Origin of the sequence: Anaerobium acetethylicum (genome assembly GCF_900096945.1) — a bacterium.
In the GTDB taxonomy this organism is placed as follows: Bacteria; Bacillota; Clostridia; order Lachnospirales; family Lachnospiraceae; genus Anaerobium; species Anaerobium acetethylicum.
Genome location: NZ_FMKA01000002.1, coordinates 1 through 115,343, shown reverse-complemented (window position 1 = coordinate 115,343; position 115,343 = coordinate 1). Strand labels below are relative to the sequence as shown.

Here is a 115,343-nt window from a genome sequence, read left to right as displayed (position 1 = left end):
CCGTATCCGGTGTTTCCCTGGCTGATACCATCAACATTCTGATCATTACCATATTCTCGGCTCTCGCTACTGGCGGCGCCGTTATTTCCGCGCAGTACATTGGACGCGGCGACAAAAAAAATGCCTGTATTTCTGCAAACCAGCTCCTCCTTTCCGGATTGATAATCTCGACTGCCATTACGGCATTGTGTGTCGCCGGGCATTCCTGGATTCTCAGTACGCTGTTCGGAAATATTGATGCAGAGGTTATGAGCGGGGCAAAAACCTACTTCCTGATAACGGCCTTTTCCTTCCCGTTCCTTTCCATGTACAATTCCTGTGCCGCCCTCTTCCGTTCCATGGGTAATTCCAAGGTGTCGATGAAGGCCTCTTTGTGCATGAATGCCATAAACATCATCGGAAACAGCATCCTGATCTACGGGTTTCATATGGGGACCGCCGGTGTTGCCATCCCCGCACTGGTATCGCGAATTGCCGCTGCTGTCATCATGTTGGTCATGATCAGGAATCCAAAGCTGGCTATACATATAGGAAAAGAGTTCGGCTGGCGCCCTGACTACCTCATGATTAAAAGGATTCTAAGCATCGGAATTCCTAACGGCCTGGAGAACGGCATGTTCCAGATAGGCAAGATCCTTGTGTTGAGGATCATCTCGTTGTTTGGCACCACTGCAATCACTGCAAATGCCGTCTCCAACACCATAGCCAGCTTTGCAGTCCTTCCCGGTTCTGCAATTGGCCTTGCCCTGATCACCATAGTGGGGCAGTGCGCAGGGGCAAAAGAATTTGAACAGGCAAAACGCTACACGCTACAGATGATGAAAATCACCTATACCGCAATGGCAGTAGTGAATATCGCCATCATTTTTTCCTGTCCATGGCTTGTCAGGCTTTTCAACCTCTCCGATGCAACTGCTGCCGTTACCATAAAAATACTTGTTTACCACAGTATCTGTGCCATTCTGATCTGGCCGCTGTCCTTTACGCTTCCGAATGCACTGCGTGCTGCCAGCGACGTGAAATTTACCATGATTATTTCCATCGTATCCATGTGGACCTGGCGTATTGCCTTCTGCTATGTTCTCGGCAAGGTATTCGGCCTCGGAGTATTCGGCGCCTGGGTCGCAATGACCATAGACTGGGCGTTCAGAGCGTTATGCTTCATATACCGTTTTTTCAGCGGGAAATGGCAGCGGATCCGCTTATAAACTTGCATTCTGTCCTTGAATTAGGCAACTTGTCTATTTATCGGGCTTCTGATGTTATAAGTTTGGCGCCTGTAAAAAGATTTTCAATCATTTCTCCCTTGTCAATGCAACTTTCATAACATATAATAATAAATTAGATGTTACCAATAATCAAACGAAAAATCAGGAGGAAGATTTGTGGAAAGAGAATTAGTCATTGTACTCGACTTTGGTGGACAGTATAACCAGCTCATCGCAAGAAGAGTCAGGGAATGCAACGTATACTGCGAAGTAATGTCATATGATACAAGTTTAGAAAAAATAAAAGAATTAGATCCTAAAGGCATCATTTTCACCGGCGGCCCTGCAAGTGTTTATGAAGATGGTTCTCCTAAATGTGATAAGGAAATCTTCGAACTCGGAATCCCTGTGCTCGGAATCTGCTACGGTTCACAGCTGATGTCTCATCTTCTTGGCGGTGAAGTAAGCAAGGCACCGGTAAGGGAATATGGAAAAACCGAAGTAACTTTCGATACAACCTCAAAATTATTTCAGGATCTCTCCGAAACTTCAATCTGCTGGATGAGCCATACGGACTTCATTTCAGAAATTCCAGAAGGCTTCAGAATTACAGGACGAACAGACTCATGTCCAGTTGCCGCTTTGGAAAAAGCTGACCAGAAGCTGTATGCTGTTCAGTTCCATCCTGAAGTTGTCCATACACAGGAAGGTACCCAGATGATTTCCAACTTCCTTTACAACATCTGCGAGTGTACCGGCGACTGGAAAATGGACTCCTTCGTAGAAGATTCCATCAAGGCAATCAAAGAAAAAGTAGGCGACAAAAAGGTTCTTTGCGCATTATCAGGCGGCGTTGATTCTTCTGTTGCAGCCGTAATGATTGCAAAAGCCATCGGAAAACAGCTCACCTGTATCTTCGTTGACCACGGTCTTCTCCGTAAAAACGAAGGTGACGAAGTAGAAGCAATATTCTCTAACCAGTTCGACCTGAACTTCATCCGCGTTAATGTACAGGAAAGATTCTACGCGAAGCTGGCAGGCGTTTCAGATCCTGAAACAAAGAGAAAAATCGTAGGCGAAGAATTCATCCGTGTATTCGAGGAAGAAGCTAAAAAAATCGGAGTCGTAGACTATCTCGTACAGGGAACAATCTACCCTGACGTTATCGAAAGCGGTCTTGGAAAATCAGCCGTAATCAAGAGCCACCACAACGTAGGCGGACTTCCTGACTACGTAGATTTCAAAGAGATCATCGAACCGCTCCGTGATCTCTTCAAAGACGAAGTTAGAAAAGCCGGCTTAGAGCTCGGAATTCCTGAAAACCTCGTATTCAGACAGCCTTTCCCGGGCCCTGGACTTGCAATCAGGATCATCGGCGACATCACTCCTGAAAAAGTACAGATCATCCAGGATGCAGACGCCATCTACCGCGAAGAAATCGCAAAAGCCGGTCTCGACAAAACAATCGGCCAGTACTTCGCAGCCCTCACCAACATGCGTTCAGTAGGCGTAATGGGCGACGAAAGAACCTACGACTATGCCGTAGCCCTCAGAGCCGTTAACACCTCCGACTTCATGACCGCCGAATCCGCCGATCTTCCATGGGAAGTCCTCGGAATAGTAACAAGCAGAATCGTAAACGAAGTAAAAGGCGTCAACCGCGTATTCTACGACTGCACCGGAAAACCACCAGCTACTATAGAATTTGAATAACCTGAAAGCCGTGCAAAAATAAAAGCGGAAGCCCATGGAAGAGAACTTGTTCTCGGACATGGGCTTCTGCTTTTATTTTTATAGGGCGCCAGCCCGTCAGCGAGGAAATGCGCATGCATTTTCGAGCTGTTGCACGGCTGTCGTAGAGGGATGCGAAGAGAACTTGTTCTCGGACATGGGCTTTTGCTTTTATTTTTATAGGGCGCCAGCCCGTCAGCGAGGAAATGCGCATGCATTTTCGAGCTGTTGCACGGCTGTTGTGGTGGGAAGCTATCCCCATCGATATAGGGCGCCAGCCCATCATCGACCTCTTCCTCCCTTATCACCTGATTCCTGCAACGCTTCGCTAGACTGTTGCCTTTTCCCTACCCCACAAGATAAGGCTGCCCCCGCTTCTTCCGAAGCGGGGACAGCCTTATCTTTAACCTCTATTTCATCCTCTTATATCCCCTGTCCTTAACCAGATCCTCCATCGATTTATACGACCCTGTCGTCTCGAAATGATTCATCAGCTTCATAAGTGAATTCATCGTTGTAATTCCTACCTTAGGTACCGCCTTGCAGTCGCTGTAGTAAGTATAGAATCCAAATTCCTTATCTTCTTTCAAACTTTCCTGTACTTTCGTTGTCTTAGCCAGCTCTGCCAAAAAATCCTCAACTTCAAGTCCGCAATTCTGCTCCGTGAAAGCCATATAATCATCATTCAGTGAAACCCTGGTATAGAGATCATCAGCCTGGTACCATCCGTTTTTGAAAGCCTTGCTCTTATTCTTCGCAACAAAGGATATCTGAGATGCCTCAAAGCTGATCTTTTTGCAGCCGGCGCCAATATTGTCCAGATATTCCTTTCTGCTCAACTTCATTTTCATGTCGTTGCCATTTATCTTGCACATAATGATATATTGGTTATCTTCCTCTCTCTCCCCTGCAATCTCTTGTATATTTGCAGGTACGTGAAGGTAAGACTCCGTTTTTATCATATAATATACATCTTCTGTTTTATATAAATTTCCAGCACTCATATTAAGCCTCCTGTTATCAATTCTAAGTCAAGTGGAGATTCTGGCTGTTTCAGCCAGAATCATGCTCCTATACAGCGTATCTTTTATATCTGAGCAGATCTTTATATATTTCTTCCAGATACTTATATCTTGAAACATTTTCTCCGTTTATGAAAACATCTTCAACCTCATTATCCAGCATCGGAACATCCCAGGCTTTTGTCTCGTCATATGTATTGATCAACTCATACATATCCCTGCCTGTCCCCCACCGGTATTCATTCTTACTGCCGGCGCAGTTGATTACAGTTACTTTTATTTCCTTATTCCACAAAAAATCTTCCCTTAGTGTTATGTCCTCTTTTTCAGGCTCCTTCTGTATCGGAGTTTCCTGTACATTCTCTTCCATGAATTCTTCTTCATCCAGGAACTCTTCTTCATCCAAAAACTCTTCTTCATCCAAAAACTCTTCTTCATCCAGGAACTCTTCTTCATCCAAAAATTCTTCTTCATCCGGGAACTCTTCTGTAATCTCTTCTGTAATCTCTTCTGTAATCTCTTCTGTAATCTCTTCCGTCTTCTCTTCGATTATCAAATCTGTCCCTTCTGCAATCACTTCCTGCAAGGGCTCTTCCTCTATGCTGGCTTCAACCTTTTTTTCCAAAAAGTCTTCTTCCAGTGAAGCATTCTCATTCAGCATTCTATTGAGCATCTTCTCATCTATGACTTCCAATACGACTTCTTCATCATATTGCGGTTCTCTTTCAGATATCTTCTGTATGGCTTCTGGTTCCTGCACGGATACTTCCGGTGCTGGCATAGTTGCTGCTTCCGTATACTGTGCTATTTCTTCTTTTACTGCTGCTTCTTTTACTTCCACCTCTTTTACTTCTGCTTCTTTTACTTCTACTTCCTTAACCTCTTCTTCCACCGGTGCATCCGTGCTTCCTTTATCCTCATTCATCATGATTTTGAATTCTTCCGCGAACTGCGGCTGGATATCACCTACTAAGATATTCAGGAAGGCTGCCAGCATGGACTTTGGTCCATCATATTCTGGCGACAGTTTATTGTAAAAATCCTTCAGCGTTGCTTTTTCAAGGAAATCACAGAAAGTCTCGCCTTCATAAGCCGGTTTCCATCTGTATGTAAGATATCCGTTCTCAGTTCCCCCAACCTCCGAACTTACCCTTACCTTCATCTCTTCTAATCCAAAATCAAGCTCCAATACACATTTGCTGAATCGCGAATACTCGCTGTCATCAACTGCCGGTTTCATAACATAAGCGATCTTGATCGATTTTGTTTTGTTAATCTCCATATACTTCTCCTTCTCCTGAGTTTTTGTTTTCCTGGTATAGTTTTTGCTTCCCCTATATCTGCGTTGTCCTTTTGGGGTAACTATTCAGAACCCCTGTCTCGCGAGGTGTTTTTATGCTGATTTTGCATAAAACACCGAGACATTCAGATATTATACTCCATTCAACAAAGTGGATTCTCCACTTCAGCTCGCGTGCCCCTCGTTCTTAAGAGCAAAGACGCACTGCAGTGCGGAAGGCTGATTTAAAGTGGTCGACAAGCACCACAAGCCCGATTGCACATCCCACGCAAAGCATTTTTTTATGTTTTAGGTACGTTCGTCCTATGATATAAAAAAAGTTTTATATACATATATTACCATGTTTAGATTTAAAATCAACCATAATAGCATCAACATTTACAAAAATTATATCTTTTTTATGATCGCTGCCGAGACACGACTAGCCTCCTGCTGATGCGCGGTTTGTCCAGAGGGATTTTCTCACCAAAGCACTATATATGTGGCCGAAATACAGAAAGGCACAGGCAGCCTGTATCCGGCTGCTTATGCCTTTCTGCTTCTGAATCAGATTACAATTCGAAGCTTCTTATAATAAGTTGGAACTCAGGTGAATTTGCAAATCCGAGAAGTACCTCTTCTCTGCTTGTACCATTCGCCATTCTGTTCATATGGTACTCCAGTCCTGACTGGTCAAATTCTCTTCCCATGAAGGTTGTGTAGAGGACCTTCACATACGCTTCATCCGAAAGATTTTTATCCTTAAATTCAGGTGCGAATATAAAGTTCTGTGCTGCCTGTACCGGAGTTAGCCTTCCAGCGAGAATCTCTCCTGTATGATAATTCAGTCCGCCAGATTCTGCTTCTCTCCCCAATGCCTTGCTATACAGACGATTGACATACATTGTGAGGAGTGGTTTTTGATCTATCGGGTCTTTAAGCGCAGTCTGTCCTCTTTCAATTCCGCTTGCTGCGCAGATATCTGTATATTCTTTCGATTCTACAAATCCCCTGAATACGTAAAGCCTTGAGACGCCATTATCCAGATAGTTTGTCCAGTATGATTTGCCTTCTGCATCTGAAGCACGTCCCATAAAGGTCTCATACAATACTTCAACATAGTCTGCGTTGCTTAATTCTCTGGCCTTAAATTCCGGGCTGAAAATGAATCCGTATCCTACGTCTGCACCCGTCTTTTCTTTTGCCTTCAGTGATGTGGTGTAATAGCTGATTTCACTATCATCTGCCGTTCTTCCAAGCACTTTTTCATAGAGCCTTACAATGAAGCTGTTTACTTTGTCAACCGGTGTATTTACTTCATAGACTTTCCTTGCACTATGGTCTTCTGATTCCGTAATGATGCGTACTACACCGTTCCGGTCTTTTGGAAGGACCGTTACTGCTGCATTTCCTACCCCCTGGGCTGTTACGGAAGATGCCGCAGGAACATCGTATTTCAATACATCTGCTGCGAATCCGCTTATGTCTGTACCATCAACATTGATTTCCGATAAATCTGCAGATGTATTGGCATTATAAATGTATTCGCTTCCGATTACTTCCATTTCTGTAAGGCCCATTGCCTTCCCGGATGCCGGTGTCAGGATCACACGGACAGCAATCGGATTAATTGGATTCGCAAGCACGTAGCTTGTATGTCCCTGCAAATAGCTGACCGGAGAAACGGACGCATAGGCAATATCAAGCCAGTTGACGTTGTCAATGCTGTACTGTATCTTCACGTTTGAAGGAACCGCACAGCTGTTATCTGTAAAGAAACATAAATTGATCGTATCTACCATATGAGCAGTTGCCCAGGTCATTGTTATAGCAGCATCTATATATTGGGTTCTTTCATTCCAGTTTGTCCAACGCTCTGCTGTCGAATCGCCTGGTTTCTTATTTCCATTTGTAATGGATATCAGGGTATCTGAAGGCGCTGTGCAGCTTTCTGTCAAGTCCAGATATTTCGGCGCTATATTAGAAGATGCACCCTTTACTCCTTCAGCTACGCGGACCGAAGCTGTCACCGGGAATTGTTCATCCAGTACTGTGGCCATTCCTGAAACTAAAACCACATCTCCAGCATCTGCAAACAGCTCAGCTGTCACAGCATCCCAGGTAACGCTGAATTCATCATACACTGTTCCGTCTTCCAGTACAGAAGGAAGCACATTTGGAAGATCAGGTACCGTACCAGGCTTTGTGATTGTGGCGTAATTCAGCATATCCACAATATGCCCCAGAACGTGAACGGAAACCTTCACAGCTACATCCCCGCACTTGGTCCTAAGCGTACCTGTTGCCTCATAAATCCCCATATCAGCAAGCTGTGATTTATCAAACTCATCCCAGCTGATTGTAATATTTTCTTTTGTTCCATCACTATAAGTTACTTCAGAAACTGCCGGAAGTGTAACATCTGCGGTTCCCAGTTTTACATAGCAATGCCTTGACAGATCATAAGATGACACGCTCAGCTGGCTTTCATCTCCAACAGGAGCTGTCTTAACCGTAATCGAATCTGATGCAAGTCCGTCAGCTGAAGCCGTAAGAGTGAAGCTTCCTGATTTATCCGTCGATTTTACGATAACCAGTGCTTTTCCACTGAAGGCGTCACGGCTTGCACTAGTCGTGCTGGTTGGAACAAAGCTGTCGTTGTCAGCGGCATTTCCATTATCGACACCGACGATTTCTCCGTTTCCGGTCAGGCTGAATGTAATTGCTGTATCTGCATCCTGTACCAGTTCTCCGCTGGCGTCCTCTACATCCACTGTAATGTAGGATAAGCTGTAATCATCCGCAGCAAGACTTGTATAGGCTGCATCCTCTGCGTAAACATCTAAGGCTGCCTCGCCTGAAGTTGTTGAAACTGTATTTCTTCCAACGGTATCTGTGATTTCATTTCCTGCTGCATCATATGCCTTTGCAGTCAGGGTGCCTGCTGCGTAAGGTACATTGAAAGTCGCATAGAGATTCGTATTGCTGGTTCCGCCATTGAACATACGATACTGATAGCCCGCAGCAGTTGTCTTGATCTCTGAAGTCTGTGTACCGATAAGCACATCATTCAGATACAATTCCACTTTGGCGGCATCGCTGTAGACAGCTACTTCAACATTTCCACTCGCATCCTTCACAATGATGTCCTCATCCCAGCAAGGAAGGACATGCAGGGTGTTCACGTTATCGTTCCACAGACTCTGGTACAGATAATAGTCATCTTTTGCAAATCCGGCAGTATCAATAATACCGAAATAGGAAGACTTCGGTATTGCGCCCTTTCCTGAAACCGATCCGGATCCAGTTCCGTTCCATGGAGTCGGTTCTCCGATATAATCAAAGCCAGTCCATACAAATTCACCTGACATAAAATCGTTCTTGATGACAGAAAGCCAGGAAGAGCTGGCCGTGACCCCCCAGCCTACTGCGGTCTTGTCATAAGCACTGATCTGCAGGCCGGCTGAATCCTGCCCTTTGGTATAATATACTCCACGGCTTCCGATAGCAGACGCCGTTTCTGAAGCGACAATCTTCCAATTCGGATGATTATTATAGTAATTGCTGTAACTGCCGCTCTGATAGTTTATTCCTACGATACCGCCATTGGCAGTGATGACCTCGGCAACCTTCGCCGAATTTCCAGCGGTGTTCGCCAGTGGTCCGTTATCGCCGAATGTGATATATCTGGCTGTTCCTACTCCCGGATCCACTTCCTCGATCCAGTCGATCATATTTTGTGCATAAGTCGGGTATGCAGCAGAATTCCCGCTGATGCCTTCCAGTATCTCATTTCCAAGTGACCACATAATGACGCTTGGGTTGTTCTTTCCACGGTCTGCCATGGCTTTTACATCGAATTCCGCCCATGTCATGTCGCTGCTTCCACCGATGATCTGGTTGTCCGCTTCAATCATTTCGTTAAAATGAGACGAATAATCGTTGCTGTTTCCATTCTTCGGATTGCTCCATGTATCGAAGGCTTCCTCCACAACCAGGATACCGTATCGATTGCAGGCTTCCAGCAGTTCATCCGCAGCAGGATTGTGGGTTACACGTATTGCATTGCATCCCATTTCCTTAAGAATCCTTACCTGGCGTTCAATCGCATCTGCACGTGCCTCAGAGCCTAAAGCACCCTGGTCATGATGAAGGCAGACGCCCTTCAGTTTCACTTTTTCTCCGTTCAGATAGAAGCCGGTGGTTCTGTCGAAGCTGATATAACGGAAACCAAATGTAGTTTCATAAGTATCAACGACCTGACCGTTCATGAGCACTTCCGTCTTAACCTTATACAATGCCGGATTTTCAGGCGACCATAAAGACGGCTTATTTACCTTTGCCGTTTCTGCGATATCTTTCGTTTCTCCCGCAGCTAAGGTACCTGCGTCTGATACAGTTGCTAAAACTGCTATATTTTCCGCATCATATATCGTATTCTGCACCGTTACTGAAGCCGACGCATCCGAATCATTCTGTACAGTTGTCGTCACATTGACATCCACATCGCCGCCCTTCTGTGTTGACAGATTCGGTGTGGTTACTGCGGTTCCATAACGCGCTACATGTACGGCATCGGTAATGGTAAGGTTTACATTTCTGTATATCCCGCTTCCTGAATACCACCGGCTGCTTGGATACTTATGATCGACCTTCACGGAAATGACATTCTCTGTCGCGCCGTCGCATTCTACATAGTCTGAAATATCAACAGAAAACGGTGTATACCCATAAGGATGGTACGCCAGTTCCTGTCCGTTCACATAAATTGTGGAATTCATATAAACGCCGCCAAAATCTATAGTGACAGATTTCCCTTCACAGCTTTCCGGCAGCGTAAATGCTTTTCTGTACCATCCAGTTCCACCTGGAAGAAAACCGCTTTCAGCCTCATACTTTGTGCTGAATTCCTGTTCGATACTGTAGTCATGAGGCAGATCCACCGTCCTCCATGCCGAATCATCGAAGGCTGTCTGGAAGGCGGCACTCGCATTCCCATAATAGAACTTCCAGTTCTCATTAAAAAGAACCGATCGTTCCTCGCCCAGGCTGCTTACATAGACTGTCTGCTCATCGGAATAGAACGTATCCTCATTTGCAGCAATGACTGTCATCTGCCCGGGAAAAGCCGGCAGCGTGATGATCATTGCACCAGTCAGCATAAGCGCTGTCATTCTCTTGAATTTTTTTCTCAACATCGTTTTTTAACCTCCCATTTTTTTGTCCCATTACATTTAAAACGAAAAAGCCCGACTGCACATTCTACGCGGAGCGTTTTTGATTTATAGGAAATTCGAGTAATTTCCTATAAATCAAAAAATGATCTCGTTAACTATAATCTTATAATAGAAAACGTCCAATGACTTTGTAGTATTATCCTTTCTTTTTATATTATTTGTACTATCTGCATTTTTTTACTGCATTTATATAATTCCGTGTAAAAAAACAATAAGAAGAACAATTCTGATTGATATTCCTATCCAAAAATATTATAATCTACAGAAAGCTTTCAAATCATGAAGGGAACTATAAAAAAATTAAGGAGTACACAACGATGAAATCAACCGATTCAGAATTACAGACAGAAAAAAGCGGGCATACTGAAAAGGAGAAACACTGGCACGATATTCTCGCGCCTATTTCACATATAGTCATTGCAGTGCTGGCCTTCGCCATCTGCCTGATATGCGGCTATCTCTTCCATGGATTCACAGTGCTCAAATCGGATGTACAGAAAGTCTATGAAGAACAGGCACCGGATATCTCCGGACTGAATGTGATTGCTGCCAATTACATGGGTGAGCTGTCGCTTATAGCCGATGAGCATACCCGCGTAGTATACTATCTCAATCCAAAGACAGGCGATATTACGGAATTCTATTCCAAATCCGGAAATTCATGCATCTACGACGAGGATGACTCAGTACTCATTGATGCTGTTACTAAAAAAGAGTTTTTAGAACTGGAGCAATAAAAATAAAGCGGGAAGTGTTTTTCAACATACACTTCCCGCTTTTATTTCTCGATTTTTACGATAATTACTTGCCGGAACAGCTCCTGTAGCAGATGCTTCTATCTGTCAATCCTTTTTCTGATTACCGGCAGGCAAACAGCTGCGATTACCAGACCGCATGCTGCCAGGGCAGCAGTGGATATTTTTTTCAAGAATGGTATTTTTTCTGCCACATAATACCCTTCTTCCGCTATCACCACCGAACCGCCATGCAGATCCGCCTCGCCTCCATGCTCACTGCATGCCCTATAGAATATTCCGGTTACATGAACCATGTCTCCTTTGAATTTATAGGTTCCATAGCAGGTTATCTTTTCCGCTTCACTTTTTTCTATCCAGAGACCGATTGCATTTGTCCCGTCATTTATATTGACCCAGGAATAATCCCCTCTGTCCATTCGTTCACCGATAGCTTCGCCCTGTACCGTAACCTCTTTTCCATCAAGCTCTTTCGCATTTTCTATCAGAGCGTTTATGTCTGTCCTGATTGCTTCTTTTGCTTCTTTTGCTTCTTCTGCTTCTTCTGCTTTTTCTGTTTTTTCCGCATCATCATTTTCAGACTCTGAATTTTCGACATCCGTATTTCCACTCGCTGCCTGTTCCGCATTTACGCTTAGCGAAATGGTAAATGCCGCCAGCAGGATGATCATCAGCGTTCCCGGTAATTTGCGCATACTTTTTTCACACCTCCAAATAGATAGCCAATCAGTGCAAATACCGAAAGAAACTCTAATCTGCCCAGATACATTGCAATTATATAATAAACCTTCATAGCGGCAGGCATCCCAGGTGCCGTGACTCCTATGCTCAGACCAACATTTCCTGTTATGGATGCCGATTCAAAAGCGGAATCCGCAAGTGGATAGCCGTAATAAGTTCCCAGAAGAGTCCCTACTCCAAATGTGGCGATATAGCAGATGATGATAATTGCCGCCGATTTGATTGCTCCCTCACTTAAAATCTGGTCTTTAATATGATGGAATTTATACACCTTCATCCTTCTTTCAGATGAAAGCAGTTTCTTAATGTCCATGATAAGCCCTTTGCATACGATTCCGACCCGCAGGCCTTTGATACCGCCTGCCGTAGAGCATGCGGAACCGCCGATCAGCATGGCTATAACCATTATCATTATCCCGAAATCCCCCCACTCCAAAGCGAACTGCCTTGCATAAATGGAGCCGAAACCAGTTGTCGTATGAGCTGAGAGCACATTGAAAACGACTCTCCTGAAGCCCGCAACAGCATCCGGATAGACGTTCAGCCTGGCCAGTCCTGCAAGAGCAAGAATGACAGTCAGAAAGGACGTTATGAAGAAGCTCTGGGTCTCAATATTTTTTATGATCTCTTTGCGCTTTCCATGCCATATCGCATAGTGCAGTCCAAAGTTGAACGAGCCCAGTATAAATATTACCATAGCGGCTGTCTCATATATCAGACTATGGTAATACATGATATTCTGGGTATTTGGCGCGAACCCTCCCGTGCTCCATGAGGATTCGAATATGTAGATGGCATGGAGGATAGCCGAGACAGGCTTCAGACCTATAGCAATTCCAATCACCCAGAGGACGGCTGTTCCTACCAGAAGATAAATCATGCTTATCTTCCATATCTGCCTTGTCGTCCCCTTCACGTTAGGCACCAGTTCAATATCCTTGCCCTCGCCGACGTACATTTTATAAGCTCCGCCTGTTTCCTTCACCAGAAATGTCAGCGCAAGGACAACCATGCCCTGGCCCCCTATGAAAGTCAGAATATGTCTCCACATATTAAGGCCATTGGAAATATGGTCAAGATCCTGCAGTAATACTACTCCCGTCGTGGTGAATCCGCTCATAACATCAAAACATGCATCCAGATATGATTTCATATGTCCGCTCAGCCAGTACGGCATCGCGCACAGAACTGTCAGAATGAGCCATGAAAGGGCGGCAACGGCAAAGCCATGTTTCCACTGCACGTCCGGCTTTTCCTTCTTCATCCTCATTCCGAACATAACCAGCGCAAGCCCGGCAGCCAGCGATACTGTCATGCTTATTATAAAATCAAGCAGTGGGTTCCACTCTTTGAACATAAGGGATGTCAATGCCGGTATTGCCATCAGCGAAGAGGATATCAGAACTATATATCCGGTGTAGTAGCTGATTATTTCAAGGCTATACGATTTTTTCTCTGTCTGGTTCATGACGTCACCCCATTATGGCGACCGTCGCCATAAAGCCTGCTCCGACATAACATATGACAGCGATCACTTCAGCCACTATGCCTGTAATTTCATTTTTCTTGATTTCCATTTCCTTTTTCCTCCGTCATAAAGCTCATCTACTAATTCCGCTAAAACCGAATAATTGGTTACAATAAGCAACTTGTCGTTGTTCTGAAGTCCTGTATCCCCTTTGGGATATATAACCTCTTCACCCCGCATTACGGATACGAATACGCACTCCTCCGGGAGCAGAAGCTCTTTGATCATTTTGTTGCACCAGGTGACTGTTTCCCTGATCGTCAGCTCTGCCAGCACCATGGAACCCCGTCCGAAGGTATTCACGATTCTATAATCCTCTTCGTTAAGGGCATATTCAATCAGGTTTGTGATGACTTCCGTGCTGCAGACCGTATTGTCTATTCCCAGGTTTTTGAACATTGTTGTATTCTTGGGATTATTCACGCGGGCTATTGTCTTCATCGAGCTGAAGCTCAGTTTTGCTATCTGGCATATTACAAGGTTTTCCTCATCCGTGCCCGTCACTGCCGCTACAATCTCCGCTTCCTCAATTCCAGCCTCCTTAAGCACTTCCAAATCCGTACCGTCACCACATATGATATCGCCATCAATGTCTTCCGCTATTTTCCCGCATGTTTCCTTGTCTCTCTCTATAATGGTAACCTGGCGGCCTCTTTCCCTTAATGTCTTAAAAAGATAATAGCCGATTTTTCCTCCGCCGATTATTATAGTTTTCATATTAAAATCTCCTTACCGAATGAATTTATTAGTCTTCCCTTATCCTTTTTCTGAACAGTACAAACAATTCTGTCCCCGTGCCTTACGATTTCATTTTTCTGCGGGAGCCCCATTCTGCCTTCCTTCACAATAGCTGAAATAATACACTTGTATCTCTCTTCAATTTCCATGACCGACAGATGCTTCTCTTTATAGACAAGAAGCTCAATAATTTCATAATTATTGTCCAGCGAGGATAAAACCTCCATGTTTTCAATCAGAAGCTTGTTTTTCAGAATTTCAAGTTCGTACTGGATTGGGTCAATCGTATTGATTCCCAGCTGGTTATATATCGTTTTTTTTCCGGGATCATTTACCCTTGAAATGACATTATTAACTTTAAATATCTTATCCACAATAAGCGATATCGTAATGTTTATATTGTCATCCGGCGTGACTGCCAGTACTGCATCCGCATCCTGTACCCCGGCTTCCATCAGAATATCCCTGTCAAATTCTATTCCCTTTATCCGCTGACCGTTAAAGCCGCTGCCCAACGCATTCAGCTTGTCGGCGTCACGGTCAATAATGCAGATATCGTTTCCATCGTCAGCCAGTCCCTTTGCCAGATTACTGCCTAACCTTCCGCAGCCAATGATGATTATGTACATAAATTTTCCTCCGTTTTTTACAAAGCGGACAACCTATAAGTTCAACCGCTTGCGTTTCTTATCTTTTTTTCGTGACTTCATGATCGCCAAAGTCCGCAGGGTCTCTCTTATCCTCAAAAAAGATGCACAGCCTTTCAAGGTTTTTACTGGCTGGTCTATATGAGGGATCCAGGGCATATGCGGCTCTGTAGTGCCGCCTCGCCATGTCGTCATTCCCGTTGATTTCATTCCAGATTCCTAACAGGTTCTGCGGCTCTGGCGCATTTGGATTTGCATGTAAGGCCTCCATGATAATTTTATAGGCTTCATTGATTTCGTTGCAATGAAGCTTATTGATTGCCATGCAGATGTATGGGTTGTTTATTGCTGAATGATCGATTTTTTGCATACTCGTTACCTCCTTTAACTGCTATCAGAATAAACCTTTCCGTGTAAGTTTTGTGTAAGCATTCTGCCGGTTCCCGTAATTTTTCTGCAAATATTCTTCTTGCGCGTCATGGGCCGCGTATTCTGCGGCCCTACGTACCACTACGTCTTCATCTAAGCGAGAGCGCGCTGCGAATGAACATGTTTTGCATCACGTCCTAATTGTTTAAACTTGTGCAAATTGACGAACACTATTTTGTAAATGGGCTTTTGACATTCCACTCCTATAAATTCAAAAAACGGCAGGCAATGTGAATATATTCACATTGCCTGCCGTTTTTTTATTCATCAATCAGCCTGTATCCCACACCTATTTCGGTAATGATATACTCAGGCTGGGATGGGTCCTCACCAAGCTTTCTTCTCAGGTTTCCCATACATACCCGCAGTGACCTTGTATCATCTGATATTGTTCCTCCCCATATATGTTCCGTTATATATTTATGGGTTAGAACTTTACCATGACTTTCAGCCAGTAATACCAGCACCTTATACTCATTCGGTGTCAGATGGATCTCTTCCTCGCCCAGCCATACTCTGCGTTTATCCATATCAATAACGAGATCCTTTACCTGAAAGACAGCGCTTTCGATTTCTTTCGGAAACTTTTCAAATGCTTTATGCCGGAGAATAACACGTATTCGTGCCAATAATTCCGGTACACTGAAAGGCTTTGTCAGATAATCATCTGCCCCTGCATCCAGAGCCTTTATCTTTTCCCTTTCATGACCTCTGGCAGAAATTATGATAATCGGAATCTGTGATATTTCACGCAGCTTCTTTATTACATCAACTCCATCCATATCCGGCAGCCCAAGGTCTAAAACCAATATATCCGGATTATGGGAAACAGCCAGCATAAGAGCACTTGCACCATTATCCGTATCAATACATTTATATCCCTGGGTTTCTATTGACACTTTCAGAAAGCTCCGGATTGATTTTTCATCATCTACAACCAAAATAAGCGGTTCCATCATATACTCTCCTTGTCTGACAACAAATAAAAACTGACAATAGTGCCGTGGGGAACATTATTTCGAACGGTAATCTCCCCATTGTGGGCTTCTACAATGGACTTGCAAAGGGAAAGACCGAGTCCCATCCCCTTGCTCTTAACTGCTCCACTGGTGCCGCTGCGATAGTAACGTTCAAAGACATGGGACAGTTCCGCATTGGCAATGCCAGGACCATTATCCTTAACTTCAAATACAGCCCTGTCACCTTCACGGTGCAGGAATACTATGATCTCGCTCCCTTCCGGCGAATAGCTGACTGCATTATTCAGCAGATTTACGATTACCTGCCTGATCAATACCCCGTCCGCCCTGATCAGAATTATCTCATCCGGTATTTTCACCAGAATCTTATGCTTATTCGCATGTTTCTTTACATGGGTAACCGCTTCAGTTATAATCTCCTCTGCTGCCTCTTCTGCAATATTGAGGTTGACCCTTCCTTCCTCAAAACGGGTAGTCTGAAGAATATTTTCCACCATCTCATTCAGCCAGTTTGCATCCTCATATATGCTTTGCAGAAATTTTTTTCTGACTTCGTCACTCATTTTATCATAATTATCCAGGGCCGTACTTGACAGACCCATTACTCCTGCCAGAGGTGTTCGAAAATCATGGGAGACAGATCTCAGCATATCTGCACGCAGGCGTTCCTTCTGAATCTCCATCTGGGCTTTCTGCTGTTTTTCATAATTTTTTTCACGCTGAAGCACTACTGCAATCTGCGGAATAATCACATCCATGAAGCTATACTGTGCCTGCAAAAGTTCATTTCCTTTGGACACTGAAATCCCAATGACGCCCTGCACACCGTATTGGTTGAAGATCGGTCTGTAATATGCTCTGGCCGTTGAAAAAAGGGGCGTTCCCCGCCCACAGGGATTCCCTGACTCATAGGCTTCCATGCATGCCGAATGATCAGCTGCGCTGCCAAATACATCCGCTCCTTCTATATGGCTGTGAATCTGTTCACCCTCTGATCCGAAGAAACGTACAACCACATTCTCACCGAAATACCTGGCAATCTCCCCTGCAGACACACTGGCGAGTTCCTCCCTGCTTTTCACATTGAGAAGTTTTTTTTCGATGTCATATAATGCGGAAATATACTCCTCCCTGTCCTCCACAAGCTGCCTCTCCAGATTAACCCTTATGGTAAGCATGCTGGTAATAAATCCGACAATAAACATTACAAAAAATGTAAGCAGGTAGTTCGGATCATTCACTTTAAACGTATAGAAAGGTTCCGTGAAAAAGAAATTATAAAGAAGGACCGCAACAACCGAGGCATAAAGACTATAAAGATAGCTTTCCGCCAGATATGAGATCATAAGGATTCCAAGCAAATATATCATTACGATATTGGATTCAAACATTACGATATAGTATGAAAGCATCGAGACCATTGTGCATACAAACATGATCAGTACCATGATCAGTATCTTCTTATAGAAACCGCCCTTTTGCACACCCATCTTACTTTTTGATAATTTGAAAAATTTTATATCATTATCCTCTTCTGACATGTCAGATCAACTCCCTGTTCTTCCTGCATTTCTTTCAAATTCGATTTTAATCTCAATTTGCCGAAAAAGCAACATAATAAATCATTATCGTTCCGTCATAAATACAACTGTCATGATTTTTCATAACCGCTATTGCAAATCAATGTATACACCAAATAGTCTTGATATATGCCTGCGTTTGGTATATTATTAAACAAAAGAGTTGTTTTGTTGTAATTAGTCGACAATATGGCCGGGGTTTGTAAACCGACTTTGAGCAACTGAAAAACAGCGCTGGCGTGCATGGATGTATCATTGTTAATCCTAAATATGATTTTCTGTAAAGGAGGAATATATATGTCTGATAAAGAAAAGAAAGCCGCTATTGACGAACAGTGGGACGGGAATCCCGAAGAAGTTCCTAATACCGTTGAACACACAAACCGGTCACTTGGAAAAGATTTTAAATCTGAAAAGAAATACAAAGTGGGAACAAACTACAGAAATGATAACCAGGCACACAAAGACATTGGATGAAATCACAAACGCTAAAAGTGAAAAAAGCGTGCAGCATAATAGCATATAAGCTATTTGCTGCACGCCCTTTTTAGAGTTCTCCGCTCATTTCCTGTCTTGCATCCTTCACCATCAGCACCATGATCACCGCTGCCGCTGCAATAAACGCCGCGCCTCCGGCTATTCCTGTCGGGACCGGCCCTATAAAAGGATTCCCTCCCGCTTCAGTGAAATAAATCCCGATAGCCGCGAATCCATTTATGCTGGCATGGGCCATAACGGCTGGTATGCAGCTTCCGGCCTTAAGCGTGATATAGGAAAAAAGAGTGCCCATTACAATGCAGAAGCAGCACATGGCCAAAATCCCTGTAATGGGATATCCCCAGTACTCGGTACCGTAATTATGTCCCATAACCGTAAGGGGAGCATGCCAAAGCCCCCAGATCACTCCATTTACCAGAAGCATCGGAATGACCGGCAGCTTCTCCTTCATTTTGGGAAGGAGGTAACCCCGCCATCCCCATTCTTCTCCAAAGCAGGTAGCCGCGTTGATTATCGGCCCCGCAAAAATCAGGATCAAAACCTGAACAGCAATGGTAATCCGTCTCTGGTCCACAGACATCTCTATACCGGCCGCTTTGTACGTTTCGGCAAAAAAGGTCATGTTGCCGTCAAACTTATCCGGAAATATCAGAAAGTAGAATAAGGAGCCTATGATTGTCAAAACCACAGGCCCGAACCAGCCCGCCAGATAGTATCTCATATTCCCCTTAAACTGTGCCGGCCTGATCCATACATTTTTAAATCCTTCTTTGGTAATAAACCTTGTCAGCAGAACACCTATTGACGGAATGAACATCATTGCCGCTATCGAAGCCTGTCCTATCCCGTTCATTGTCACATTGCCGCTGTATACAAGAGGCCTTATTACCCCTATTTCAAACAGATAGGTTATGCCAAACGTCAGTACAAGAAATATGATGATTCTCCTTGTCTCAAGTTCCGCAAATTCCTCTATGTCTATTTCCTTCACGCCCTGCAGGTCCGGATCGTTTTCTGGATTTCTGTTTTCATCCATGATCACGCCTCCTCTTTCCTATGTTTCTTCAAAAAGGCTTCTGCCTTTTTAGCAACAGAATTCCGCGGATTATCTTTCTGCTGTTCTACGAATTCCAGGATTTCCTTCTGACAGGATGATTTTTTGAAATATCTGTCAAAACATTCGATGATATCCCCATAAAGAATATTTTTACACTCCGGCGACGGTTCCCCCTTGTTATAATAGGTATTTTCCGACACGCCCAGCAGCCTCTTCGTTACATCAGGCTCAAGATCAGGATACTTTTTAGCAATCTTCCAGGCATTGCCCGCCGCGTTGGCAGCGGTTATCATTGTCTCCGAATCCAGCATCGAAAAATATTTGTCATAAACTTTCAGAAATTTCTTTTCGCTATCCGATAGCACAAGATTCGACAATGTTATGATTCCGCCCCATTTTATGAAATTGTTGTCGCTGTCTATCAAACCTGCAATATCTTCAAAATACGGATACAGGATATCAGGATAGTCCTCGCTGATCTTTCGGAGAACCTTCTCACAAAGAAACTTGATGCTGCTTTTCTCACTTCTGATGATATCGAAAAAAACAGGTATCAGCTTCGGCCTGTCCATGATTTTATCAACCAGATCAAGAACATCTGGCTTCGCTTTCAGCGTTTGTATCATTTCGTCCCTCTTAATTACAGCATTCATGCAAAGCACTCCCTCTCACTTAAATATTGTAAAAAAATCGACTCCCATACTATTCTTTCGGCAGATTGGCATCATATCATGATACCAGGATCATGAAAATCATACGTTTCATGCCTGCATGAAAAAACATGATTTAATCGTAACTGTTCAGAACCCCTGTCATCATATTTGACTATGAAGGACGTAGTCCTGAATAGTTACGTTTATTCTATGCTTAGTATATCACAGATTATTTTTAAAGCAAAACCAAAAAAATCCTGACGCGGATTATTGAATAATCTGCGTCAGGATTTTTTCTGCTGCTTCTTCTTTACTCATCATTGGGAGAGAGATCATACTTTCTTTCGTGATCAGCGTAATGATATTGGTGTCAGTTCCGAAACCGGCACCAGATTCTTTCAGGTTGTTTGCTGCTATCATGTCCAGGTTCTTTTTCACTAGCTTGGCCCTGGAGTTTTCTATCATGTTCTCAGTCTCCATTGAAAATCCGCATATGAACTGGCCTTCCTTTTTGTGTTCGCCGATATAGGCCAGGATATCTTTTGTACGCACCAGACTGATTGATGCGTCGCCTTCCTTTTTCTTGACCTTTTCGGTGGCTGCCTCTGCTGGTCTGTAATCAGCTACTGCAGCCGCCTTTATGATGATGTCCTGCTCTTCAAACACTGACGTAACTGCATCGTACATCTCTTCTGCACTTACCACGTTCACTACTTTTACGAAAGGAGGAGGGCTGATGGATACAGGTCCTGTCACCAGGGTCACCTGGGCTCCCCTGAGCATTGCTATCTTCGCAAGGGCATAACCCATCTTTCCGGTAGAATGATTGGATATGAACCTTACAGGATCTATAGCCTCCCTTGTAGGCCCTGCAGTGACAAGTACTTTTTTGCCTTCCATATCCTTTTCAAAGGCTATCTCACGCATAATATAATCCATTAGCACGGTCTCATCAGGCATTTTCCCTGCACCGCTGTCCCCGCAGGCAAGTCTTCCTACTGCCGGCTCGATTATTCTGACCCCATACTTTTTAAGGGTCTTGATATTGTCCTGGACAATGGGATTTTCGAACATCTGGGTGTTCATGGCAGGCGCCACGATAATCGGTTTCTTGCAGGCAAGAGCCACTGTGCTCAACATATCGTCTGCTATTCCATGGGCCATTTTGCCAATGATATTTGCTGAGGCCGGAGCCACCATCATTACGTCAGCCCTTTTTGCAAGGGAGATATGGGCTACATTGAACTGGAAGTTTCTGTCGAATGTCTCGACCATGCATTTATTCCCCGTAAGTGTTTCGAATGTCACTGGATTAATGAAATTCACCGCATTTCCGGTCATTATGACATGGACGTCGCACCCCTGTTTGACCAGCATGCTGGCAAGGTTCGCAATCTTATAGGCAGCTATGCTTCCTGTCACGCCCAGTACCACTGTTTTTCCTTTTAACATGTCATCCCCTCTTCCATCAATTACCTGTCAATATCCCTGAGCAGGCCGTGTTTTTCATAGTCCGTGATTCTGACTATCTTATTGTTGTCATCAACGAATACTGCATGAGGCTTGTGTTCCTTCGCCTCTTCAGGAGTCATGTCCGCATATGCCATGATGATGACCTTATCATGCACATGCACCATCCTTGCTGCCGCCCCGTTAAGGCAGATGAGGCCTGATCCCCGTTCTCCGGCTATGGTATAGGTAGTAAAACGGTTTCCGTTATCTACATCGACAATATGTACCATTTCGTATTCCAGGATTCCTGCTGCATCGAGAAGATCCTCGTCCACTGTAATGCTTCCGACATAGTCCAGCTCTGCCTGTACTACCGTTGCTCTGTGAATTTTTCCTTTTAACATGCTAATCTGCATAACAAATACCTCTATCTTCTTTCCCTACGCCGGCGGTTCGGCCGGACTGACTGAATTCGTTCCTTATTTGCAACTATTCAGGACTACGTCCTTCATAGTCACAGATGATGCACACAAATTGCAAAATCAGCAATTTGGCGCAGGCATGTCTCGGGTTTTTATGCAAATTCAGCATAAAAACACCTCGCGAGACGGGGAGTCTGAACAGTTACCCTTATTTTTCAAAAATGAAGTTATCTATGAGCCTTGTCTTTCCGATGTATACGGCCATTGCAACCAGAACCTGCTCTTTTACGGTCTCAACCGGCTTTATCGAAGATGCATCCACGATCTTCACATAATCGATTTTTGCAAGGGGCTCTGTCTTGATCTTGTCCTCGATTGCCTTTACTATGGCTGCCACGTCAGTCTCCCCGGCTTCAAGCATATCCCTTCCGAGCTGCAGGCTCCTGCTCAGAATAAGCGCAGCCTCCCTCTCCTCTTTGTTCAGATATTTGTTCCTTGAACTTTTTGCAAGACCGTCTTCTTCTCTGATGATAGGGGCTGCAACCACTTCCAGATCCATATCCAGGTCCCTTACCATTCTTTTGATAACAGCAAACTGCTGGGCATCCTTCTGTCCGAAATAAGCCTTGTCAGGTTTCACGATATTGAAAAGCTTGTTTACGACAGTGCATACTCCCTTGAAGTGTCCCGGCCTGCTCGATCCACAAAGTTCTTCCGTCGGGCCTGTCATATCCACAAAGGAAGAGAAGTCCTGTGGATACATTTCCTCCGGTTCCGGATTGAAAATCAGGTCAACGCCCTGCTCCTCACATACGCTGCTGTCACGTTCCAGATCCCTTGGATAGCTTGCGAGATCTTCATTCGGTCCAAACTGCATCGGGTTTACAAAAATGCTGACAACCACCCTGTCATTTTCTCCTGCAAGCTTCATAAGGCTGGCATGGCCTTCATGAAGATATCCCATTGTAGGAACGAACCCTACTGTAAGACCCTCGGCTTTCCACTCCTTTACGGCCGCCCTTACTTCTTCTTTTGTCTTTACAATTTTCATCTCTGCACCTCTTATATTCCCTGATTAATAGAGCTTGTTCAGCACTTCATCGGATATTTTAAAGCAGTGTTCTTCCGCAGGGAAGACACCTGACTTGGTTTCCTCAATATATTTTGCGAATCCCTCTTTCATGACGGTTCCGGCATCTGCAAATTTCTTTACGAATTTCGGCGTCATATCGGAAAAAAGTCCCAGCATGTCCTGATAAACAAGAACCTGGCCATCGCAGCCAGCACCGGCCCCAATTCCAATTGTGGGGATATCAAGCTGTTTTGTTATAATCGCTGCCAGGGCCGCCGGGATGCACTCCAGCACTACCGCAAAAGCCCCTGCTTCCTGAACAGCCTTCGCATCCGCTATTAGCTGGCGTGCTGCATCTTCATTTCTTGCCTGCACCTTGAAGCCGCCGAAGGCATTTACCGACTGGGGCGTAAGTCCCAGATGGGCGACTACAGGAATCGAGGCATCCACGATTGCTCTGATCTGTGCGGCAATTTTAGCTCCGCCCTCAAGTTTTACTGCATTTGCGCCGCCTTCCTTCACAAGGCGTCCTGCATTGAGCACGGCATCATATACCGATGTCTGATAAGACATGAATGGCATGTCAGCCACTACCATTGCATTCTCACAGCCTCTTGCGACTGCTTTCGTATGATGGATCATATCCTCCATCGTTACTGACAGGGTATCCTTATACCCCAGCATTACCATCCCTAAGGAATCTCCAACCAAAATTGAATTGATTCCTGCCTCATCCATGAGTTTCGCAGTCGAATAATCATAAGCAGTCAGCATGGTGATTTTATCCCCTCTGGCCTTCTGGTCTTGAAAAGTGGTAACCGTATTTCTCATTTTAGCTCCTCTTCTGGCTAATAGATATAGCCGTAATTATTCAGTTTTACATTATCTGAGAAAATCCTTTTTCGAATCCGGCATGAACCGGAAAAGGATGGATGATTGAATATAGCCAGTTAGAATGCTAGCCTGTCCTAGGAAAATTATTAGTCCGCCGGATCGCATGTATCCGCCATGATTGTTTATGTAAGGCACATAATCTGCGCCGTGAAATTTTCTTATAAAGGTACAGTTTCTTACTCAGAATACCATCCATAATTTAATATATCACTAATTTTTATTTCTGTAAATTTTTTTTATTGATACAATTATGTCAACTGCTCCAACTCATGGATGTGGTGTTTTTATCTCATAGGCCGCTCTTTCCTACTAAATGATACCAGGGCCAAAAGGTCATGTATTTCATGCTTGCATGAAAAGCAGGACTTTGGGACCCGCAAAACATGAATTGACGAGCAGCTTTATGAAGACGTTGGTACTTAGACCGCGTACTTTGCGGCCTTACGTACCACTACGTCTTCATCTAAGCGAGAGCGCGCTGCGAATCAACATGTTTTGCATCACGTCCTAATTCCCGAAACCCGTGCAAATTGACGACTACTATTATATAAACGGGCTTTTGACCCATCACTCCTATGGGACCAAAAATTAATTCTTGTAAATTACTTTCCGTGTGGGTATGATAGTAGTAGCTATTCAGAGGCATTGCTTTGTATGCATTCTCACATTTCATGCTGCAATTGCCTGCGACTGCATATAACATTTTTGAAAAGGAGGGGCTTTATGTCCGATATATCTTCAAGAATTGACCGCCTGCCCACCACTCCAATGCTGAAAAAAGTCCTCTTCCTGACTGGCATAGGCTGGATGTTTGATGCCATGGATCAGGGGATGGTTTCAGGCGTTATGGCCGCTATTGGAAAGGACTGGGCACTGACAACAAGCCAGCTCGGTCTGCTGGGAAGCATTGGAATGCTTGGCATGGCACTTGGTGCAGGCCTTTCGGGAATGGTTGCTGACAGATGGGGCCGCAGGACCGTGGTCATGATCACGCTTATCATCTATGGCATATCGAGCATGATTTCAGGATTTGCGCCAAACTATCCCGTGCTCCTGGTATTGAGATTCTTTACAGGCTTTGGCCTTGGAGGCGAGCTTCCGGCAGCAGCGACCCTTGTCAGCGAATTTTCCCCCGCAAAGACCAGAGGACGGAATGTCATCCTGCTGGAGAGCTTCTGGGCCTGGGGATGGATTGCCGCCTCACTGGTGGCTTATCTCCTTATACCGGCTTACGGATGGCAGATTGCCTTCATAGTAGGCGGCCTTCCTGCACTCTTCGCTGCTGTTTTGAGAAAAGCCGTACCGGAATCTCCGCGTTACCTGGAAATGGCCGGTAAAGCAAAAGAGGCCGATGCACTCGTCAGAATTATGGAGACCCAGGCAGGACTCGCAAAGGTGACTGACTTCCCAGGACCAAAAAGGGAAAACGGCGAAACCCCAAGAGCCGCACGGGTTACGTTTGCAGACCTTTGGTCAGGAACATACATCCGAAGCACTTTCGTACTCTGGGTGATATGGTTTGGCATCAATTTTGGCTATTACGGCTTTGTGCTGTGGACCCCTACCCTGCTTGTGGCCAGGGGATTCGATCTTGTAAAAAGCTTTGAATTCACCCTGATTATGTGCTTTGCACAGCTTCCGGGCTATTTCAGCGCAGCGTATCTGATTGAAAAGGTAGGCCGAAAAAAAGTCCTTTCTCTTTATTTTGCGGGAACCGCTGTTGCCGCCTGGCTTTTTGGCCATGCCGGAAGTACCGCCCAGGTTCTTGCGTATGGATGCCTTCTTTATTTCTTCAGCCTCGGTGCCTGGGGATGCGTTTATGCATATACACCTGAAGTCTACCCGACGGCTGCAAGGGCCAGCGGCATGGGGTGGGCATCTGCCTTCGGACGCCTCGGTGCATTTACGGCTCCTTTCATCGTTCCCGTCATCTACAGCTTCTGGGGAACCGATCAAGGGTATACGAATGTATTCATTATGCTTACCGCAGTATTTGCACTCGTGTCCCTGGTTACCGGAATTTTCGGCAGGGAGACTATGGGGAAATCTCTTGAATAAATAAAAACCGGGAGCCTGGACTGATTGATTGTTTTCAGTCCAGGCTCCCCTGATTCGCTTCTTTTCGGATTTATGTACTGCGACATCCAGAGTCACAGAAAATAATAGGACTCCAGCAGATAGCTGCGCTGATACTTTACCGCCAGCTTCCACAATCCGGCCTTGATTCTCCTGCCGCTTATCTCTCCTGCTTCATATTTAGCAAGTTCTTCGGTAAATCTGCTCTTTTCTCTTTCCGAAGCCACATCCTTGAAATATCCCCAGACGTGCTGGGCTGCATTGATGAAGTTTCCAACATCTTCTTCCCGGAGAGCCGCCCGTTCTACGATTTCATAGAACGGAACTGCTATTGGGCTTTTACTGTCCCTGAACAGCCGGCGTATTGCAAGATAATCTTCCTGGGCTTTTTCAAGAACCAGGTATTTATATCTGCTCCACTCGGCTTCCAGACGTCCCCTGTCTGTCTTCTCCATGGTGCAGTTTATGCATTTGACAGCAGAGAGGTTTTTATCTTTCACCTCCAGCATGATATCAATAGTTTTGTCTTCAAGGCGGTTATAGAAATCCATAAATTCAGCGATTCCAATGGTATCTGAATGTGCTCCCGGATTTTTTCCCCGATTCTGCTGTGAATAATGGATCTTCTGCTTTCCGTCCCTTACCTTCCAGGTCTTGCGACATTCCCGGATCCAGTATTCCTCGCTCTTAGGATCTTCACAGGCATTAATCTGATTATGCAGGTTATCGAAGATGACCGGGATTTCCAGGATATTTCCTATTTCCAGCACATCTCCAATCCGAAAGCTTCTGTCATCATTCTCTATGACAAGCCGGCTTTTTACGTTTTCCGGCAGGAGTCTGTAATTCCTGACAAACCGCCTGGAAGCCTCCTCCTTGTCTCCATAAACGCCGCCGATATGAAGGATAATCTTATGCTCCGGTCCAAGCTCCAGCGCATCCAGAACAGCTGCATGATAGGCAAGATCTTCGACAGCCCGCAAAACGACTCCTTCATCAGGCGAATTCAGTACTGTGTACTGGCCGGGATGCATGGATACCCGCATTCCGCTTTGCCGTATTTTCATGCCGATTCCCGCAAACTCCTCTGCATATTCCTCCCGCCACCGTGTCCTGTTTACGGGGTTTGAACCGAAGGGAATCAGGTCTGAACTGATTCTGAAAAGCCTGATTCCATTTTTGATGTTGTACTCTGTCAGTGTATTCAGTGATTTCAGGTTTTGTCCTGTAAGTTCCATCAGCCGGCGGTTATCTGCATTCTTCATGATGCATCCCTTCATCCCGGTATTTGGGACGCCAACCGCCAGGCAGGCATAGCCTATACTCATACTTTTACCTCCCGTCCTTCACCTGATCCCAGCTGCAGACCCTGTTTCTTCCTGATCCCTTTGCTGCATACAATGCCTGGTCAGCCCTTTCCATAAGCTTTTCATAGTCGCTTTCTTCTTTCGGATCAGACGTCACAGACCCGATGGAAACCGTCACTACCTCTGCCACTTTTGAATCTTTATGGGGAATTGCAAGATCCATCACCGCCTGCCGTATCATTTCTCCAATGACCGCGGCCCCTTTCCTGTCGGTATCGGGGAGCAGGCAGACGAATTCTTCGCCCCCCCATCTTGCCGCCAGATCGGCCGGTCTTCTAAGAGAGTCTCTGATAATGCCGGCCACCAGGCAGAGGCAATCATCGCCAGCCAGATGCCCATAAGCATCATTGTAGTTCTTGAAATGATCGATGTCCGCAATCAGTACGGAAAAGCATGTTCCCATTCTCCTTGCACGCCTTAATTCCACCTCGAAGGTTTCATCGAACCTCCTTCTGTTGGCTATTCCCGTCAGCGGATCCGTCCGTGAATTTTCCTTCAGCTGATTTTCATACTTCTTGATCGCAAGCTGATTCTTCACCTTCAGTTTCACAATTGGTATACTGAACGGTTTGGTGATATAATCCACCGCTCCCAGCTTAAGGCCGTATTCCTCATCTTCAACTTCTCTCATGGCTGTGAGGAAAATGACAGGGATGTCCTTTGTTTCAGAATCTTCTGACAGGCGCTGGCAAACTTCATATCCGTTCATTTCCGGCATCATGACATCCAGCAATATGAGATCCGGCTTGTTTTCAGAATGCGCGATTCGAATCGCTTCTTTTCCATTCGCCGCAGGAATGATATCATAGTCCTTTTCCAGGGCAGCTATCAGCAGCTGGATATTTACCAGAACATCATCGACCACCAGAATCCGCTGTTTTCTCTGGCTGCGGTCTCCACCCTCCTGGATTCCTGGCTTTTCTGAATATATTGACTTTTCAGACTCTTTTCTGCTTGTTTCCTCCCTGGACTCCCCTGTCTCTGTTTCTGCCTTTCTGTTTATGGACTTCTCTATTTCTTCCGCCATCACAGAAAGGAGCTCCCGCTTTCTGAAGGGTTTCGGCAGTGTGGTTCTGGCTGCTGTCCCTGCTCCGTCTGCATTTGACATCTTCGACGCTACTATAATCTGGGGAATGTCCTTTGTCATGGAAATGGATTTCAGGGCTACAGAAAGGTCTTCTGTATCCATATCCTGAATCCTGTCTGACATAACCACTGCATGGACTCTGCCTTTCCAGCTCTGCATCAGTTCTGCTATGGCCTCAGATCCCTCTGATAGTTCGATCACCCCCATGCCTATCTCTCTCAGATAGGAAGCAAGGATGCCACGGCTGCGGATATTTCCGCCGACAAGCATCACCTTCTTGTCCTTCAGTACCTTATATTCATCCATATCCTGCAGACTGACTGGCAGATTTCCAACCCTCCTGCCAAGCCTGACCGTGAAACTGAAGATACTTCCCTTATTCGGAACGCTATCGACACTTATCGTTCCGCCCATGGCTTCAACAAGGGTCTTCGAAATCGAAAGCCCCAGTCCGGTTCCGCCGAACCGCCTGATCGTCGAACTGTCAGCCTGATTGAATGGCTTGAATAGTTTCGGAATCACTTCACTTGGAATCCCTATCCCTGTATCCTCCACCTTAAAGAGAATCTCATAGCGTTCTTCTGTTTCAGCCCCTTTGGATATGGTCACCGAAACGCTTCCCGAATCAGTGAACTTGACTGCATTGTTCATGAGATTTGCAACCACCTGCTTCAGCCTCGTCGGATCGCCGGTAACATGTTCCGGAGTGCCCGGTTCAATATAGAGATTAATATCGATCTCTTTATTGAATGCTGCGGCAGCAAAGGGAATTACTGCATCCTCCGCCACATCATGCAGATTAAAAGGGATATTCTCCAGTTCGACGCCTCTGGCTTCCATTTTCGAAAAATCCAGGATGTCATCGATTACGCTGTGCAGCAGATTTGAGGAAGTTTTCATGTTATCTACATATCCCCTCTGTTCCCGGGTCAGCTCCGTTTTCTCCAGCAGCTGCAGAAATCCCAATATCCCGTTCATTGGGGTCCGTATTTCATGGGACATCGTCGCAAGGAAACGATCCTTCGCCTTATTTGCCTGTTCTGCATTCTGTTTGGCTTCAATCAGCGCTTCATCTAATTTTTTCCTTTCCGTTATATCCTCATAGATTATCGCGAACTGGTCCTTGCGAGGGCTGTAGACGAACTCGCTTATAATCTTGTCCTCTCCGGATACACTTCGTTCCAGAGTCATCGGCTTTCCTGAAATGGCGACCCTGCAGTAATCCAGGATACGCTTCTCGTCAATTCCTTCCATCACTTCAGAATATGTTTTTCCAACAATGCTGCTCCCAGCTCTCCCCGTCGCCTTTTCGTATGCTCTGTTCACAAGCAGATACCTGCAGTCGCATGGCTTCCCTTCCTGATCATAAACCACTTCATTCAGGGAAAATCCATTTGTCATATTTTCAAAAAGCTGCCTGAACCGCTCTTCGCTTTCCCGCAGTTCTTCCTTCATTGCCTTATGCGTGGTTATATCCCTGGCAACACCGAGAATTCCACCGATCTGTCCATCATTGTTATAAAAGGGCACCTTTTTGGTTTCGATAATTCTCGCCTCGCCGTTTACCTTTGTTACCATATCCTCTACAGACATCTGCTTTCCCTGCTCCAGAACTGCCTTGTCAGTTTTGACAAAGTATTCGGCATCTTCCGGATCCCACATGAGCTCCCTGTCGGTTTTTCCCATGATTTCTTCTCTTGTCTGATTGGGAAACTGGTCTTCAAAGGCCTTGTTGAAACCGATGTACCGTCCCTTTACATCCTTATAGAAAAGGATATCCGGAATCGCATTCAGCATCTGATCGGTGAAACGTTTTTCCATTTCCAGGTTTATTTCCATTTCTTTTCGATCAGTGACATCCTGTATGATTCCGGTAAGTCCGATTACTTTCCGTACTCTTCCAAAGATCGGGCTCTTATGGGTTTCAAACCATTTGACATTGCCATCCTTGCAACACTTAAAAACCCTGGTCTGTTTTTCCCTGGACTCCATGACTTTCTGATCTTCTTCCGAGCAGTGTCTTGCCAGCTCTTCCTCCCATACATCAAAATCCGTATGGCCGATAATTTCATGCAGCTCTCTTCCGCTATATCTCACAAACTCCTTGTTTACATCTATAAAACGTCCTTCTTCATCCTTCATCCATGCCATTGCGGGAAGGTTGTCCAGTATGACCTGCATATTTTCCCGTGCCGCATGCAGCTTCATTTCCATGTCCTTCTGCTCGGTAATATCCGTGAATACTGACAGGTAGCTGACTTCTCCCTGGTTATCGATTCTTGTACAGGAAAATACGCCGTGAAGGATTTCCCCGTCACGGTTTTTCATATCCAGCTCGACTGATTCGATCATACCGGTTTCAGCAAGTTCTCGTACCAGATCATCTGTATTTCCCGCTGGTACGAATATACCGATCTCGCTTCCTTTTTTCCCAATGACCTCTTCCTTTTCAAATCCCAGTTTCTCAAGGAAAGCCTTATTCACATCGCTTATGGTGTAATCGCTGATTCTGGTAACTGCCATGAGCGATGGATTGTTATTGAAGAATTTCTGGAATTTATCAAGGGCTGCCTGCTGTTTTGAAAGATCCTTTGATATGCCATATATACAGTTCTTCCCATTCCAGGTGCCGAACGTAATCCTTGTCTCCACCGGCAGGAATTCCCCATTTTTCTTCTGGATCGGAAGCGGGCAGTAATTTCTGATGCCTCCAAGCATATCACGGATTATAGCTGATGCTTCCTCGCGGTAGACTTCAGGATGAATATCGATAATCTTCATTCCAATCAGGGCGTCCCTTGCATAGCCCAGCTTTTCCACCGCTGTCTGGTTGACATATAAAATCTCTCCGCTTTTATCGGCAACAAATACCATATCATCTATGGTTTCAAAAAATGTATGGAAGTTCTTTTCGCTTTCCTCCATTGCCTTCTGCATTTTTACAATGTCAGATACATCCTTTGCTACCATGTAATAGCACTCATCTTTAAAATAGCCCCAGATTTCTATGGATCTGTACGTTCCGTCTTTGTGCCTGAATCGTCTTGTTATGCCGGCAAATGCCTGCTGCTCCTTAATGGATTTCAGCTCCTCATAAAAAGACTCCGTTTCCTGTGGATGGACAAGCCCGAAAAGGTTCTTCCTCTGCAGTTCCTCCTCTGAGTAACCCAGCGTCTTCTCCCAGGCACAGTTGGTTTTTAAAAAACGTGTATGCTGATCGACGATGATGGTTAGATTCTGGTTTGCAGAAAGAAAACGTTCCATAATATCCCGTTCGCCGCTGCTCTCATTCATATTATTCATGACTTCATCCCCTCATTCTGGTCATAGTAAGCCTTATCCGTATAACCTGTGTCTTCCCTCATCAGCCAAATCCCTATTCCGCCAGATACAGAATCTTACTTCTTATTTTAATTAATTATACAGTTTCTCTCTGCAAAAAACAATCAAAAAAGTAACACGCTTCAAAATTATAGAAGTGACTTATTTCCTTTTTTTCCCACGTATTGTATTTTTATATCACAGGACAAACTTCACTGTGATTGAAAAACACCACAGCCAGAAGCCATGGTGCTTACCTGTTTTTTTGTTTTATTCTGATTTCCTGTTCTTTAACCGCGCCCTCGATTTCCAGGAGACGCCTTTTCATATCAATGCCTCCATAATATCCCTTCATGCTTCCGTCAGAACCAATCACCCTGTGACAGGGAATGAATATGGGGATGGGATTCCTGTTATTTGCCATTCCAACCGCCCTTGCCGCTTTTGCATTTCCAACAGCTTCCGCAATCTCCTTATAGCTGGAAGTCTTTCCGTATGGGATTCTTAACAGCATATCCCATACCTTCCTCTGATATGCCGTTCCCGCCGGATTAAGCGGGAGCTGGAACGTCCGCCGCTCTCCCTCCAGATATTCATTGAGCTGCCTGAAAGCCTCCTTGATCAGGCACGTTTCCCGGATTTCAGCCATAGTTTCTCCTGCCGTTCCCTGACACCCGGAAATCCGCTCTTCAACTTCCCGGCATTCCTGTGTTCCAAGATACAGATTCGTGACTTCCAGCTCCGTCGCCCCGATTCCGATGCGTCCTAAACATGTTTCATAAAAAAATATATAATTCAACTTCCCACGTCCTTTTGAATTTTCTTCACTCATAAAAACAGGTATACTTTTCTGATAAATTGTTCAAAAGTTTTCCTTGCCGGATTTCAACCGAATGAGCTCAGGCATTCTTCTTAAAAAACCTTACATAGAAGTTCATTCAGTCTGTGTAAATGATCGAATCTTTTTTATCCTGTCATCGTAGATCTGGTGCCGATCGATAGTTCTCACTTGTCCAAGAGTTGCTATCTTTGCGAAAGAATGGCCTTTGCGGTCGATTGCACATGGAATACAAACCTGTTCCTTTGAAATACCCCTGTGTTTTTCGTGTTCTCCTCTGCGCTTTGCTTTTCTTGGCATCGTAAAGCTTTGGTTTTTCTTGTGGTTCCCTTTGAATGAGAGCCGAAAGAATGTTTTGTATGACGTCCTCATTCTAGAGCCCTGCCAGGAAAACGACCACAATCGCCCCAAGGGCTACTACAACCAGGCTCTTTTCCCTGTATGCCAGAAAAAGGGCTGCTGCCGTTCCGCATACTGCTGTTTTAAAATTGCCAGTGGAATATATGATATCCGGAAATGTAAGAGCCCCCAGGACTGAATACGGGATATACTTCAGGAATGTCTTTATATATTTTGATTTGATTTCTCTCCTGAATACTGCAAGGGGCAGCACCCTTGGCACATAGGTTACTGCTGCCATCAGAAGCACAGCAATAAAAGCTTTTAACACAAATTTATCTGTCATTATAAAAAATATCCTTTCGAACCCTTAATCCGTTCCTGCTTCCTCAATGGGCCAGAGTGCCGCACCGATTCCTGCTCCCAGGATTGTTGCAACAATCACCCTGAATCCATCTGAGATGAATGAAAATAGAGGAATGTATTTCAAAATAAGATTGATTGCAATGGAGATGATCACGATCATAAACACAGGTATTGATTTCTTTGAAGGAGGCACTATGATTGCAATAAACATCGCATAAAGCGCAATTCCCATGGCGCTGCTGAGAGCCTCGGGCAGGAAGGTGCTGACAACAGCTCCTGCTGCCGTTCCCACTGTCCATCCTGCTATCGGACCGGTTATCAGCCCCAGCATGTAATGAAAGCCCACTTTACCTGGTTCCATGGATGCAACTACAAAGGTTTCATCGGTTATACCAAATCCGAATATCAGCCTCTGCAGGAGCGTGGTGTTCGGCTCCACCTTCTGCGACAGCGAGAGGGACATCATCATATATCTGATATTGATTACGAAAACCGTCAGCACGATCTCCAGATATCCTGCTCCGGCAATGATCAGATTGGTCCCTCCAAACTGTCCGGCACTTGTCAGATTCGAAAGCGATATGAAAATCGCCAGCCATACCGGAAGTCCTCCGTTTACAGCCATAAGTCCGAATGTAAAAGAGACCGGTATATATCCAAAGGCGATTGGCATGCCTTTTTTTAGTCCCCAAAAAAATTTTTCACGTTTTGAAATATACTTGCCCATTTTATTCCCCTAAAACTTATTTTTTATACAAATCCCTCATAAACACATCTTGCATGTTCATCAATTCGCAATGCACACAAAATGCAAAATGCAAACCAATTATACCACCATTTCAAAGGCTGGACAATAAATTCACTGGAAGAACGGAATTATTTTTCCTTTTCCCTCCGTTCTTCTGCTTATCATGATCTTGATTTCAGGCCGTAGCATATCTGTACCGCTTGTAAGAATTCCATAAAGCTTCTCCCCGTTATCCATAAGCGCCGCAGCTATGATGCGGTCTGATGCCGGAATCGCTCCCAATACATACCCATCCTCTGCCGTCACGATTATGGTATCCGGGCTGGTTTTATTCTCAGGTTCCCTCTTCAGACATACGACATCGCCATGCTCCAGATGACTGTTCATCACCAGTATATCACAGGCTTCCGTCCCGGCTATGAAGGTATTCATGAGATGAACATCACCTGCGGATGCCCTGCATCGCTCTTTAGAAACGTCTATATACCGCTTCTCCTTTTCCTCCTGTGAATCCCCGCTTCCAATCAGCCTCAGCAGTCTTTTCGCAATCCCTGCCACGGGTTCTCTCCCATAAGCCTGCCTGAGTTTATCCGGAACATCAGCGCTCCATTCAGACTGGATTCCAAGAAGCGCTTTTATCGCTTCCATACGTACTCCCGGAAAACGTGCACCCAGGCACTGGACGTAAAAATCCTCTTCCAGGAATCTTTCTTTTCCCATCTCCCTAATCAGGTACATGAGCCAGAAATCCGGCCGGTATTCCCAGGTAAACTCATCCTCCCTTATGTTCAGCAGCTCATCTTCAAACACCTTCAGTGGCAGCACTTTGAGCAGGTAGTCATACACCTGGCTGACATATATCTCAGCATGCTCCGCCATCATGAATTCCAGAAGATCCATATCAAACAGGTCCCTCTGTATCAGAGGAATGAATTCCTCGAATCCAGGTGTTATATCCAGCTTCCTCAGCGTATTGATGATCAGGCTTGTTGTGTGATGCGGCGCCCCCATTTCTGAAAAAACCACAGGAAGCCACTTCGGCTGCTTCAGCATTCGGCTGCATTCGGTTTTGATTTCACTTTCTATCTGCCTGGTCCATCCTTGTTCTTTAACCGGATCTTGTTCCTCTTCATTCAGAACGGACTTCATATTTTTTACAATCATGGCCGCAGCTGCCACATCAATAAACGCTCCTGCTGACTTCGGCATTGCTTCTATATATTTCTCCAAAATGACAAGGCTCCTGCTGAATTTTCTGATATCATTCTTTTCTGCAGAATATGCAAGCAGATAGGAATATTCCTTGAAATTCCCCTGGAAAATCCTAGACTTATCGTATTCCGCAAGCATATCCGCCTTTTCCAGACAGAGCATCGCCGCCATCCCAGGCTCTACGGTATTCACAGGGCCCTGACGGAGCATCCACTCCTTCTGTTCTTTGAGAACAGGATTCAGGAGATAAATGGCCGCCAGCTTCCCATACCCTTCCGTCGTTTGGGCGATGCCGAAGATGAAGCTGTTCCAGTTTTTAAAATTCTTGGAAGATTCAAGGGCATAGAGGGTAAAAGAACTGTGTCTCCCCAGTATTTCAATGATCTTCCTGGTAATGTCGTTCTCATACATGCCAAGGATCAGAATCCCAATCTTTACTTCCTCAACCTCCCGGCTCTCCGTAGCAAGCATGATGCCAAAAGAATATAAGCCATTCCTGTCAATGCATCCTTCCTCCAAAAGAAGTTTCAGACGTGCCGCCAGTCTTACCATGTAAAGATAGATTGGACATTCCAGCAGCATCCTGCGCAGTCTTCCTACAGCCCGCTTTTCTGCCACGCACTCCCTTATGATTTCTGTCATCTCCAGGGCCAGCTTTTCCTTAAATGCAAATCCCAGATTATCTTCCCAGAGTACGAACCGGATATCCCGTCTTCCTGAAATCTCAAGATTCTGGAATGTATATGGGAGTATCGGCGTCTTCACATAGTTCCGGAGTATAAACTGATAGATGCTGCTTTCCAAACTTTTATTATCCTCTTCACTCATCTGATCACCTCCGCAATTGTGTATGCAAATCCCTTGCAATTCCGTTATTGTCTTGTAATTATCTATTAATTATCCATTAAATCCGTAAAATAATCAACCTTTTTATCTCTTCGGAACGAATAAAGAGTTTCTTAAAAGAAAGCAGCTGCATCTTACTGGACAGTCTTTCCTGTAAATGCATGAGAGCGGCAGGCTCCGGGTCTCCCGGAGCCTGCCGCTCTCATGCAAGTCAAAGCGTATATTCACAATCCGCTTTTTCTGATTCCTTTATAAAAGATGTATTCCATTTTCCTTTGCTTCGTCAATAATAGCTTCTGGCCAGAGTGAAGACTGTACTTCACCGATGTGGGCTTTTCTTAAGAAGAACATACAGATTCTTGACTGACCGATTCCTCCGCCGATCGTATATGGGAGTTCTCCATTCAGGAGCGCCTTCTGGAATGGAAGTTCCGCTCTTTCAGGGCATCCTGCAATTTCAAGCTGTTTTGCGAGCGCTTCCTCATCTACCCTGATTCCCATTGAGGACAATTCCAGGGCAATATCAAGTACAGGATAGTAGATCACGATATCTCCGTTCAAGTTCCAGTCATCATAATCCGGAGCTCTTCCGTCATGCTTTTCGCCTGAATTGAGTTCTCCACCGATCTGCATGATAAATACTGCACCTTTTAATTTCACGATTTCGTATTCTCTTTCCTTCGGCGTCATGTGGGGATACATATCCTCAAGTTCCTGTGAAGTAAGGAAGAAGATGTCTTCCGGAAGGAATTTTTCCACATATTTGTATTTTCCGGAAATGAAAGTTTCCGTATTCTTTAAAGCTTCATAAACGGATTTTACTGTAGCTTTTAAAGTATCGAAATTTCTTTCTGCCTTATCAATGATTTTTTCCCAATCCCACTGATCAACAAAAATAGAATGGATGTTGTCGGTATCCTCATCGCGGCGAATTGCGTTCATGTCTGTGTAAAGGCCTTCACCCTGGTTGAATTCATATCTCTTAAGGGCAAGACGTTTCCATTTTGCAAGTGAATGCACGATTTCCGCTTCAGCATCATCCTGTTCCCTGATTCCAAAGCTTACCGGACGTTCAAAACCGTTGAGGTTATCGTTTAAGCCTGATTCCGGTTTTACGAATAAAGGAGCTGATACCCTTGTCAGATTCAGCTGTTTTGCCAATTCTCTTTCAAAAAAATCTTTCACGTCTTTAATTGCGACTTCTGTCTCTTTAATGTTTAAAGGAGAAGTATATCCTTTAGGAATAATTAAGTTCTGCATGCTAATCACCTTTCCTGATTGTGATTTGTTATCTGCGTCTGTCCAGCAGTCATCTGCCGGAAACGCAATTTTTCATTTCACTGTCTGTTAGTTAGTTTTTTTAACTATTCAGTACTACATCCTTCATAATCACCGGACGACTGAACAGCTACAGTTTTTCTAAATTTATCATTTTCTTAAATCAATGTAAACCCTAAATCTGCATTTTTTTAAGTTATTTTGCAACTTTGCAGTCCTGCATAGCTGCCATAATCTATATAAAAAGTGGCTTCACCACTTCAACTACCATGGCGTATCCCATGCGGAGCGTTTTTATCTCATAGGACGAACTTTCCAATGAGATAAAAATCCGGGGATGAAATTCCGACTGCAAACGCAAGCCAGAAATCCATACCCCGGATCTGTTATAGGAATCCTTTTTCCCAGCCGCTTCCGAACTGGTCCTTTGCGCAAAGATCCGTACCCAAATCCACAGGATGATGGAATTCATCTGTCTGCATTTCAGTCGGCCCCTTTGCCGGTTAAATTTTATATAACTGTTCAGAACCTCTGTCCACCTATTACAGTTCGCAGTTGTTTACTGTACGTGGGAACGGAATTACGTCACGGATATTCGACATTCCTGTCAGATACATGACGCAGCGTTCAAATCCAAGACCGAAGCCTGCGTGTCTTGTGGAACCGTATTTTCTAAGGTCAAGGTAGAAGTCATAGTCCTCTGCATTCAGTCCCATTTCTTCCATTCTCTTAACAAGCTTGTCGTAATCGTCTTCCCTCTGGCTTCCTCCGATGATTTCACCAATTCCAGGAACCAGGCAGTCCATTGCTGCAACCGTCTTATTGTCTTCGTTCATTTTCATGTAGAAAGCTTTGATATCCTTCGGATAATCCGTTACAAATACAGGACACTTGAATATCTGTTCTGTCAGATATCTTTCATGTTCTGTCTGCAGATCGCATCCCCAGGAAACCTTGTAGTCGAATTTATCATTGTGCTTTTCAAGGATTTCAATGGCTTCTGTATAGGTTACATGGCCGAAATCCGAGTTGGCAACACTTGTCAGTCTTTCAATAAGGCCTTTGTCAACGAACTGGTTGAAGAAAGCCATTTCTTCAGGGGCATTTTCCATCACATAGCGGATGATATATTTAATCATGCTTTCTGCAAGTATCATGTCATCCTTCAGGTCCGCAAATGCAATTTCCGGCTCAATCATCCAGAATTCAGCTGCATGTCTTGTCGTATTGGAATTTTCAGCTCTGAAAGTAGGTCCGAACGTATAGATGTTCTTGAATGCCATTGCGTAAGTTTCACCGTTCAGCTGACCGCTTACCGTAAGGCTTGTTTCCTTGTTGAAGAAGTCTTCTTCATAATTCACTGTTCCATCTTCGTTTTTCGGAAGGTTGTCCATATCAAGCGTCGTAACACGGAACATTTCGCCCGCTCCTTCGGCATCGCTTCCTGTGATGATTGGAGTGTGTACATATACGAAATCTCTTTCCTGGAAGAATTTGTGGATTGCGTAAGCAATCAGTGAACGAACCCTGAATACTGCCTGGAAAGTGTTTGTCCTGGGCCTTAAATGTGCAATTGTCCTCAGGTATTCGAAGCTGTGTCTCTTTTTCTGAAGCGGGTAATCTGATGAGGATGGTCCTTCGATATACACTTCTTCTGCCTGGATCTCGAAAGGCTGCTTTGCATCCGGCGTCGCAACTAGTTTGCCCTTTACGATAATGGCAGCGCCTACATTTAATTTTGAAACTTCAGCGAAGTTATCCATTTCGTCATGATAAACAACCTGAAGCGGTTCGAAAAATGTACCATCGTTCACGACTATGAATCCGAAGTTCTTAGAAGCCCTGATGCTTCTTACCCAACCACCGATTTCCAGTGTCGTGTCGATGTATTTTTCTTTGTTTCTATACATATCCCTGATGCTGACTAATTCCATTTGTATCTCTCCTTTGTTGATTATTCATATGTATGCCCTTATTTGTACTCCCGGCTCCGAAACCAGAAGCCATTTTTATATTTTGCGAAAAACTGCTTCTTCCGCAGGCAATTCATTCATTACTTTTTTGCATTAAAATATATTATAACCTATTCCCTTGTTAAATTCAAGAAAAACAGCATCTTGTCAGATATTCCTTACAGACGTACCCGGAAGATTTTCAATCGCCCAGTCTGCCATCGCTTTATGGCAGGTAAAGAGTATTACCTGGCGTTTTTCTTCTCCCGCTGCATATCCAGCCAGAAATCCGAGTCCCTGCCTCAGGCGGCTGTCATCATACTGCATGAAGACGTCATCGAGAAATACAGGAAGCCTTATGCCCTCTTTTTCAAGCAGTTCCGCCACCGCAAGTCTCAGGGAAAGGTATGCCTGGTCTACAGTTCCATTGCTCAGGAAACGGCTTTCCCGTGAAATGACCCCGCCTTCCTCCTGCATGCTCAGCTCAAACTTCTTTGTAACCCTCACATTTCTGTATTTTCCATTGGTAAGCCTGCTGAATATTTCCGCTGTCTTGTCATTCACAAGGGGACCAAAGGTGCTTCCCAGCTCATCTACGGCAGCCTCCATGGTATCTCCGGCTATTTTCAGGGCCTCATAATATTCCAGCTTTTCGTCTCTCTCTTCAGAAAGCGTTTTTATTTCATCGTCAACCAGGTTCAGACTCTTCACCTTCGCACTGAGGTTCCCCTGTTCAAAATGCAGGTCCTTTTCCAGTCCGTTCAGCCTTTCCGTCTCATTGGCGCAGTTCTCCATTTCCTGCTGCAGGCTCCCGATTTCATCCACAGAAAGGATTTCGGGCATTCTGCCTTCTGCATCTGTGAGTTCCGCTTCCAACTCTGCCTTTCTGTCCATCAGTTCTTCAAGCGTCATCTGATGCAGACCGAGGGCCTTCTTCTGCCCCTCATATTCCTTCATAAGACCGGATACTGCCTGCAGCTTCCCTCTGAGCCCGTTCAGAATTTCTACGCCTTCAGCGAAGCCTGATGCAGGCCTGTAAGTTCCTATTTTCGACAAGAATGCTTTTTTAAGTGCGGCATGATTTTCACTGAGAGTTTCCAGCACTTCGCGGCTCTTTCTTCCTGTTTGCCAGGCCGTATGCTTCTGCCTCAGATCCTCAAGATCTATGCAGTTTTTACTGTTCAGGAGTTCATACAGGCTGATTCCCGCCTGCTCCAGCTCTTCTGCCTTCTGCCTGCTCCATTCGGCAGCATCCTGATCTTCCTGATAATCCGAGGCAATATCAGAGAGTTGCCTTGTCTTCTCCACAAGCTTTTTCTTCTGGCTGGCAAGGTTCCTTTCAAGGTTTTTCCTGTTTTCCGATTCCCGTTCATGGCTCCCCAGAACCAGGGCGTACTCGTCATAGGCAGCTTTTCTCAGAACGGTTTCGGATTCTATCCTTGCTGTTTCTGCTGATGCTCTTTTCAGTTCTTCACCGAGTGTTTTCAATGTGGCTTTTTTTTCTTCCATAGCAGCCATTTCTGCCGTCCTGACAGCTCTTAGCTTTTCTTCGGCCGCTGAAAGTTCAGACTTCCTGCTGCCAGCTGCATTCTGACCGCTGCTTCCTGCTGCATTCCGGCTTCGGCCTCCCTTTTGCAGGAATGCGACGGCAATCAGCACCAGCGCCGGAATGATTCCGGCAAAACAGTAGGGATGGATCCAGATTCCGGCCGCTGCAGACAGTATGGCAATCATCGCTCCGGCCGCTGCAAGCTTCATATTCACCTTTTCCCTGCTGCCTGAGTCCACGGCCCTGTCTTCTGCCGCTGTCCATAACCTGCATTCATTGAGCCGCTCCTCTGCCACACGGATTCTTTCCCTGGACAGAACAGCATAACTTTCACTGCCAGCCTTCTCGATCTCATATCTGTTTTTTGCGTCTGACTCAGCCTTCTGCGCCGATGCAAGGGATGCCTGGCTTTCCAGATATCCTGCCCGTCCGCTTTCCAGTTCTCCGATCCTTTTCTCCAGCGTATTAAGGAGAATCCTGCTGTTTTCCAGATCATGTTCGGACTGCCTGCATTCTTCCTGCTCGGGAAGGATGCTGTTTTTTATGTGGGCAAGAGCTGCCTGCAGATGTCTGATCTGTCCGTCCAGCCTGACTGCCTCATCTTTATCTTCTTCCGTGATTTCAACAAGAGACGGCGCAGCTGATTCGTCACCGGTGCTTCCTTGGGCGCCATTCCCTACATTCTCTCCCAGCTTTTCCCGGTACAGTTTCCCTGCTGCCTCGGCATCCTTCATGATGCTTTCGCATTCGTCAGCAAACTCTTTCAGTTCTTCAAATGGAATCCTGCTGTTTTCAGCCTCTGCCGCCATATCAGCAATCTTCCTGCCCATGTCCGCAAGGGCTTCCAGTTTCCTGTACTGTTCAAGCTTTTCCTGCTCTTTCACAGCCCTGCCGCAGGCTGCGCTTTTTTCCTTCAGTCCATCCTGGCAGGCATTGATTTCCCGGAGGCGTTTCTCGATCTCCTTCCGTTCGGCCTCATGGGCGATTGCCGTCTGCCTGGCTTCTCCCAGCCTCGATATGGCCTCATTCAGCACCGTTATTTTCCCTCCACGGCCGCTTTTGTTGACAAGATCGTATATGGCTTCTGAAATCCTGTCCAGTATTTTTTTCTGTGAAACTGTCTCATCCCCGTTGGAAACCAGGTTCGAGAGCCTGCTTGAGATGTCGTCGTCACTGCCGCTGGCTCCTATATTTCCCACAAATAAGCTTTTTTCAAAAGCGGAAGCCGTCATATCAAAAAATCTCGTCCCTATTTCTTCCCCCTTAGGAACTGCTTCCTTTTCCCCGGTGCTGTTATTCCATAAAACCACCATGTCAGTTGCCTTTGATTTCCTGAATACTTTTTCCAGACGGTATTCCGTTCCCCGATGCTCGAAGACGACTGCGCCCGACATTTCGCCTCCGTCCCAGGGAAGGTAATTCTGCCGGGGATTGACCGTTCCATTTATATTGGCCGGCTTGGCACCGCCATAGAACATGAGGTAAATGAAGTTCATAATTGTGGTCTTTCCGCCCTCATTATCTCCGTACAGTATCTGGAACCCGTCGTCGAGATCCAGTATATAGTCCCTGAGCTTCCCAAAACGTCCTATTTCCAGCCTTTTAATCTTCATGGTACATCACCTCCCCATTAAATGCTTTCAACCCGATATTGAGGGCAGTGCGGCATCTTTCCAGATTCACTGTGTCGTTCCGGTCCTGATGCAGACTGATCTGCTCAAGCATTTTCCTCACAAAAATACCTTTCAATGAATTCTCCCTTGCCGTCTCTGCAAGGTCGATCTCCAGTTCTGTCCTGTTCCGCATTTTCACAAAGAACACCTCTGGTTCAAGGCGGGCTTTGATGGCATCCAGATCTATACTCATTTCGCTTACCACGTTTCCTGTCAGGACTACCTTGTAAAGATGGTTCCTGAATGCTTCCCCATAAGCTTCCTTCATCTTCCGGATGACAGCCTCCACAGTTTCCATGGTTCCGTATTTTCCGCTGATATCGACTTCCAGATCGATATACATCCTTGCGCATATGGGCCGGAATTCAAGGCTTGTTCCGTTCCTGTCCACAGTCCCCATATAGATGCCTTTTTCTCCGCTTTCGTCAAATCCAAGGCCTTCGGGACAGCCGCTGTATGCATAGGATGTCTTTCCTGCCTTCAGCACTTCCGTCCGCTTGTGAACGTGTCCAAGGGCGATGTAATCCATTCCGCTGGCTGCAATCTGTTCCACAGACACGGGATTATAGTTGCTCTTCTGGCCTTTGCCCACAAGGTCACCGTGGAGGACGCATATGTTTATGAAATCATCCTGCGGCACCGATGCCTGCGGAAGCAGCGGCACGTCCACGTAGGTGCTGCCAAAGCCTGCTCCCCAGAGCCGGAGCCCCAGGTCCGGAAATTCTGCATGCTCCATTCCGCCCCTGAATATCAGAACGTTTGAAGGCCATTCTCCGCTCATGTAGCAGGAATCCTCCGAAACAGAGTCATGGTTGCCCGGAGAGATTGCCACAATCGTATCCGGTATCGAAGCAAAACGCTCCTTCATATGGCTGATATCCGTATCCCTGACATCGACCCCGTCAAAAAGATCCCCCGCTATAAGAAGCGCCTGCACTCCGGCCCTCCTGCATTCTTCGATGATCCGGTCAAAGGCCATCAGTATTTCAGCCCGGCGCTTCCTTGCCCTGCTTCCGATTGTGATCAGCCCCGCACCTATATGCAAATCTGCACAATGTAGTATCTTTATTCCCTGCATATAATTCATCCGATGAAAAATCTGTTGTCCCATTTTGGGATTCCATCGGATTCTGCCCTCCTTCGCCACTATACTGCAATTACCTGTTTTCCTGTCTTCAATTTCTCATGCTGCCTTTTTATACTATTAAAAAAAAATGCTTTATTCCACTTCGAAATCCGGAAACTTTCCTGCTTTTCGCTGAAGCAGGCCCCTGCAGCTGCAGGGGCCTGTCATGCTGAATCACAATATTTATTGTAACTATTTATTTACTTCTGCCTATGCGCTTTCCGTTATCTCCAATTCCGATTCGACAATCGTCAGGGACAGCACTTCCATGAGATCGACTTCTTCGTAACAGCAGCAGTTTCCATATTCGTCTCCAATCACCCTTACTTTCGGACGCAGTGGCACATTGGGATTCTGATCCTTCACAATGGCCAGTCTTCCGTCAGAAAGCCTTACCATCGAACCGTTGGGGTAGATGGCGATCTGTTGCATGAACAGCCTGACAAGCTCCGCATCGAATAACGTACCGCTGTTCTCAATCAGGTAGTCCAGTGCTTTGTTCGTCGACCACTTTTTCCTGTAACATCTGTCCGAGGTGAGTGCGTCGTATACATCCGCGATTGCCGCTATCTTTGAAAATTCATCGATTTCATGTTCCTTCAGACCCCTGGGATATCCGGTTCCATTCAGCTTTTCATGGTGGTTAAGCAGTATCTGCTGCGCCGCTTTCGGCACATTCCCACAGCTGCTGACAACCTCATATCCGCTTGTAGTGTGGAGTTTTACGTAGTTGAACTGGTCCTTTGTAAGACTCCCCTCCTTGAACATGACATTGCTGTCCAGAAGGATTTTCCCCAGATCATGGAGAATCGTCCCCATGCCCAGCATCTCGAGCATTCTTTTACTGTAGTTCTTCCTTTTCCCTATAAGCAAAGCATATACCGTGGTGCTCACGCAATGGGAAAATGTATATTCATCGGCTACGCTGATATCCATAAGGCTTACCTGCACATTCTGGTTCCTGGATATGTCGCTGATCATCTGCTCCAGAGATCCCGTAAGATCCACAAGCTTTAGGGAGTTGCTCTTCCTAAAATCCCCTATAGTCCTGATCAGGACATTCTTGCAGTTCTGCCTTGTCTTTTCCGTTATCACATCAGGTACTATGATATCCGTGCTTTTCCCGTCCTCGATATAGACATATCTGATGCCCATATTAGAAAGATTATCCTTATATTTATGAATATTTGGGTATCCGCTCTTAATTACAAGGCACTCTCCACAATAGATGTTCTTTGCGAGCACCATATCCTCACTTAACATATCTGTTGATACAAGTCTCATCTGTCTTTTCCCTCTTCTGCTGTCAATGATGGTAATTACTCAGTCAAAATCTTATTCCCATTATAACATAAAAACTCCCAAAAGTTCCTGGTTTTCCAAGATATTTTCCATGAATTTCATTTTTTACATCAAGGGCGACAGAAGCCTTGAAAACTGCTCCTTGAATCTGATGACAAGGGATCGCTGGCCATATACATAAGGCGTTATCTGGGTGCATTTTCTAAGATCCTTGAGAAATATGCTCTCGAATTCCTTCGTGGTCTTCGAGTCGTAGATCACCGCATTGACTTCAAAATTCAGCTTGAAGCTTCTGATGTCCATGTTTGCAGTTCCGTAGCAGCTCACCATTCCATCAACCGTTATTCCCTTTGAATGCAGGAATCCATTGTCATATGTATAGCATTTCACGCCTGCATCCAGAAGATCCCCTATATAGGAATAAGTTGCCCAATAGACAAATGGATGGTCCGGCTTGCATGGAATCATCACTTTGACATCAACTCCGGAAAGGGCTGCGATCTTGATGGAATCGAAGATAGCCCCGTCAGGAATGAAATAGGGGGTCTGTATGTAAATATTGTTCTTTGCCTTATTGATCAGTTTCAGATAATTATTCCTTATATTCTGCCGCTTCGAATCCGGACCGCTTGTGATGATCTGGATTCCGGTATTCTCCCGCTCTGCCGGCCGTGTCACCTTAAAATACGCCTCGTTTTTCAAAAGGTTCTCTTTGGATGCGTAGTTCCAGTCCATCATGAACCTCAGCTGCAGTGCGCTGACGGCGGATCCCTCTATCTTCATATGGGTGTCCCTCCAGTAGCCGAACTTTTTTGCCATACCAAGATATTCATTTCCTATGTTGAAGCCTCCTACAAACCCGACCCGGCCGTCAACAACCACTATTTTGCGGTGGTTCCTGTAATTCAGCCTGAGGTGGAGCTTCTTGAGTGCAGCCGGAAAAAATTCCGCCGTCCTGATTCCCTTGCTCCGCAGATACCGCCAGTCCTTTCCCCTTATGTCCCTGCACCCCAGGCTGTCATAGAGTATGCGGACTTCCACCCCTTCTTCCACTTTTTTCACAAGGGCGTCGCATATGGATCCGAACAGCTCATCGCGCCTCATAATATAGTACTGGATATGTATATGCTCCTTCGCCTTTGCGATCTCGTCCAGCAGGGCATCGAATTTCTCCCTTCCGTCTGTATAGATCGTGACATTATTGTCATCTGTATAGACGGCGCCCGAACTTTCCAGATTATAAAGGACCAGATCCGTGAATTCCGACAGCTCTGCATCCTTCATCTCAAATTTTTTCCTGAGTATGATATCTTCCTGCTTGCGGATCGCCGAGTTGAGTTCATCCTCGATTTCCTTTGTCCGGAACATACGGTTTTTATGAAGATCCTGACCGATTACAAGGTAGAGAAAAAAACCCAGGAAAGGTACGAAGTAAAGCACCAGCAGCCATGTCCAGACTGCCTGCGGATCCCTCCTCTGAAAAAAGATTATGACTATCGAAAGCACGATATTCAGAAAGAACAGATTGCTCAGCACCATTTCCCAGACTTCGTTTTTTATCAGAAATAATTCAGCAAACATAACCTCACCGCCATCTTATCGTATTTTTTGAAAATTACGCAATTTTTCTATAATTATAGCTATTATAACACAAATTGGATTTTTGGAATACGATACTGCTGGTCCATTTATCGAAAAACATGTCAGGCCAGACTCTTGCACTTTAATTCAAAGAATGTTACAATATCATTTATATAGGCCCCTTTCCAACGTCTGGAATTTTGTGGGCGAAAGATAAAATTCTAGGAGGTATATCGTGAACGGTTACATCATTTTCGCAATAGTTGCGGTAATCATCGTAGCGGCATTCGCTGCTTTATATTTTTTTGGCCGGAAACTCGAAAAAAGAAACGCTGATCAGCAACAGCAGCTGGCAGCTGCAGCACAGAACGTATCGATGCTTGTCATTGACAAAAAAAGACTCAAACTGAAAGACGCAGGACTTCCTGCAATCGTGTACGAACAGACACCATGGTATTTACGCAGATCCAAGCTTCCGATCGTAAAGGCAAAGATAGGACCAAAGGTTATGTCCCTTATCTGCGATGAAAAGATTTTCGAACTCGTTCCTGTGAAGAAGGAAGTGAAGGCTGTTGTAAGCGGACTTTATATCACGAGCGTAAAAGGTGTTCGCGGACCTCTTGAAGTTCCTCAGAAAAAGAAAAAGTTCTTAGGCCGTATGGCAGAAAAATTTTCAAAAAAATCAAAATAGGCTTTGCGCCACGTTATAAGAAAAAGGCTGCTGCCAGATGACGATTCAAGTCATTTGGCAGCAGCCTTTTTTCCATGTATGACAGCAATTCCCGCATCCTGACGGGTAAACCCGCTCATTCACTGATTTTATCCGTAAATCCTATGGAAATATGTGTGCCATCACAGAACGGTTTGTTTCTTGATTTTCCGCAGCGGCATAATGCAGTGCGGTTTCTAATTTCATATACATCCCCGTCTGCAGACTCGATAGGTACATTCCCCGTTACAAAAATCCCAGCGCTCACTTCATTTTCCGGATCCTGAACGATATTTACAGAAGGTTCCAGTGCCGCTTCAATCTCTTTTCCAGCCTCGTTTATGGCCGTTAGTCTTCCTGCAGGGCACTCACATGCCGCCTGAATCGCCTCTATTTTGTTTTCTTCACAGTCAGAATTCTTCACCAGAACCCATGCAGTTCCGTTATTCCTGTGGCAGAACCGTGCAACCGCACATCTTTGGTCATCACGCATAGACAGACCCGGACCTGAAAACACTCTCGCCCTGTCTGAATAACTGTCTTTCGCCGCACATTCACTTCCGTCAAAACCCTCTTTTTCATGAGAACCGTCACAAAATGGTGCTTTTTCTGACTTTCCGCATCGGCACAGTGCATAGGAATCGCTCTGTTTAAGCTCGCGTCCATCAAGCAATTCGTATTGATTGCCTTTCGGCGTAATAATTTTCTCGTTCAGCCGGACATCTCCAGACACAAGGTAGGGGCCATCCTTTACTATTCTGATTTTCTTTTTATCCCCGTCATCCATGTATGGGTCCTCATTTATTCGCGTTCAGTTCCTCTTCCGTCAATGCGTCAACATAAGCATTTCTAAGTTCTTCTTCAGCAGAACAGTACTGTTCATAGTACCAGTCTGAAACAGCCTTCTCGATCTCAGCGTCTGTTCCCCCTGCCTCATATGGGTACACAGCTATGAGTCTTTCCGTTTCCTTTTCCCTTAATCCTACTTTTTTTGCATCTTCTAATCTGCCCATAATTCTCCTCCATTCATAGAACTCTCAAATTATCAGGTTCATTTCGATTACTGCAGAATCTGTCAAGTACACAGGAATTCATATCCTAATTGTAGCACAATCAAAACTGCATGTCCACGACGCTACTGCAACGAAAAATGCTTTGCGTCTTTTGATACAATCTCTATCACGACCCTGTATTCAGCCAGTGTCTCATAGTTCATTTCCAGGACATATTCGATTTCAACATGGATTTTATCCTCTGTTTCATCAATGTCTATCCGGTTTGCCAGAAGCCCTATCATGATGTTCCCATATGGCGTTTCATAATAGGTCATATTCTTCTTGCTTTTCTCGAACAGCATGTTTACGTTTATGAGCCCTTTTTTGGTAATCTCAATCATACTGTCATGTATCTTTATGACATTCCTTGTGTTTTCTGCAAAGCCCTCCTGGATTTCATCATAAAACACATAATGTTTCCCATTTTTGTAGAAGTATTCGCCTGCAGTAATAATCTCAACCGGACTATCACCTTCATTTTCAAACTGCAGGCCGCTGATTGATATTAATACATCTTTTTTCATATATTCCCCTTTTAATGTTACTGTTCACTCCGTGATCAATAACCTTTTAATACTCTTCTATATTGATCTGCTTCGTCGTTTCAATGTCGTAGGGAAGGATTGTATTGGCAAACTTCTTGAATTTGTCCGCGGCATCGCTCACATAGAACTCATACATCGGTTCTTCCTGTCCTTCCACATGTTCACGGGTAAGTCCTTTTCTATGGAGCAGTTCCTTCAGTTCCCTTGCTGTCTCATAAGCCGGATTTACAAGGGTCACACCGTCCCCCATGATTCTTCCGATCGTGGAACGGATCAGCGGGTAATGGGTACAGCCAAGTATCAGCGTGTCGATCTGCGAATCTTTGAATTCCTGCAGATACCTTGAGGCGATTTCATCAGTCACAGGATCCTTCAGGAGACCTTCCTCAACCAGGGGTACAAAAAGCGGGCATGCCTTTCCTATAACCTGAAGGCTGCTGTCTTTCTGGTGTATGATTTGCGAATAGATATGGCTGTTAATGGTTCCTTCCGTACCTATTACCCCTATCCTGCCGTTTTTTGTGCTGCCTGCTGCCACTCTCGCCCCTGGCTTTACAACACCGATGATTGGGATATCAAGTTCTCCTTTTATGGTTTCAAGCGCATACGCCGAAGCAGTGTTGCAGGCAACGACTATCGCTTTTACATTCTTTGTCCTCAGGAATCTTATGATCTGCCTTGAATATCTGATAATGGTATCTTTGGATTTGCTTCCGTACGGCACTCTGGCCGTATCTCCGAAATATATGATGCGCTCGTCAGGAAGCTGCCTCATGATCTCCCTTGCAACGGTCAGGCCGCCGACGCCGGAATCAAAAACCCCTATAGAAGCCTGGCGCATATCTTCGTCTGTCTTTTTTTCAATTTTCTGATCTATATCATAAACTGTATCTGTCATTATTTTTATACCTCTGTATCTAAAATGATGGGAAATGCGAATGCTTTATCCGTGAAGGACGCTGTCCTGAACAATCACATATCTGTTACATATTCTAACCTTAAAAAGCAAATTATTCAAGTGTCGATTCCTTTCAATGAACGCCCTTCCCCGTAAATATAACTTAAAGTGGCCTGGACGAACTTTTCCCTAAGATAAAACAACCAGGATAAGAACCGCTGTCTTATCCTGGATTTTATACTGTCCTATATTTACTTCTGGTACCTGTTACTGCTCCCTGATTATCTGCATTACTTTTTCTTCCTGGTTGTCGATGTGGTCACGGATAGCCCTGGTTCCGCTTTCCGCATCCCTGTTCTCGATTGCGGAAATGATTGCCTCATGTTCAGCAATCAGAACTGCATGCTTGGAATAGTCCTTGATGTATTCGATTCTGTAACGGTACATCTGTTCACGGAGGTTATTGAGAATCTGAATCAGCCTCTGGTTGTCTGTTGCCAGATAAATCACATCATGGAACTTCACGTCAGCTTCGGCAATCGCCTTCAGGTCCTTGCCTTTTGTACTGTTCACGAACTCCCTCAGTGCATTTTTAAGTTCTGCAATCATTTCCGCTGTCATCCTGTCGCAGGCAATCTGGACTGCAAGCTCCTCAAGGGCACGCCTGACCTCAAGCACATCCTTCAGGTTCTTTTCAGTTATTTTTGCTACCTCTGCGCCTTTTCTCGGAACCATCTCCACAAGGCCTTCAAGTTCAAGCTTACGAATGGCTTCCCTGACAGGCGTCCTGCTTACTCCAAGCCTTTCCGCCAGCTGGATCTCCATCAGCCTTTCGCCAGGCTCAAGCTCTCCATTCAATATAGCCTGCCTCAGCGTATTAAATACCACATCTCTAAGGGGCAGATATTCATTTATATTTACTTTTAAACTATCTTCCATAAAAGACATAAATTACCTCCTGTTATTGTAAATGCTTGTTAAATATATCTGTTTAGCCAGTTTTGCCGATTTGATTTCAGCATAGGCCTTCTTTGCAAGCTTAATGTCATCAAAAAGTCCGAATACGGTGGGACCGCTGCCGCTCATCATCGCTCCGAGCGCACCGTTCCTGTTCATTGCGTCCTTAATGTCCTGTATGACGGGATATGCCGGAATTGTAACCTCTTCGAGCACATTCCCCATGGAACCTGCCGCTCCTTTCAGATCACCGCTTTCAATACATTCAATTATGCGGTCTATATCCGGATGGCTTTTCACGTCTTCAAGGTGCAGATTTTCGTATACGAATTTTGTCGATACGCTTATTCCTGGTTTTGCTATCAGTACATGACACTTTGGCATGGGCTTGAGGGCCGTCAGCTTCTCTCCGATTCCTTCTGCCAGGGCTGTTCCCCTCATAAGGCAGTATGGCACATCTGCGCCGATTCTTACCCCGCGTTCCATAAGGTCTTTCAAACTCAGTTTAAGGCCGAATATCTTATTGATTCCAAAAAGCACCGTTGCTGCATCGCTGCTTCCCCCCGCCATTCCAGCGGCTACGGGAATACGTTTCTTCAAATCAATCTCCACTCCATCTCTGATCCCGAACTCATCCATTAGAAGCTTTGCCGCTTTATAGACCAGGTTGTTTTCATTGCACGGAAGATAAAAAAGATTCGTTTTCACCTTTATTCCGGCCTCTCTGGTCTTTTTTATTTCAATCTGATCATACAGATTGATTGTCTGCATAATCATTTTCACTTCATGGTAGCCGTCTTCTCTGCGCCTGATGACATCAAGGCCAAGATTTATTTTCGCTAAAGCTTTCAATCTGATTTGATTCATAATGCACCTCTTTTGTATTATGTATACATGGTACTCTCATTATATACACTTTCCCAATAAAAATCAATGGTTAACGCATATATTTAGCAACTATTCATCTTATTCATACCCTATTCATACCAACGAGTTTCGCTTGAAAAACTCTCACACTGCGAATCAACACATGTCAAAGCCCTCTTATAACGTTCGCTTCGTCAATTTGCACATTCGCCATCTATCAAGCAGTGATGCAAAACATGAATTGATGAGCAGCTTTAGAACAAAGTGTTTTCGCCGACTCAGCTCCACTAACCTAAAACTTAAAAGCGAAAACACTTTACAGTGCGGAGGGCTGATTGACGATAGTCAATCAAATACCACAAGCCCGACTGCACATCCCCCGGAGGGTTTTCATATCATAGGACACACTCCTATGATATGAAGACGTTGGTACTTAGGCCGCGTACTTTGCGGCCTTACGTACCACTACGTCTTCATCTAAGCGAGAGCGCGCTGCGAATCAACATGTTTTGCATCACGTCCTCATTCGAAAACCTGTGCAAATTGACGAATACCATTATGTAAATGGGCTTTGACCCACCTATAAATCAAAGAAACAGGGCCTGCAGGAAATGAACATCTTTCCTGCAGGCCCTGTTCTTCCGACAGAGTAATTTACGCTTATATACTTTCGTCCGGCTTAGTTCCTACCGCCTAGCATAAAGTCATCGTAACAGCCTTCGTCAGCACGTCCGTGTAGCTGAATGACAGAATCCTCATCGTATCATCTGACTTGTTTCCAATCTGTACGATAAATATGCACGGATATGTTTCCATAATAATACCTTCCGCAATGTCAACCTTATGTCTCCCCTTGTTAGCCTTTATTATGACCTTGTTTCCCAGATGATTATTGACAGCGATTCTCACCCTGTTAATATCTGCCTGTCTCATGACCATATTACTCACCCCAATCCACATTTTGCAAATCACCAAGTATCCCCATTACCAATTTTTACAACATGTAGTTGGATTGTACCACTTCTGACATATTTTGTCAATCTATTATCTGACTTTTATTTTCATTTTTCACCTTTGTCGTAACATTGCTCTTCACATTTTTCAAAATCCTTCTCTATTACGACTGTTTTAAGCATATTGCGCGAAACAAATGCTATAACGACTGCCGATACAGCAAAAAGGATTGTGCTGACGATCATAGCAGCCATATCCGGCATTTTTGTAAGGAATCCATTCAGAACCGCATTGCTTATGTTGAATACCATATGGAGCAGGATTGCATGATAGATGGAGCCATATTTTATGAATACCATTCCAAGGAACATCCCCAGGACAAAGGCATAAATGCCCTGGATCCAGTTCATATGATAGATTCCGAACATGACCGCCTGGAAAACATTTGCTGCGGCAAGAGGCATGATCTTCGAAGCTTTTTTCAGCAGCACGCCCCTGAATATCAATTCTTCAGAAAATGGTGCGACTATCCCCGTAAAGATCAGCATCAGCAGCATATTTCCACCAGTTATGCTTTCCATGAGCTCATTATAGCCGTCAAAAAGATTCGGCACTGCATTGGATATCATCGTGAGAATCCATGCCACGGACGCCTGCAGCGCAACCCCCAGGATAACTATGGTGCCTGCTGTTTTTACTGGAAACATGCCTCTTATCTTCATCGAGCCTGTGTCTCCTGAAAGTCGTCTGTACCAGAAGTAAAAGACTGCCAGGCAGGCAATTGATGCGAGCATGCTGACCAGAAGATTGATATCCGGCGAAAGATACAACGTCTTTTCAACAATTTCATCCATCGTTTTTCCCTGTCCTGTCATGATCAGGACATTCACTGCAAAGTAGGCAATCATGCCTGCTGTTGCGACTGCGATCTGTATCCCCAATGCACAGATCAGCGGCAGAATACATTTAAAATAATCTGCTGTTTTTTTCATTTTTATACCCCCATTTTGTTGCCTACTGTTCGTTATAGCTCAGCGGCTTTATTTTGAAATCCAGAACAATTGAAGGATCAACATACTTTTTATAATACTGCCTCCTCAATCGTTCCATTACATTGTGACTGTTCTCATAGTTGGTGCCTGGCAAAAGCAGCACAAACTGGGATGCGCTGTACTTTGCAATCGTATCCCCTTTCCTCAGGCCACTTTTCATGACCTCCTGAAGATTATCCATAATTTTGTCAAGCATCATGGGATCCATGCTGTCCTTATAGGTGCTGGTTACGGTTATCAGAGCAAGAAATATGGGATTTCCCGTGCGTTCCAGGTATCGCACCTGAATCTGATAGATATCCTTAAATATCTCATAATCGCATATAAAAGCACCTTTCTGTATACTGTCCTCCTCAAGCTCTTTCTGTATCTTGTCTATATCAAGCTCCATTGTCCTGTCAACATCCATAATTCTCCTGTAAAGCTTCTGTATCGCTTCCGGCGGAGCAGTTCCAATCTGCTGCTGGTGTAAATCTCTCACATAGTTGTAATGTTTCAAAGCGTCATTCTTCCTTCCCAATTCAATTAGTCCCTGCATAAGCTCTACATGCAGCTTTTCTTCAAAACAGTCAATATTGATTGCAAGCCTGGCTGCTTCTACTAATTTTTCATAATCCTTATCCTCCTTTAGAAGCTCCAGATACCCATGCACACACTCCATATAAATTGTATGGTAATACACTGTAAAAGGAAGGGACCAGCGCTCCCCTGCAGATTTCGGAAGAAGATCCCCCGTATAAAGCTCCACGATTTCCCCGTACTTTTTCATCTTAAGCGGCCTTGGGAGACTCCTGTCCCCCAACTCCCTGCAAAGCTTTTCAAGCTGAAACACATCAATCTCACAATCGAGAGATGGATTCCACTGGTAGGACCCTCTTCTGGTAATGATGCAGTTCCTCAATTCATCAGCACCGCTCTGGGTGAACTGCATTCTGAGACGGTAAAGCAGCGTTTTCAGGGCATTGACAGGATTTTCATTTTCATCATCCGGCCACAGTGTATCGAACAGTTCCTTGTAGGTAACTGCCTTGTCCTTCTGGAGAATCAGATACTCTAAAAGTTCCCTCATCTTCGTCGAGTTATTCAGCTGTTCATTTACCCGCTGGCCATTGATTATAATATCAAACCTTCCCAACATAAATATTTTGATTTTTGAGTTCTGTTTATTAGGTGTTCCTTCCATTTTTTCTTCCTTTCAAATCCTTTTTCAGGATGAACGGGCCTTAGCCCAGCTTTTTTATCATAATTTCAGGATGCATGGAATACATCACCGCATTCTCGCGGCTGATTTTCCCCTTTTTGTATAGGTCCATAATATATGCATCCATTGTTGTCATTCCTTGTGATGCACCTGAACATACTGCATTGTCGATCTGATGGCTTTTCCCTTCCTTTATCATATTCTGAATATCACCGTTGGTAAACATGATTTCAAAGGCCGGTTCCAGCCCCCCTCCCACTCCGGGGATAAGCTGTTGGGACACAACTGCTTCCAGAGTTATAGAAAGCTGGGTTCTGATCTGCTGCTGCTGATTTTCAGGAAACACATCAATGATCCTTTCAATCGTTTTTGCAGCCCCCAGGGTGTGCATTGTCGAAAGCACCAGCTGCCCCGTTTCCGCAGCCGTCAGGGCTGTCTGGATTGTTTCAAAATCTCTCATCTCACCAAGCAGCAGCACATTCGGAGCCTGCCTGAGTGCTGCCTTCAATGCCGTATTGTAGCTTTCCGTATCCTGGGATATCTCCCTCTGGCTTACGATACTCTTATTGTGGAGATGTATAAATTCTATGGGGTCCTCAATCGTTATAATATGGGCATTTCGCTCCCTGTTGATCTGATCTGTCATACATGCAAGCGTCGTGGATTTTCCGCTCCCGGCAGGGCCCGTGATCAGAACAAGCCCTTTCCTTCTCTGGCTAAGGTCCATAATCCCATCTGGTATCTGCATGGCCTCTGGATCAGGAAGTCCGAATGCGACGACCCGCAGGACTGCCGCCAGACTCCCTCTCTGCCTGTAGGCATTGCATCTGAACCTGCCCGTGCCTTTGAGGGAAAATGAAAAATCATCATCCCCAGTCTTCAGCAGGGTATCCATGCTCCTGTTGTTTTCAATCTTATAGATATCATGCAAAATTTCTTCGGCATCCGAAGCCCGGACTTTTTCATCCGAAAACGGCAGGACGATACCATTTATTTTCATTGAAACAGGACATCCCGGCACAACAAATATATCCGAACAGCCTTTTTCAATACCGCTCTTTAAAATTTCGATCACTTCCATGTATATTCTCCTTTCATTCCCATCCCGGATTTCGCCTTGCCTATCCGTATAAAACCCGTCATAGCTGAACCATTCGAACATGAAACGTTTATGAAGCAGGCTGTTCATCAGCCCTGTTGAAAATCCATTTCCTTTTTTTAAATATTTTCCCTTCATATAAAGTTTCTTCCATGCCATTATATGTCATAAGTATACTAAAATACAGTTTATAACGCAACTGTTATTGATTCTGCTACTGCCCTCTATGGATAGTAAGTTACTGGTCACAGAGTGATCAGCAACATTGTATTTTCACTACATATTCTGTATAATAGAAGTAACTGTAAACCCCTTATTCCACGGAATCATTTAGAACTATGAAGGACATAGCCCTGAATAGTTATCAATAGAAGACGCGCGTTATTGTTCATGGAGTGAATAGTAACATAAGCAGCTTCCGAATATCCGCTTCGAAAAACAGAAAGGTTATGGTATTCACAATGGATATTACATCACAAAAATCAGCCGAAGAGGCATCCGGACGTTATTGCGGGATACTGGCACATCCGACCTCCTTCCCTTCCCCATACGGAATCGGCGACCTTGGCAAAGGTGCCTTCGATTTTATCGACTTTTTAAAAAAATCAGGACAATCCTTATGGCAGCTGCTTCCGACAGGCCCCACCGGATTCGGGAACTCCCCTTACCAGCTGTTTTCCGCCTTTGCAGGACAGCCCCTGCTTATTAGTCCTGACCGCCTTCGGGAAAGCGACCTGCTGAAGAAGGACGACTTTCTGGATATTCCGTATTTCCCACGTGATTCCGTCGATTACGGAGCCGTCATAAAATTCAAAACAAAGCTGCTCCGAAAGGCATTCAGCAATTTTCAGAAAATGAATAATGCCGACCTCTGTGCAGAATATGATGTTTTCTGTGAAAAACACAGCTTCTGGCTTGAAGATTACACCCTGTTCATGGCCGCAAAGGAAGCCCATAACGGGATAGAATGGCTTTCCTGGGAAGACAGTCTTGCTCTGCTTTCCCCTTCCGGAAAGGCCGCATGGAAAGCAAAGCTGGCTTCTGAAACGGACTATCATGCATTTGTCCAGTTCATCTTCTACAAGCAGTGGTTCGAGCTGAAGGAATATGCAAATTCCAACGGAATCAGGATCATAGGCGACATACCTATATTTGCTGCCTTGGACAGCGCTGATGTCTGGGCATGCAGGGAGCTGTTCAATCTGGACAGCAAAGGCTTCCCTGTTTCAGTTGCCGGCGTTCCTCCTGATTATTTTTCCACTACAGGACAGCTTTGGGGAAATCCCCTCTACGACTGGGATTTCCACCGCAATGATTGCTACTCCTGGTGGATCTCAAGGGTCCGCCACCAGCTTGAACTATATGACTTCGTGAGAATCGATCATTTCAGAGGTTTTGAGGCTTACTGGTCAATCCCGTTTGGAAGCACTACTGCTGAAAACGGACATTGGGTGAAAGGTCCCGGCAAGGAACTTTTTCTCGCCTTGGAAAAGGAACTCGGCAGGAATCTTCCCATAATTGCGGAAGACCTGGGTGTCATTACTCCTGAAGTGGATGACCTCCGCGACTCGTTTCATTTTCCAGGAATGAAGGTTCTTCAGTTTGCATTCACTGACGGCAGAGACAATACGCTTATGCCTCATTATTTCAAGTCCAACTGCGTATGCTACACAGGAACCCATGATAACGACACCACCCTGGGATGGTACGGAGGACTGGACACCAGGACTCAGGACTGGGTCCGCAGGTATATGAACACAGGCGGAAGCCTTATAAACTGGGCATTTATCCGCACCGCACTCGGAAGCGTCGCCAAATATGCCATAATCCCGCTGCAGGATGTACTTTCCCTTGGCAGCGAGTCCAGAATGAATACCCCGGGAACCAGGGATGGAAACTGGGTATGGCGCTATTATCAAAAAGATCTGAGCGCTGAACTTGCTTCCCATATGAAACAGCTTACAGAACTGTATGGCAGACATCCAGAAACCTCTGTATGGCATGAACAAAGTGGCTTCGCCACTCTCAACTCCCGTGGCCCTCAATCTTGAGGGCGAAGACACTTTGTTGTGCGGAGGGCTGATTGACGGCAGTCAATCATATACCACAAGCCCGACTGCACATCCCCCGGAGGGTTTTTTGTCTCATAGGACGAACTTTCCTATGAGACAAAAAAACAGCTGAACAGCCATAAAAAAAACTAATTACAGGCAGGTACTAATATGATACGTTTTATAATATGCTCCGCTTTTATTGGGCTTTTCCTAATTTTAAGCATTCCGGTTTTCCTTGTCGAAATGATCCTCGGCAAATATAAACCTCATCTAAGAGACATAAGCTCTCTGAGGATCGTGCAGTTTGCCTTCAAAGTCACAATCCTCATCAGCGGCATCAGAATTACCGTTCTCGGAAAGGAGAACATACCAACAGACCGTGCTTCACTGTTCGTCGGCAACCACAACGGCTTTTTCGACATTGTAATACTTCACGCGTTTGCCCCTTCCCCTATGGGATTCGTTGCAAAGAAGGAAATGGAAAAAATCCCGCTTCTGCGCACATGGATGCGCAATATCCACTGCCTTTTCCTCGACCGTCAAAACCCCAAGGAAGGCCTGAAAATGATTCTGAAAGGCATTGAAGAGGTAAAAAACGGAATTTCTATCTGCATCTTTCCGGAAGGCACCCGGAGCAGGGATGGGAAAATGCTCCCATTCAAGGAAGGCAGCCTTAAAATAGCAGAAAAATCTGGCTGTCCTATCGTTCCTGTTGCACTGTGCAACACGGCCGCAGTATTCGAAAACCAGTTTCCAAAGCTCAGACCGGTTCATGTGATACTTGAGTATGGCACTCCTTTTACAGCAGAAGAACTTTCACCGGAAAACCGCAAGTTCATAGGCGCATACACACAGAACATCATCCAGCAGATGTATGATAAAAACAAGGTAAATATTCAGGACTAAATGAAAAGCCGTGTACCGCAGACTCAGTTTTAACACAGGTCTGCGGCACACGGCCTTTATTTATCTCCACAAAAAGTTCTTGATTCTATCTTGCTTCTATCCGGCTTCTATCTTGCTTCAGTTCCAAATTTATATATGGTTGTCGAAACCGCCTTTTCTCCAGCTTTAATAATTGGTGACTGAAAGTTCTCATGATGCATGGCGTCAGGGAAATACTGGGTTTCAAGACATACTGCATGCCTTTTTCCGTATATGGCCCCTTCCTTTACAAATTCCTTTTCGTTCAGAAAATTGCCCGTGTATACCTGGATGCCGGGACAGTCGGTAAACACTTCCATTGTCCTGCCGCTTGCCGGATCCCAGAGCATTGCCACCTTCTCGACCTTCCCATTGTTGTTCAGAACCCAGTTATGGTCGTATCCGTCCCCGAAAACAAGCTGTTCATAATCTGCTTCTATGTCCCTGCCAATTGGTTTTCTTTTCGTAAAATCCATAGGCGTTTCATATACGGATGCAATCTCTCCTGTCGGGATACTTGCACTGTTTACTACAGGTGTAAACGCTTCTGACGCAAGCCACAGCTCATGGGCACACACATCCCCGCTTTTATGGCCGCTCAGGTTGAAGTAGCTGTGATTGGTCATATTGAATACTGTATCTTTATCCGATACTCCTGAATAGGTTATCTTCAGTTCATTGCTGTTCGTAAGTGTAAAGGTTATTTCGACCTTCAGATTTCCCGGAAACCCCTGTTCTCCGTCAGGACTCCTGTATGAAAGCTTTAATGACGGTTCTTCTCCATCGAATATGGAAGCATCCCAGAGTTTCTTATTATATCCATCAGAGCTGCCGTGCAGATTGTTTTCCCCATCATTCTTTTCCAGCTGGAAGGTTATCCCATCAATGATCACCTCAGCATCCTTGATCCTGTTTGAATTTCTTCCAACGGTACTTCCAAGCCATGCCGGATTCACAAAATATCCTTCCAGCTGTCCATATCCCAGAACAACATCCTCAAAACGACCTTCCTCGTCAGGAACAAGAAGCGAAACCAGATTTGCTCCGTAATCCGTTATTTTTGCAGTCATTCCATTGCTGTTCTGAAGCGTATAAAGAGATGCCTGCTTCCCCTCAGGTGTTATTCCAAAATTTTCTTTCACAATATTCATCTTTTCTATTCCCCTATCATTCTTTTTTTATTGATTTGATAATCTGGTGCTGCAGTATGAGTGTCCTGCTCCAGAATTATTTCTGCATATGTGCCGTTAGCGTCCATGTCGAGCTGCTTTCTAATACGGTCCACAAAATTGATATCATATATCTTTTCAACCTGGTCTTTCCCAAGTGGTCTGCTGAACAGATACCCCTGTATGAAGTCGCATCCGCCTGCCTTCAGCTTTTCATACTGGCTCCATTCTTCAATGCCTTCCGCCGTTATGCCAAGATCCAGGCTATGGGCAAGGGCAATCAGGCTGTTAACGACCTTGGCATCCTTGAAGCCCAAAAACTTATCGCTCAGGGACTTATCAAGCTTTATCTTGTTTACCGGAATATAGGTAAGATAATTCAGAGAGGAAAATCCTGTTCCAAAATCATCCAGCGTAAGCCTGCAGCCCAGATTTCTTACTCCGTTGAAGAATCCCATGCTTTCTTCCGTATTTTCAAGAAGAATGCTTTCCGTTATTTCAATTTCCAGCATATCCGGATTGATGCCGGATTCACTCAATATCTGCGCAAGATATTCAAAAAATCCGTAATCCTTTACCTGCTTGCTTGAAACGTTGATAGCAACAGGCTTCGTTTCGAATCCCATACTATCCCAGGATGCGATCTGATTAACAGCCTCTTTTGCCACCCATCTTCCGATTTCAATGATCAGCCCGGTCTCCTCGGCAACAGGAATGAATTTATCCGGCGCAATATTGTACTCCTTCAGCCTTAGAAGCGCTTCAAAACCAGTTACATTTCCCGCTTTCACATCAACCTGGGGCTGATACACCAGCTGAAATCCATCATTTCTGAGTGCTTCCCTGAGAATGGTTTCTATCTGGGACCGGTATCTGAGCTCATCCTTCATTTCTGTGCTGTAGAACATATAATTGTTCTTACCTGAATGCTTTACGTTATACATGGCTGTATCTGCGTTCATGATCAGCTGCTCTATCTCATTTCCATCCTTTGGATAAATCGTGATTCCCATGCTGAAGTTAACATATTTATCGTTGCCGTCAAGATTGAACGGCTCCAGGAATATACTTTTAATTTCCTCTGCAAACTTCTGCAGCCTTTCTTCATCAGCCACACCGGAAATCATGATCAGAAATTCATCGCCTCCGAATCTTGATACAAACATCCTGTTGTCAGTCCTGTTAAAAAACCTTCCAGCAAGCTCCTTCAGCAGGCAGTCTCCATAATGGTGTCCCAGCGTGTCGTTGATCCCTTTGAAATTATCGATGTCCATCAGCATAACTGCGCCGCATCTTCCCGCTGAAAGCTCTGCGCTGAGCTTTTTCTTGAACTCTCTCCTGTTCGGAAGGCTTGTAAGATAATCATGGCGCGCAAGATATTCAATATAATCTTCCTGCCGCCTCAGCTTTGTCGTATCCAGAACGATTCCATTGATAAGCCTCAGCTCCCCACGACTGTCGAATACGCCGCGGCCTCTGACCAGTATCCATTTCGTATCCCGTCCGGGCACCTGAATGGGCAGCTGGATATTGATTTCATCTGTCAGTCCATCCTTGTATGTTCTGTATACTCTCTCCAGGTTTTCCCTGTCTCCATCCAAAAACAGCCGTTTTATAAGCTCCCGGATATTTTCCTCTTCCTGGATAGGCACATTGATGACGTTGCCGAAGGCCTCCGAAATACGTATGACCATGTGATTGATATCCAGTTCCCAGACCGCACTGTCGGTTCCGCCAATGGCAATCTCATATTTCTGGTTCAGGAACATGATCTCTTCCATTCTGTCCTGGATAATCTCATACTGCTCCCGCAGTTCTTCCTCTGATGCGAAAAGAGCCTCATATGTTTCTCCAAGCTGTTCGTTGCTCAGCTTCAGGGCTTTTTCCGCTGCTCTCCTCCTGATATTGTCGACACCAAGCATAATAAAAATAATGACCATCATCACCATAATACAGACAATCTGTATGATTGCCACTTCGTACTCCTCAAAGAAGCTTTCCGGCTTGTTTATGATCTCAGCATCCTCAGGAAGAAGCCGCTCATCTATATTGTACTTCAGCATAACCTCATAATCAAATACATATCTGTTCGGGCTCTCTGAAATGACCTCTATGGATTCTATCGGCGTTCCTGCAAACACGTCGATCACCATTTCTGCAACAATGGCCCCCGACTCCTGATAGGATATCATCCTTCCTCCCAGCAGGCCGTCGCCAATCCCTCCGAATGCCGGCTGGTACACCGGAACGCTGGTATAGTCCTTTATCATATCAAACTCTTTTTCCAGGCTCAGCGTTGCGCCTGTCCGATCTCTTCCCATGCTCATGAACAGAAGTATCGTATCCCTGCCTACGCTTTTCAGAACTTTTTTGAATTCGTCAAAGGTATACTCTGAAACATTCAGATCCAGGAACTCCAGTTCCGGATATTCTTCTTCAAAGCTGTAAAAGGCCTCCTTGTCACCCTTACCGGTAAGGGTGTTATCAATAATTGCCGCAACTTTCGTGGCTCTCGGATTGATTTTCATTGCAAGCTCAATATTGTCGCCCAGGGCACTTTCTTCCATGATTCCTGTCATATCGTATACATGATGGGCTATTTCCGCCCTGTCCAGATCATTGATTGCCAGAAAAAAAATATCCACGTTCCTGAACAGGTACCCATGGTAATTGCACACAAACTGCAGGGCATTGTCATCCCCTGCAATAATGGCATCATAAGGTTCCGTATTGAATAGCTTATAGTTCATTGACTGAAAGAACAGATACTGGTTCTTTCCAGTGTCAAATCTTTTTGTATCCATATATTCGATATCAAAATTGATATTGTAATTTTCAAAAACTGATTTCAGCCCTGCTATCTGTTCCGGTACAGCTACATTATTTTCCGTATAGGAGCTGATGAACAGCACATTCTTCTCTTCGCTTTCATCGAAGCTCTTAAGCTCTACAACCTCTTCTTTTTCAAGCCCGTTCACAAGAACAGGCGCCATGAAAATTATGAGGGTGCATACCAGCAGCAGCAATCCGGCTAAAGTCTTGTATATTCCAGGTCTGTTTATCATTTTATTTTTAAGCATCAAATGTTCCCGGCCCTTCCAATTCTGACCTTATTCTATTCTGAATACGCTGATTGTAGCCATTAGATCATTGGCCTGCTCTCCAAGCCTGATTGCAGCATCATTCAGCCCCTGGACAGATTTCAGCTGATCTTCAGCAGTTACGCCAAGCTCGTTGGCAGCTGCAGCTGTTTCTTCAGAAGTTGCAGAAATGCTTTCAATTGCATTCAGCGTATCGTCTTTTGCCTTTTCAATTTCTGAAATCCCCATCGAAATCCTGGTGAGGTTATCTGCAAGGCTTTCCACCTTCACATTGATTTCATCAAATGCACTGACTGTTGTAGAAAATGCCGCTTCCTGGGAAGCTACGATCTCTTCGGCCTGTTTGGCTGTCAGTACGGTTCTGTGGGTCTGATCCTGTATCTGTTCTATAATCTTTCCAATCTGATTTGCCGCAAACGAAGACTGTTCAGCCAGCTTTCTGATCTCTCCTGCTACAACTGCGAATCCTCTTCCTGCCGCTCCTGCTCTCGCTGCTTCTATGGAGGCATTCAGTGACAGAAGGTTCGTCTGAGATGCGATTTCATTTATTGTGCCAATGATTCCACTGATCGATCTGGTTTCCAAAGCAAGGCTTTCTATGTCCCTGATGATATTCTGCGTTATGTCTGATGTGTTTTTTGCTTTAATGCCCAGATCTCCCACAACCATAATCCCGTTCTTTACGATTTCTTTCGTATTTCCGGCTATCCTGTCGATTTCTTCAGTGTTTACGGAAACCGCATTAATCTGCTCTGAAAGTTCTGACATCTTCAGCAGACAATTTTCCGCATCCTGCGCCTGCTGGGTTACACCTTCTTCAATGTCACTCACTGCCTGTGATATGTTCTTCGTTGCCTGAAGCAGGATTTCCGATGTATCTGACAGCCCCATAGAAGAACTGTTTACTGTTTTGCTTACATTGGCCATTTTGTTGATCAGATTCTTCATTCCACTCAGCATGCTGTTGATGCTTTCGCCCAGAATTTTGAATTCATCCTTTCTATCCAGATGAAGCTCATCCGTCAGATCACCTGAAGCTGCTACCGTAAGCACCTGATTTGTCCTGTTTATGGTCACGCCGATTCCCGACGAAATAATGGTTCCTGTTGCGATTGCTATCAGGCTTGCTATGATTACGATTGCTATCGTGATATCCTTAACAGCACTTGCCTGTTCAAGTATCATGGCTTCTGGGATCAGGGTGCAGAGCATTGCATTTGAATTCTCAACCCTCGAATAGATGTACAGATACTGGCTTCCTTCATGCTCCACATATTCCGTCCCGGAGTCTTTTCCGCTTTCCAGCGACTTTTCATAGAATTTCTGCCCGGTGAAAACGGTTTTATCGCTTTCTTTTCCATACACAATCTCCCTGCCGTCAGGAGTCACAAAAGCGGCAATGCTTCCATCTCCGAAATCAGTTTCCTTAAATGCATCAGCCACAAAGCTCTTCTTGACATCTGTGACTATATATCCTGCCTCTCTGTTTGAAGCATCGAACAGGTACCTGATAAATGAAATGCTGTAACGGTCGATATTAGTAGCTCCTGTTTTACTGATATTCTCGTCAAGATAGGAATGGATTCCTATCCATGCAGTCTTTTCACCGGACTCCGCAAAAGCCTTTGCTTCATCCGACTGGAAAAATCCCTGGACAGCCTCCTGCCTGATTACTCCTGAAGAAGATATTCCATATCCTTCTTTGCCTAAAACATATATAAATTCAATATTTTTATCCGTTGTCGATATGCCCATCACAGCACTCTGGATTGCTGCTATCGCTGCATTCTTTTCCTGCTCCGTATTTATTCTGCCTCCATAATACTCCTTCATACTCGTATTTGAATTCAGTTCTGCTACCTTGGAAGATATGTTATCCAGGCCCAGATTAAAATATTTGCTCATCATTACCAGCGATGTCTCACTTGATTTTTCATAATTCGAGATGATTCCCGTCGATGCTTTGCTGTATGACACAACTCCCAGAACAATGATCAGAAGCACCGGTATCATGAACGCCCCTATAAGCTTCATCCGGATTCCTCTCAGCTTTGATGGCACAAGATTCTTTTCAACCAAAAATCCAATCATTCTGCCCATTCTCCAACTCCTTTTGCTGACCTCCCTGTCAGTCTGCATGCCTTTCAGCCCTTTGAATATTTGCGGCTTCTTCATCTTGCTGTCTCCTTTCTTCTGTCAATTCTGTTCCTGTTCACTCTTCGATCAGGAACCCAATTCTGTCTTGTGGAACATGCCTCAGTGCTCTTCCCTGATTTCTGAACAGTTACCAACATTCTTACCTTCAGGAAACGAAAGAATTCCAACACCCTGATGCAAAATAGATATAGTGATTATAACACAAAACGGGAATACAGTACACCTGCATTCCCGTTAAAACGAACAAAAAGCATATTATCCGATCATACTATTTCACAAAAAAAATACCACTACTTTTTTAAGATTTGCTTTGTTTTCTATGCACTCAATAAATCTTGTCCAAAACTGCCGATGAAGTCTTCTGGTTATTAATGTTGCTGACCTCGTAGCGTTTCTTGTAATATTCCATATAAAGCAGATCGATCAGATAAAGCTGGCTGATCTGGCCTGAAGTTGAACCGCCATCGAGAGGTCCTTCATTTGATCCGCACAGAATGGTAACATTCGAATGCGCCGCCAGCGGAGATTTTTCATGGCGCGTTATGCTCACTACTTTTGCCCCAACATTTTTAGCAAGCTTTGCCACATGAATCGTATCCTTTGTAGCACCTGAATAGGATATTACGACAGCGAGATCATTTTCCGTAAGCATCGAAGCCAGCATCGCCTGCATATGGGCATCGATTACGCAGTGGACTTTCGGGGTAATCCTCAAAAATTTATTTGTAGCTGCCAGGGCAGTTACCATACTTGTTCCGACACCAAAGAAATAAACGTGCTCAGCCTTTTCAAAATAGTACATGGCCCTTGCAATCTCCTCCGGCTTGAGAAGCGAAAACGTCTCATTGATTGCATTCAGATTATTCTGCAGCACCTTCTGAGACAGGACTCCAAAAGAATCGTCCAGGCTTATAGGAGTCATTCCTGTTTTGAGTTCAATATCCTCATCACTTGTATTGATACTCAGTGAAAGCTGCATCTTAAATTCCTGATATCCCTGCAGCTTCATCGTCCGACAGAAACGGAAAACGCTGGTATCCCCAACATTGCAGGCTTCTGCCAAATCTGAGATTGACATGAAGATTACCTGCTTCGGGTTTTTCAGAATATAATCTGCGACCTTCTTTTCAGCTTTTGTAAAATGTCCGTATGAAGCCTGTATACTTGATAAAAAATCGCCGTTTGCCATATTTACACCTCTTAATTATTTAATAGTCACCCTCAGTTGCTTTTCCGTCTTCTGCCGGACACCTCCAGGTTACAGTCTCAGGCTTTTCCGCCTATCGACTTTGCACAATGCACGGCACCAAAAAGGCCCGCCTTGTTCCCCAGTTCTGCCTGAACCAGTTTGACATTTTTAAAACTATCCATAATGTTATTGTAAATAACTTTGTTCAGCTTTTCAACAACATATTTTTGTGCTAATACTCCGCCCCCCAAAACAACACAGGATGGATTGAAAATATGGATCAGAGTGGTCAGGCCATATGAGATTTCATTGATCCAGTTGTCTACTATCATTTTCACTTCCGGTTCTTCTATCCGCTCGAAGATCTTCCTTCCGTTTGACAGTTCAACGTCGTATTCCCTGGCATTTCTCACGAGAGCAGTGGTGGATGCATATCGTTCGTAACAGCCGCTGAGAAGATCCCCTTCAATTCTTTTATCTGCATGAATCACCAGGCTTCCGAATTCACCTGCTGAAAAGCCGCTTCCCGTGTAAATCTTCCGATCAATTATGATTGCACCGCCAACGCCCGTTCCGTAGGTTGCACATAAGAAATCATTGTAATCGCGGCCCGCACCATAATGCGCCTCGCCAAGTGCGGCGGAATTCACGTCATTTTCTACAGCCGTCGGCACGCCGAACTCTTTTTCCATAATCTCTTTTATTTTCATTCCTGTATATCCGGGAATATTTTCATTTGCATAGGTAATCATTCCCCTGACAGGATCTACCTGCCCTGCCGTGCTGATGCCTATGCGTTCGAATCCTTCAAATTCCCTTATTATGCTGATTGCCTTTTCCATGACGAACTGACCGCCGCGTTTCGCATCGGTGTCATATTCCTTCAATCCTGAAAGTTCTCCATCTTCCCAGATTCCTGCCTTGATCGATGTTCCTCCAATATCGAGAGCCGCTATTTTCATTTGATTCCTCCTGACTATCGTGCCACTTTTACAACACATTTCTTTAAATTTCTATTGTCCAACGCTGCTATTCCCGGTTTGTGAGGCTCGCCCGCCATACATACGATAAATCTTCCCGGACCCATTGTACATACTGCTGAGCTTTCCGCTTTCACAAAACCGATATCTTTTCCTTCATCCACAGGTTCCAGAACCTCAATTTTACCGAGGCCGATTTCAATGATCTCTGTGCCTTCCAGGTCAATCTGTATATCCATATATTTATCATGGACTTCAAAACGCAGATTTTCCCTGTCTCCTGCACTGGCTTCCATTACATTGATAAATACGCTGCTGCCATCAATCTCTGTCCGTCCAAGAGGCAGCTTTGAAAGATCAGTGCCGGCTATAAAATCCGCCGCAACATCAAAATTTTTGGATATTCCCCTGTATTTCAGGATATTGCCGATTTCATCATATAACATATCTGCCACTTCCTTTTTCATTTATCTTTATTATATCAGAAAAAGGATGAAGATGGTATTACCTATACAAAACTAGGAATTTTCCACTTCATCCAACTTCTTCTATTCCTGTCTGCTCTGCATCAGCCTTTTACAGCACCCATAGTGATACCCTGAGTAAAGTATTTCTGGAATGCAATAAATACTGTAACAATCGGAACGGCTGCCAACGCCGCACCTGCCATAAGAACACCATAGTTGGTAGCAAATTCAGCCTGCAGTGTTGCGATACCAAGAGGTAGTGTTAATTTAGCCCTGGTGTTCAACATGATCAACTGCATGAAGTAGTCATTCCAAGCCGTGATAAAGGTGAAGATTGCCAGAGCCGCAATACCTGGTTTGATGATAGGTATTACAATATTAAAGAAAGTCTTCAGCTCGCCGCAGCCATCTATTTTTGCCGCTTCAAGAAGTTCTCCCGGAATCGTCTCGCTAAACTGCTTCATCAGGAAGATACCGAAAGGCCAGCCTACCGCAGGAAGGATAACAGCTGCCATTGTGTTATGGAATCCCAGGGCATTGATCATACGCACCAGAGGAACCAGGACTACCTGTTTTGGAAGAGCCATGGCAATGATGAACATGCTGAATATCAATGCCTGTCCGTAAAACCTTTTTTTAGCAAGCACATATCCGGCAAGGGCTGCTGTGAGACACACAAGAACCATTGTCGCAAGTGCTATGAACACACTGTTCCAAAGCCACTGAAGTGCAGGGTTTTTAAAAAGCGTCACGAAGCTTGTCAGCGTAGGATCCGTAGGGAACCACTGTGGTGGAAGCTGAACTGCTATTTTCTGATCTTTAAAGGCTCCCGTTACAATCCAGTAAAAAGGAAATACGAATATGAATGTTAATAAAAATAATAAGATAAGAGAAATAATATCTGCTACTGTCGTCTTTTTCTTTCTTGAGCTTAATGCATTTGTATCTTTCATTTTTCTGATCTCCTTCTCTTAATACTCTACGTCATTTCCTAAGAACTTAAACTGTAGGAAGCTGATAATGCCGATGATGACCGCCAATATGACACCCATTGAATTTGCATATCCAAATTGTCCTAATTTGAATGCTTTTTCATATACAAGGTACATGATCGTACTTGTTGAGTAGTTTGGTCCGCCAGATGTCAACAGCTGGATTAACGAGAAGCACTGGAAGGAATTGATTGTCGTAATAACGACGATATAAAGGGTTGTAGGCATTAAACCAGGCCATTTGATGTTTTTGAACACCTGCCATCTGTTTGCTCCATCAACTTCTGCCGCCTCTGTAAGGGACTGATCGATGTTACCGAGAGCTGCCACATAAAGGATAATAGGCTGGCCTACGGATGTTGTCAGGAGGATGATGATAATTGCCCAGATCGCAAATCTCTTGTCGCCCAGCCACATGATTGGTTCATTAATGATGTGTGCTGACTGTAAAAGATAGTTCAGGATACCATTGATTGGATCATAGATCCATTTCCACACTACGGTTACGGCTACAGTACCTGTTACAACCGGCAGATAGAACACGCAACGGAAAAAGGAACGGATTGCCGAATGCTTTTCATAGATTGTAAGGCCTACGAACAGGGCAAACAGTACAACGATTGGAACCGACCCAAGAACGATTACCAATGTATTGATTAATGACTTTTTGAAAATCGGATCGCTTACTAATCTGATGTAATTATCCACTCCGATAAAATCAAATTTTCTGATCGTGTAATTGAAAAGACTCGTATAAACCCCTGAAATCATTGGATAAACAACGAATATCACGAAAAATAATAATGCTGGAGCCAAGAATGCATATGACACCAATGTTTCTCTCATGCGTATCTTATATAGTTTTTGTTTATTCATAGCTACACCTTCCTAATATAATAGCGACATAGAGATAAGTATCTTCAAAAGATGTCCTTCAAAACTTTCTCCCCATACCTTTCAAAGGCTGGGGAGAAGATTAGATTGCTATTATTTCCTATATCTCTATTTCATTCTAGTTGAAATTTTACTGTGCGTTTGCGATAGACTGATTTGCCTGTTCTACAAAACCATCAAGAGCCGTTTTTACATCTTCTCCTGAAAGAACTGCCTGAAGCATAGGGAACCAGTAAGTTCTCATTTCTGCAAATCCGTCGATTGTGTTGTAGTATGTACTATAGTATTTAGTCAGACTTGCTAAGTATGTCATGTTTTCATCACCTTCATAAAGGTTGCCAAATGACTGGCGAACTGGGAATGTACCAGTCTGAACAACGTTCTTTGGTCCCCATTCAGCGTCATTACAGATGAAATCAATTAATAATTTAGAAGCTGCGATTTTGTTTTCGTCTCCATTGTCAAATACACAGAAACCATCGATCAGGTATTCTAATGCAGGATCTACTCCTTCTGGAGTTGGGAATGGAAGGAATACTGGTTCGAATTCCATTTTTGCCTTGTTGTTGTTGTAAACGCCTGGGGAGAAAAGGATTGCATTTGAAGAACGTCCTGAAACGAATTCTTCGATAGAAGCTGTTCCATCCTGAGCGCTACCATTTAACATGTAACCATCTTTAACATTATCAACGATCATCTGAAGAGCTTCTACTGCTGCATCGCTGTTGATTGTGTATTCAGTCAGATCATCATTTGTGATTGGAGTTCCTGACAGGTTTGCTAACATTGCACGTGTTCCCTGGTCTCCACCCTGTGATACACAGAACATAACTGCGCCATTTGCTCCTTTTTCTTTAAGAGCTTTGATTAATGCCTGATACTGATCTACTGTCCATGATCTGTCACCTTCTAAGTTGATCATATCAAGTAATCCGAATTCTTCTAACTGTGTTTTGTTGAATGCCATTAAGAATGGTGCTGAAGAAATTGGGTACATCCACGCATTGTCACCTACGTAACAAGCATTGATGAGTTTTTCGTTGTCAACATCAGCAACAAACTCTTCAGTGAACATATCGTCTAAATCAGCCAGAACGCCATCTTTACCATACTGGATGATACGGCCAGGAGCATCGAATAATACGTCACATACAGTTCCACCCTGGATAGCATTTGTTACTTTTTCAGGACCTGAAGCGAAATCGATCATTTCGATATTGACTTTGATGTTTGGATATTTTTCATTGAATGCTTCGATGATTCCCTGTTCATATTTACCAGCTGTTTCATCCACTGCTGCAAAGTTAGGATAGTTCCACCATGTGATTTCAGCTTCCAAATCGGTATCGTCTTCTTTTACTTCCTCTTTTGCTGTCTCTTCTTTTCCTGCATCTTCTTTTGTGTCAGCCGCGTCCTTAGTACCGCATCCAGCTAACATACCTGCTGTCATAGCCATGACAAGCATAAGTGATAGTGCTCTCTTCTTCATTAATACATCCTCCTTGTGATAGTTAATTTAGTCTATTGATTGCAGTTTCCTGCGCAATCACATCGTTATGTCGTCTGCTACAATTCCCCCAGAGAGACGGTACTTATTAAATCTTTTTAACCATTCAGGACTAAATCCTTCCTGGGCACTCACTACTTATCCTGAATTGCCGCAACAAATCTTTTTGTGATATCCATTGGTCTTGTTATGGCCGTTCCTACAACTGCAGCTAAAACCCCAGCCCCCATAGCTGCTTTCAGTTGTTCAGGAGTCCAGATTCCGCCTTCTGCGATAACCGGCTTTTTCGTATCTTCAACTAATTTCTTCATCAATTCAATGTTTGGCAGTTCCACACCTTTGGTGTATTCTGTATATCCATTCATTGTTGTTCCGATCAGATCGAAACCTATTTCAGCCGCATGCATTCCCTCTTCATAATCTGAACAGTCTGCCATGAACAGCTGGTCTGGATATTTTGCTCTTACTTCTTTAAAGAAGTCATCCAGATTTTCTCCGTTAGGCCTTTCTCTTCTGGTACTGTCGATTGCGATTATATCAACACCGCATTCAACCAATGCATCTACTTCCTTCATTGTTGGCGTAATGTAGACATTGCAATCGCCGTAAACCTCTTTTATGATACCTATAATTGGTATATCGACCACTTTCTTGATTTCAGTAATATCTTCCACCGTATTTGCCCTGATGCCAACGGCTCCTCCAAGATAAGCGGCGTAAGCCATTCTTGACATGATGTACGAGCTGTGTAAAGGTTCTTCTTTTAATGCCTGGCATGACACTATGAGTCCGCCCTTAATTTTATCTAATACTGGAGAATTCATATCTTCTTCACCTCCTATTTTATTTTCATCAAGTATCTCTTGCTGTTGAAAACAGAATAACATAAAAGAAAAATCTTTTCAAGTGTTTTTGGAAAAAATTTTTATTTTTTTGTCGTTTATTCTATTTGATTTGTAGGTTTTTTTCTATTTAACGAACTTTTCTATATAATTTGTGACATTTCGAGCACACTCATGATCCTTTCGCTCCTCTTTGCGTTATTTTTTCGGAAAATATTTTTTTTATTATTGCATCTTTGCCAATATAGTGTTATCATACCCATATAAAAGTAACTACTCTGCACGAAAACATGCAGCCGACAAACCTGTATCCGTTTTCGTCCGGTTAGTTATCCTTGTTAAATAGGAAGAATCCACATAGCAATAGGCGGAATTCCCCCAAAAAAGAAAAGAGAGGTTTTATTATGTCAAAGTATGATGTATCACGTTTCAGAAATGTAACCGTAGCTCTTAACACTCCTTTTGATCAGAATGGAGAACTTGATCTCGCAGCTACAAAGAAAGTTGTTCGTTATTTCTGCAATAAGGGCGTTAAAAGTCTTTATGTATGTGGAAGTACTGGAGAAGGCTTCCTCCTTGACAATGATGAAAGAAAGAAAGTTGTTGAAACTGTTATGGAAGAAGTAGGAAACGAAATGAACATAATCGTTCACGTTGGTACTCCTTCAACAAAACATGCCTGCGAACTGGCAAAACATGCTGAAGAAGCAGGAGCACACGCAACATCAGCTGTTCCATGCGTATACTACCGTTTAGGAGAAGAAAGCGTTTTCCAGCACTGGACTGAAATCACAAAAGCTGCTGATCTTCCTTTCTTCATTTATAACATCCCGCAGCTGACAGGATTCAATCTTTCCATGAACCTCTTCAACCGCATGCTTGAAAATGAAAGAGTTGCCGGCGTTAAGAATTCATCCGAACCTTGCCACGACATCCTTCGGTTCAAACAGGCTGGCGGCGAAGACTTCTTAGTATTCAACGGACCTGACGAACAGTATCTTGCTGGACGTATCATGGGCGCAGATGCAGGCATCGGCGGAACTTACGGCGCTATGCCTGAACTTTACCTGAAGATCGAAGAATTGATCAGACGCGGCGAACTCGCTAAGGCTCAGGATTTACAGAATAAAATCACACAGCTTATTTACCGCCTGATCAGCTTCCCATCCATGTATGGTGCTGTTAAATCAATCATCCGTCTTGATGGTGTAGATATCGGTGCTCCAAGGCTTCCTTTCCTTCCAGTAAGCCACGAAGATCCTGCACTTGTTGCATTATTCAACGATATCAAGAAAACAATCGAAGAAACCAAAAACTGGTAATTCCAAGCAGGGCAAACCTGGCACAAAGACATAATGCCACCGTTATGTTTCATGGACCGCTGCCAGCATGCCTTATTAACACTGCGGTCCGGATGTTTTTACATCCGGGCCGTTTACTTACCCCTTTATTCGTTCTATCCTATAATGAATAGAGGGGAAACTAATTTTTAAACAAGGAGAAGTTAAATGAAAAAAACTATTGTCTGTTTTGGGGATTCCAATACCCATGGCTATTTTGCGGAAACCGGCGCACGTTTTGAAGAAAATGAGCGCTGGACCGGAATACTTGCTGATCTGCTCGGAGACGGATACCGGATCATTGAAGAAGGATTAAGCGGAAGGACCACAGTGTTTGAGGATCCTTTGACAGAAGGGCTCTGCGGGCTTTCCTATATCACGCCATGTCTCATGAGCCACGAACCTGTGGACCTTCTTATTATAATGCTTGGCACCAATGACACAAAAGAACGCTTCAGTGCGAATGCATATTGTATCGCCGAAGGACTGCGCAGGCTGGTGAAAAAGGCAAAAACAGTTCCGGCATGGAGAAACGGCGAACCCAACATTCTCATCATGTCTCCGGTTCCTATCGATGAGCGTTATCGAACCGCCGCGTGCGGAGATCATATGGGCGATGGCTGCAGTGAAAAATCCGAAGGTCTCGCCGGTTTTTATGCTTCTGTCGCGCTTGATGAAGGCTGCCGTTTTCTTGATGCAGGCGCATCTGCAGGCGTATCGCCTCATGATTATATGCACATCGACAAAGAGGGACATGCAAAACTTGCATCAGACCTCGCAAAATTTATCCGGGGGGTAGTGGAATTATGATCATTAAAAATGCAAACGTCTTCATGGAAGACGGATCCTTCATCAAGAAGGACATCTATATAAACGGGGAAAGATTTACGGAAAACGAAAGCGGCGACGAAGCAGTTATTGATGCGGAAGGATTATATGCAATCCCGGGACTCACCGACATCCATTTTCACGGCTGTGTCGGCTATGATTTCTGCGACGGCACTCACGAAGCAACCGAAGCAATCGCCGTCTATGAAGCAGCGAACGGGATTACGAGTATGGCACCGGCTACAATGACTTTAGGCGACGAAGAGCTTACAAGGATTTTTTCAAATGCTGGCACCTATGAAAACAGGAATGGGGCTTCCCTCGTAGGAATCAACATGGAGGGGCCTTATCTGTCCTACGCAAAAAAAGGCGCTCAGAATCCTGCGTTTTTAAGAGTTTCAGACCTTGAACATTTTCACAAAATGCAGAAGCTTTCAAACGGACTGATCAAAATGGTTGCAATTGCTCCTGAAGAAGAAGGCGCAATGGACTTTATCAAAGCAGCAAAGGACGAAGTGGTCCTCTCGGTCGCGCATACGACAGCCGACTATGCAAAAGCTTCCGAGGCATTTGAAAACGGCGCTTCACACGTCACGCATCTTTACAATGCCATGCCTCCTTTCACGCACCGCGAATCAGGCGTCATAGGTGCCGCATTCGATGCACCGCATGCTCATGTAGAGCTTATCTGCGATGGCGTCCATATTTCACCACCTGTTGTACGTGCTACCTTCAAGCTCTTCGGCGATGACAGGGTAATCCTGATCAGCGACAGCATGATGGCTACCGGCATGGCAGACGGAACTTATTCTCTGGGCGGACAGGCAGTGAACGTAAAAGGCAATCTGGCTACTCTGGCGGATGGTACCATCGCCGGATCGGCCACAAACCTTTTTAAATGCATGACAATCGCTGTTTCTTTTGGCATTCCTCTGGAATCTGCTGTAAAATGCGCAGCAGTCAATCCTGCAAAAGAAATCGGAATCTACGATGAATACGGCAGCATAACGCCTGGAAAGTATGCAAATGTAGTCCTCATGGACAAAGACCTGAACCTGAAGCAGGTAGTGCTGAAAGGAAAGGCTCTGTAGCCTTGGACGTAACTGTTCAGAACCCCTGTTTCGCAAGGTGTTTTATGCTGATTTTGCATAAAAACCTGAGACATGCGTGCGCCAAATTGCTGATTTTGCAATTTGTGTGCATCCTCTTTAACTATGAAGGATGAGTCCTGAATAGTTACCCTTTGACAACAAACTCACCCCGCCGCATGGAAGACCATCTGAATGATGCGTCTCCCATGGCAGCGGGGTGTTTTTTTATATCCCTGCTATTTCTATTCTGTTTTTCTATTTATGTCTGATCATGGTCAGGTGCCTCGGAATTCCGCCTACGGTTATCGGTGCCAGATCTCCCTGTATCAGGGGCCTCACGTAATCCAGAAATTCTTCTGTCACATTTGAGCCATCCTTGGTAATCCACTCTCTCGGAACCACTTTCTCAACATTTGAAATCTTATGTACATCGTAGATTCCTGTTGAGCACTGGTAGGGATCATCGGAAACCCTGTCGATTACGACCATCTTTCCTGTATCCCCCTCATCGGCAGCCTTCACTGCTGCTCCTCCCACCTGAAAAGCTTCGTTGATATCAACCAGGGATGACAAATGTGCTGCGCTTCTCTGCAGGGTGCTGAGTTCGACCGTACGGGTCTTGCATCCGAACTTTTCACTGAGCCTGTTCGCCAGATAGTTGGCCGCACCTGTAAGCTGTTTGTGACCAAATGCATCCACATATTCTACATTTGCCGACAGCTCGCACACGTAGCGCCCGTCTGCAATCTTGATCCCTTCAGAAACGGCAGCAATGACTGATTTTTTCTTAGCCAGCTGTTTTCCAACCTTTTCAAGGAAATTATCCAGGTCAAAGATCACCTCAGGAAGATATATAAAATCCGGTCCTTCGCAGTCTTCTCCTTTTGCCAGGGCCGTCGCTCCCGTGAGCCATCCGGCATTTCGTCCCATTACCTCAATGACCGTGACAAGCCCCTTGTTATAGACAAGTCCCATGCTGTCCCTTATGACTTCTTTGGTTGCAGTCCCGATATACTTCGCTGCACTTCCATAGCCCGGTGTATGATCCGTGAGCGCCAGATCATTGTCTATGGTCTTTGGCACACCGATGAACCTCTGGGTCTGTCCTGTCACGATTGCATAATCCGAAAGCTTCTTTATCGTATCCATCGAATCGTTCCCGCCAATATAGACAAAACATTCAATATCCAGCTTGTTCAGGATCTCAAATATTTTTTCATACAACTCCTTGTCCTTATGGATATCCGGGAGTTTGTACCGGCAGGCTCCAAGAAACGCTGATGGCGTCCTCTTCAGCAGTTCGATATCCAGGTCATTTTTGATATAGTCTGATAAATCAATGTACCTTTCTTCCAAAAATCCCTGTATACCGTTCAGCATCCCATAAACTTTTGTTACTCCCCTGTCCTTTGCTGTCTTGTAGACTCCTGCAAGACTCGAATTAATAACAGCGGTAGGTCCTCCTGATTGTCCAACAATTATATTGCCTTTCATATTCGTCATCCCCCTTGTAAAGTTTGCAATTATTTTCTCTATTTTATCAAATTGTGCGATTTTTTACAAGTAAAACATGAGAATGCTCATAATTTATGACACCTGCGGATTATTGCGTACTTCGTGCCCGCACAATCCTAAAAACATTCGAAATCCGCCTTGTTCGGTCTGCTTTCTCATGTTTTAGGGTCCTAAAGTCATGTTTTTTGATGCAAGCCTGTAACACTTGGCCTTGGGACCCTGGTATCAAATCATATGACTATCATAAAAAACAGAAGATAGACCACATTGAGGCCTGTAAACATTCCAAGGTACTTTTTCCTGTCGGCTCCCCGGGTACCGCTGTATAATTTGTAGGAAATCAGGCTTGCCATTGATGCAATCAGCGTACCGAGCCCTCCAATATTCACACCCAGAAGAAGGTCTTTATAATCTGAAGTAAAATCCGAAAGCAGTATGGCCGCCGGAACATTACTGATTCCCTGGCTTATGATGAGGCCGGATATCAATACACGCCCTTCCACCATCTGTTTCAATGCATGATTCACTGCATCTATGCTTCCTATATTTTCAACAAATATAAAGAAAGCCGCAAACGTCAGAAGAAGGGAATAGTCCGCTTTCTTTATAAGATTCCTGTCCATGAAAAAAGCTGCTGCTACGACAATTGCCGTCATCACTCTGTAATCGACAAGATGAACAACGGTACCGATGCAGAGCAGGAACAGAATCACATATCCGGCAAGCCTTCGCCGTCCTTCTATGCGCCCCCTGTGCCTCTTCATTATTTTGATCGGCTCTCTTTTAACAAAAAGGATCGTTCCAGCAAGAAGTGCAAAAGCCACCAGGGTCGCCGGTGCCATCGTCTTCAGGAAGTTCCATACCGACATTTTGGAAACTGCGAAAATGTAAAGGTTCTGTGGATTTCCAATAGGTGTGAACATACTTCCGAGATTTGCCGCAAGCGTCTGGAGCACAATCACGAAAATCATTCGGTCTTCATGCCCAGCCATAGTGAGTATCATGATTGCAAAAGGCACAAAGGTAATCAGAGCCACATCATTCGTCACGAACATGCTTGTAAAAAAGCAGAGGAATACGAGTATCGATACCAGCTGCCTGAGGTTTGCGATCCCTTCAAAAAGCTTTTCCGCCAGAAATTCGAAAAGACCGACACTCTGAAACCCCGCCACCGCGACCATAAGGCAGAATAACAGTGCCAGCACCCTGAAATCAATATATCCAAGATATGCTCTGGACGGCGGAACAATCACCGCCGACACAGCTGCCAGAGCTGCTGCTATGCATAATACAGTTTCCTTCTTTACGAATTCCGCTATTTTATTTTGTATATTTTTTGTTGTATATTCATTCATAACTTATCCTACAATTCTTCCTGTTATATGATATTTAATTTACCATTCCATTTGCTGGTCTTAACTTCTTAATTCCAGCTTCCACACCAGTATTTCCAATATAAATCCCCAAAAAGCAGCTAATTATATCACCATTGCAGCATTTGTTCAACAGGATCACATAATATTATTCGTCAATTTGAATGGCTTTCGTAAGTGAGGACGTGATGCAAAACATGTTCATTCGCAGCGCGCTCTCGCTTAGATGAAGACGTAGTGGTGGCTTGAATGTTCAGGAGCCAGTGACGCGAGGTGTTTTTAGGCTGCTTTTGCATAAAAATCCGAGTTCTGCATGCGCCAAATTGCAGTTCCTGCAATTTGTGTGCATCATATGTGACTATGAAGGACGTAGTCCGGAATAGTTACCAACGTCTTCATAAAGCTGCTCATTGAATCATGTTTTGCATCACTGCTTCCTTCATACACTACAACAATTGATGCGCAAAAAACAGCGAATCTTTCCGTATTCCAGCCATTTTCGTGTTGACAAACATCATTTGTGTATTTATACTTATTCATATAATATATATGCAAAAACCGATGATTAAGAATAGTAGGTATGACGCAGTGCATTCAGAGAGCAGTAGACGGTGGAACTACAGCAGCACGAACATATTGAATGGGCTTATAAGGGCGGGAAGAACGATTTGTGCACCAGCAGAAATCCAGTAATACCTGACGGAATTTCCATCCGTTAACAATGGAACATGTATGACAAGTGCATGGCAGAGAGGGCTTAACAGGCCAATTTGGGTGGTACCGCAGAAGAGAAAGACTTTTGTCCCAGTAGAAATACTAGGATGAGAGTCTTTTTGCGCGAACAGCGAGGAGCATACATGACTTCCGAAAGGAGCCCCTTGCTTGCAAGAGGGCTCATGCAGGGAGACATGCATGCGACGAGCGTCGCGACAGCTGTGGGAAACTCGCGCAGCGGGTTTTCTACAGCTGCCGCGGGGGACTGTCTTCCAACGGCTGACAGGACCGTGAGCGCTTACTTCCGGGTAACACATTTTCTTATAGCCAAAACTATATTTTGCAAACATCAGCCAACCACACCACGAAAGGGGAACTTACAAATGAGCAAAAAAATACCACACAGAATTTACCTTACCGAGGATCAGATGCCAACACAATGGTACAATCTTCGTGCGGATATGAAAGAGCTTCCAGATCCAATGCTCAACCCGGCTACTGGAAAACCTGCGACCGTTAAGGATTTATATCCTGTTTTCTGCACAGAACTGGCAAAACAGGAAATGGACAACACGACCCGCTACATCGATATTCCTGAAGAGGTTCTTGAATTCTACAAAATGTTCCGTCCGTCACCGCTGATCAGAGCCTATAACCTGGAAAAAGCACTCGGAACTCCTGCAAAAATCTACTACAAATTCGAAGGAAACAACACATCAGGAAGCCACAAGCTCAACTCAGCAGTTGCCCAGGCCTACTATGCGAAAGAACAGGGGCTTACAAGCCTTACGACAGAAACTGGCGCTGGACAGTGGGGAACCGCACTTGCGGAAGCATGCTGCTACTACAACATCCCGCTGACTGTATACATGGTTAAATGCTCCTATGAGCAGAAGCCGTTCAGAAGGGCGATTATTGAAACTTTTGACGGGAAAATCATCCCAAGCCCAAGCAACACAACAAATGCCGGAAGAGCTATTTTAGCCGAAAATCCTGACACTTCGGGAAGCCTTGGCTGCGCCATCTCCGAGGCAGTTGAAAAAGCAGTTACAACAGAAGGCTGCAAATACGTCCTCGGTTCAGTGCTGAACCAGGTACTGCTTCATCAGTCGATCATCGGACTTGAAGCAAAGATTGCAATGGACAGCATCGGTGAATATCCGGATGTTGTGATCGGATGTGCAGGCGGCGGTTCCAACCTTGGCGGGCTCATCGCACCTTACATGCAGGACAAGCTGACCGGAAAAGCCAACCCAAGATTAGTCGCTGTAGAACCAGCTTCCTGTCCTTCACTTACTCGTGGACGCTATGCATATGATTTCTGTGACACTGGCAAAATCACCCCTCTTGCAAAAATGTATACACTTGGATGCGATTTCATGCCATCTGCTAACCATGCCGGCGGACTCAGATACCACGGAATGTCTCCAATCCTTTCAAAACTATACCATGATGGGTACATGGAAGCCGTTGCAGTAGAACAGACAAAAGTATTCGAAGCGGCTACCTTCTTCGCAAAACACGAAACCATCCTTCCTGCTCCCGAATCAGCGCATGCCATCCGCGGAGCCATCGACGAAGCATTAAAATGCAAGGAAACCGGAGAAGCCAAGACCATCCTCTTTGGTCTTACAGGAACCGGCTACTTCGATATGATGGCTTACGATGCATTCCTGAACGGAAATATGAACGACTATATCCCTACGGACGAAGAGCTGGAAAAAGCTTTTGAAAAGCTTCCTAAAATCCCTGGAATCCAGGAATAAGATAATGGCATTCGTCAGTTTTTGACAAATAGGACGTGATGCAAAACATGTTCATTCGCAGCGCGCTCTCGCTTAGATGAAGACGTAGCGGTACGTAAGGCCGCAAAATACGCGGCCTAAGTGCCGACGTCTTCATAAAGCTGCTCATTGAATCATGTTTTGCATCACTGCGTGTTGGAGGGCGAATGTGCAGCTTGAAGACACTGAATGTTGAATGAAAATGTAGGGGTACGTAAGGCCCCAGAATACGCTGTCTAATGTTAATGCCTTCATAAAACTGCTCATTAAGCCATGTTTTGCATCACTGCGTGTTGGAGGGCGAATGTGCAAATTGATGAAGTCGAACGTTACAAGAGGGTTTTTGACACAATAATCCTATAAAAAAAAGACACGCTGCATACTAGGAAGTCCTCCTGGTATGCAGCGTGTTTCTGTTTATTTATGTCTGACTACCTCAAATCTCTCCATCTCATAATGTTCTTCAGGGGATATACCAGCTTTCCGAAGCGCTATGCTCACCTGCTCCTCAGGCGTGTTCACTCCCTCCAGGTTAGGGAGGAGAAGCCCCCTGCGGCCTCCCGCAGACACGATTACTCCGTAGCGTATTATATCCAGTTCATCCAGAGATACGATCGGCTCTGATTTGCCTAGCACATCCACGCTGTAGACAAGCCAAGGCAGTTCATATTCCTCTACCGGGCTGAACCTCGGATCTTCGATTCCTGAACTTATGGCATTCTGGATGATCTCCTCTGCAATGCTCCCTGTGGTCGGGCTTGTGGTGCCTATGCATCCCCTCAGTTTTCCATGCATCTTCAGGGACACGAAAACTCCGGCTCTCTCTTCTGAAAGCCCCGGTTCCAGCCCCTCGGGCTTTCTGATTTTTCTGTGCTCCTTTATATAGGTTTCCAGAGTCTTCCTTGCAAGTCGTACATACGCATCTTCATCCGACTTCAAAGCACGAATCCGTTCTCCTTCATCCTTTTCATAAATTTCATCAAAATGACGGTCCTCATCTTTCCCGGTAACCGTAAAGGCACCTACCCCGTATCCGACTCCAAAGGGGCCCTCATAGGAAAGCAGTTCACTCTTTACTGATTTTCCATCCAGAGCACCAGCCATTATGATAAAGGATCGGAGTCCGCATTCAGCTGCCTCATCACAGAACCCCTCATCAAAGCTGAGTAGGCGCAGGAAATTTCCTGTTTCAACAATTTCACAGATCTGCCTGTCAAAGACAGGGCCAGCGGCCGTAAAACCGTATGGACCATCTTCTGCAAGCTTATGGGACAGATCGCCGCTTGCTATGAGCACGATTTTTTTACCGTTCTCTGCTGCAATCCTGGCAATGCATTTTCCAAAACGGTAATGGGTAACCGGAGACAGGCCTGAAAGGGATATCCTCACCAGCTTGTATCCGCTGTAATGCTTATTTACAAAATGGAGCGGCACCATAGTTGCATGATCAAGGGCTTTCTTCTTCTCCCCCATAGTGCCGGCTTCTATTCCTTCACGCTCTGCAAGGGCCGTCAGGCTGTTTACGAAATCCGTATCGTAGTCGGCTTCAAAACGTTCCCCTGGCGCTCCGAAATCTCCAAAATCTCCCGAAGCATGTTTTCCAGGAGAAATATGGATATAATCTGAGTACATGATCGAATGGGGAGTGGTTATGATAATCGTATCAGGCTTGATTTCTGCAATTCTCCTGCCCACTTCATCGTAGGCATCAATTGTCTTCTGAATCTTTTTTTCCTGTCCTCTTCCGACCCCCGGTATGATCAGCGGCGGATGAGGAACTAAAAATGCATGCACCAGCGACATTAAAACATCTCCTTCCTGTCAGTGGTAAACCACAGAAAAAGCAATCATGATCTGCCCTGTAAAATAACACATTGCAACAAGATTTCGAAACAGGGGGGCCGGTCTGAAAAACTTCCACAGACCCAGCGATATATCCGACAGAAGAAAAAGAACTGCCCCTGTAAAAAACAGGCCTGCCGAAATTTCCGCCCCCTCCATGCTATACCAATAAAAACCCGCCCTGACTGCCATAAAAATGAGCAATACTGTATAGACCGAAAGGGGCAGTTCCATCCTTCCAAAACTCAACTTCAGAAGGGATTTTGCAACAACCACGGCAGCAATCAATGCCGCAGCAATTATGAATTCCCAGGCCCTAAACCCTCCCCTGCCCGCCAGGGCAGCAATATAGAGAATTTGTGCTGTTCCAAAGCTCATGATGCCATTCAGAAACTTTTTCTCATGTTCGTTGATAAAGATCAGGTAATAATCGCCGATCAGAGAACATAACAGCCCTGCAAATACAAGCAGGGAAAACGTATCTCCGCCCTGGCTGACTATTCCCCACATTCCTACCGCACAGAATGCTGCAGACAAAGCCAGCTTGGATCCGCCTGCCTTTATCAGCCCTTCCCTTTCTTCCCTGATGATATAAATGGGAAGAAGAAATGCCAGGTAGACCAGCATTACCGCCGCAGTTAAAATCATTTTTCCGTTCATAATTTCAGCCCCCATTTATGGTGTGAGCGGATTCACCGCTTCAACTACCTGCTTCTGCCTGTCTGAACCCAGGCTTCAGTACATGAATTCTGCGTTTCACAAGACTTATAAAAGGACTTGATTCTGACTTCATTCTATCACACCATCCAATGCATGACAACTCGCTTTATCAGCCCCTAAACTCAAACTTGAATGGCTGATGTTATCCTTTACAAAGGGTTCTATTTGTGTCAAAATAAAGAAAATTCGCATGATAACAGTCGCGAAAATCCTTAGGAGGTACTCACATATGTCAACACAAAATCAGACCATCGGTTATCTTCCCGATGAGCGTCCACCATTTATCGAATTGCTTCTTTTTGCCCTTCAGCAGATTGTAGTTATGTTCCCTGCAACTGTCCTGGTTGCCTTAATAACAGGTTTCCACGTATCCACAACAATCTTCGCCAGCGGCCTTTCCACTCTGGCCTTCTTGCTGGTAACCGGAAGAAAAATCCCATTGTACTATGGCTCCAGCTTTTCCTACATAGCGGCGATCGCCTCTATCATGAGTGCAGACGCATTCGCTGCCTACAGCCTGAACGACAAGATTTCAACGGCTCAGTTCGGTATCGTTATGTCCGGTTTTGTTTCTATTCTGGCCGGCATGATTATCAAACGCTGTGGCAAGGACACCATTGAAAAAGTTCTTCCGCCTACTGTAACGGGAAGCATCGCCATTATTATCGGTCTTTCTCTTTCCGCCAATGCGCTTTCAAATGCATCGGCAGTTCCTTCCAATACGCCGGAAGCCCTTACTTCTGTTGCCGTAGATATGGCATGGGTCGTAGCTGTCATCACACTGCTTTCAACCATACTATACTCGGTCTATCTGAAAGGGAAATTAAGCCAGCTGCCCATACTGTTCGGTCTTTTCACCGGCTATATTGCGGCTGCCATAATTGGTGCTATTACCGGAGTTCCTTTCATGAATTTCAATACCATCGATACAGGCAGCATCGTAAGCATCCCTGTTTTTACCTTCCCTAAGCCTTCCTTTGCGGCTGTTGCAGCAATCATGCCAATCGCAATTGCTACAATACCTGAATCTACGGCGCATATTTTCCAGTTGGATATATACGTAAATGATCTGGCAAGAAAAAAAGGTTCCAAAAAAACATATGACCTGGATGGAAAATTAGGCATAAACCTGATTGGCGATGGCATCGGCGATATCGTTTCTGGTCTGATCGGCGGACCTGCCGGAACAAACTACGGCGAGAATATCAGCGCCATGGCGATATCAAAAATCTTTTCCGTTTCAGTTCTCATGACTGCGGCCATCATCACAATGATCATCTCCTGCTTTACGCCGCTGATCAACCTTGTATATTCAATCCCGACTGCTGTAATCGGAGGGCTTTCCATCTACCTCTTCGGTATCATTGCAGCCCAGGGTATTGCTATCATGATGGATAGAAAAATCGACATGTTCGATGCTAAAAATCTTGCTGTAATAGCAGTTATCCTTATTTTAGGACTTGGCGGAAGCTTCAATTTCGAAGGCGGAATGATCCCTATGTTTGGCAGGGAATTTCCAGCCATTGCAACAGCTGCCCTTGTTGGAATCGTACTTAACCTGATTCTTTCAACGAACCTGGGACGGAAAACTTCCTAGACTGCCTGGCACCATTTCTGTGCATCGCATAGCATGTTACTGGTCACAGAGTGAACAGTAACATGCTATTATTTCTGACAATAACCATTTTCACACTTTAGTTGCAGTTAATTCATTCCTATGTTACAATTAGCACATAAAACAAATCAACAGCATCGTTATTCTTTGCGGCTGGTTTATGTACTGATCATGATTAACTTGTAGTTTGTAAGACTTACTTCTATGAAAGGTAGTGATTATTATGCCAGAAATACCTCCTAACAATACCTCGTGGAAACGCGGACTACGTCTCAACCAGAAACGTCATTTAGAAATGACCGAAGAGGAAAAGGCCAATGTTGCAACCTGCCGTGGCCTCAGAGCTGGCCATCCATGCAAGAATCCGATTTTCTACTGCACGGAATGCGGCAATTATGGCTGCGACCAGGAGGTCGTGGACAAATGCCCTGATCAGGGATTCAAAAATGACAAATGCCTAAACTGTGGTGCCCAGGGTACCAGAATACCGGTCATGGAAGATCAGCTTGCCGATTATATTGCGGCATGGGAAAAAGCGCAGGAATAATGCAGCACAACATTCAGCCGGTATGGCTGGACAGCTGCAATATGTAATCTATAAGAAATCCCCCACATTTGCCTTCAAAAAGCAAATGTGGGGGATTTCCTGTTTCTTTTCTGATCCATGAAGTTTGGGTAACTATTCAGGACTATTTCCTTCATAGTCAAAGCTTCATTTACTTGCCTTACTGCTGGCTCGCCTTGAAATATCTCAGTCTCAGGGCATTCGATACCACGAATACAGAACTCAGGCTCATTGCCGCTGCTCCGAACATGGGACTCAGCTTAATTCCAAAAGGCAGGTAGAACAATCCGGCTGCAAGAGGGATTCCGAGAATGTTGTAGAAAAATGCCCAGAAAAGGTTCTGGCGGATATTCCTTATGGTAGCCCTGCTCAGCCGGATTGCCGTTACCGCATCCAGAAGATCGCTTTTGATCAGCACCACATCAGCCGACTCGATTGCCACATCAGTACCTGCTCCTATTGCTATTCCCACATCCGCTCTTACGAGAGCCGGTGCGTCATTGATTCCATCTCCGACCATGGCGGCCTTCCCGCCCTTTTCCTGGATCCTTCGTACTTCTCTTTCCTTATCCTCCGGAAGCACTTCAGCTGCGACTCCGTCCAGATCAAGCTGCTTTCCAATGGCTTCAGCTGTTTTTATATTGTCTCCTGTAAGCATGACTACTTTAAGGCCCAGGGCTTTCATTTCCCTTACTGCAGATGCGCTGGAAGGCTTGATGACATCTGCCGCAGCGATCATTCCGATAATCTGGCCCTCGCAGGCAAAATAAAGGGGCGTCTTTCCTTCCCGAGCAAGCCTGTCAGCTGCGGCTTCCCAGGATTCCGCATTCTTCGCGCTGTTTTCCGGCATTATACTCAGATCCGCATGCTGCTCCTTCATGAGGGCTGCATTTCCCGCTGTATATTTTTTTCCGTCAATATAGGCTGAAATCCCCTTGCCCGGTATCCCTTCGAATCGTTCTGCATTTTTCAGGACCAGTCCCATTTCCTCAGCCTTAAGTGCGACAGCTTCTGAAAGAGGGTGTTCTGACGGCTTCTCAATGGATGCCGCAATAGTCATAAACTCTTCCAGTCCCATTCCGCCGGCTGTCAGAATATCCGTAACCTCAGGCTTTCCACTTGTAATGGTGCCGGTCTTGTCCAGAATGATAGTGTCCACTTCATGTAGTATTTCAAGGGCTTCCGCCGATTTGATCAGGATGCCGTTCTGAGCTCCTTTTCCTGTTGCCGCCATGATGGCTACCGGCGTTGCCAGACCCAGGGCACAGGGACAGGAAATGACCAGTACTGCGATCCCCGTTGAGAGGGCAAATTCAAAGGTCTGCCCGGCAATCATCCAGGCCGCTGCGGATATCAATGCGATTGCCATAACAACAGGCACGAATATGGCGCTGATTTTGTCAGCAAGCTTTGCAATCGGAGCCTTTGACGATCCCGCTTCCTCTACCAGCTGGATAATACGGGCGAAAGCGGTATCCTCACCAACCTTTTCGGTCCTGAATTTAAAGTATCCTGATTTATTCATGGTGGCAGCCACTACCCTGTCGCCTTCATGCTTCTCCACCGGGATGCTTTCCCCTGTAAGGGCTGACTGGTCGACGGTGGAGCTTCCTTCGATTATGATTCCGTCGACGGGAATGCTCTGTCCCGGCCTGACCACCACGATATCGCCTATCCTGACATCTTCGACGGGAATTTCGACTTCTACTGGAATCTGACAGTCAGAACCTGCTTCTCCATTGCCGGAAATCCCGCATGCCATAACTTTCCCCCCGGCTTCGCCGGTCCTCAGTACGACTGCCGTCTTTGGTGCAAGGTCTATCAGTTTTGAAATAGCTTCCGAAGTCTTTCCTTTTGATTTCGCTTCCAGGTATTTCCCGAAGGTAACCAGGGTAAGTATCATCGCAGCTGACTCAAAATACAGATCCATTCTGTACATCCCGACCATTTCAAGATCCCCATGGCCAAGTCCGGTGCCGATTCTGAAAATCGCAAAAATCCCATAAACCATAGCGGCTCCCGAACCAATGGCAATCAGGGAATCCATATTCGGCAGCCTGTGGGCAAGCGCCTTGAAGCCGTTCCTGTAATATTTCCGGTTTACATAGACGATGGGAAGCGTAAGCAGAAACTGAAGGAATGCGAATGTCAGGGCATTTTCGCTGCCCATGAGCCACTCCGGATGGGGCAGGCCCAGCATATGCCCCATGGAGACGTAGAGCAGCGGAATCAGGAACAAAAATGAGACCCTGATCCTGACCTTCATTTCCTCAAGCTCCTCCTTCACCTTGTCCTTTTTCTCCGTTTTGTCTGTCTTGTCTGCTTCTTTTACAAATACGGAAGCCCCATAGCCTGCAGCTTCGACCGCCTTGATAATCGTACTGCTGTCTATTTCATTTTCCCTGTAATCCACCGTCATGGAGTTTGAAAGCAGGTTGACGTTTACTTCTTCAATACCATTCAGCTTTTTTACGGCCTTTTCCACATTGGCCGAGCAGGATGCACATGTCATACCCACTACATTGAATTTCTGGTGCATAAGATCACTCCTTTTAGATACCCCCTGGGGGTGTATATTTAGAGAGTACACCCTGATGATGATTTTGTCAAGGTCTCCAATTACGCATTGGTGAATAATATAACAAGACTTTGGCTTCAACCGTGACTTAATCACTTGACAAAACAGCCCCCGTTCTTTATGTTTACAGTATATGATTCACATTCACGCCTTTCATGCAGGGTTTGCTTCTGTATGAAGTATTGGCAGCAGAAAATCAGAAAAGGAGTTGCTATCTATGAAAAAATATATACTAATCCCCCTTGCCGCAGCCATGATCTTATCCATCACTGCATGCACGGGAAACAGCAAAGAAAACAGCACTGAAACGAAGGAAATCATCGCTTCTTCAGAAGAAACTGCCGAAGGCACCGGGGAGAATGGCTCCTCGTCCGATGACAGCGATACCGCTGCCGGACTGACTGGCGAATTCAAGTCTTTCACGGCTGAAGACCTGGATGGGAATACGGTGACCCAGGACATCCTCACAGGATATGATCTGACTATCATGAACGTATGGGGAACCTTCTGCTCTCCATGCATCCGCGAGATGCCATACCTCGGGGAACTTTCAACGGAATATGCAGACAAGGGCGTGCAGATCATCGGGGTTGTCATCGATGCCCGCAACCGGGACGGCAGTTTCTCCCCGTCAATCCTGGCAGAAGCAGATGATATTATAGGCAAAACAGGAGCCGATTATCTTCATCTCCTTCCATCCGATGATCTCATGGATATCCACCTCAATACGGTTACAAGCATACCTTATACAATCTTCATTGATAAAAATGGAAGCATTATCGACACTGTCATAGGCTCCATGGAAAAAGACCAGTGGATAGAAGCCATTGATGCAGTTCTTGAAGAGGTGAAATAGAATGGTGAAGCAGAAAAGCACAGCTTCCCTGCTTCTGATGATTCTCGGCGTCGCCATGATGGCAGCCGGAATATACCGCGGCGAGCTTATGGTCCTCCTTAACAAGGCGACCCGCATATGTCTGGAGTGTGTTGGAATTGGCTGAAAAAAGAAAAAGAACGTTATTTCATAAGTTTATTCAGAACCGGCGGCTGTGGGTACAGACAGCTTTCACTGCTCTCAGCAACGGGTACCTCATCGGCTTCCTGGAAGGCAAAATCTATACGGGAAATCTGAAATCCGCCTGTTTTCCGGGGCTCAACTGCTACTCCTGCCCTGGGGCCCTCGGCTCCTGTCCGGTAGGCGCCCTTCAGGCATCCCTGAATAACAGGGGAAGCAAGCTCTCCTTCTACATAATCGGGTTCCTTCTGGCTATAGGAGCCTTTTTGGGCAGGTTCGTATGCGGATGGCTCTGCCCCTTCGGCCTTTTTCAGGACCTGCTGCATAAGATACCCTTTATAAAAAAAATCCGCAAACTTCCGGGAGACCGATACCTCAGACTGGTCAAATACTTCATTCTGGCCGTTTTTGTAATCCTGCTTCCCTTGTTTGCGGTAGATGCTTACGGGGCTTCCGATCCATGGTTCTGCAAATATATCTGCCCCTCGGGGACACTGATGGGGGGCTGGCCCCTTGCTATCGTCAATCCAGAAATACGCTCCGTCATTGGCTGGCTCTTTGCATGGAAAAGTATGATCCTGATTGCACTGATTATGCTTTCCGTCATCATATACCGGCCTTTCTGCAGATATCTCTGTCCGCTTGGGGCAATCTACAGCTTCTTCAACCCCATTGCCCTTTACCGCTATAAACTGGACAGTGCCAAATGCACGAAATGCAAAGTCTGCCAGTCGGCATGTCCCATGGACATTCCGGTTCACGAGAACCCAAACAGCCTCGACTGCATACGCTGCGGGAAGTGCAGATCGGCCTGCCCCCACAGTGTGATCACGTCCACCTTCAGCAAGCCTTAACAGTTACCTATTTTCCTTTTTTGCTGCCGCGTTTCTGATAGTCCCTCTCGATTTCCTCTTTCCAGCTGGCATCGAGCCTGTTTCCAGATCGAAAGCTCGCTACCGTGCTGCTGAGTACCTTAAAGTTCAGGCTTACGCCTTCCTCATCAGCATGGTAATCGACTGCCATATCCCTGTCGATTCCGAACCGGTCAGCGGTGGCAGCCGCATCAATATTAGCCCCCATGAAAATAAATTCCCAGCCGTATTTCGTCTTCTGGTTTTCAATCATGCTTCTGATTTTTTCATAAGAAAATTCGCGGCTTGCATTTTCCATCCCGTCAGTAGTGATCACAAACAGGACCCTTTCCGCACGTTCTTCAGCACCTGTATGCTTCTGCACATTCCCGATTTTATTGATTGTTTTTCCGATTGCATCCAGGAGCGCAGTTGTCCCCCTCACATAATATTCCTCATCGGTTATAGGTGCGATGCCCCTGAGGCTGATTCTGTCCTGGAGGAGCTCGTACCGGTCGTCGAACAGGACCGTAGTCACGATTGCCTCGCCGTCTTCTTTTTTCTGTCTCTCGAGCATGGAATTATATCCACCGATCGTATCGCTTTCGAGCCCCGCCATGGAGCCGCTCCTGTCAAGAATAAATATCAGTTCCGTCAGATCTTTCTTCATATCCATATCCCCCATTTTTCTTTTCTGATGTCCGTCGGCTGCGGTATGCATTTTTTCAGTTATGCTCCTGCAGCTTCTGTTTACACTGTTATAATAGCAGATATGTGGTTTTGAGAGGTCGCTTCGGAGGCGACATTTTATATATAAGCTGATTTTCATTTTATATGCCAAAAAGGTGCCTGGCACATCAGTACCCGACACCTTTTTGTTCACATTATATTCTCATTTTGTTCATATTTTGTTAACAGTACCAGGTACCAATGTCATTGGTACCTGGCACCCAGCAGGTCCTGGTCGAAGGCGAACAGCGCTTCGTTTATCTCGTGGATGTTGTAGTTGTTCTGGCCGATGAAATATTCGATGATCAGGTCCGATTTGCTGCAGTGGGAAAGGCTGTATCCGGCGCGCGCAAGCAGATCCTTCGTCTCGTCCAGGTTCAGTTCAAGGGCGATAGAAAGGGCGACCGCAGTAGGCTTGCTCGGCCTGTATTCCGCATCATTCCTGATTTTCGAAAACAGCTTCCTGTCGATGTTGGCTTTTTTGTAGGTCTCCACATCCGTCCTGTTCTTTTCATCGATCAGGCGGATAAGCGCCTTGGAAAAAGGTTCCTCTAGTTGTGACATGACATCCTCAAGGCTTCGCTTCTTTTTTGCGAACATGCCGTCGTAGCCGGCTGCTGTTTCCGCCACTCTGTCAGCTCCCGGATGATATTCATGGCTTGCGTATTTTTTTTCCTGGCGCACCAGCATATCCCGGATATCGTGGCCTTCGAAATAGTTTTCATCATCATACGAACCTGTTTCTTCTGATTGGGAACCGGCGGCTGAAAAACCTTCAGCCAGGGGACCGTCAGCAGAAAAATCTTCAGTCTCCTCATGGCAGCTCATGTCACGAACATCCCCTGCAGCCTCCGCAGCTGTAGACCCCGGTGCCGCAGACCAGGATGCTGACACCCCTGTCTGATTGTCTCCTGAACTTTCATCAGCCTGGTTCCTGCCCCTGTCATAAAAATGCTCTTCCACATAGCGGTCGTCAATATAGCTGCTGATGGATGCAAAAAGCTTCCCGCTCAGGACAACCGCCTTTTTATCGAAAACCACCAGATACACCATCATATCGTTGTGAAGCAGAAATTCCCCGATGCTTGAAACCGCTATCTGCAGCGCCTGGTCCTTGGGATAGCCGTAGATGCCAGAAGAAATCAGCGGAAATGCAATGGACTCGCATCCGTTTTCAGCCGCCAGTGCCAGAGAGTTCTTATAGCAGTCTGCCAAAAGACTGGCTTCATTGCGGCTTCCTCCCTGCCATACAGGGCCGGCGGTATGGATCACATATTTCGCAGGCAGCTTATAACCCTTCGTTATGACTGCCTGTCCGGTGGCGCATCCGCCTATTTTATCGCACTCAGCCTGGAGTTCCCGGGCTCCGGCCGCATGGAAAATCGCCCCGCAGACGCCTCCTCCCATCTTCAGTCCCGTATTAGCCGCATTCACGATTGCATCGGCCTTCACTTTTGTGATGTCATCCCTTATTATTTCAAATGGCATAGTCATACCCCTCTCTGTCAAAGCGGATATTCGCAATCCGCTTACGCTGCCTGCTCACAACCTTGTTTCCACTTTGCTGCATTTCTATATGTTCCCACCGTCATCACGATACGTAAAATTCCTTCCTGTCTTCGAGCCTCAGGCATCCAAGCCTTGCCATGCTGCCGCCCCGGCCGGCTCCGCAGTCCATTGCGATAAAAGATTTTCCAAAAAAGATCCGGCACCCGTCTTCGCTATTTCTTTCCCCTGGTTCAAAATAAGCCGTAATCGTGTGTCCGATTATCGCCTCCGTGCCCTCCGGCAGATTGAATGTATCCCAGTTTCCATTGGAATATGCGAGCCTTTTCCACAGAAGTTCATGGAGAAGCTCGTTATCATCCACGTAATCCCCATACAGATGCTGCCCCTCCTTCAGCTGGCCTGATGGAAAGGCATGAACCAGATAAAACTTCCTGTCTCCAGCCTTCAGCTGTGGAATACAGACAGGGCATGTTTTCAGGTATTCCAGGATTTTGGATTGTTCATCCCTGCCCAGCCTCAAATAGCTGTTCAGGGTCGTCCGTCCTCCGTTGTAGAGCCATAGTGCAGACTCTGCAGTAAGCAGGATGTCTCCCTTGCAGTCACAGCTGAAGCCCTGCCTGATTGCCTTGTACATCATGTCCTCGTGGTTGCCTATGATCAGCACTATATTGTTGCGGCTCATGATGTCCAGCAGGATTCTGATTCCGTCCTGTCCCCGGTCTATCACGTCACCTATGATGTAAAGGCTGTCAAAGCTTTTTAAATCTATCTTTTCGAGCATTTTTTCATAGAGATCGTACCTGCCATGGATATCTGAAAGTACATAATTCATATGCCCACCTCCGGAAAAGACATTGCCTGTTCCTGAATAACCAGCCGCAGTTTCTAACTGCCCTTCTTTTTCCCTTTTACATAATCCCTTGCATTCTTTCTTCCGCCGAATTCCGCAAACATCTCGGTCGTCTTTTCATTGTCAATCTGTCTTGAGCTGAGTCCCTCGTATTTTGCCTCTTTCTTCAGCTTTCTGTAGCTGGCGAGGCGCTCCTCCGTAAGTTCCCCTTCTTCTATTGCCTTTCTTACGGCGCAGCCTGGCTCGGTTTCATGGCTGCAGTCGCGGAACCTGCATTTTTCTGCCAGCTCGTCTATATCTGCGAATGTCTTGGCCAGATTTACGCTCTCCACTCCCAGTTCCCGCATTCCCGGCGTGTCGATGACGGCGCCGCCCGTTGGAAGGACCATCAGCTCACGCCTGGTGGTCGCATGCCTGCCTTTGTCATCCCTTCTGATTTCTCTGGTTTCCATGACTTCTCCGCCCATCAGCCTGTTTATGAGGGTTGATTTTCCTACTCCCGACGAGCCCATAAATGCAACGGTCCTCCCGGGAGTTATGTATTTCAGAACTGCCTTGTATCCGTCATCGGTCATTCCTGACGTTACCACCACATCAACGCCTGCTGCCGACTCCGCTATCTCCTGAAGCTTTGCCTCTAGGTCTGGGCACAAGTCTGCTTTCGTCAGAATGATGACCGGTACCGCCCCGCTGTCCCAGGCAATCGAAAGATACCTCTCCAGCCTCCTGAGGTTGAAATCCTTATTGAGAGACATGCAAAGGAAGACAGTATCGATATTTGCAGCAACCACCTGGATTTCATGGCCCGTTCCTGCAGCCTTTCTGATAAAGATGCTTTTACGCGGCAGGATCGCATGAATGATTGCATTTCCCCTGTCAGCCTCATTCCTGTCGATCATTACAAAATCGCCCACAGCCGGAAAATTCAACATTTCATCCGACGACTCATAGCGGAATCTGCCCGAAACCTCAGCAAGCAGCTCCGCATCTGCCGTGGCAGCCTTGTACATGTCTTTATACTGGGCAGTAATCCTCGCCGGATGGAGACCTTCGTATTTTTCTGCCTCTTTTAAAATGCCCTCCGTAAAGCCTAAATTCCTCATTTTTTCCCGCATAGCAGCTTCCTCTCTCCGGTCTTTAATGTAATGATTTCTGTTTCCGGCCTGATTCCTGATTCTTTCTTAAAATCATCCAGTTCTGCCTGGAGCTGATGCATCGGGATAGCAAACCGCGGCCTGATTGCAGCCACAGCACATGCAGCCTCTCCCATGTCCATGGTAAATGTTCCTCCAACCGGCAGAAATGCTATGTCCACATCAGCAATCTTTCTCATTTCCGGAATAAAGTCAGTATCTCCGGCAAAATATATTCTCATGCCATCAAGGTCCAGTACATATCCGACGCATTCGCCTCTGTGATGAAATTTTTTCGTTGAATGCCCCTCGGGGGTATTGTAGGCATCTACCGCATGTACCATGACGCCTGCTCCTATTTCAATAACATCCCCCGGCTTTACCAGCACCGCGCCTTTTTCAAGCCTGTCCGCGCAGTTCAATGAAGCGATTATTTTCGTTTCCGGACCTGTTATTCTTTTCAACGCCTCGGGCTGAAGATGATCTTTATGGAAATGCGATATCAGTACAAGATCCGCCTTCTGCTCGAACTCTTTTTCCGAAATCTTCTGGTTTTCAAAATAACCTGCATAGCCTGGATCGAAATGAATGATCCGTCCGTGGTATTTTATTTCGAACCAGGAATATTTTGAAAGCCTGGTTATTTCGACTGTATCCATATTTCAACTCACCTCCATGTCGAAAGAACATCGTAAACCTCGGCTTCGTCAATTTGCACAGTCGCCAGCTGTAGAACAGTCATACAAAACATGAATTGATGAGCAACTTTATGAAGGCGTTGGTACTTGGGTCGCGTATTCTGCGGCCCTACGTACCACTACGTCTTCATCTAAGCGAGAGCGCGTTGCGAATCAACATGTTTTGTATGACGTCCTCCTTCTCGAAAGCTGTGCAAATTGACGAATACCATTGAGATAAAAAAAACGGAACCACAATGAAAGTTTCTTATTACTCTCATTGTAGTTCCGGCATATTTTATTGTCAACATGAACGGGATCGCTGCTGTATTCCGTTTGGATCGGCATTGCTGTTAAATGCCCTTATGATCAAAACATTGCAACCGACCCTCCCCCATGCCTGTCTATGTACATACTCCCCAGCATGTCATTCTCTGTGTGTAACTATTTAGGACTACGTCCTTCATAGTCACAGATGATGCACACAAATTGCAAAATCAGCAATTTGGCGCAGGCATGTCTCGGGTTTTTATGCAAATTCAGCATAAAAACACCTCGCGAGACTGGGGTTCTGAACAATTACCTCTGTGTTTCAATATCATCTATGCATACATACTCCCAAGCATGTCAGCTTCTGAATCTTCTTACAAGCTCGGCTGCAGCCTCTGCGATATCCACCTGGGCTACCACTGCCGAAACCACTGCCAGTCCGTCAAGTCCGAACCCTTTGAACACTTCTATGTTTTCCCTGTGTATGCCTCCGATTGCCACGATCGGAACGTCAACGGCCTCCCTGATCCGTTTCAGTTCATCAATTCCTACGACCGCAGCATCCTTTTTCGTCGATGTCGAAAATATGGCTCCGACGCCAAGGTAGTCGGCCCCTGCCCGGCATGCTTCAACGGCCTCCGCGATATTGTGAGCTGAAACGCCCAGTATCTTATCCCTGCCGATCATTTTCCTGACCAGCCCCATCGGCAGGTCGCTCTGCCCCACATGGACTCCTTCAGCATCCACAGCCATTGCGATGTCGACCCTGTCGTTTATGATCAGCGGAACCCCGTATCTGTCGGTAATTTCCTTGACTCTCCCGGCCAGCAGGTAGAAATCAAGGGACGAACAGTCCTTTTCCCGTAACTGCACCACGGTACACCCTCCTGCGATGGCCTGCTCCACGGACTCCTCAATCGTTTCGACAGACATGAGTTCCCTGTCCGTGCAGAGGTATAATGTGTAGTCTATGTTTTCTTTCTGCATTTTCTCACCTCCCGGTTATCGTTGAACCTGCCCTTTAGCCATTCAGGACTATGTCCTTCATCGTCACAGATTATGAACACAACTTGCAAAATCAGCAGGCCTGCTCTTCCCTGAGCAGCTCTTCCTCCAGCTGCTCTTCCTCAAACTCCGCCTGCGCCATGACTGAATCTGCATCCAGCCTGCTGAGTGCATCGATGATTCCCATATGGAAGCTGCCAGTTCCGGTCTGTCCTGCCTTTTCAAAGGACGTCTCCCCAGCCATTGCCATTGCCGAAACCCCTCCAGCTGCGGCAACCAGGAAGTCTTCACCGGTTCCTGCAAATGCTCCAATCAGGGCTGTTGATACGCATCCCGTTCCCGTTACTTTGGAAAGCATCCTGTTCCCGTTTTTGATTCTGACCAGCCTGCTGCCGTCAGTTATGATGTCCACTACACCTGTGATTGCCGCCACGCATCCCAGTCTTTTAGCAACTGCCTTTGCGACCTCTGCTGCATCATTTTTCTCATCCGCTTCGGAAGAATCGACGCCCTTTGTTGAAACCTCAAGCCCTGCCACAAAGGAAATCTCGGACAGGTTTCCGCGGATTACGGAAATCTTCACTTCATCGAGAATGGCTTTTACAGTTTCATTCCTCAGCCTCGAGGCGCCTGCCCCCACCGGATCGAAAACCACCGGGATTCCAAGCTCATTCGCTTTTTTCCCCGATGCTGTCATGGATGCGATGGTGCGCTTGTTCAGGGTTCCGATATTGATGACAAGAGCCGAGGAAATTGCTGTAATATCTGCTGTTTCTTCAATATCATCCGCCATGATTGGCGATGCCCCGATTGCCAGCAGGGCGTTTGCCACGTCGTTGACTGTCACGTAGTTTGTGATGCAGTGCACAAGGGGCACCCTGTTCCTTAATTCGGTCAGCATAGCTGCCACTTCTCCGGTTATTGCATTTGCTGGTTTTGCATCATTTTCTGCTTTTACTGGTTTTTCTGTACTTTCTGCTTTTGCCGCTTTTACTGTTTTTGCTGCACTTTCTGCTTTTACTGCTTTTTCATTTTCCATAATCATGCCCTTTTATTTCCCTTCCCTTGAAATGCTCTCTGTCACCATCAGTCACGATTCGAGACTATTTCTTACTGCGCTGCGTAGAGTTCCACTTTCTTCCCTTCAAGTATCATCTTCGTCGTTCTCATGGCGCACATTTTTCCGCACATGGAACAGGTATGCTTGTCTTCAGGAGGCATGCTTTCGAAGTAGTCCCTCGCCTTTTCTCCATCGATCGCAAGGTCGAACATTCTATCCCAGTCAACATCGTTGCGGGCCTCTGCCATCCTGTCGTCGATATCCCTTGCGTTCGGAATTCCCTTTGCAATATCTGCCGCATGGGCAGCTATTTTGCTTGCCACAATCCCTTCCCTTACGTCATTAATGTCCGGAAGACGCAGATGTTCAGCAGGCGTCACATAGCAGAGGAAATCAGCGCCGCTTGCAGCCGCGATTGCTCCTCCGATTGCCGAAGTGATATGGTCATATCCCGGTGCGATGTCTGTCACAAGAGGTCCCAGTACATAGAACGGTGCGTTGTGGCAGAGGCGTTTCTGGAGCGCCATGTTTGCCGCGATTTCGTTGAGCGCCATATGACCCGGGCCTTCAACGATTACCTGGACATCCTTTTCCCATGCGCGTTTTGTAAGGTGACCCAGTTCGATCAGCTCGCCTATCTGGCCTGCATCGGTGCTGTCGCTGATGCATCCCGGACGAAGGGCATCCCCCAGGCTGATGGTAACGTCGTATTCGCGGAGTATTTCCAGGACGTCGTCATAGAATTCGAAAAATGGATTTTCATTTCCTGTCATCTCCATCCATGCAAAAAGAAGGGATCCGCCACGGGAAACGATGTTCATCTTTCTGCCGCTGCGGCGGAATGCTTCCACTGCCCTGCGGTTGATTCCCGCATGTATGGTCATGAAATCCACCCCCTCCTCAGCATGGGCACGGACTACCCTCATGAAATCCTGGGGCGTGATCTCCATAAGGTCTTTCTCCAGATATCCGATTGCGTCGTACATAGGAACCGTTCCGATCATTGCCGTGGATTTTTCAAGGAGCTGCCTGCGGAAGGTGTTGGTCTTTCCGTAATTGCTCAGGTCCATAATTGCCTCCGCCCCGAACTTCAGAGCCATGTCAACTTTCTGCATTTCCATCGTGTAATCCCTGCAGTCCCCTGAAACTCCCAGGTTTACGTTGATTTTTGTCTTCAGGCCTGTCCCCACGCCTTCCGGGGAAAGTGATTTGTGGTTGATGTTAGCCGGTATCGCAACCTGGCCGCATGCCACAAGCTCCATAAGGCGGCTGATATCCATGTTCTCCTTATCTGCAACAGTCTCCATTTCCGGAGTAACGATTCCTTTCTTTGCTGCCTCCATCTGTGTTTTGTAATTCCTCGTTCTGCAATTCTTCATTTTCTTCTTCCTTCCCTTTCTCTGCTATTCTGATTATCTTGTCAAAGGTAACTATTCATGACTACGTCCTTCATCCAAGCTTCAAAAGCCCTCTTCTAACATTCGACTTCGTCGATTTTGCACATTCGCCTGCCAACACGCAGTGATGCAAAACATGATTCAATGAGCAGCTTTATGAAGATGTTGGTACTTAGGCCGCGTACTTTGCGGCCTTACGTACCACTACGTCTTCATCTAAGCGAGAGCGCGCTGCGAATGAACATGTTTTGCATCACGTCCCCGTTAATTCATCCTGTAAAATTCGTGAAAATGGTTTGTCGGCCCGTGTCCTTTTCCGATTGCAAGTCCATGCCTGATTGCCTCGGTCAGATATCTTTTTGCCTCAGCCACCGCCGACGGCATATCCATCCCTTTTGCAAGGTTCGCCGTAATTGCAGACGAAAGGGTGCAGCCGGTCCCGTGGGTATTTTTCGTATCGATTCGTTCTGCGGAAAATGAATAAAAATTCACTCCGTCATATAGCAGGTCATATGCCTCTCCCTCAAGATGCCCCCCTTTGATCAGTACGTTTTGCGCCCCCATCCGATGGATCTCGACTGCTGCCGCCTTCATATCCTCCTGTGTTCTGATGCCTGTCCCTGCGATGATTTCAACCTCAGGAATGTTAGGTGTCAGAAGCGTCACAACCGGAATGAGTTCCTTTTTCAGCGTCCCAAGTGCCTCTGGATTCATCAGGTTTCCTCCGCCTGTTGCCACCATAACGGGATCCATCACAATGACAGGCGGCCTGTATTCCCTTAGTTTTGCTGCCACAGCCCGCATGGATTCAATTCCCGGCAGCATCCCCACCTTCACGGCCGCCACCTCGATGTCTTCAAACACGGCATCGATCTGGTCCTCAAGGATCTTCACATCAATATCCTGGATTGAGATGACCCGGCTGGTATTCTCCGCGACAACGGCAGATACGACGCTCATGCCGAATGTCCCCAGTGCCGAAAACGTCTTCAGATCAGCCTGTATCCCGGCCCCTCCGCTGCAGTCGGAACCGGCAATTGTTAAACAGTTTTTCATTTTGCTTCCTTTCCAGTTTCTTGTCTGGGGCTCAAAAAAACGGCACCCTGCTATGCATAGGGTGCCGTTTCAGTTTCAAAACAATCTTGCTTCCCTACGCTAGTATGAACTAACAGGTTCTAAGGGTCAGGTTTTACCTTCTCAACTGCGAACAGTCCCCCCGCAAACAATAACGCTATTCTATTTGTACAAAAAAAGGATGCTTCCCGTCAGGAAAAGCATCCAAAAAACATCTAAAATCATAATGTTCCTCAATCGCTTCCCTACGCCGGTCTTAACCGCCAGGTTCTAAGGGTCAGGTTTTACCTTCTCAACTGTGGAACAGTCCCCCCGCTAACAACTTGATTCTATAACACTATGCATAAAAAGTCAATTGTGAATCTCATTTATGTGCTGCAAGATCCGTTTCCGGTATTAACGGCCGGCCGCACTGTCTTTTATAAGCCTGCAAATGCTTTCGCATGTCCTTGCAATATTCTCTTTGCCTGTTTTCAGCAGGGTCTCTATGTCGCTTGCTGTAGGAATGATGCCGAATATGGACGTGAATCCTTCTTCATACAGGCTCTCGATATCTTTTCCAAGGCATCCTGCAACCGCTACCACCTTGATATCAGGATCCACTTCCTTTGCAGCCTTCATAACGCCATATGGCGTTTTCCCGAATTTTGTCTGGAAGTCTATCTGGCCTTCACCAGTAAAGCAGTAATCGGCTCCTTGCAGCTTTTCCTTCAGATTTGAATAACGGATTACGATATCGATGCCTTTTGACATTTTGCAGTTCGTGAAGGCAATCAGGCCTGCACCAAGTCCGCCTGCCGCTCCGCCTCCTGCTGCACACAGGATATCCCTTCCGATATCACGCCTTACGATATTGGCATAATGTTCCAGGTTCCTGTCCAGGGTGCTGACCATTTCGGGCGTCGCTCCCTTTTGAGGGCCGAATACTGCTGAAGCACCTTCTTTTCCGCACAGCACATTCGTCACGTCGGATGCTATTTCAATCATGCATTCTGCCAGTTTCGGGTGCATCTGTGTGATATCGATTTTTGACAGCTGTGACAGATATCCTCCTCCCTGGGGAATCTCATTTCCATCCTCATCCAGGAACAGGGCACCCAGGGCTCTTGCCATCCCGCTTCCGCCATCATTGGTCGCGCTTCCTCCAATGCCGAGAATTATTTTCTTGCATCCTCTGTCCAGGCACTCTTTTATGAGTTCTCCGGTTCCGTATGTGGTTGTAATCAATGGATTCTTCGTTTCTTTATTGACATACTGAATGCCGCTTGCACTGGCCATCTCAATCACAGCCGTGGTCCCGTCACCCAGGATTCCATAAACTGCCTGCACCTGGCTGCCCAAAGGGCCGGTGACCATCATTTCTGCAATGGTTCCTACTGTTGCGTCGACCAGGGCCTGCACAGTTCCTTCTCCGCCATCGGCCATGGGAACATGTACAATATCTGCATCAGGAAAAACTTTACGAATGCCATACTCCATGGATTCACAGACTTCTTTAGCTGTCATGCTTTCTTTAAATGAATCTGGCGCTAAAACAAACTTCATACTGTCACCTCTTTCTTATCTTGACCAGTCAGGCTCAGCCGAGCCCGATCACTCCGAATACAATTGTTGATGCTGCCGCAAGAACAAGACCAATTGCTGATTCAAAAGGAATCAATTTTAACCTTTCTTTGAATTCCATGTTTACGCTTCCGCCTGTCGCATGGAAGAATGAGCCGTGTGGCAGGTGGTCAAGTACTGTTGCGCCAGCATGAACCATGGCTGATCCTCCGATAGGAGAAACTCCTGCATCAATAAGAGAAGTGGCAAATACGCTGCCCGCTACCGCACATCCCGAAGTGGTGGATGCAGTTGCCGCCGACATGAGAATTCCGGCCAATGGCGCCAGTAAGAAAGGCGGTAAGCCAAGATATTCGATTGCTCCGATCAAAACGGAACCCAGTGTCGAATTCGTGATGATGCCTGCAATCAGACCTGTTCCCAATAAAATAATGGCAACATTGATCATTTTTCCAAGGCCATATTCGATATATTCCACGAAATGCTTCGACTTGCCAAGTACAATGATTTCAACGATTCCGCCGACCGGAAGTGCAATCATAGGATCAACGGTAATTCCAAACAACGGCCTTAACGCCAGTATCACGATTGCCACAATCGGCCCTACCAATGATTTTCCAAATGACGGCAAGCCTGTCTGGCTATTGTCTTCTACGATTTCCCCTTCTGCAATCATGCTTCCCTTTCCACTTAGTTTTGTCGCAATGAAATAGGTCACGATAATTCCAAAAATCGCTGAAACGGTACCTGCTAACATAACGTTTGTAAGCGGTACGCCAAAGGCATCAGATACTGCAATCGCATTCGGGTTCGGTGACATGATATTGCCGGCCTTTCCGCCGCCTATCATGGCAATCAGTACGGATGATCTGCTATATCCTGAAGTTTTTGCAATCTCTATTGCAATGGCCGAAACCGTAATGACTGCGATGTCGATAAATACGCCAACCATTGTCAAAATCATGGTTGCCAGCGCCAATGCCAGAAGTGCCCTCTTTGCGCCCAGCTTTTTCGTGATGGCATAGGCAATGGATGCTGCCGCTCCAGACTTGATCAGCACTCCCGCCAGAATTCCGGCTGAAAGGATCCTTAATATCGATGTAGCCATACCTTTGGCTCCGTTGGTCATCAATACGACTGTATCGGTAAGGCTTGCTCCTCCGATAAGCCCTCCTATCAAAGCTCCTGCCAGCAAAGCATAAAATGGCGGGATTTTTTTGAAGATCAATGCAATTGCCAGCACCAATCCTAATAACGCTCCTATGGCGGTAACTGTTACTGTTGGTTCCATAATGTGTTCCTCCTTCATTACTTTGGTTGTTTTCTCAAAAACGTTTGTACAATTCGTTATACCTATTGTAATTTAATTATATATGCAATACAATGTTACGTATAACATTCACATTTAGCTATTTTATATATTTTTTAGTACGTAAACCAAGGAGGCTTTATGATAATCTCTAAAAACCTGGCTCAGAGCATTGTAGATAATATCAAGGAAATCATTCATCATGAAATAAACTTTATTGAAACTGACGGAACCATAATCGCATCCACTGACGAAAACCGAATCGGAAAGATACATGAAGGTGCTAAAAAAGTAATTGCAACCGGACAGGATCTCATCATCCGGTTTGATGATGAATTTCCCGGTACAAGAAGCGGATTCAATACAGCTGTTTATTTCCAGAATCAGATAATCGGTATCATCGGAATAACAGGAGTTCCCGAAGTGGTCATCCAATATGCCAAAATCATCCGGAAATTGACGGAATTGATGATTACAGAAGCCCATGCAAAGAGCTCGGATTTCATGAGAAGGCAGAATGAAAAAGCCTTCATTGACAGCCTGATCTACAATGACTACCTGTCGGATTCCGATACCCTTTCCGCCGCACACTATAATATCAAACTGCCCCGCCGATGCATCGTGGGCGTCATCAGCAATGAATCGGATGTGGACTATGATGTCTATCATACCCTCCGCAGATACCTCAGCGATTCCGAGAATACGGTGATTTCGGCAGGCAGCAGTGTTTTCGTTGTTTTTTCCACGATCACATCCAAAGGAACTCTTGCCTTCCACCTGAACGAGATCAGCCAGCATATCAAACACTATCACCAGATGGATGTCAGCTTCGGGATAGGAAGAATATGCACCTCCTTTGAAGAATCCAAAATGTCCTATAAGCAAGCCTGCCAGTCCCTCAAGTGGGCCCAGAACTTTTCAAAGGAAATCATTCAGTTTTACAGCGAAATGGACATCGGGCTGCTGCTTGTGGATTTCAGCGAACCAAACTCAAAAAGCCTGCAGCTGAACACGCTTTCAAATCTGACAGGGGACGAAATCAAGGAATATATTGAAATACTCAGGGTATATGAAGCTAATAACGGATCCATAAGCAGATCCGCTGAGGACCTCTTCATTCATAAAAACACCCTTCAGTACCGGCTGAACAAGCTCCACGAAAAAACCGGATTCAATCCGAGGGAGCTGAAGGATTTCACCATACTGAAACTTGCCTTTATGTCATATGAGATGCATCCGCAGATATAAAAGCAGTAAAACATGTAAGCCAATTTCTCTTTAAGCCGAACATCTGTCTCGGCTTTTTCTTTTTGTCTGAAATCACACATATATATCCTCTGTTATATTTACAATTTATTTTTTCTGCGTTATTCTATAATCAATATTACTATTTCTGTAACATAATCATATTGTGAATATCCGTTTTGACAGGAGGGACAGCTTATGATCACACTGAACAATGTCTCCAAAATATACAGGACCGGCGACATAGAGACCCGTGCCCTGAAGGACATAAACCTCACCATTGACAGAGGGGAATTTATAGTCATCCTCGGTCCCAGCGGCAGCGGAAAGAGCACCCTGCTGAACGTAATCAGCGGCCTCGACTCCGTAACCTCCGGCAGGATCACCTTCAAGGGGCATGAGCTTACAGAACTTTCCGGCGAGGAACTCGTAGAATTCCGGCGGGACCACCTGGGCTTCATCTTCCAGCAGTACAACCTGCTGCAGGTCCTCACAGTCTTCGAGAACATACAGCTCGGATCGGACCTTTGCAGGCGGCCTCTCGACATCGATGAGCTGCTCGAGAAGGTCGGTCTTTCAAACGCAAGGAACAAATACCCCCACCAGCTTTCCGGCGGCGAGCAGCAGCGCGTTTCCGTCGCCAGAAGCCTGGCGAAGAATCCTGACGTCATTTTCTGTGACGAGCCCACAGGTGCCCTGGACGAAAAAAATTCCAAACAGATTCTTGAGATTCTACAAGAGCTGAACACCGAATACCAGACAACGGTCGTGGTTATTACGCATAACCTGGGGATTGCCGAAATGGCCGATAAGGTAATTAAAATGAATTCCGGTGAAATAACGGAGATCATCACAAACAAGACGAAAAAGGCTGCCCGGGACATCTCCTGGGGTTAGGGGGTGCTCTCCATGCTTTTCAAGAACGTAATCAGGACTTTAAGAAAAAAATGGATGCAGCTTACTGCCATCGGAATTATCATCATACTCAGTTCGCTAACCTATACGATGATGTTCTACGGCCTGAGCGGCATCGAGGAACCTACGGAAACCTACCTGTCAGACTACAGCCAGGAGGATTTCTCCGTCGAATTTCTCAATATGGTGACCGAAAGCGAGTCCTCCAATCCGAAGGTGCTTGCGCTCCTGCAGCAGGGTATATACTCCCTCAGCGACATCAAGCGTGCCGATTCTGCGCTTTTTTACACACTCATGAATGACCGGAAGACAGCCTTCGAAAAGGTCTATGAGGACTTCTCTCTGGAGCTGCGTGAATCCAAGATTGTGAATTTCGAATTTTACCCTGTGCAGGCTGATGAGGCCTCTGCCGATGATGCGACCGGATCCATTTCTTCTGACGGCAGCGACAGCCCGGGTGCTGCAGACGCAAAATCACACAAAGCGCTTCTGATCAAAGATTCCGAACGCATAAACAGGTCCTTTATCGAGGAAGGAAGAAAACCATCGGATGATGGCGAAATTGCCTTGAATAAGATTTACGCTGACAAGAACTCCATTAAAATCGGCGATTCCCTCAGCATCGGCGAAAAAAGCTACCAGATAACAGACTTCGTCCTGATGCCCGACTATACCCTGCCGATGTTTGGCTACTTCGCATATTCCCTGGTATCCTATCTGATCAGCATTCCCATTTCGGTAGTTGTCCTGAAAGGACTCATGGATGTCTTTGCGACGGAATACGGGGTGGTTCTCCCGCTGGAGTTCAAGCCTGTGCATATAGTCATCGGTCTGCTGATGCTCATACTCATTTTTTTCACCGGAACTATGGTAAGCAGGAGGAAAATCGGGAAAATCGAGCTGCAGGAGGCTCTGAAAACATATGGAGAATGAAAGGCGGTGCAATTGTCATGGAAAAAGTAGCAGTTGTGGAGTGCAGATCCTATGACTTTGAAGAAGTATACGAAGCCATCACTGAAGCTTTGAAAAGAATAGAGTTCACCATCCCCGAGAATATAACCGTGCTGATCAAACCTAATATCATGGCCCAGAACAGGCCCGACCAGCATACAGTGACCCTTTTTGCAGTCGTGGACGCCCTGTGCCGGATACTGAAGGAAAAGCACTGCCATATCCAGATTGGGGATTCCATTGCCTTCTATGAAAAAGGGCTTACAAGGAAGGCCTTCCAGATGACGAAAATCCAGGAGACTGCCTATAAATACGATGCCGAGCTGATAGCCTTCGACGAAGAGCCGCTTGTGGAAGTCAGATCAGGCCTTGTCGGGCTGGATGTCCTCTATATACCGAAGGTCCTGCTGGAGGCAGATCTTGTAATCAATGCCGGGAAACTCAAGACCCACGGCTCATTGCGTCTTGCCGGCGCCGTAAAGAATATGTTCGGCTGCCTTCCCGGCGGCTACAAGCAGAAGATCCATGGCTGGGTCGACAGCAAGCTCCAGCTTGCAGACGTTTTCCTCGATATCCACAATATCGTGAAGCCTTCCCTCTCCATTCTGGATGCGGTCATCAGCCTTGATGGCGGACCTACAGCCGTCATTGGCAAGCCTGTGCAGACATCCAGGATATTTGCTTCCAGGAATGCAGCCTCCCTGGATCTGGCCGTATGCAAAGTGATCGGATATGAGCCGGACGAGATCCCCATGCTCATCCGCGCACGGGACAGGCAGATGATTTCCGGCTATGACGACATCGAGATTCTCGGCAATATCGTCCCCGTAAAGTTCAAAAAGCTCGTCAAGGGACCCCTTCCAGCCACATATAGCAAGAAGGGATTTTTCTTCACCCACACCTATGTTGACCTGATGATTGACAATAGAAAATGCACTTCCTGCGGCGTCTGTACCAGAGCATGCCCGGTGGCCGCTATCAGCTCCCTGAAAGGCAAAATGACCCTTGATACCAAACGATGCATCAGCTGCTACTGCTGCATACCTGTATGCCCTCGAAAAGCCATAAAAATCAGACCGTCCCTCGCAAACCGTGTGATTTTTGCTGGCAGAAAGATTCTGAAGGCATAACACAGCAGCTTCACCTATTTTTCATTGAAATACATGCTTCCTCCGACAAATTCCCGCAGGATGGAATTGAATGGCACTTTTGTGATTTCCATAGGCTCGAAAAACGTGAGCAGGTTCAGCAGGCGGTCCCTTGCCTCCAGATAAGAGCTGTCATCGCCGATCTGCTTCAGGGCTGCCTCGGCAAATGGCCGCAGGGCATTCATCTCATAGAGCAGGCTTGAATTGAACATGACATCCGCCTCCTCCTGGAATGTGAAGATATTCTTATATTCTCCCCTCCTGACGCCCGGCCACTGGACCATGGTTTTCTCAGGTGCGGCTCCCCTGCATCTTTCATCGCGTACAATTCTCCTGATCAGCCTCATCTCCGTTGTTGGGAGCCTGCTCATCAGGTCTATATTGAGCCCTCCCAGGGCGCTTACATAGATCTTATAGATATAGCTCCTGTTGATGTTGGAAACCAGCTTTGGATTCAAGGCATGGATCCCTTCCATCAGAAGTATTTCCGACGGACCTACATTCAGGGTTTTTGTCTCCTTTTTGCGGGTTCCCGTAACAAAATCGAATATAGGGGTCTCAACGGTTTCTCCATCAATCAGCCTCAGAAGCTGGTCCTGAAGATATGGAAGATCAAGCGCTTCCAGGCAGTCGAAATCATAATTTCCCTCGGCATCAATGGGAGTATCTTCCCGGTTCACAAAATAATTATCCAGAGAAAGAAGTACCGGCTTCAGCCCGTTTACCTGAAGCTGGGTCGAAAGCCGCTGTGCGAATGAGGTCTTGCCGGACGAAGACGGCCCCGCAATAAGCAGGATTCGCAGTGCGCGCCGCTGCTGAAGAATGATATCAGCTATATCCGCAATTTCCTTCTCATGCAGAGCCTCGGCAATGCTCAGCAGTGCAAGGCTGTTGCCTTCCCTTATATAGGCGTTCACGTCACCTACCAGCTGGATTCCGATATTTTTCAGCCATATCTGGTTTTTTTCAAAGGCCGATGACAGTTTGTACGGAGGGACGAGAGGCTTTGTGGCGCCTTTGTCTATATCTCCGAAATCCACGATGAAGCCATACGAAAATGGGATGATTGTAAACGGCTCAACCAGGGATGTATCCGTATAGGCAGGATATATCGCCTTAACTATGACATCTCCGACCTGATACTGATAGTATCCGTCTTTTTTGCAAAGAAGCGCAATCGGACTGTCAGCTTTCACCCATTCGTTAAGCCTTAATTCAATCTGTTTTACCTCCCTGATAGAAAGGACCGATCCTGCAAGGTTGCAGAATACCCCTTCCTGTATGGAATAGGATGTTTTCAGCGTCTCTTCCGGAAAAAGATCATGAATGACTTTAATCAGACCAAGTTTCACAGTCTGGCGGCCCTGCCGCAAATGTGTCTCCCTCATAGTTTATCCACCCTTCACAGCATCCTGATGTTCATATTTATATGTTTCAACTCATAAGTAAATGCGAAAGAAGAACCTCGCAGAGATAAAGTTCTGTAGTGGTTCTTCTTTCGTTCGTTTTAAACATTCTGGATAATTTTTCTGCTAAAAAGTTATTCTTCCTCGGCCTCTGCATGGATGACAAGAACAGGACATGGCGCTTCTGAGATTACCCGCTGGGTTACAGATCCAACAAAAAAGCGTTTGATTTTTGAGAATCCTCTGTTCCCCATGACGATGAGATCGAATTTACCGTTCTTTGCCGTCTCAAGAATTTTTTCATACGGATCGCCGAAAAGCAGCTCCTTTTCAAGCTCAACGCCGGTGAAATCAAATTCCCGCGGGATTGATTCCAATAAATCGGCTGCCCTTTTCTTGAGCTGAATCGCTATTTCATCCTCCTCGGTCATCATCGTCTCTGGGAGGCCGCTGTCTACCTGTTGCCAGAGCTTTTCATTCCTTCTGTATCTGGGTACTTTGTCAAAGCTGACAGAAGAGATGATCTTCATTGAAAAACCGTACTTTTTCGCTATTTCAAGAGCCTTTTCCACTGCATTCATTGATGCAGGCGAACCATCTACAGGAACCAGTATTTTCATAGGAATTTCCTCCTTTATTCCTTCACATCACTGTGAACGACAAGAACCGGGCAGGTCGCCTCTGCAATTACCTTCTGGGTAACGGAACCGACAAAGAAACGTTTGATTTTTGAGAAACCGCGATTCCCCATTACGATCAGATCAAAGTTTTCTTTTTTTGCAGTCTCCAGAATCACCTCATAAGGTTCACCTGTCAGTACTTCTTTCTCCAGATCCACGCCAAAAAAGTCCAGTTCATCCGTAATCTCATCCAGTAAGCTGTTCGCTTCCGCCATAAGCTTCTTCGGAATTTCCTCCATTTCCAAAAGTGTCCTCGTGTCAAGTATCGAACCATCAACAGACCGCCACATGCTTGCATTTCTTCTGTAGCTTAAGATCTTGTCGATATCCACGACAGAAATGAGTTTAATCTGAAAGTCGTATTTTCTTGCAATTTCAAGTGCTTTCTTCACTGCATCTACAGATGCGGCAGAACCGTCAATCGGAACCAGTATTTTCATGAAATCCTCCTCCTTGTCCTTTACTGCTCACGGAGCGAACATTAATCCCTATCCATTGATACTTCTCCATCGTGACATCGTCGTGCATTTCCGTATACTGACTATGCAGTTCTGAATAGCTGCACCGAATCAGACCAGTGGATTCCAGTATCTCCGCCTTCTCTTTGTCATTTTTCCATACTGTATTGCCTCTTCCGGACAGCAGTTGATACAGGCGAGGCAATAGATGCACTGCTCCTTTACCCATTTCGGCTTTCCGTCCTCCATTGCAATCGCCATACTGGGGCATATTTTTTTGCATTTCCCGCATCCTGTGCAGCTGTCGTCTGCATGGAAGCTTTTTGTCTTCCTGCCTCTTACATAAAACGGATAGGCAGTCCTGGTAAGTGCGATGTCTTTTAAGCTTGCGGAAATCTTTGCTCCATTCCTCTCCTGGACATCCTGAATCATGTCCTCCAGCAGCGAATCCGTCACCTTCAGTATTTCCGCTGCCTGCTCCGGGGTTGCGGGATTGAAGAGGATCACGTAATTGTCCGGCATCAGAAGCGGAAATACCCGGTCAAGCCTGAAGAAATTCTTTTTGAATATCTCCTCAAGCATCAGTCCGGCCCCCGCAATGCTGCCTCCGCAGGTAAAGACTGCGAAAGTATAAGGCTCCTGATTGCCCCTTATATTCAAGTGGCTGATCAGATACCTGATGATTGTCGGAATTCCATAATAGTATACGGGGAATACAAACCCCAGATGCTCGTCCTCCCCAAGTTCTATATCGAGTTCCTTATTCCGGACCATACCGGCAATATCCATGAGCGTGTCACCGGTCTGCTCCGCTACCTGTTTTGCAGCATACAGCGAATTTCCCGTTCCCGAAAAATATAGAATCATAAATTTCGGAGTCCTGAATCACCCGACTTCTGTCATGGCTCAGACTCCTCTGTCCCCCTTTAATTAATCTCTCTGACTATTCAGGACTCTGTCCTTCCTAGTGTACTGACACACTAGTTACTAATCTCTGCTTTTTAAAAGGGTTCTGCTTCCCTGACCAGAATCCAGACAATCCCCTGACTGGCTAGAAAGATGCGTCACTGTGGATTACCAGAACGGGACAGGTTGCCTCCGAAATAACCTTCTGAGCAACAGATCCCACAAAAAAGCGTTTGATCTTGGAAAAGCCCCTGTTTCCCATGACGATCAGATCGAACTTTTCGTTTCGGGCTGTCTCCAGGATCTCTTCATAAGGCGCTCCCACGAGCACCCTCTTTTCCACCTTTACTCCTTGAAAATCCAGATCCGCCTCAACCGCATCCAGGATCTTGGCTGCATTTTCCTTAAACCCAATCAGAACTTCATCCATCTCCGGCATCCTTGCTCCGTGCCCGATAATCGAGCCATCCACCTGGCCCCAGAGCTTGTCATTTCTCCTATATTTCGGCATTGCGCTGACGTCGACAACCGAGATTAGTTTGATTGAAAAACCATACTTTTTAGCTATCTCAATCGCTTTTTTCACTGCATTGACAGATGCTGACGAACCGTCAACAGGCACAAGTATTTTCATGTATTTACCTCCTTGTTTTCTGAATATTCAGTCTGTTTCCAAGTTTTATCTTTTATATCTTATTATATCATGAATCTATATTTTCCGATATCGTGACTATTCGAAACAGTGCCTTTCACAACCACAAATCATGCATATCTATTCAAAGAGCGAAAGGTACTCTCCATAGCCCTGCTGTTCCATCTCTTCCTTCGGTATAAATTTCAGGGCTGCAGAATTGATGCAGTATCGATGTTTTGCCGGCCCTGGGCCGTCATGGAACAGATGGCCAAGGTGGGAGTCAGCGCTTTTACTCCGCACTTCAGTACGCTCCATTCCAAAACTGCGATCCTCTTTTTCTATTATAGAAGACCTGTCTACAGGCTTTGTGAAACTCGGCCATCCGCAACCGCTGTCAAACTTGTCCCGGGAACTGAAAAGCGGTTCCCCGGAGACAATATCCACATAGATGCCCTCCCGGCTGTCGTCCCAGTATTCATTTTCAAAAGGCGGTTCTGTTCCTTTTTCCTGGGTAACATAATACTGCATACCCGACAACCTCGACATAAGCTGCTCCCGCTTCTTCTCTTCCTGCTGCTTTACAAATGCCTCGCGTCCCGATCCCTTGCGGTATCTGTAATAATGCTCGGGGTTCTTTCTGTGGTAATCCTGATGATAGTCTTCCGCCGGGTAGAACTTTGCGGCAGGCAGAATTTTTGTTGCAATAGGCTCCTTGAATCTCCCGCTTTCCGTCAGAGCCTTTTTCGATTTCTCTGCCGCCTTCTGCTGCTCCTCATCGTGATAGAATATGGCTGTCCTATAGGAATTTCCGCGGTCTGCAAACTGCCCGCCCGGATCCGTCGGATCGATCTGCATCCAGTAGATTTCCAGAATCCTCTCATAAGGAATCAGGTCCGGATTGAATTCTATCTGGACTGCCTCCAAATGTCCCGTCCGTCCTTCGCAGACTTCCCTATAGGCCGGATTCTCCTTATGTCCGCCCGTGTAGCCTGAAACCACGCTGACAATTCCATCCATTTCTTCAAAGGGACTGACCATGCACCAGAAGCATCCGCCGGCAAATGTGGCCAGTTTCGTATTTGTTCTCTTTGACCCATTTAATCTGTTCATTTTATTTCACCTCGTCCATTCTGTTGCTGCACGCAGAGCATATGCAATCGATTTACTGTTTCGAAAACAGCTTCTTGTTTTAACAGATACATCTCGTTCGTTTTATATGTTTTCTGAATCAAATATTATTCATCGTCTTTTTTTATAATAACACAGGTTTTCAAAAATGTTAACTGTCATTTTGCTTTTGCATACTCTCGCGCATGCGCAAAAAGGTACCAGGTACTGTGAACAGCTGTTCACAGTACCTGGTACCTTTTTTGCCTTTTTTTCTTAATAAAATAAATCAACCAATCCTGTTGAAACAAATGGTACATAAGTGATAAGCATAAGCACAATTACCAGCATAATATAGAACGGTACTGCTTCCTTTATGAAATCCTTTGTCTTACATTTTGTGATGCCGCAGGTAACAAACATCAGGGTTCCCATTGGCGGTGAAAGTGCACCGATGGCATTATTGAATATATATACCATGGCAAAATGAATTTCATTGATCCCAAATGCTTTAGCAATTGGTGCCAGAAGCGGAACCAGGATAATCATGGAGGCATTTCCTTCTATGAACATGCCTACAATCAGCAGAAATACGTTTACTATCATTAAGAATATATACTTATTATCAATTGTTGCCACGATCCATTCTGTCAGCTGCTGCGGAATTCTTTCTTTGGTCAGTATCCAGGAGAATACCGTCGCGGCTGCAACGATAAGCATGATGGAAGATGTTGTGGTTATTGTTTCCTTTATGGAAACCAAAAAGTCTTTTCCTTTTAATTCTTTATAGACGATACCTAATACAAAAGCATAGATAATTGCCACTGCACCTGCTTCAGTCGCAGTGAAGATTCCCAAACGGATACCGCCAATGATAATGATTGGGAGCAAAAGTGGAAGAATAGCAGGCCTTGTTGCCTTTACAACCTCTGCCTTTGTAAGCTTTTCAGTTCTGATCGGCGCGTATCCACGTTTTTTTGAAATTGTCGATACGAGGATCATCAGGGCTGCCGTAAGGGTAGTTCCGATACCGATACCTGATACAAAAAGTTTACCGATGGATACGTTTGCGATGCATCCATAAAGTATCATTGCAATTCCTGGCGGAATCAGGGGTGTAATCATGGATGAGGTTGCTGTAACTACGGAAGAGAAGGATTTCGAAAATCCTTTCTTTTCCATTTCTGGTACCAGCATCTTAGACTGCATAGCAGCATCCGCAATATTTGAACCTGACAATCCGCCCATCAGTGCTGATAACAATACATTGACCTGCGCAAGGCCACCGTTCATTCTTCCAGTAACAACTTCGCAGAAATCCATAATCCTTTTTGTAACCCCGGTATAGTTCATAAGAACGCCTGCACATACAAAGAAAGGAATTGCAAGAAGGGAAATGCTTTCAGCACCGCCTACAGCCTGCTGTGCAAAAATAATAGCATTAACATCAGGATTCAGGAAAAAGTAAACTGCTGAACCTCCTAAAATTGCGATGTATACCGGCACCTTTAAAAACAGTAAGACCAGTAATACTACCGCAGTCAAAACAACAACGGAATTCATTATTCACCCTCCTTTTCAGAATCCAGACCTTTTATTTCTCTGTATTTTGCGTAGAAAAAGTTTACAAGCATCAGTACGCACGATATCGGAACAATTCCATATATCAGAGTGTATGGTACGCTGAGCATGTTCGTAGTCCTTCCGCTTCTTACAAACAGTTCCACAAACCCTATGCTTTGGATCAGCAGATAGCCAACAACAACGACAACGATAACTGAAATTATCACTTCGATAATATTCTGAGCAGCTTCCGGCAGCATATCTACCACCAGTTCGATTGCCACATGGCTTCCCGTACGGAAAGCAGCTCCGGCCGCAGCGTATACGATCCATACCATGCACCACAGCTGGACTTCCTCCAGCCAGGTGAACGGTGCTCCTAAAACATATCTCATGAAAACGCCTGAAAAGGTCAGTACAACTAATACAACTAAGGCCGTTCCTGCAATCACAATATCTAAATTCAATAAAGCACTTAATAATTTATTTTTCTTTTCCAAAAAAATCACCAACCATTTCATTAAGCTGTTATTATTTTGTTCCCATTGCTTCTTTTACAGTTTCATAAAGACCTTCAGACCATCCGAATTTATCTCCCATTTCATAGAAAGACTGAGCTGCTTCTTTAAATCCAGCCAGAACTTCTTCTGATGGTTCTGTAACCGTCACACCTTCATCTGTCATCTTCTGTAAATATTCTTTTTCTGATTCGTCTACTAATGTGTTGTTGTATAATCCAGCTTCTTCACCTGTAGAAATCAATAATTCCTGCTGTTCTTCAGTAAGCGTATCAAAGAATGCTGTACCGCATACCCATGTTGTAAAGTTCTTTACATGTCCATCTAAAAGCAGGTAAGGAGCAACTTCCTGAAGTTTTCTGCCATAAAGAGTTGCAAGTGGGTTCTCTGCGCCATCGATTGTTCCTGTCTGTAATGCCTGGTAAACTTCATCAAGAGCCATACCGGTTGCAGTTGCACCTAATGCATTGAAGCCTTCTGTCTGGATCTGGTTGCTAGGTACACGGATTTTCAATCCCTTTAAATCGCCAACGGTTTCAACAAGCTTGTTGGTCATGAGATGTCTTTCTCCATATTTCCAGTTAGAAGCAATCAGTTTTAAGCCTTTATCTTCTAATAATCCGCTCTGATCTGCATACCAGTCGCTGTCTGTTAATGTCCATGCCTGATCCCATGTATCAAATAAGAATGGTCCAAATAAGATTCCCATATCCGGGACACCATAGTCAGCATAGAATGCGCCATCTGCTAAAGTCACTACTGGTTCTCCAAGGAGCATGGAATCGATCAATTCGCTCTTTGAACCTAACTGGCTGTCTGGGAACAGTTCGATAACAACGCTTCCGTCTCCCTGCTCTTCAACAAGCTGCTGCCATTTCTCAAGTGCCTGTCCGATTGGTTCTGAAATTGAGTTTTCGAATCCGATCTGTACTTTAACCGCATCGGTGGATATTACTTCTTTATCTTCTGCAGTTTCTTCTGTAGCTGTCGTTTCTTCTTTTGTTTCTGTTTCTTTCTGTCCGCATGCTGCAAGTGAAAATACAAGTGTTAATGATAATCCTACCGCTAATAATCTTTTCATCATAATATTTCTCTCCTTGTTATTTTATTTTATAGGCGTTTGATAAACGCCGCAACCCATTGATTTTACTGGGTTTTATTGCTTCATTTATATAAATTTTCTCTCCGCAAGTGGTAAAATAGAGGTA

At 45.4% G+C, this 115,343-nt stretch carries 95 protein-coding genes, 1 pseudogene, 2 riboswitches and 1 other annotated feature (1 of these 99 running past the window's edge); of the genes and pseudogenes, 21 read left to right on the top strand and 75 right to left on the bottom strand.

The features are described from left to right. Together BJR36_RS03505 and guaA are read left to right on the top strand one after the other, a co-directional pair. Positions 1 to 1,208, top strand: partial view of an MATE family efflux transporter gene (locus BJR36_RS03505; protein WP_091230196.1) — the 3' portion only. 115 nt of this gene lie to the left of the window's left edge; the window shows 1,208 of its 1,323 coding nt (coding positions 116–1,323); its start codon lies beyond the left edge, outside the window; its stop codon occupies positions 1,206 to 1,208. Between the two features lie 177 nt (positions 1,209 to 1,385). Then, on the top strand, positions 1,386 to 2,921 hold the full coding sequence (guaA, locus tag BJR36_RS03500; protein WP_091230194.1) for a glutamine-hydrolyzing GMP synthase: 1,536 nt from the start codon (positions 1,386 to 1,388) through the stop codon (positions 2,919 to 2,921). On the opposite strand, the gene BJR36_RS03495 is transcribed toward guaA, so the two are convergent. The 4 genes from BJR36_RS03495 to BJR36_RS03480 all read right to left on the bottom strand — a co-directional run bounded on the left by BJR36_RS03495 (position 2,905) and on the right by BJR36_RS03480 (position 10,438). After that, positions 2,905 to 3,225: a hypothetical protein gene (locus tag BJR36_RS03495; protein WP_091230192.1), complete on the bottom strand. Its 321-nt coding sequence runs from the start codon at positions 3,223 to 3,225 to the stop codon at positions 2,905 to 2,907. The two genes, guaA and BJR36_RS03495, sit on opposite strands and share 17 nt — an antisense overlap. Before the next feature lie 124 nt (positions 3,226 to 3,349). Then, positions 3,350 to 3,943: a hypothetical protein gene (locus BJR36_RS03490; RefSeq protein ID WP_091230189.1), complete on the bottom strand. Its 594-nt coding sequence runs from the start codon at positions 3,941 to 3,943 to the stop codon at positions 3,350 to 3,352. Positions 3,944 to 4,010: 67 nt separating this feature from the next. After that, positions 4,011 to 5,243, bottom strand: coding sequence for a hypothetical protein (locus BJR36_RS20195; protein ID WP_091230187.1), 1,233 nt, complete (start codon positions 5,241 to 5,243; stop codon positions 4,011 to 4,013). 569 nt (positions 5,244 to 5,812) lie between these two features. After that, positions 5,813 to 10,438, bottom strand: a complete 4,626-nt coding sequence (locus tag BJR36_RS03480; protein WP_091230184.1) for a DUF4214 domain-containing protein — start codon at positions 10,436 to 10,438, stop codon at positions 5,813 to 5,815. Positions 10,439 to 10,794: 356 nt separating this feature from the next. Here BJR36_RS03480 and BJR36_RS03475 point away from each other — a divergent pair, with 356 nt between their 5' ends. Further along, the gene (locus BJR36_RS03475; protein ID WP_091230182.1) at positions 10,795 to 11,214 is read left to right on the top strand and encodes a hypothetical protein; all 420 of its coding nucleotides are present in this window, start codon (positions 10,795 to 10,797) and stop codon (positions 11,212 to 11,214) included. A 98-nt stretch (positions 11,215 to 11,312) separates the two neighbouring features. On the opposite strand, the gene BJR36_RS03470 is transcribed toward BJR36_RS03475, so the two are convergent. The 7 genes from BJR36_RS03470 to BJR36_RS03440 all read right to left on the bottom strand — a co-directional run bounded on the left by BJR36_RS03470 (position 11,313) and on the right by BJR36_RS03440 (position 17,836). Then, positions 11,313 to 11,927, bottom strand: coding sequence for a hypothetical protein (locus BJR36_RS03470; RefSeq protein ID WP_091230180.1), 615 nt, complete (start codon positions 11,925 to 11,927; stop codon positions 11,313 to 11,315). After that, positions 11,903 to 13,441, bottom strand: coding sequence for a TrkH family potassium uptake protein (locus BJR36_RS03465; RefSeq protein WP_091230177.1), 1,539 nt, complete (start codon positions 13,439 to 13,441; stop codon positions 11,903 to 11,905). The genes BJR36_RS03470 and BJR36_RS03465 overlap by 25 nt, the downstream gene beginning before the upstream one ends. 75 nt (positions 13,442 to 13,516) lie before the next feature. Continuing rightward, positions 13,517 to 14,218 carry a potassium channel family protein gene (locus BJR36_RS03460; RefSeq protein WP_091230175.1) on the bottom strand — a complete coding sequence of 234 codons (702 nt, stop codon included), beginning with the start codon at positions 14,216 to 14,218 and terminating at the stop codon, positions 13,517 to 13,519. Continuing rightward, the gene (locus BJR36_RS03455; protein ID WP_091230170.1) at positions 14,215 to 14,868 is read right to left on the bottom strand and encodes a potassium channel family protein; all 654 of its coding nucleotides are present in this window, start codon (positions 14,866 to 14,868) and stop codon (positions 14,215 to 14,217) included. Before BJR36_RS03455 ends, BJR36_RS03460 begins: the two co-directional genes overlap by 4 nt. Before the next feature lie 58 nt (positions 14,869 to 14,926). Continuing rightward, entirely contained in the window at positions 14,927 to 15,256 is a 330-nt protein-coding gene (locus BJR36_RS03450) for a hypothetical protein (protein ID WP_091230168.1), read from the bottom strand. Positions 15,257 to 15,575: 319 nt separating this feature from the next. Continuing rightward, positions 15,576 to 16,274 (bottom strand): response regulator, encoded by a 699-nt coding sequence (locus BJR36_RS03445; RefSeq protein WP_334292922.1) that lies wholly within the window; start codon positions 16,272 to 16,274, stop codon positions 15,576 to 15,578. Continuing rightward, positions 16,271 to 17,836, bottom strand: a complete 1,566-nt coding sequence (locus BJR36_RS03440; protein ID WP_091230163.1) for an ATP-binding protein — start codon at positions 17,834 to 17,836, stop codon at positions 16,271 to 16,273. The genes BJR36_RS03445 and BJR36_RS03440 overlap by 4 nt, the downstream gene beginning before the upstream one ends. 336 nt (positions 17,837 to 18,172) lie before the next feature. Between BJR36_RS03440 and BJR36_RS03435 the strand changes: the two genes are divergently transcribed. After that, entirely contained in the window at positions 18,173 to 18,352 is a 180-nt protein-coding gene (locus BJR36_RS03435) for a hypothetical protein (protein WP_091230160.1), read from the top strand. 70 nt (positions 18,353 to 18,422) lie between these two features. Here BJR36_RS03435 and BJR36_RS03430 read toward each other — a convergent pair whose 3' ends face one another. The 6 genes from BJR36_RS03430 to panB form a co-directional block, all read right to left on the bottom strand. Next, positions 18,423 to 19,409 carry a CPBP family intramembrane glutamic endopeptidase gene (locus tag BJR36_RS03430; RefSeq protein ID WP_091230157.1) on the bottom strand — a complete coding sequence of 329 codons (987 nt, stop codon included), beginning with the start codon at positions 19,407 to 19,409 and terminating at the stop codon, positions 18,423 to 18,425. A gap of 2 nt (positions 19,410 to 19,411) precedes the next feature. Then, positions 19,412 to 20,083: a hypothetical protein gene (locus BJR36_RS03425; RefSeq protein ID WP_091230153.1), complete on the bottom strand. Its 672-nt coding sequence runs from the start codon at positions 20,081 to 20,083 to the stop codon at positions 19,412 to 19,414. Between the two features lie 267 nt (positions 20,084 to 20,350). After that, positions 20,351 to 21,535 (bottom strand): bifunctional phosphopantothenoylcysteine decarboxylase/phosphopantothenate--cysteine ligase CoaBC, encoded by a 1,185-nt coding sequence (gene coaBC, locus BJR36_RS03420; RefSeq protein ID WP_091230150.1) that lies wholly within the window; start codon positions 21,533 to 21,535, stop codon positions 20,351 to 20,353. Positions 21,536 to 21,555: 20 nt separating this feature from the next. Beyond that, on the bottom strand, positions 21,556 to 21,951 hold the full coding sequence (panD, locus tag BJR36_RS03415; RefSeq protein WP_091230147.1) for an aspartate 1-decarboxylase: 396 nt from the start codon (positions 21,949 to 21,951) through the stop codon (positions 21,556 to 21,558). Between the two features lie 214 nt (positions 21,952 to 22,165). After that, on the bottom strand, positions 22,166 to 23,008 hold the full coding sequence (gene panC, locus BJR36_RS03410) for a pantoate--beta-alanine ligase (protein ID WP_091230144.1): 843 nt from the start codon (positions 23,006 to 23,008) through the stop codon (positions 22,166 to 22,168). A 24-nt stretch (positions 23,009 to 23,032) separates the two neighbouring features. Beyond that, positions 23,033 to 23,860, bottom strand: coding sequence for a 3-methyl-2-oxobutanoate hydroxymethyltransferase (gene panB, locus BJR36_RS03405; RefSeq protein WP_091230139.1), 828 nt, complete (start codon positions 23,858 to 23,860; stop codon positions 23,033 to 23,035). Between the two features lie 786 nt (positions 23,861 to 24,646). Between panB and BJR36_RS03395 the strand changes: the two genes are divergently transcribed. Beyond that, on the top strand, positions 24,647 to 25,981 hold the full coding sequence (locus tag BJR36_RS03395) for an MFS transporter (RefSeq protein WP_091230133.1): 1,335 nt from the start codon (positions 24,647 to 24,649) through the stop codon (positions 25,979 to 25,981). A 92-nt stretch (positions 25,982 to 26,073) separates the two neighbouring features. Here BJR36_RS03395 and uvsE read toward each other — a convergent pair whose 3' ends face one another. The 13 genes and pseudogenes from uvsE to cls form a co-directional block, all read right to left on the bottom strand. Next, positions 26,074 to 27,327, bottom strand: a complete 1,254-nt coding sequence (gene uvsE / locus BJR36_RS03390) for a UV DNA damage repair endonuclease UvsE (protein ID WP_091230130.1) — start codon at positions 27,325 to 27,327, stop codon at positions 26,074 to 26,076. Between the two features lie 4 nt (positions 27,328 to 27,331). After that, entirely contained in the window at positions 27,332 to 31,756 is a 4,425-nt protein-coding gene (locus BJR36_RS03385; RefSeq protein WP_091230128.1) for a PAS domain S-box protein, read from the bottom strand. A 271-nt stretch (positions 31,757 to 32,027) separates the two neighbouring features. Further along, positions 32,028 to 32,573: a methylated-DNA--[protein]-cysteine S-methyltransferase gene (locus tag BJR36_RS03380; protein WP_091230551.1), complete on the bottom strand. Its 546-nt coding sequence runs from the start codon at positions 32,571 to 32,573 to the stop codon at positions 32,028 to 32,030. A gap of 72 nt (positions 32,574 to 32,645) precedes the next feature. Continuing rightward, positions 32,646 to 32,969 (bottom strand): annotated as a pseudogene (locus BJR36_RS21105) (IS1595 family transposase); the annotation flags it as partial. Positions 32,970 to 32,985: 16 nt separating this feature from the next. After that, positions 32,986 to 33,297: an AzlD domain-containing protein gene (locus tag BJR36_RS03370; protein ID WP_169823579.1), complete on the bottom strand. Its 312-nt coding sequence runs from the start codon at positions 33,295 to 33,297 to the stop codon at positions 32,986 to 32,988. A gap of 24 nt (positions 33,298 to 33,321) precedes the next feature. Next, the gene (locus BJR36_RS03365) at positions 33,322 to 34,044 is read right to left on the bottom strand and encodes an AzlC family ABC transporter permease (protein ID WP_091230121.1); all 723 of its coding nucleotides are present in this window, start codon (positions 34,042 to 34,044) and stop codon (positions 33,322 to 33,324) included. Between the two features lie 132 nt (positions 34,045 to 34,176). Then, positions 34,177 to 36,105, bottom strand: a complete 1,929-nt coding sequence (locus BJR36_RS03360) for an HIRAN domain-containing protein (protein ID WP_091230118.1) — start codon at positions 36,103 to 36,105, stop codon at positions 34,177 to 34,179. A 267-nt stretch (positions 36,106 to 36,372) separates the two neighbouring features. Then, positions 36,373 to 37,383, bottom strand: a complete 1,011-nt coding sequence (asnA, locus tag BJR36_RS03355; protein ID WP_091230115.1) for an aspartate--ammonia ligase — start codon at positions 37,381 to 37,383, stop codon at positions 36,373 to 36,375. Between the two features lie 560 nt (positions 37,384 to 37,943). Continuing rightward, positions 37,944 to 39,335, bottom strand: coding sequence for an asparagine--tRNA ligase (gene asnS / locus BJR36_RS03350; protein WP_091230113.1), 1,392 nt, complete (start codon positions 39,333 to 39,335; stop codon positions 37,944 to 37,946). Positions 39,336 to 39,521: 186 nt separating this feature from the next. Then, positions 39,522 to 42,515 carry an AAA family ATPase gene (locus BJR36_RS03345; RefSeq protein ID WP_091230110.1) on the bottom strand — a complete coding sequence of 998 codons (2,994 nt, stop codon included), beginning with the start codon at positions 42,513 to 42,515 and terminating at the stop codon, positions 39,522 to 39,524. After that, a complete protein-coding gene (locus BJR36_RS03340; RefSeq protein ID WP_169823578.1) occupies positions 42,505 to 43,653 on the bottom strand; it encodes a metallophosphoesterase family protein in 1,149 nt (382 codons plus the stop codon). Before BJR36_RS03340 ends, BJR36_RS03345 begins: the two co-directional genes overlap by 11 nt. A 258-nt stretch (positions 43,654 to 43,911) precedes the next feature. Next, positions 43,912 to 44,985 carry an HD-GYP domain-containing protein gene (locus tag BJR36_RS03335; RefSeq protein ID WP_091230104.1) on the bottom strand — a complete coding sequence of 358 codons (1,074 nt, stop codon included), beginning with the start codon at positions 44,983 to 44,985 and terminating at the stop codon, positions 43,912 to 43,914. 123 nt (positions 44,986 to 45,108) lie between these two features. Next, entirely contained in the window at positions 45,109 to 46,584 is a 1,476-nt protein-coding gene (gene cls / locus BJR36_RS03330) for a cardiolipin synthase (protein WP_091230101.1), read from the bottom strand. Positions 46,585 to 46,816: 232 nt separating this feature from the next. Here cls and BJR36_RS03325 point away from each other — a divergent pair, with 232 nt between their 5' ends. Then, positions 46,817 to 47,275, top strand: a complete 459-nt coding sequence (locus BJR36_RS03325; protein ID WP_091230098.1) for a hypothetical protein — start codon at positions 46,817 to 46,819, stop codon at positions 47,273 to 47,275. Between the two features lie 115 nt (positions 47,276 to 47,390). On the opposite strand, the gene BJR36_RS03320 is transcribed toward BJR36_RS03325, so the two are convergent. The 10 genes from BJR36_RS03320 to BJR36_RS03275 all read right to left on the bottom strand — a co-directional run bounded on the left by BJR36_RS03320 (position 47,391) and on the right by BJR36_RS03275 (position 55,903). Beyond that, positions 47,391 to 48,080 (bottom strand): CDGSH iron-sulfur domain-containing protein, encoded by a 690-nt coding sequence (locus tag BJR36_RS03320; protein WP_091230095.1) that lies wholly within the window; start codon positions 48,078 to 48,080, stop codon positions 47,391 to 47,393. Positions 48,081 to 48,090: 10 nt separating this feature from the next. Further along, positions 48,091 to 48,306, bottom strand: coding sequence for a hypothetical protein (locus BJR36_RS03315; RefSeq protein ID WP_091230092.1), 216 nt, complete (start codon positions 48,304 to 48,306; stop codon positions 48,091 to 48,093). Between the two features lie 122 nt (positions 48,307 to 48,428). Then, positions 48,429 to 48,872: a YwiB family protein gene (locus BJR36_RS03310; RefSeq protein WP_091230091.1), complete on the bottom strand. Its 444-nt coding sequence runs from the start codon at positions 48,870 to 48,872 to the stop codon at positions 48,429 to 48,431. A 46-nt stretch (positions 48,873 to 48,918) separates the two neighbouring features. Next, on the bottom strand, positions 48,919 to 49,791 hold the full coding sequence (gene murI, locus BJR36_RS03305) for a glutamate racemase (RefSeq protein WP_330387800.1): 873 nt from the start codon (positions 49,789 to 49,791) through the stop codon (positions 48,919 to 48,921). 267 nt (positions 49,792 to 50,058) lie between these two features. Further along, positions 50,059 to 50,730: a GntR family transcriptional regulator gene (locus tag BJR36_RS03300; RefSeq protein ID WP_091230544.1), complete on the bottom strand. Its 672-nt coding sequence runs from the start codon at positions 50,728 to 50,730 to the stop codon at positions 50,059 to 50,061. 12 nt (positions 50,731 to 50,742) lie between these two features. Beyond that, positions 50,743 to 51,615, bottom strand: a complete 873-nt coding sequence (gene ispE / locus BJR36_RS03295) for a 4-(cytidine 5'-diphospho)-2-C-methyl-D-erythritol kinase (RefSeq protein ID WP_091230089.1) — start codon at positions 51,613 to 51,615, stop codon at positions 50,743 to 50,745. 693 nt (positions 51,616 to 52,308) lie between these two features. After that, positions 52,309 to 52,554 carry a Veg family protein gene (locus tag BJR36_RS03290; protein WP_169823577.1) on the bottom strand — a complete coding sequence of 82 codons (246 nt, stop codon included), beginning with the start codon at positions 52,552 to 52,554 and terminating at the stop codon, positions 52,309 to 52,311. Between the two features lie 122 nt (positions 52,555 to 52,676). Beyond that, positions 52,677 to 53,561 carry a CPBP family intramembrane glutamic endopeptidase gene (locus tag BJR36_RS03285; RefSeq protein ID WP_091230086.1) on the bottom strand — a complete coding sequence of 295 codons (885 nt, stop codon included), beginning with the start codon at positions 53,559 to 53,561 and terminating at the stop codon, positions 52,677 to 52,679. Positions 53,562 to 53,583: 22 nt separating this feature from the next. Then, on the bottom strand, positions 53,584 to 54,804 hold the full coding sequence (locus tag BJR36_RS03280; RefSeq protein ID WP_091230084.1) for an AfsR/SARP family transcriptional regulator: 1,221 nt from the start codon (positions 54,802 to 54,804) through the stop codon (positions 53,584 to 53,586). 40 nt (positions 54,805 to 54,844) lie between these two features. Beyond that, positions 54,845 to 55,903: a type IV pilus twitching motility protein PilT gene (locus BJR36_RS03275; protein WP_091230541.1), complete on the bottom strand. Its 1,059-nt coding sequence runs from the start codon at positions 55,901 to 55,903 to the stop codon at positions 54,845 to 54,847. A gap of 479 nt (positions 55,904 to 56,382) precedes the next feature. Here BJR36_RS03275 and malQ point away from each other — a divergent pair, with 479 nt between their 5' ends. Together malQ and BJR36_RS03265 are read left to right on the top strand one after the other, a co-directional pair. After that, positions 56,383 to 57,972: a 4-alpha-glucanotransferase gene (gene malQ, locus BJR36_RS03270; RefSeq protein WP_242875441.1), complete on the top strand. Its 1,590-nt coding sequence runs from the start codon at positions 56,383 to 56,385 to the stop codon at positions 57,970 to 57,972. A gap of 171 nt (positions 57,973 to 58,143) precedes the next feature. Then, complete coding sequence (locus BJR36_RS03265) at positions 58,144 to 58,881, top strand: lysophospholipid acyltransferase family protein (protein ID WP_091230079.1); 738 nt, start codon at positions 58,144 to 58,146, stop codon at positions 58,879 to 58,881. A gap of 107 nt (positions 58,882 to 58,988) precedes the next feature. Here BJR36_RS03265 and BJR36_RS03260 read toward each other — a convergent pair whose 3' ends face one another. The 10 genes from BJR36_RS03260 to BJR36_RS03215 all read right to left on the bottom strand — a co-directional run bounded on the left by BJR36_RS03260 (position 58,989) and on the right by BJR36_RS03215 (position 72,179). Continuing rightward, positions 58,989 to 60,050 (bottom strand): aldose epimerase family protein, encoded by a 1,062-nt coding sequence (locus BJR36_RS03260; protein WP_091230076.1) that lies wholly within the window; start codon positions 60,048 to 60,050, stop codon positions 58,989 to 58,991. 5 nt (positions 60,051 to 60,055) lie between these two features. Further along, entirely contained in the window at positions 60,056 to 63,133 is a 3,078-nt protein-coding gene (locus tag BJR36_RS03255) for a bifunctional diguanylate cyclase/phosphodiesterase (protein WP_169823576.1), read from the bottom strand. A gap of 45 nt (positions 63,134 to 63,178) precedes the next feature. After that, entirely contained in the window at positions 63,179 to 65,344 is a 2,166-nt protein-coding gene (locus BJR36_RS03250; RefSeq protein WP_091230072.1) for a methyl-accepting chemotaxis protein, read from the bottom strand. Between the two features lie 307 nt (positions 65,345 to 65,651). Next, the gene (locus BJR36_RS03245) at positions 65,652 to 66,515 is read right to left on the bottom strand and encodes a MurR/RpiR family transcriptional regulator (RefSeq protein ID WP_091230070.1); all 864 of its coding nucleotides are present in this window, start codon (positions 66,513 to 66,515) and stop codon (positions 65,652 to 65,654) included. Positions 66,516 to 66,592: 77 nt separating this feature from the next. Then, positions 66,593 to 67,477, bottom strand: a complete 885-nt coding sequence (locus BJR36_RS03240; protein WP_091230067.1) for an ROK family protein — start codon at positions 67,475 to 67,477, stop codon at positions 66,593 to 66,595. A gap of 14 nt (positions 67,478 to 67,491) precedes the next feature. Next, positions 67,492 to 67,962: a NanQ anomerase/TabA/YiaL family protein gene (locus BJR36_RS03235; RefSeq protein ID WP_242875440.1), complete on the bottom strand. Its 471-nt coding sequence runs from the start codon at positions 67,960 to 67,962 to the stop codon at positions 67,492 to 67,494. A gap of 101 nt (positions 67,963 to 68,063) precedes the next feature. After that, positions 68,064 to 68,915 (bottom strand): carbohydrate ABC transporter permease, encoded by an 852-nt coding sequence (locus BJR36_RS03230; RefSeq protein ID WP_091230061.1) that lies wholly within the window; start codon positions 68,913 to 68,915, stop codon positions 68,064 to 68,066. Positions 68,916 to 68,933: 18 nt separating this feature from the next. After that, entirely contained in the window at positions 68,934 to 69,830 is an 897-nt protein-coding gene (locus BJR36_RS03225) for a carbohydrate ABC transporter permease (RefSeq protein ID WP_091230059.1), read from the bottom strand. 148 nt (positions 69,831 to 69,978) lie between these two features. After that, positions 69,979 to 71,337: an extracellular solute-binding protein gene (locus BJR36_RS03220; protein ID WP_091230057.1), complete on the bottom strand. Its 1,359-nt coding sequence runs from the start codon at positions 71,335 to 71,337 to the stop codon at positions 69,979 to 69,981. Between the two features lie 152 nt (positions 71,338 to 71,489). Continuing rightward, entirely contained in the window at positions 71,490 to 72,179 is a 690-nt protein-coding gene (locus tag BJR36_RS03215) for an N-acetylmannosamine-6-phosphate 2-epimerase (protein ID WP_091230054.1), read from the bottom strand. A 422-nt stretch (positions 72,180 to 72,601) separates the two neighbouring features. On the opposite strand from BJR36_RS03215, the gene BJR36_RS03210 reads away from it, so the two are divergent. The 3 genes from BJR36_RS03210 to nagA all read left to right on the top strand — a co-directional run bounded on the left by BJR36_RS03210 (position 72,602) and on the right by nagA (position 75,456). Next, positions 72,602 to 73,519, top strand: coding sequence for a dihydrodipicolinate synthase family protein (locus BJR36_RS03210; protein WP_091230052.1), 918 nt, complete (start codon positions 72,602 to 72,604; stop codon positions 73,517 to 73,519). A 186-nt stretch (positions 73,520 to 73,705) separates the two neighbouring features. Continuing rightward, on the top strand, positions 73,706 to 74,347 hold the full coding sequence (locus BJR36_RS03205) for an SGNH/GDSL hydrolase family protein (RefSeq protein ID WP_091230049.1): 642 nt from the start codon (positions 73,706 to 73,708) through the stop codon (positions 74,345 to 74,347). After that, positions 74,344 to 75,456 carry an N-acetylglucosamine-6-phosphate deacetylase gene (nagA, locus tag BJR36_RS03200; RefSeq protein ID WP_091230046.1) on the top strand — a complete coding sequence of 371 codons (1,113 nt, stop codon included), beginning with the start codon at positions 74,344 to 74,346 and terminating at the stop codon, positions 75,454 to 75,456. The genes BJR36_RS03205 and nagA overlap by 4 nt, the downstream gene beginning before the upstream one ends. 255 nt (positions 75,457 to 75,711) lie before the next feature. Here nagA and BJR36_RS03195 read toward each other — a convergent pair whose 3' ends face one another. Both BJR36_RS03195 and BJR36_RS03190 read right to left on the bottom strand, forming a co-directional pair. Further along, a complete protein-coding gene (locus BJR36_RS03195) occupies positions 75,712 to 76,950 on the bottom strand; it encodes a 6-phosphofructokinase (RefSeq protein ID WP_091230042.1) in 1,239 nt (412 codons plus the stop codon). A gap of 251 nt (positions 76,951 to 77,201) precedes the next feature. Continuing rightward, positions 77,202 to 78,326: an SLC13 family permease gene (locus BJR36_RS03190; RefSeq protein ID WP_091230039.1), complete on the bottom strand. Its 1,125-nt coding sequence runs from the start codon at positions 78,324 to 78,326 to the stop codon at positions 77,202 to 77,204. A 570-nt stretch (positions 78,327 to 78,896) separates the two neighbouring features. Further along, positions 78,897 to 79,154, top strand: a binding site (T-box leader). 287 nt (positions 79,155 to 79,441) lie between these two features. On the opposite strand from BJR36_RS03190, the gene BJR36_RS03185 reads away from it, so the two are divergent. Next, the gene (locus BJR36_RS03185; RefSeq protein WP_091230035.1) at positions 79,442 to 80,824 is read left to right on the top strand and encodes a TrpB-like pyridoxal phosphate-dependent enzyme; all 1,383 of its coding nucleotides are present in this window, start codon (positions 79,442 to 79,444) and stop codon (positions 80,822 to 80,824) included. A gap of 435 nt (positions 80,825 to 81,259) precedes the next feature. Here BJR36_RS03185 and amrA read toward each other — a convergent pair whose 3' ends face one another. After that, positions 81,260 to 82,645 (bottom strand): AmmeMemoRadiSam system protein A, encoded by a 1,386-nt coding sequence (gene amrA, locus BJR36_RS03180; RefSeq protein ID WP_091230032.1) that lies wholly within the window; start codon positions 82,643 to 82,645, stop codon positions 81,260 to 81,262. Positions 82,646 to 82,663: 18 nt separating this feature from the next. Beyond that, entirely contained in the window at positions 82,664 to 83,344 is a 681-nt protein-coding gene (locus tag BJR36_RS03175) for a lysoplasmalogenase (RefSeq protein WP_169823575.1), read from the bottom strand. A gap of 289 nt (positions 83,345 to 83,633) precedes the next feature. Between BJR36_RS03175 and BJR36_RS03170 the strand changes: the two genes are divergently transcribed. Then, positions 83,634 to 85,001, top strand: coding sequence for a uracil-xanthine permease family protein (locus BJR36_RS03170; RefSeq protein WP_091230028.1), 1,368 nt, complete (start codon positions 83,634 to 83,636; stop codon positions 84,999 to 85,001). Positions 85,002 to 85,242: 241 nt separating this feature from the next. Further along, positions 85,243 to 85,566: a hypothetical protein gene (locus BJR36_RS03165; RefSeq protein ID WP_091230025.1), complete on the top strand. Its 324-nt coding sequence runs from the start codon at positions 85,243 to 85,245 to the stop codon at positions 85,564 to 85,566. 178 nt (positions 85,567 to 85,744) lie between these two features. Here BJR36_RS03165 and BJR36_RS03160 read toward each other — a convergent pair whose 3' ends face one another. Then, complete coding sequence (locus tag BJR36_RS03160) at positions 85,745 to 88,123, bottom strand: heavy metal translocating P-type ATPase (protein ID WP_091230022.1); 2,379 nt, start codon at positions 88,121 to 88,123, stop codon at positions 85,745 to 85,747. Between the two features lie 256 nt (positions 88,124 to 88,379). Between BJR36_RS03160 and BJR36_RS03155 the strand changes: the two genes are divergently transcribed. Genes BJR36_RS03155 through BJR36_RS03145 form a run of 3 tightly spaced genes read left to right on the top strand, consistent with a single transcriptional unit; the run spans position 88,380 to position 90,031 of the window. Beyond that, a complete protein-coding gene (locus BJR36_RS03155; RefSeq protein WP_242875439.1) occupies positions 88,380 to 89,018 on the top strand; it encodes a TlpA family protein disulfide reductase in 639 nt (212 codons plus the stop codon). A gap of 1 nt (position 89,019) precedes the next feature. Continuing rightward, on the top strand, positions 89,020 to 89,163 hold the full coding sequence (locus BJR36_RS20190) for a CD1871A family CXXC motif-containing protein (protein ID WP_091230018.1): 144 nt from the start codon (positions 89,020 to 89,022) through the stop codon (positions 89,161 to 89,163). Then, positions 89,147 to 90,031 carry a 4Fe-4S binding protein gene (locus tag BJR36_RS03145; protein WP_408605698.1) on the top strand — a complete coding sequence of 295 codons (885 nt, stop codon included), beginning with the start codon at positions 89,147 to 89,149 and terminating at the stop codon, positions 90,029 to 90,031. The genes BJR36_RS20190 and BJR36_RS03145 overlap by 17 nt, the downstream gene beginning before the upstream one ends. Before the next feature lie 7 nt (positions 90,032 to 90,038). Here the strand turns inward: BJR36_RS03145 and BJR36_RS03140 are convergent, their stop codons facing one another. From BJR36_RS03140 to BJR36_RS03085, 11 genes are all read right to left on the bottom strand, one after another. Beyond that, positions 90,039 to 90,713: a vWA domain-containing protein gene (locus BJR36_RS03140; protein ID WP_330387797.1), complete on the bottom strand. Its 675-nt coding sequence runs from the start codon at positions 90,711 to 90,713 to the stop codon at positions 90,039 to 90,041. 248 nt (positions 90,714 to 90,961) lie between these two features. Then, positions 90,962 to 92,245 carry a macro domain-containing protein gene (locus tag BJR36_RS20620; protein ID WP_242875437.1) on the bottom strand — a complete coding sequence of 428 codons (1,284 nt, stop codon included), beginning with the start codon at positions 92,243 to 92,245 and terminating at the stop codon, positions 90,962 to 90,964. 103 nt (positions 92,246 to 92,348) lie between these two features. After that, positions 92,349 to 93,098 (bottom strand): metallophosphoesterase, encoded by a 750-nt coding sequence (locus BJR36_RS03125; protein ID WP_091230014.1) that lies wholly within the window; start codon positions 93,096 to 93,098, stop codon positions 92,349 to 92,351. Between the two features lie 53 nt (positions 93,099 to 93,151). Then, positions 93,152 to 94,231 carry a ribosome small subunit-dependent GTPase A gene (rsgA, locus tag BJR36_RS03120; protein ID WP_091230011.1) on the bottom strand — a complete coding sequence of 360 codons (1,080 nt, stop codon included), beginning with the start codon at positions 94,229 to 94,231 and terminating at the stop codon, positions 93,152 to 93,154. Continuing rightward, the gene (locus tag BJR36_RS03115; protein WP_091230008.1) at positions 94,216 to 94,908 is read right to left on the bottom strand and encodes an MBL fold metallo-hydrolase; all 693 of its coding nucleotides are present in this window, start codon (positions 94,906 to 94,908) and stop codon (positions 94,216 to 94,218) included. The genes rsgA and BJR36_RS03115 overlap by 16 nt, the downstream gene beginning before the upstream one ends. Before the next feature lie 645 nt (positions 94,909 to 95,553). After that, the gene (gene thiE / locus BJR36_RS03110) at positions 95,554 to 96,183 is read right to left on the bottom strand and encodes a thiamine phosphate synthase (protein WP_091230004.1); all 630 of its coding nucleotides are present in this window, start codon (positions 96,181 to 96,183) and stop codon (positions 95,554 to 95,556) included. Positions 96,184 to 96,274: 91 nt separating this feature from the next. Further along, positions 96,275 to 97,240, bottom strand: a complete 966-nt coding sequence (gene thiM, locus BJR36_RS03105) for a hydroxyethylthiazole kinase (RefSeq protein ID WP_091230527.1) — start codon at positions 97,238 to 97,240, stop codon at positions 96,275 to 96,277. A 71-nt stretch (positions 97,241 to 97,311) separates the two neighbouring features. Continuing rightward, the gene (gene thiC, locus BJR36_RS03100) at positions 97,312 to 98,640 is read right to left on the bottom strand and encodes a phosphomethylpyrimidine synthase ThiC (protein ID WP_091230001.1); all 1,329 of its coding nucleotides are present in this window, start codon (positions 98,638 to 98,640) and stop codon (positions 97,312 to 97,314) included. A 282-nt stretch (positions 98,641 to 98,922) separates the two neighbouring features. Then, positions 98,923 to 99,714, bottom strand: coding sequence for a bifunctional hydroxymethylpyrimidine kinase/phosphomethylpyrimidine kinase (gene thiD / locus BJR36_RS03095; RefSeq protein WP_091229997.1), 792 nt, complete (start codon positions 99,712 to 99,714; stop codon positions 98,923 to 98,925). A gap of 73 nt (positions 99,715 to 99,787) precedes the next feature. Further along, positions 99,788 to 99,886, bottom strand: a riboswitch (TPP riboswitch). Between the two features lie 70 nt (positions 99,887 to 99,956). Next, positions 99,957 to 100,056, bottom strand: a riboswitch (TPP riboswitch). Positions 100,057 to 100,128: 72 nt separating this feature from the next. Beyond that, positions 100,129 to 101,277 carry a glycerate kinase family protein gene (locus tag BJR36_RS03090; protein ID WP_091229994.1) on the bottom strand — a complete coding sequence of 383 codons (1,149 nt, stop codon included), beginning with the start codon at positions 101,275 to 101,277 and terminating at the stop codon, positions 100,129 to 100,131. A 34-nt stretch (positions 101,278 to 101,311) separates the two neighbouring features. Then, positions 101,312 to 102,586, bottom strand: coding sequence for a GntP family permease (locus BJR36_RS03085; RefSeq protein ID WP_091229991.1), 1,275 nt, complete (start codon positions 102,584 to 102,586; stop codon positions 101,312 to 101,314). A 159-nt stretch (positions 102,587 to 102,745) separates the two neighbouring features. Here BJR36_RS03085 and BJR36_RS03080 point away from each other — a divergent pair, with 159 nt between their 5' ends. From BJR36_RS03080 to BJR36_RS03065, 4 genes are all read left to right on the top strand, one after another. After that, positions 102,746 to 103,852 carry a CdaR family transcriptional regulator gene (locus tag BJR36_RS03080; protein WP_091229988.1) on the top strand — a complete coding sequence of 369 codons (1,107 nt, stop codon included), beginning with the start codon at positions 102,746 to 102,748 and terminating at the stop codon, positions 103,850 to 103,852. 195 nt (positions 103,853 to 104,047) lie between these two features. Beyond that, a complete protein-coding gene (locus BJR36_RS03075) occupies positions 104,048 to 104,746 on the top strand; it encodes an ABC transporter ATP-binding protein (RefSeq protein WP_091229985.1) in 699 nt (232 codons plus the stop codon). A 12-nt stretch (positions 104,747 to 104,758) separates the two neighbouring features. Next, a complete protein-coding gene (locus BJR36_RS03070; RefSeq protein ID WP_091229981.1) occupies positions 104,759 to 105,697 on the top strand; it encodes an ABC transporter permease family protein in 939 nt (312 codons plus the stop codon). Between the two features lie 17 nt (positions 105,698 to 105,714). Next, positions 105,715 to 106,845, top strand: a complete 1,131-nt coding sequence (locus tag BJR36_RS03065) for a DUF362 domain-containing protein (protein ID WP_207648808.1) — start codon at positions 105,715 to 105,717, stop codon at positions 106,843 to 106,845. 14 nt (positions 106,846 to 106,859) lie between these two features. Here BJR36_RS03065 and BJR36_RS03060 read toward each other — a convergent pair whose 3' ends face one another. From BJR36_RS03060 to dctP, 9 genes are all read right to left on the bottom strand, one after another. Continuing rightward, positions 106,860 to 108,251, bottom strand: coding sequence for a uridine kinase family protein (locus BJR36_RS03060; protein ID WP_091229976.1), 1,392 nt, complete (start codon positions 108,249 to 108,251; stop codon positions 106,860 to 106,862). Between the two features lie 152 nt (positions 108,252 to 108,403). Continuing rightward, entirely contained in the window at positions 108,404 to 108,889 is a 486-nt protein-coding gene (locus tag BJR36_RS03055; RefSeq protein ID WP_091229972.1) for a universal stress protein, read from the bottom strand. A gap of 14 nt (positions 108,890 to 108,903) precedes the next feature. Next, the gene (locus BJR36_RS03050; RefSeq protein ID WP_091229969.1) at positions 108,904 to 109,389 is read right to left on the bottom strand and encodes a universal stress protein; all 486 of its coding nucleotides are present in this window, start codon (positions 109,387 to 109,389) and stop codon (positions 108,904 to 108,906) included. A 129-nt stretch (positions 109,390 to 109,518) separates the two neighbouring features. Next, complete coding sequence (locus BJR36_RS03045; RefSeq protein ID WP_091229966.1) at positions 109,519 to 110,274, bottom strand: EFR1 family ferrodoxin; 756 nt, start codon at positions 110,272 to 110,274, stop codon at positions 109,519 to 109,521. Between the two features lie 184 nt (positions 110,275 to 110,458). Further along, positions 110,459 to 110,947, bottom strand: coding sequence for a universal stress protein (locus tag BJR36_RS03040; RefSeq protein WP_091229964.1), 489 nt, complete (start codon positions 110,945 to 110,947; stop codon positions 110,459 to 110,461). A 138-nt stretch (positions 110,948 to 111,085) separates the two neighbouring features. Further along, entirely contained in the window at positions 111,086 to 112,057 is a 972-nt protein-coding gene (msrA, locus tag BJR36_RS03035) for a peptide-methionine (S)-S-oxide reductase MsrA (RefSeq protein ID WP_091229961.1), read from the bottom strand. A gap of 273 nt (positions 112,058 to 112,330) precedes the next feature. After that, on the bottom strand, positions 112,331 to 113,617 hold the full coding sequence (locus tag BJR36_RS03030; protein ID WP_091229959.1) for a TRAP transporter large permease: 1,287 nt from the start codon (positions 113,615 to 113,617) through the stop codon (positions 112,331 to 112,333). Further along, positions 113,617 to 114,117, bottom strand: a complete 501-nt coding sequence (locus tag BJR36_RS03025; protein WP_091230525.1) for a TRAP transporter small permease — start codon at positions 114,115 to 114,117, stop codon at positions 113,617 to 113,619. The genes BJR36_RS03030 and BJR36_RS03025 overlap by 1 nt, the downstream gene beginning before the upstream one ends. A gap of 31 nt (positions 114,118 to 114,148) precedes the next feature. Further along, entirely contained in the window at positions 114,149 to 115,219 is a 1,071-nt protein-coding gene (gene dctP, locus BJR36_RS03020; protein WP_242875436.1) for a C4-dicarboxylate TRAP transporter substrate-binding protein, read from the bottom strand. Positions 115,220 to 115,343: the final 124 nt, after the last annotated feature.

Excerpts from the sequence above, each read along its gene's own strand:
- BJR36_RS20620 (WP_242875437.1), bottom strand. The coding sequence starts at position 92,245 with ATGCCATTTGAAATAATAAGGGATGACATCACAAAAGTGAAGGCCGAT.
- uvsE (WP_091230130.1), bottom strand. The coding sequence starts at position 27,327 with ATGAGTATAGGCTATGCCTGCCTGGCGGTTGGCGTCCCAAATACCGGG.
- BJR36_RS03465 (WP_091230177.1), bottom strand. The coding sequence starts at position 13,441 with ATGAACCAGACAGAGAAAAAATCGTATAGCCTTGAAATAATCAGCTAC.
- BJR36_RS20190 (WP_091230018.1), top strand. The coding sequence starts at position 89,020 with ATGGTGAAGCAGAAAAGCACAGCTTCCCTGCTTCTGATGATTCTCGGC.
- BJR36_RS03445 (WP_334292922.1), bottom strand. The coding sequence starts at position 16,274 with ATGATGGAACCGCTTATTTTGGTTGTAGATGATGAAAAATCAATCCGG.
- BJR36_RS03495 (WP_091230192.1), bottom strand. The coding sequence starts at position 3,225 with ATGATGGGCTGGCGCCCTATATCGATGGGGATAGCTTCCCACCACAAC.
- BJR36_RS03085 (WP_091229991.1), bottom strand. The coding sequence starts at position 102,586 with ATGGAACCAACAGTAACAGTTACCGCCATAGGAGCGTTATTAGGATTG.
- BJR36_RS03280 (WP_091230084.1), bottom strand. The coding sequence starts at position 54,804 with ATGGAAGGAACACCTAATAAACAGAACTCAAAAATCAAAATATTTATG.
- BJR36_RS03075 (WP_091229985.1), top strand. The coding sequence starts at position 104,048 with ATGATCACACTGAACAATGTCTCCAAAATATACAGGACCGGCGACATA.
- murI (WP_330387800.1), bottom strand. The coding sequence starts at position 49,791 with ATGACAGATACAGTTTATGATATAGATCAGAAAATTGAAAAAAAGACA.
- BJR36_RS03170 (WP_091230028.1), top strand. The coding sequence starts at position 83,634 with ATGTCAACACAAAATCAGACCATCGGTTATCTTCCCGATGAGCGTCCA.
- BJR36_RS03165 (WP_091230025.1), top strand. The coding sequence starts at position 85,243 with ATGCCAGAAATACCTCCTAACAATACCTCGTGGAAACGCGGACTACGT.
- BJR36_RS03285 (WP_091230086.1), bottom strand. The coding sequence starts at position 53,561 with ATGAAAAAAACAGCAGATTATTTTAAATGTATTCTGCCGCTGATCTGT.
- BJR36_RS03450 (WP_091230168.1), bottom strand. The coding sequence starts at position 15,256 with ATGCAAAAAATCGATCATTCAGCAATAAACAACCCATACATCTGCATG.
- nagA (WP_091230046.1), top strand. The coding sequence starts at position 74,344 with ATGATCATTAAAAATGCAAACGTCTTCATGGAAGACGGATCCTTCATC.
- BJR36_RS03480 (WP_091230184.1), bottom strand. The coding sequence starts at position 10,438 with ATGTTGAGAAAAAAATTCAAGAGAATGACAGCGCTTATGCTGACTGGT.
- BJR36_RS03250 (WP_091230072.1), bottom strand. The coding sequence starts at position 65,344 with ATGAAGAAGCCGCAAATATTCAAAGGGCTGAAAGGCATGCAGACTGAC.
- BJR36_RS03230 (WP_091230061.1), bottom strand. The coding sequence starts at position 68,915 with ATGAAAGATACAAATGCATTAAGCTCAAGAAAGAAAAAGACGACAGTA.
- amrA (WP_091230032.1), bottom strand. The coding sequence starts at position 82,645 with ATGTCGCTGGTGCATGCATTTTTAGTTCCTCATCCGCCGCTGATCATA.
- BJR36_RS03235 (WP_242875440.1), bottom strand. The coding sequence starts at position 67,962 with ATGAAAAAGGAAGTGGCAGATATGTTATATGATGAAATCGGCAATATC.
- BJR36_RS03190 (WP_091230039.1), bottom strand. The coding sequence starts at position 78,326 with ATGAATGAATATACAACAAAAAATATACAAAATAAAATAGCGGAATTC.
- BJR36_RS03460 (WP_091230175.1), bottom strand. The coding sequence starts at position 14,218 with ATGAAAACTATAATAATCGGCGGAGGAAAAATCGGCTATTATCTTTTT.
- BJR36_RS03395 (WP_091230133.1), top strand. The coding sequence starts at position 24,647 with ATGTCCGATATATCTTCAAGAATTGACCGCCTGCCCACCACTCCAATG.
- asnA (WP_091230115.1), bottom strand. The coding sequence starts at position 37,383 with ATGCAGAACTTAATTATTCCTAAAGGATATACTTCTCCTTTAAACATT.
- BJR36_RS03365 (WP_091230121.1), bottom strand. The coding sequence starts at position 34,044 with ATGGGCAAGTATATTTCAAAACGTGAAAAATTTTTTTGGGGACTAAAA.
- BJR36_RS03245 (WP_091230070.1), bottom strand. The coding sequence starts at position 66,515 with ATGGCAAACGGCGATTTTTTATCAAGTATACAGGCTTCATACGGACAT.
- BJR36_RS03455 (WP_091230170.1), bottom strand. The coding sequence starts at position 14,868 with ATGTACATAATCATCATTGGCTGCGGAAGGTTAGGCAGTAATCTGGCA.
- coaBC (WP_091230150.1), bottom strand. The coding sequence starts at position 21,535 with ATGTTAAAAGGAAAAACAGTGGTACTGGGCGTGACAGGAAGCATAGCT.
- asnS (WP_091230113.1), bottom strand. The coding sequence starts at position 39,335 with ATGGAATTAGTCAGCATCAGGGATATGTATAGAAACAAAGAAAAATAC.
- panD (WP_091230147.1), bottom strand. The coding sequence starts at position 21,951 with ATGCAGATTAGCATGTTAAAAGGAAAAATTCACAGAGCAACGGTAGTA.
- BJR36_RS03050 (WP_091229969.1), bottom strand. The coding sequence starts at position 109,389 with ATGAAAATACTGGTTCCGATTGACGGTTCTGCCGCATCTGTAGATGCA.
- thiD (WP_091229997.1), bottom strand. The coding sequence starts at position 99,714 with ATGAAAAACTGTTTAACAATTGCCGGTTCCGACTGCAGCGGAGGGGCC.
- BJR36_RS03315 (WP_091230092.1), bottom strand. The coding sequence starts at position 48,306 with ATGGGCAGATTAGAAGATGCAAAAAAAGTAGGATTAAGGGAAAAGGAA.
- BJR36_RS03060 (WP_091229976.1), bottom strand. The coding sequence starts at position 108,251 with ATGAGGGAGACACATTTGCGGCAGGGCCGCCAGACTGTGAAACTTGGT.
- BJR36_RS03140 (WP_330387797.1), bottom strand. The coding sequence starts at position 90,713 with ATGGGGGATATGGATATGAAGAAAGATCTGACGGAACTGATATTTATT.
- BJR36_RS03475 (WP_091230182.1), top strand. The coding sequence starts at position 10,795 with ATGAAATCAACCGATTCAGAATTACAGACAGAAAAAAGCGGGCATACT.
- BJR36_RS03030 (WP_091229959.1), bottom strand. The coding sequence starts at position 113,617 with ATGAATTCCGTTGTTGTTTTGACTGCGGTAGTATTACTGGTCTTACTG.
- msrA (WP_091229961.1), bottom strand. The coding sequence starts at position 112,057 with ATGAACAGATTAAATGGGTCAAAGAGAACAAATACGAAACTGGCCACA.
- BJR36_RS03065 (WP_207648808.1), top strand. The coding sequence starts at position 105,715 with ATGGAAAAAGTAGCAGTTGTGGAGTGCAGATCCTATGACTTTGAAGAA.
- BJR36_RS03090 (WP_091229994.1), bottom strand. The coding sequence starts at position 101,277 with ATGAAGTTTGTTTTAGCGCCAGATTCATTTAAAGAAAGCATGACAGCT.
- BJR36_RS03490 (WP_091230189.1), bottom strand. The coding sequence starts at position 3,943 with ATGAGTGCTGGAAATTTATATAAAACAGAAGATGTATATTATATGATA.
- thiE (WP_091230004.1), bottom strand. The coding sequence starts at position 96,183 with ATGCAGAAAGAAAACATAGACTACACATTATACCTCTGCACGGACAGG.
- BJR36_RS03215 (WP_091230054.1), bottom strand. The coding sequence starts at position 72,179 with ATGAATTCTCCAGTATTAGATAAAATTAAGGGCGGACTCATAGTGTCA.
- BJR36_RS03155 (WP_242875439.1), top strand. The coding sequence starts at position 88,380 with ATGAAAAAATATATACTAATCCCCCTTGCCGCAGCCATGATCTTATCC.
- thiC (WP_091230001.1), bottom strand. The coding sequence starts at position 98,640 with ATGAAGAATTGCAGAACGAGGAATTACAAAACACAGATGGAGGCAGCA.
- BJR36_RS03160 (WP_091230022.1), bottom strand. The coding sequence starts at position 88,123 with ATGCACCAGAAATTCAATGTAGTGGGTATGACATGTGCATCCTGCTCG.
- BJR36_RS03340 (WP_169823578.1), bottom strand. The coding sequence starts at position 43,653 with ATGCAGGGAATAAAGATACTACATTGTGCAGATTTGCATATAGGTGCG.
- BJR36_RS03240 (WP_091230067.1), bottom strand. The coding sequence starts at position 67,477 with ATGAAAATAGCGGCTCTCGATATTGGAGGAACATCGATCAAGGCAGGA.
- BJR36_RS03345 (WP_091230110.1), bottom strand. The coding sequence starts at position 42,515 with ATGAAGATTAAAAGGCTGGAAATAGGACGTTTTGGGAAGCTCAGGGAC.
- BJR36_RS03275 (WP_091230541.1), bottom strand. The coding sequence starts at position 55,903 with ATGGAAGTGATCGAAATTTTAAAGAGCGGTATTGAAAAAGGCTGTTCG.
- BJR36_RS03335 (WP_091230104.1), bottom strand. The coding sequence starts at position 44,985 with ATGAGACTTGTATCAACAGATATGTTAAGTGAGGATATGGTGCTCGCA.
- BJR36_RS03045 (WP_091229966.1), bottom strand. The coding sequence starts at position 110,274 with ATGATTCTATATTTTTCGGGAACGGGAAATTCGCTGTATGCTGCAAAA.
- BJR36_RS03385 (WP_091230128.1), bottom strand. The coding sequence starts at position 31,756 with ATGAATAATATGAATGAGAGCAGCGGCGAACGGGATATTATGGAACGT.
- BJR36_RS03225 (WP_091230059.1), bottom strand. The coding sequence starts at position 69,830 with ATGAATAAACAAAAACTATATAAGATACGCATGAGAGAAACATTGGTG.
- rsgA (WP_091230011.1), bottom strand. The coding sequence starts at position 94,231 with ATGCGGGAAAAAATGAGGAATTTAGGCTTTACGGAGGGCATTTTAAAA.
- cls (WP_091230101.1), bottom strand. The coding sequence starts at position 46,584 with ATGTTTGCTGAATTATTTCTGATAAAAAACGAAGTCTGGGAAATGGTG.
- BJR36_RS03370 (WP_169823579.1), bottom strand. The coding sequence starts at position 33,297 with ATGACAGATAAATTTGTGTTAAAAGCTTTTATTGCTGTGCTTCTGATG.
- BJR36_RS03320 (WP_091230095.1), bottom strand. The coding sequence starts at position 48,080 with ATGGATGACGGGGATAAAAAGAAAATCAGAATAGTAAAGGATGGCCCC.
- BJR36_RS03040 (WP_091229964.1), bottom strand. The coding sequence starts at position 110,947 with ATGAAAATACTTGTGCCTGTTGACGGTTCGTCAGCATCTGTCAATGCA.
- thiM (WP_091230527.1), bottom strand. The coding sequence starts at position 97,240 with ATGGAAAATGAAAAAGCAGTAAAAGCAGAAAGTGCAGCAAAAACAGTA.
- BJR36_RS20195 (WP_091230187.1), bottom strand. The coding sequence starts at position 5,243 with ATGGAGATTAACAAAACAAAATCGATCAAGATCGCTTATGTTATGAAA.
- panC (WP_091230144.1), bottom strand. The coding sequence starts at position 23,008 with ATGAAAATTGTAAAGACAAAAGAAGAAGTAAGGGCGGCCGTAAAGGAG.
- dctP (WP_242875436.1), bottom strand. The coding sequence starts at position 115,219 with ATGATGAAAAGATTATTAGCGGTAGGATTATCATTAACACTTGTATTT.
- panB (WP_091230139.1), bottom strand. The coding sequence starts at position 23,860 with ATGAGAAATACGGTTACCACTTTTCAAGACCAGAAGGCCAGAGGGGAT.
- BJR36_RS03205 (WP_091230049.1), top strand. The coding sequence starts at position 73,706 with ATGAAAAAAACTATTGTCTGTTTTGGGGATTCCAATACCCATGGCTAT.
- BJR36_RS03080 (WP_091229988.1), top strand. The coding sequence starts at position 102,746 with ATGATAATCTCTAAAAACCTGGCTCAGAGCATTGTAGATAATATCAAG.
- BJR36_RS03195 (WP_091230042.1), bottom strand. The coding sequence starts at position 76,950 with ATGAAAGGCAATATAATTGTTGGACAATCAGGAGGACCTACCGCTGTT.
- BJR36_RS03185 (WP_091230035.1), top strand. The coding sequence starts at position 79,442 with ATGAGCAAAAAAATACCACACAGAATTTACCTTACCGAGGATCAGATG.
- BJR36_RS03115 (WP_091230008.1), bottom strand. The coding sequence starts at position 94,908 with ATGGATACAGTCGAAATAACCAGGCTTTCAAAATATTCCTGGTTCGAA.
- BJR36_RS03430 (WP_091230157.1), bottom strand. The coding sequence starts at position 19,409 with ATGGATGAAAACAGAAATCCAGAAAACGATCCGGACCTGCAGGGCGTG.
- BJR36_RS03055 (WP_091229972.1), bottom strand. The coding sequence starts at position 108,889 with ATGAAAATACTGGTTCCTGTAGATGGTTCGCCTGCATCAATGAATGCA.
- ispE (WP_091230089.1), bottom strand. The coding sequence starts at position 51,615 with ATGAATCAAATCAGATTGAAAGCTTTAGCGAAAATAAATCTTGGCCTT.
- BJR36_RS03265 (WP_091230079.1), top strand. The coding sequence starts at position 58,144 with ATGATACGTTTTATAATATGCTCCGCTTTTATTGGGCTTTTCCTAATT.
- BJR36_RS03290 (WP_169823577.1), bottom strand. The coding sequence starts at position 52,554 with ATGGTCATGAGACAGGCAGATATTAACAGGGTGAGAATCGCTGTCAAT.
- BJR36_RS03310 (WP_091230091.1), bottom strand. The coding sequence starts at position 48,872 with ATGAAAAAAGATGTATTAATATCAATCAGCGGCCTGCAGTTTGAAAAT.
- BJR36_RS03175 (WP_169823575.1), bottom strand. The coding sequence starts at position 83,344 with ATGAACGGAAAAATGATTTTAACTGCGGCGGTAATGCTGGTCTACCTG.
- BJR36_RS03300 (WP_091230544.1), bottom strand. The coding sequence starts at position 50,730 with ATGGAAGATAGTTTAAAAGTAAATATAAATGAATATCTGCCCCTTAGA.
- BJR36_RS03425 (WP_091230153.1), bottom strand. The coding sequence starts at position 20,083 with ATGAATGCTGTAATTAAGAGGGACGAAATGATACAAACGCTGAAAGCG.
- malQ (WP_242875441.1), top strand. The coding sequence starts at position 56,383 with ATGGATATTACATCACAAAAATCAGCCGAAGAGGCATCCGGACGTTAT.
- BJR36_RS03070 (WP_091229981.1), top strand. The coding sequence starts at position 104,759 with ATGCTTTTCAAGAACGTAATCAGGACTTTAAGAAAAAAATGGATGCAG.
- BJR36_RS03260 (WP_091230076.1), bottom strand. The coding sequence starts at position 60,050 with ATGAATATTGTGAAAGAAAATTTTGGAATAACACCTGAGGGGAAGCAG.
- BJR36_RS03255 (WP_169823576.1), bottom strand. The coding sequence starts at position 63,133 with ATGATAAACAGACCTGGAATATACAAGACTTTAGCCGGATTGCTGCTG.
- BJR36_RS03360 (WP_091230118.1), bottom strand. The coding sequence starts at position 36,105 with ATGAGTGAAGAGGATAATAAAAGTTTGGAAAGCAGCATCTATCAGTTT.
- BJR36_RS03125 (WP_091230014.1), bottom strand. The coding sequence starts at position 93,098 with ATGAATTATGTACTTTCAGATATCCATGGCAGGTACGATCTCTATGAA.
- BJR36_RS03210 (WP_091230052.1), top strand. The coding sequence starts at position 72,602 with ATGTCAAAGTATGATGTATCACGTTTCAGAAATGTAACCGTAGCTCTT.
- BJR36_RS03440 (WP_091230163.1), bottom strand. The coding sequence starts at position 17,836 with ATGTCAGAAGAGGATAATGATATAAAATTTTTCAAATTATCAAAAAGT.
- BJR36_RS03435 (WP_091230160.1), top strand. The coding sequence starts at position 18,173 with ATGTCTGATAAAGAAAAGAAAGCCGCTATTGACGAACAGTGGGACGGG.
- BJR36_RS03220 (WP_091230057.1), bottom strand. The coding sequence starts at position 71,337 with ATGAAGAAGAGAGCACTATCACTTATGCTTGTCATGGCTATGACAGCA.
- BJR36_RS03470 (WP_091230180.1), bottom strand. The coding sequence starts at position 11,927 with ATGCGCAAATTACCGGGAACGCTGATGATCATCCTGCTGGCGGCATTT.